The 112,498-nt window shown below is 62.3% G+C and carries 112 protein-coding genes (2 of these 112 running past the window's edge); 62 read left to right on the plus strand and 50 right to left on the minus strand.

Annotated elements, in window-relative coordinates; all coding sequences use genetic code 11:
- From B9A11_RS14685 to B9A11_RS14700, 4 genes are all read left to right on the plus strand, one after another.
- On the plus strand, positions 1-1,010 hold the 3' portion of the coding sequence (locus tag B9A11_RS14685; protein WP_058247306.1) for a calcium-binding protein. 43 nt of this gene lie to the left of the window's left edge; the window shows 1,010 of its 1,053 coding nt (coding positions 44-1,053); its start codon lies off the left edge, out of view; its stop codon occupies positions 1,008-1,010.
- Between the two features lie 148 nt (positions 1,011-1,158).
- Complete coding sequence (gene rpsO, locus B9A11_RS14690; protein WP_058247305.1) at positions 1,159-1,428, plus strand: 30S ribosomal protein S15; 270 nt, start codon at positions 1,159-1,161, stop codon at positions 1,426-1,428.
- Between the two features lie 257 nt (positions 1,429-1,685).
- A complete protein-coding gene (pnp, locus tag B9A11_RS14695; protein ID WP_058247304.1) occupies positions 1,686-3,827 on the plus strand; it encodes a polyribonucleotide nucleotidyltransferase in 2,142 nt (713 codons plus the stop codon).
- Positions 3,828-4,103: 276 nt separating this feature from the next.
- On the plus strand, positions 4,104-4,454 hold the full coding sequence (locus B9A11_RS14700) for a YigZ family protein (protein WP_058247840.1): 351 nt from the start codon (positions 4,104-4,106) through the stop codon (positions 4,452-4,454).
- Between the two features lie 240 nt (positions 4,455-4,694).
- Here the strand turns inward: B9A11_RS14700 and B9A11_RS14705 are convergent, their stop codons facing one another.
- Positions 4,695-5,381 (minus strand): response regulator transcription factor, encoded by a 687-nt coding sequence (locus B9A11_RS14705; protein ID WP_058247303.1) that lies wholly within the window; start codon positions 5,379-5,381, stop codon positions 4,695-4,697.
- A 145-nt stretch (positions 5,382-5,526) separates the two neighbouring features.
- Between B9A11_RS14705 and ribA the strand changes: the two genes are divergently transcribed.
- Genes ribA through B9A11_RS14720 form a run of 3 tightly spaced genes read left to right on the plus strand, consistent with a single transcriptional unit; the run spans position 5,527 to position 8,180 of the window.
- Positions 5,527-6,609: a GTP cyclohydrolase II gene (gene ribA, locus B9A11_RS14710; RefSeq protein WP_058247302.1), complete on the plus strand. Its 1,083-nt coding sequence runs from the start codon at positions 5,527-5,529 to the stop codon at positions 6,607-6,609.
- A gap of 60 nt (positions 6,610-6,669) precedes the next feature.
- Positions 6,670-7,671 carry an LLM class flavin-dependent oxidoreductase gene (locus B9A11_RS14715; RefSeq protein ID WP_058247301.1) on the plus strand — a complete coding sequence of 334 codons (1,002 nt, stop codon included), beginning with the start codon at positions 6,670-6,672 and terminating at the stop codon, positions 7,669-7,671.
- Positions 7,668-8,180: a L,D-transpeptidase family protein gene (locus B9A11_RS14720; RefSeq protein WP_058247300.1), complete on the plus strand. Its 513-nt coding sequence runs from the start codon at positions 7,668-7,670 to the stop codon at positions 8,178-8,180. Before B9A11_RS14715 ends, B9A11_RS14720 begins: the two co-directional genes overlap by 4 nt.
- Here the strand turns inward: B9A11_RS14720 and B9A11_RS14725 are convergent.
- Genes B9A11_RS14725 through B9A11_RS14735 form a run of 3 tightly spaced genes read right to left on the minus strand, consistent with a single transcriptional unit; the run spans position 8,171 to position 11,192 of the window.
- The gene (locus B9A11_RS14725; protein ID WP_058247299.1) at positions 8,171-8,812 is read right to left on the minus strand and encodes a GntR family transcriptional regulator; all 642 of its coding nucleotides are present in this window, start codon (positions 8,810-8,812) and stop codon (positions 8,171-8,173) included. The genes B9A11_RS14720 and B9A11_RS14725 overlap by 10 nt on opposite strands.
- On the minus strand, positions 8,809-9,969 hold the full coding sequence (argE, locus tag B9A11_RS14730) for an acetylornithine deacetylase (RefSeq protein WP_058247298.1): 1,161 nt from the start codon (positions 9,967-9,969) through the stop codon (positions 8,809-8,811). The genes B9A11_RS14725 and argE overlap by 4 nt, the downstream gene beginning before the upstream one ends.
- A 26-nt stretch (positions 9,970-9,995) precedes the next feature.
- Complete coding sequence (locus tag B9A11_RS14735; RefSeq protein ID WP_058247839.1) at positions 9,996-11,192, minus strand: M24 family metallopeptidase; 1,197 nt, start codon at positions 11,190-11,192, stop codon at positions 9,996-9,998.
- 429 nt (positions 11,193-11,621) lie between these two features.
- On the opposite strand from B9A11_RS14735, the gene B9A11_RS14740 reads away from it, so the two are divergent.
- The 7 genes from B9A11_RS14740 (at position 11,622) to B9A11_RS14770 (ending at position 19,892) form a co-directional block, all read left to right on the plus strand.
- On the plus strand, positions 11,622-12,725 hold the full coding sequence (locus B9A11_RS14740) for an ABC transporter ATP-binding protein (RefSeq protein ID WP_058247297.1): 1,104 nt from the start codon (positions 11,622-11,624) through the stop codon (positions 12,723-12,725).
- A 123-nt stretch (positions 12,726-12,848) separates the two neighbouring features.
- A complete protein-coding gene (locus B9A11_RS14745) occupies positions 12,849-13,970 on the plus strand; it encodes an extracellular solute-binding protein (RefSeq protein WP_058247296.1) in 1,122 nt (373 codons plus the stop codon).
- A gap of 98 nt (positions 13,971-14,068) precedes the next feature.
- Positions 14,069-14,359, plus strand: a complete 291-nt coding sequence (locus tag B9A11_RS14750; protein ID WP_058247295.1) for a DUF1330 domain-containing protein — start codon at positions 14,069-14,071, stop codon at positions 14,357-14,359.
- Positions 14,356-16,044, plus strand: a complete 1,689-nt coding sequence (locus B9A11_RS14755; protein ID WP_083499824.1) for an ABC transporter permease — start codon at positions 14,356-14,358, stop codon at positions 16,042-16,044. The genes B9A11_RS14750 and B9A11_RS14755 overlap by 4 nt, the downstream gene beginning before the upstream one ends.
- 5 nt (positions 16,045-16,049) lie before the next feature.
- Positions 16,050-17,231, plus strand: coding sequence for an ABC transporter permease (locus tag B9A11_RS14760; RefSeq protein ID WP_058247294.1), 1,182 nt, complete (start codon positions 16,050-16,052; stop codon positions 17,229-17,231).
- A gap of 128 nt (positions 17,232-17,359) precedes the next feature.
- Positions 17,360-18,592, plus strand: coding sequence for a PAS domain-containing protein (locus B9A11_RS14765; protein WP_058247293.1), 1,233 nt, complete (start codon positions 17,360-17,362; stop codon positions 18,590-18,592).
- Positions 18,593-18,644: 52 nt separating this feature from the next.
- Complete coding sequence (locus B9A11_RS14770; protein WP_058247292.1) at positions 18,645-19,892, plus strand: PAS domain-containing protein; 1,248 nt, start codon at positions 18,645-18,647, stop codon at positions 19,890-19,892.
- 39 nt (positions 19,893-19,931) lie between these two features.
- On the opposite strand, the gene B9A11_RS14775 is transcribed toward B9A11_RS14770, so the two are convergent.
- Complete coding sequence (locus B9A11_RS14775) at positions 19,932-20,804, minus strand: branched-chain amino acid aminotransferase (RefSeq protein ID WP_058247291.1); 873 nt, start codon at positions 20,802-20,804, stop codon at positions 19,932-19,934.
- Between the two features lie 156 nt (positions 20,805-20,960).
- On the opposite strand from B9A11_RS14775, the gene B9A11_RS14780 reads away from it, so the two are divergent.
- The 7 genes from B9A11_RS14780 (at position 20,961) to B9A11_RS14810 (ending at position 27,197) form a co-directional block, all read left to right on the plus strand.
- Entirely contained in the window at positions 20,961-21,464 is a 504-nt protein-coding gene (locus B9A11_RS14780; protein ID WP_058247290.1) for a MarR family winged helix-turn-helix transcriptional regulator, read from the plus strand.
- Positions 21,461-22,162, plus strand: coding sequence for a response regulator (locus B9A11_RS14785; protein WP_058247289.1), 702 nt, complete (start codon positions 21,461-21,463; stop codon positions 22,160-22,162). The genes B9A11_RS14780 and B9A11_RS14785 overlap by 4 nt, the downstream gene beginning before the upstream one ends.
- Before the next feature lie 69 nt (positions 22,163-22,231).
- Positions 22,232-23,155, plus strand: coding sequence for a histone deacetylase family protein (locus B9A11_RS14790; RefSeq protein ID WP_058247288.1), 924 nt, complete (start codon positions 22,232-22,234; stop codon positions 23,153-23,155).
- Positions 23,152-23,391, plus strand: a complete 240-nt coding sequence (locus B9A11_RS14795) for an exodeoxyribonuclease VII small subunit (protein WP_058247287.1) — start codon at positions 23,152-23,154, stop codon at positions 23,389-23,391. Before B9A11_RS14790 ends, B9A11_RS14795 begins: the two co-directional genes overlap by 4 nt.
- Positions 23,391-24,263, plus strand: a complete 873-nt coding sequence (locus B9A11_RS14800; RefSeq protein WP_058247286.1) for a polyprenyl synthetase family protein — start codon at positions 23,391-23,393, stop codon at positions 24,261-24,263. The genes B9A11_RS14795 and B9A11_RS14800 overlap by 1 nt, the downstream gene beginning before the upstream one ends.
- Before the next feature lie 42 nt (positions 24,264-24,305).
- Positions 24,306-26,231: a 1-deoxy-D-xylulose-5-phosphate synthase gene (gene dxs / locus B9A11_RS14805; protein WP_058247285.1), complete on the plus strand. Its 1,926-nt coding sequence runs from the start codon at positions 24,306-24,308 to the stop codon at positions 26,229-26,231.
- 45 nt (positions 26,232-26,276) lie between these two features.
- Positions 26,277-27,197 (plus strand): restriction endonuclease, encoded by a 921-nt coding sequence (locus tag B9A11_RS14810; RefSeq protein ID WP_058247284.1) that lies wholly within the window; start codon positions 26,277-26,279, stop codon positions 27,195-27,197.
- Positions 27,198-27,200: 3 nt separating this feature from the next.
- Here B9A11_RS14810 and B9A11_RS14815 read toward each other — a convergent pair whose 3' ends face one another.
- The gene (locus tag B9A11_RS14815) at positions 27,201-27,815 is read right to left on the minus strand and encodes an exopolysaccharide biosynthesis protein (protein ID WP_058247283.1); all 615 of its coding nucleotides are present in this window, start codon (positions 27,813-27,815) and stop codon (positions 27,201-27,203) included.
- A gap of 5 nt (positions 27,816-27,820) precedes the next feature.
- A complete protein-coding gene (locus B9A11_RS14820) occupies positions 27,821-28,678 on the minus strand; it encodes an SDR family oxidoreductase (RefSeq protein ID WP_058247282.1) in 858 nt (285 codons plus the stop codon).
- Between the two features lie 246 nt (positions 28,679-28,924).
- On the opposite strand from B9A11_RS14820, the gene B9A11_RS14825 reads away from it, so the two are divergent.
- Complete coding sequence (locus B9A11_RS14825) at positions 28,925-29,395, plus strand: lytic transglycosylase domain-containing protein (RefSeq protein WP_058247281.1); 471 nt, start codon at positions 28,925-28,927, stop codon at positions 29,393-29,395.
- On the opposite strand, the gene B9A11_RS14830 is transcribed toward B9A11_RS14825, so the two are convergent.
- Together B9A11_RS14830 and B9A11_RS14835 are read right to left on the minus strand one after the other, a co-directional pair.
- Positions 29,392-30,144 carry a class II aldolase and adducin N-terminal domain-containing protein gene (locus B9A11_RS14830; protein WP_058247280.1) on the minus strand — a complete coding sequence of 251 codons (753 nt, stop codon included), beginning with the start codon at positions 30,142-30,144 and terminating at the stop codon, positions 29,392-29,394. The genes B9A11_RS14825 and B9A11_RS14830 overlap by 4 nt on opposite strands.
- A gap of 48 nt (positions 30,145-30,192) precedes the next feature.
- Entirely contained in the window at positions 30,193-31,161 is a 969-nt protein-coding gene (locus tag B9A11_RS14835; RefSeq protein ID WP_058247279.1) for a DNA topoisomerase IB, read from the minus strand.
- A gap of 139 nt (positions 31,162-31,300) precedes the next feature.
- Here B9A11_RS14835 and B9A11_RS14840 point away from each other — a divergent pair, with 139 nt between their 5' ends.
- Together B9A11_RS14840 and B9A11_RS14845 are read left to right on the plus strand one after the other, a co-directional pair.
- Entirely contained in the window at positions 31,301-32,755 is a 1,455-nt protein-coding gene (locus B9A11_RS14840; protein WP_143595898.1) for an AMP nucleosidase, read from the plus strand.
- 131 nt (positions 32,756-32,886) lie between these two features.
- Positions 32,887-33,177: an HU family DNA-binding protein gene (locus tag B9A11_RS14845; protein ID WP_058247277.1), complete on the plus strand. Its 291-nt coding sequence runs from the start codon at positions 32,887-32,889 to the stop codon at positions 33,175-33,177.
- A gap of 111 nt (positions 33,178-33,288) precedes the next feature.
- Here B9A11_RS14845 and B9A11_RS14850 read toward each other — a convergent pair whose 3' ends face one another.
- Positions 33,289-33,975 carry a GNAT family N-acetyltransferase gene (locus B9A11_RS14850; protein WP_234988867.1) on the minus strand — a complete coding sequence of 229 codons (687 nt, stop codon included), beginning with the start codon at positions 33,973-33,975 and terminating at the stop codon, positions 33,289-33,291.
- Positions 33,976-33,990: 15 nt separating this feature from the next.
- Positions 33,991-35,379 (minus strand): aminotransferase family protein, encoded by a 1,389-nt coding sequence (locus B9A11_RS14855; protein WP_058247275.1) that lies wholly within the window; start codon positions 35,377-35,379, stop codon positions 33,991-33,993.
- 337 nt (positions 35,380-35,716) lie between these two features.
- On the opposite strand from B9A11_RS14855, the gene B9A11_RS14860 reads away from it, so the two are divergent.
- From B9A11_RS14860 to B9A11_RS14870, 3 genes are all read left to right on the plus strand, one after another.
- Positions 35,717-36,718 carry a taurine ABC transporter substrate-binding protein gene (locus tag B9A11_RS14860; RefSeq protein WP_058247274.1) on the plus strand — a complete coding sequence of 334 codons (1,002 nt, stop codon included), beginning with the start codon at positions 35,717-35,719 and terminating at the stop codon, positions 36,716-36,718.
- A gap of 123 nt (positions 36,719-36,841) precedes the next feature.
- On the plus strand, positions 36,842-37,645 hold the full coding sequence (locus tag B9A11_RS14865; protein WP_058247837.1) for an ATP-binding cassette domain-containing protein: 804 nt from the start codon (positions 36,842-36,844) through the stop codon (positions 37,643-37,645).
- 1 nt (position 37,646) lies between these two features.
- Complete coding sequence (locus B9A11_RS14870) at positions 37,647-38,912, plus strand: ABC transporter permease subunit (RefSeq protein WP_058247273.1); 1,266 nt, start codon at positions 37,647-37,649, stop codon at positions 38,910-38,912.
- 61 nt (positions 38,913-38,973) lie between these two features.
- Here the strand turns inward: B9A11_RS14870 and B9A11_RS14875 are convergent, their stop codons facing one another.
- Positions 38,974-39,885, minus strand: coding sequence for a zinc-ribbon domain-containing protein (locus tag B9A11_RS14875; protein ID WP_083499851.1), 912 nt, complete (start codon positions 39,883-39,885; stop codon positions 38,974-38,976).
- 158 nt (positions 39,886-40,043) lie between these two features.
- Between B9A11_RS14875 and B9A11_RS14880 the strand changes: the two genes are divergently transcribed.
- The 4 genes from B9A11_RS14880 to B9A11_RS14895 are packed head-to-tail and all read left to right on the plus strand — an operon-like array spanning position 40,044 to position 43,122.
- Positions 40,044-40,721: a cell division ATP-binding protein FtsE gene (locus tag B9A11_RS14880; protein WP_058247271.1), complete on the plus strand. Its 678-nt coding sequence runs from the start codon at positions 40,044-40,046 to the stop codon at positions 40,719-40,721.
- The gene (locus B9A11_RS14885; protein ID WP_058247270.1) at positions 40,718-41,623 is read left to right on the plus strand and encodes a cell division protein FtsX; all 906 of its coding nucleotides are present in this window, start codon (positions 40,718-40,720) and stop codon (positions 41,621-41,623) included. Before B9A11_RS14880 ends, B9A11_RS14885 begins: the two co-directional genes overlap by 4 nt.
- A 47-nt stretch (positions 41,624-41,670) precedes the next feature.
- Entirely contained in the window at positions 41,671-42,357 is a 687-nt protein-coding gene (locus B9A11_RS14890) for a lysophospholipid acyltransferase family protein (protein ID WP_058247836.1), read from the plus strand.
- Positions 42,358-42,417: 60 nt separating this feature from the next.
- Complete coding sequence (locus B9A11_RS14895; protein WP_058247269.1) at positions 42,418-43,122, plus strand: intradiol ring-cleavage dioxygenase; 705 nt, start codon at positions 42,418-42,420, stop codon at positions 43,120-43,122.
- Between the two features lie 66 nt (positions 43,123-43,188).
- Here B9A11_RS14895 and lpdA read toward each other — a convergent pair whose 3' ends face one another.
- The 12 genes from lpdA to mdh all read right to left on the minus strand — a co-directional run bounded on the left by lpdA (position 43,189) and on the right by mdh (position 56,287).
- Positions 43,189-44,583: a dihydrolipoyl dehydrogenase gene (gene lpdA / locus B9A11_RS14900; protein WP_058247268.1), complete on the minus strand. Its 1,395-nt coding sequence runs from the start codon at positions 44,581-44,583 to the stop codon at positions 43,189-43,191.
- A gap of 88 nt (positions 44,584-44,671) precedes the next feature.
- A complete protein-coding gene (locus tag B9A11_RS14905) occupies positions 44,672-45,061 on the minus strand; it encodes an MAPEG family protein (RefSeq protein WP_058247267.1) in 390 nt (129 codons plus the stop codon).
- Entirely contained in the window at positions 45,058-46,020 is a 963-nt protein-coding gene (locus B9A11_RS14910; protein ID WP_058247266.1) for a glycosyltransferase family 2 protein, read from the minus strand. The genes B9A11_RS14905 and B9A11_RS14910 overlap by 4 nt, the downstream gene beginning before the upstream one ends.
- Positions 46,017-46,514, minus strand: a complete 498-nt coding sequence (locus tag B9A11_RS14915; protein ID WP_143595894.1) for a hypothetical protein — start codon at positions 46,512-46,514, stop codon at positions 46,017-46,019. The genes B9A11_RS14910 and B9A11_RS14915 overlap by 4 nt, the downstream gene beginning before the upstream one ends.
- 83 nt (positions 46,515-46,597) lie before the next feature.
- The gene (gene odhB / locus B9A11_RS14920; protein WP_058247264.1) at positions 46,598-48,109 is read right to left on the minus strand and encodes a 2-oxoglutarate dehydrogenase complex dihydrolipoyllysine-residue succinyltransferase; all 1,512 of its coding nucleotides are present in this window, start codon (positions 48,107-48,109) and stop codon (positions 46,598-46,600) included.
- Between the two features lie 31 nt (positions 48,110-48,140).
- The gene (locus B9A11_RS14925; RefSeq protein WP_058247263.1) at positions 48,141-51,107 is read right to left on the minus strand and encodes a 2-oxoglutarate dehydrogenase E1 component; all 2,967 of its coding nucleotides are present in this window, start codon (positions 51,105-51,107) and stop codon (positions 48,141-48,143) included.
- A gap of 40 nt (positions 51,108-51,147) precedes the next feature.
- A complete protein-coding gene (locus B9A11_RS14930; protein WP_058247262.1) occupies positions 51,148-51,450 on the minus strand; it encodes a hypothetical protein in 303 nt (100 codons plus the stop codon).
- Positions 51,447-51,890 carry a hypothetical protein gene (locus B9A11_RS14935; protein ID WP_058247261.1) on the minus strand — a complete coding sequence of 148 codons (444 nt, stop codon included), beginning with the start codon at positions 51,888-51,890 and terminating at the stop codon, positions 51,447-51,449. The genes B9A11_RS14930 and B9A11_RS14935 overlap by 4 nt, the downstream gene beginning before the upstream one ends.
- Before the next feature lie 184 nt (positions 51,891-52,074).
- A complete protein-coding gene (sucD, locus tag B9A11_RS14945; RefSeq protein ID WP_058247259.1) occupies positions 52,075-52,962 on the minus strand; it encodes a succinate--CoA ligase subunit alpha in 888 nt (295 codons plus the stop codon).
- Between the two features lie 84 nt (positions 52,963-53,046).
- On the minus strand, positions 53,047-54,240 hold the full coding sequence (gene sucC / locus B9A11_RS14950) for an ADP-forming succinate--CoA ligase subunit beta (RefSeq protein WP_058247258.1): 1,194 nt from the start codon (positions 54,238-54,240) through the stop codon (positions 53,047-53,049).
- 206 nt (positions 54,241-54,446) lie between these two features.
- On the minus strand, positions 54,447-55,310 hold the full coding sequence (locus B9A11_RS14955; protein ID WP_058247257.1) for a putative nucleotide-diphospho-sugar transferase: 864 nt from the start codon (positions 55,308-55,310) through the stop codon (positions 54,447-54,449).
- A 14-nt stretch (positions 55,311-55,324) separates the two neighbouring features.
- Complete coding sequence (gene mdh / locus B9A11_RS14960) at positions 55,325-56,287, minus strand: malate dehydrogenase (protein ID WP_058247256.1); 963 nt, start codon at positions 56,285-56,287, stop codon at positions 55,325-55,327.
- A 160-nt stretch (positions 56,288-56,447) separates the two neighbouring features.
- Here mdh and B9A11_RS14965 point away from each other — a divergent pair, with 160 nt between their 5' ends.
- A complete protein-coding gene (locus B9A11_RS14965) occupies positions 56,448-57,203 on the plus strand; it encodes a sulfite exporter TauE/SafE family protein (protein ID WP_058247255.1) in 756 nt (251 codons plus the stop codon).
- Between the two features lie 61 nt (positions 57,204-57,264).
- On the opposite strand, the gene B9A11_RS14970 is transcribed toward B9A11_RS14965, so the two are convergent.
- Positions 57,265-57,585, minus strand: coding sequence for a hypothetical protein (locus B9A11_RS14970; RefSeq protein WP_234988868.1), 321 nt, complete (start codon positions 57,583-57,585; stop codon positions 57,265-57,267).
- A 307-nt stretch (positions 57,586-57,892) separates the two neighbouring features.
- Here B9A11_RS14970 and B9A11_RS14975 point away from each other — a divergent pair, with 307 nt between their 5' ends.
- From B9A11_RS14975 to B9A11_RS15030, 13 genes are all read left to right on the plus strand, one after another.
- On the plus strand, positions 57,893-58,741 hold the full coding sequence (locus tag B9A11_RS14975; RefSeq protein ID WP_058247254.1) for an HpcH/HpaI aldolase/citrate lyase family protein: 849 nt from the start codon (positions 57,893-57,895) through the stop codon (positions 58,739-58,741).
- A gap of 39 nt (positions 58,742-58,780) precedes the next feature.
- Entirely contained in the window at positions 58,781-59,326 is a 546-nt protein-coding gene (locus B9A11_RS14980; protein WP_058247253.1) for an NnrU family protein, read from the plus strand.
- A 4-nt stretch (positions 59,327-59,330) separates the two neighbouring features.
- On the plus strand, positions 59,331-59,534 hold the full coding sequence (locus B9A11_RS14985; RefSeq protein WP_058247252.1) for a DUF1737 domain-containing protein: 204 nt from the start codon (positions 59,331-59,333) through the stop codon (positions 59,532-59,534).
- Positions 59,534-60,565, plus strand: coding sequence for a MaoC family dehydratase (locus B9A11_RS14990; protein WP_058247251.1), 1,032 nt, complete (start codon positions 59,534-59,536; stop codon positions 60,563-60,565). Before B9A11_RS14985 ends, B9A11_RS14990 begins: the two co-directional genes overlap by 1 nt.
- Before the next feature lie 273 nt (positions 60,566-60,838).
- A complete protein-coding gene (sdhC, locus tag B9A11_RS14995) occupies positions 60,839-61,228 on the plus strand; it encodes a succinate dehydrogenase, cytochrome b556 subunit (protein ID WP_058247250.1) in 390 nt (129 codons plus the stop codon).
- A 12-nt stretch (positions 61,229-61,240) separates the two neighbouring features.
- Positions 61,241-61,612, plus strand: a complete 372-nt coding sequence (gene sdhD, locus B9A11_RS15000) for a succinate dehydrogenase, hydrophobic membrane anchor protein (protein ID WP_058247249.1) — start codon at positions 61,241-61,243, stop codon at positions 61,610-61,612.
- A 15-nt stretch (positions 61,613-61,627) separates the two neighbouring features.
- Positions 61,628-63,430, plus strand: a complete 1,803-nt coding sequence (sdhA, locus tag B9A11_RS15005; protein WP_058247248.1) for a succinate dehydrogenase flavoprotein subunit — start codon at positions 61,628-61,630, stop codon at positions 63,428-63,430.
- 11 nt (positions 63,431-63,441) lie between these two features.
- The gene (locus B9A11_RS15010) at positions 63,442-64,344 is read left to right on the plus strand and encodes an FkbM family methyltransferase (RefSeq protein ID WP_058247247.1); all 903 of its coding nucleotides are present in this window, start codon (positions 63,442-63,444) and stop codon (positions 64,342-64,344) included.
- A gap of 87 nt (positions 64,345-64,431) precedes the next feature.
- The gene (locus B9A11_RS15015; RefSeq protein ID WP_058247246.1) at positions 64,432-65,208 is read left to right on the plus strand and encodes a succinate dehydrogenase iron-sulfur subunit; all 777 of its coding nucleotides are present in this window, start codon (positions 64,432-64,434) and stop codon (positions 65,206-65,208) included.
- A 194-nt stretch (positions 65,209-65,402) separates the two neighbouring features.
- On the plus strand, positions 65,403-65,534 hold the full coding sequence (locus B9A11_RS22500; protein ID WP_268811259.1) for a hypothetical protein: 132 nt from the start codon (positions 65,403-65,405) through the stop codon (positions 65,532-65,534).
- Between the two features lie 106 nt (positions 65,535-65,640).
- Positions 65,641-65,835: a hypothetical protein gene (locus B9A11_RS15020; RefSeq protein ID WP_058247245.1), complete on the plus strand. Its 195-nt coding sequence runs from the start codon at positions 65,641-65,643 to the stop codon at positions 65,833-65,835.
- Positions 65,836-66,102: 267 nt separating this feature from the next.
- Positions 66,103-67,272: a type III PLP-dependent enzyme gene (locus B9A11_RS15025; protein WP_058247244.1), complete on the plus strand. Its 1,170-nt coding sequence runs from the start codon at positions 66,103-66,105 to the stop codon at positions 67,270-67,272.
- Between the two features lie 116 nt (positions 67,273-67,388).
- The gene (locus tag B9A11_RS15030; protein ID WP_058247243.1) at positions 67,389-68,231 is read left to right on the plus strand and encodes an urea carboxylase-associated family protein; all 843 of its coding nucleotides are present in this window, start codon (positions 67,389-67,391) and stop codon (positions 68,229-68,231) included.
- 36 nt (positions 68,232-68,267) lie between these two features.
- On the opposite strand, the gene deoD is transcribed toward B9A11_RS15030, so the two are convergent.
- From deoD to B9A11_RS15045, 3 genes are all read right to left on the minus strand, one after another.
- Positions 68,268-68,975 carry a purine-nucleoside phosphorylase gene (deoD, locus tag B9A11_RS15035; RefSeq protein ID WP_058247242.1) on the minus strand — a complete coding sequence of 236 codons (708 nt, stop codon included), beginning with the start codon at positions 68,973-68,975 and terminating at the stop codon, positions 68,268-68,270.
- Entirely contained in the window at positions 68,976-69,284 is a 309-nt protein-coding gene (locus tag B9A11_RS15040; protein WP_058247241.1) for an H-NS histone family protein, read from the minus strand. It lies immediately after the preceding gene.
- A gap of 231 nt (positions 69,285-69,515) precedes the next feature.
- Positions 69,516-71,480: a protein meaA gene (locus B9A11_RS15045; protein ID WP_058247834.1), complete on the minus strand. Its 1,965-nt coding sequence runs from the start codon at positions 71,478-71,480 to the stop codon at positions 69,516-69,518.
- Between the two features lie 214 nt (positions 71,481-71,694).
- Here B9A11_RS15045 and B9A11_RS15050 point away from each other — a divergent pair, with 214 nt between their 5' ends.
- The 5 genes from B9A11_RS15050 to B9A11_RS15075 all read left to right on the plus strand — a co-directional run bounded on the left by B9A11_RS15050 (position 71,695) and on the right by B9A11_RS15075 (position 77,957).
- Complete coding sequence (locus B9A11_RS15050) at positions 71,695-73,032, plus strand: 1-acyl-sn-glycerol-3-phosphate acyltransferase (protein ID WP_058247240.1); 1,338 nt, start codon at positions 71,695-71,697, stop codon at positions 73,030-73,032.
- Between the two features lie 174 nt (positions 73,033-73,206).
- Complete coding sequence (ccrA, locus tag B9A11_RS15055) at positions 73,207-74,493, plus strand: crotonyl-CoA carboxylase/reductase (RefSeq protein ID WP_058247239.1); 1,287 nt, start codon at positions 73,207-73,209, stop codon at positions 74,491-74,493.
- Positions 74,494-74,842: 349 nt separating this feature from the next.
- Positions 74,843-75,577, plus strand: a complete 735-nt coding sequence (locus B9A11_RS15065; protein ID WP_058247238.1) for a helix-turn-helix transcriptional regulator — start codon at positions 74,843-74,845, stop codon at positions 75,575-75,577.
- Positions 75,578-75,687: 110 nt separating this feature from the next.
- Positions 75,688-76,326 (plus strand): acyl-homoserine-lactone synthase, encoded by a 639-nt coding sequence (locus B9A11_RS15070; protein WP_058247237.1) that lies wholly within the window; start codon positions 75,688-75,690, stop codon positions 76,324-76,326.
- A 101-nt stretch (positions 76,327-76,427) separates the two neighbouring features.
- Entirely contained in the window at positions 76,428-77,957 is a 1,530-nt protein-coding gene (locus B9A11_RS15075; protein WP_058247236.1) for an ATP-dependent DNA helicase, read from the plus strand.
- Here B9A11_RS15075 and B9A11_RS15080 read toward each other — a convergent pair whose 3' ends face one another.
- Positions 77,958-78,971: an NADP-dependent oxidoreductase gene (locus B9A11_RS15080; RefSeq protein ID WP_058247235.1), complete on the minus strand. Its 1,014-nt coding sequence runs from the start codon at positions 78,969-78,971 to the stop codon at positions 77,958-77,960.
- Positions 78,972-79,067: 96 nt separating this feature from the next.
- Between B9A11_RS15080 and B9A11_RS15085 the strand changes: the two genes are divergently transcribed.
- Positions 79,068-80,696 (plus strand): long-chain-fatty-acid--CoA ligase, encoded by a 1,629-nt coding sequence (locus tag B9A11_RS15085; protein WP_058247234.1) that lies wholly within the window; start codon positions 79,068-79,070, stop codon positions 80,694-80,696.
- On the plus strand, positions 80,686-81,135 hold the full coding sequence (locus B9A11_RS15090; RefSeq protein WP_058247233.1) for a MaoC family dehydratase: 450 nt from the start codon (positions 80,686-80,688) through the stop codon (positions 81,133-81,135). The genes B9A11_RS15085 and B9A11_RS15090 overlap by 11 nt, the downstream gene beginning before the upstream one ends.
- Before the next feature lie 79 nt (positions 81,136-81,214).
- Here B9A11_RS15090 and rpe read toward each other — a convergent pair whose 3' ends face one another.
- The 7 genes from rpe to B9A11_RS15125 form a co-directional block, all read right to left on the minus strand.
- Complete coding sequence (gene rpe / locus B9A11_RS15095) at positions 81,215-81,892, minus strand: ribulose-phosphate 3-epimerase (protein ID WP_058247232.1); 678 nt, start codon at positions 81,890-81,892, stop codon at positions 81,215-81,217.
- Positions 81,893-81,916: 24 nt separating this feature from the next.
- Positions 81,917-82,849 (minus strand): 2-hydroxyacid dehydrogenase, encoded by a 933-nt coding sequence (locus B9A11_RS15100; protein ID WP_058247231.1) that lies wholly within the window; start codon positions 82,847-82,849, stop codon positions 81,917-81,919.
- Between the two features lie 17 nt (positions 82,850-82,866).
- Positions 82,867-84,006, minus strand: a complete 1,140-nt coding sequence (gene rodA, locus B9A11_RS15105) for a rod shape-determining protein RodA (RefSeq protein ID WP_058247230.1) — start codon at positions 84,004-84,006, stop codon at positions 82,867-82,869.
- Positions 84,003-85,946: a penicillin-binding protein 2 gene (mrdA, locus tag B9A11_RS15110; RefSeq protein ID WP_058247229.1), complete on the minus strand. Its 1,944-nt coding sequence runs from the start codon at positions 85,944-85,946 to the stop codon at positions 84,003-84,005. Before mrdA ends, rodA begins: the two co-directional genes overlap by 4 nt.
- Positions 85,943-86,482: a hypothetical protein gene (locus B9A11_RS15115; protein ID WP_058247228.1), complete on the minus strand. Its 540-nt coding sequence runs from the start codon at positions 86,480-86,482 to the stop codon at positions 85,943-85,945. Before B9A11_RS15115 ends, mrdA begins: the two co-directional genes overlap by 4 nt.
- On the minus strand, positions 86,475-87,380 hold the full coding sequence (gene mreC, locus B9A11_RS15120; protein ID WP_058247227.1) for a rod shape-determining protein MreC: 906 nt from the start codon (positions 87,378-87,380) through the stop codon (positions 86,475-86,477). Before mreC ends, B9A11_RS15115 begins: the two co-directional genes overlap by 8 nt.
- 101 nt (positions 87,381-87,481) lie before the next feature.
- Positions 87,482-88,528: a rod shape-determining protein gene (locus tag B9A11_RS15125; protein WP_058247226.1), complete on the minus strand. Its 1,047-nt coding sequence runs from the start codon at positions 88,526-88,528 to the stop codon at positions 87,482-87,484.
- A gap of 387 nt (positions 88,529-88,915) precedes the next feature.
- Here B9A11_RS15125 and B9A11_RS15130 point away from each other — a divergent pair, with 387 nt between their 5' ends.
- From B9A11_RS15130 to B9A11_RS15140, 3 genes are all read left to right on the plus strand, one after another.
- The gene (locus tag B9A11_RS15130; RefSeq protein ID WP_058247225.1) at positions 88,916-91,423 is read left to right on the plus strand and encodes a GcvT family protein; all 2,508 of its coding nucleotides are present in this window, start codon (positions 88,916-88,918) and stop codon (positions 91,421-91,423) included.
- A gap of 212 nt (positions 91,424-91,635) precedes the next feature.
- On the plus strand, positions 91,636-92,487 hold the full coding sequence (locus B9A11_RS15135; RefSeq protein WP_058247224.1) for a delta-class carbonic anhydrase: 852 nt from the start codon (positions 91,636-91,638) through the stop codon (positions 92,485-92,487).
- A 72-nt stretch (positions 92,488-92,559) separates the two neighbouring features.
- Positions 92,560-93,009 (plus strand): YtoQ family protein, encoded by a 450-nt coding sequence (locus B9A11_RS15140; RefSeq protein ID WP_058247223.1) that lies wholly within the window; start codon positions 92,560-92,562, stop codon positions 93,007-93,009.
- Between the two features lie 6 nt (positions 93,010-93,015).
- Here B9A11_RS15140 and B9A11_RS15145 read toward each other — a convergent pair whose 3' ends face one another.
- Together B9A11_RS15145 and B9A11_RS15150 are read right to left on the minus strand one after the other, a co-directional pair.
- Positions 93,016-94,491, minus strand: a complete 1,476-nt coding sequence (locus tag B9A11_RS15145; RefSeq protein WP_058247222.1) for an NfeD family protein — start codon at positions 94,489-94,491, stop codon at positions 93,016-93,018.
- 130 nt (positions 94,492-94,621) lie between these two features.
- Entirely contained in the window at positions 94,622-95,323 is a 702-nt protein-coding gene (locus B9A11_RS15150) for a glutathione S-transferase family protein (RefSeq protein ID WP_058247221.1), read from the minus strand.
- Positions 95,324-95,465: 142 nt separating this feature from the next.
- Here B9A11_RS15150 and mscL point away from each other — a divergent pair, with 142 nt between their 5' ends.
- Positions 95,466-95,888: a large conductance mechanosensitive channel protein MscL gene (mscL, locus tag B9A11_RS15155; RefSeq protein ID WP_058247220.1), complete on the plus strand. Its 423-nt coding sequence runs from the start codon at positions 95,466-95,468 to the stop codon at positions 95,886-95,888.
- Between the two features lie 119 nt (positions 95,889-96,007).
- Complete coding sequence (locus tag B9A11_RS15160; protein ID WP_058247833.1) at positions 96,008-96,895, plus strand: cation diffusion facilitator family transporter; 888 nt, start codon at positions 96,008-96,010, stop codon at positions 96,893-96,895.
- A 104-nt stretch (positions 96,896-96,999) separates the two neighbouring features.
- Here B9A11_RS15160 and ald read toward each other — a convergent pair whose 3' ends face one another.
- The gene (ald, locus tag B9A11_RS15165) at positions 97,000-98,112 is read right to left on the minus strand and encodes an alanine dehydrogenase (protein ID WP_058247219.1); all 1,113 of its coding nucleotides are present in this window, start codon (positions 98,110-98,112) and stop codon (positions 97,000-97,002) included.
- A gap of 140 nt (positions 98,113-98,252) precedes the next feature.
- On the opposite strand from ald, the gene B9A11_RS15170 reads away from it, so the two are divergent.
- The 3 genes from B9A11_RS15170 to B9A11_RS15180 all read left to right on the plus strand — a co-directional run bounded on the left by B9A11_RS15170 (position 98,253) and on the right by B9A11_RS15180 (position 101,419).
- Positions 98,253-98,711, plus strand: a complete 459-nt coding sequence (locus B9A11_RS15170; RefSeq protein WP_058247218.1) for an Lrp/AsnC family transcriptional regulator — start codon at positions 98,253-98,255, stop codon at positions 98,709-98,711.
- A 95-nt stretch (positions 98,712-98,806) separates the two neighbouring features.
- Positions 98,807-99,790, plus strand: coding sequence for a Hint domain-containing protein (locus B9A11_RS15175; RefSeq protein ID WP_058247217.1), 984 nt, complete (start codon positions 98,807-98,809; stop codon positions 99,788-99,790).
- Positions 99,791-99,835: 45 nt separating this feature from the next.
- Entirely contained in the window at positions 99,836-101,419 is a 1,584-nt protein-coding gene (locus B9A11_RS15180) for a GMC family oxidoreductase (protein WP_058247216.1), read from the plus strand.
- Between the two features lie 31 nt (positions 101,420-101,450).
- Here B9A11_RS15180 and ccoS read toward each other — a convergent pair whose 3' ends face one another.
- The 5 genes from ccoS to B9A11_RS15205 form a co-directional block, all read right to left on the minus strand.
- Positions 101,451-101,609 carry a cbb3-type cytochrome oxidase assembly protein CcoS gene (gene ccoS / locus B9A11_RS15185; protein ID WP_058247215.1) on the minus strand — a complete coding sequence of 53 codons (159 nt, stop codon included), beginning with the start codon at positions 101,607-101,609 and terminating at the stop codon, positions 101,451-101,453.
- 4 nt (positions 101,610-101,613) lie between these two features.
- The gene (locus B9A11_RS15190; RefSeq protein WP_058247214.1) at positions 101,614-103,800 is read right to left on the minus strand and encodes a heavy metal translocating P-type ATPase; all 2,187 of its coding nucleotides are present in this window, start codon (positions 103,798-103,800) and stop codon (positions 101,614-101,616) included.
- 1 nt (position 103,801) lies between these two features.
- Entirely contained in the window at positions 103,802-104,266 is a 465-nt protein-coding gene (locus B9A11_RS15195) for a FixH family protein (protein ID WP_058247213.1), read from the minus strand.
- Positions 104,266-105,711, minus strand: coding sequence for a cytochrome c oxidase accessory protein CcoG (gene ccoG / locus B9A11_RS15200; RefSeq protein ID WP_370736530.1), 1,446 nt, complete (start codon positions 105,709-105,711; stop codon positions 104,266-104,268). Before ccoG ends, B9A11_RS15195 begins: the two co-directional genes overlap by 1 nt.
- Positions 105,712-105,776: 65 nt before the next feature.
- The gene (locus tag B9A11_RS15205) at positions 105,777-106,652 is read right to left on the minus strand and encodes a LysR family transcriptional regulator (protein ID WP_058247211.1); all 876 of its coding nucleotides are present in this window, start codon (positions 106,650-106,652) and stop codon (positions 105,777-105,779) included.
- 95 nt (positions 106,653-106,747) lie between these two features.
- Between B9A11_RS15205 and B9A11_RS21440 the strand changes: the two genes are divergently transcribed.
- Positions 106,748-106,894, plus strand: coding sequence for a hypothetical protein (locus B9A11_RS21440; RefSeq protein ID WP_159452507.1), 147 nt, complete (start codon positions 106,748-106,750; stop codon positions 106,892-106,894).
- A 45-nt stretch (positions 106,895-106,939) separates the two neighbouring features.
- Here the strand turns inward: B9A11_RS21440 and B9A11_RS15210 are convergent, their stop codons facing one another.
- The 5 genes from B9A11_RS15210 to ccoN all read right to left on the minus strand — a co-directional run bounded on the left by B9A11_RS15210 (position 106,940) and on the right by ccoN (position 110,941).
- A complete protein-coding gene (locus tag B9A11_RS15210) occupies positions 106,940-107,164 on the minus strand; it encodes a hypothetical protein (RefSeq protein WP_058247210.1) in 225 nt (74 codons plus the stop codon).
- A 342-nt stretch (positions 107,165-107,506) separates the two neighbouring features.
- Positions 107,507-108,394 carry a cytochrome-c oxidase, cbb3-type subunit III gene (ccoP, locus tag B9A11_RS15215; protein ID WP_058247209.1) on the minus strand — a complete coding sequence of 296 codons (888 nt, stop codon included), beginning with the start codon at positions 108,392-108,394 and terminating at the stop codon, positions 107,507-107,509.
- Between the two features lie 12 nt (positions 108,395-108,406).
- Positions 108,407-108,574: a cbb3-type cytochrome c oxidase subunit 3 gene (locus tag B9A11_RS15220; protein WP_083499820.1), complete on the minus strand. Its 168-nt coding sequence runs from the start codon at positions 108,572-108,574 to the stop codon at positions 108,407-108,409.
- Between the two features lie 12 nt (positions 108,575-108,586).
- Positions 108,587-109,318, minus strand: a complete 732-nt coding sequence (ccoO, locus tag B9A11_RS15225; protein WP_058247208.1) for a cytochrome-c oxidase, cbb3-type subunit II — start codon at positions 109,316-109,318, stop codon at positions 108,587-108,589.
- A gap of 12 nt (positions 109,319-109,330) precedes the next feature.
- Positions 109,331-110,941, minus strand: coding sequence for a cytochrome-c oxidase, cbb3-type subunit I (gene ccoN / locus B9A11_RS15230; protein WP_058247207.1), 1,611 nt, complete (start codon positions 110,939-110,941; stop codon positions 109,331-109,333).
- Between the two features lie 192 nt (positions 110,942-111,133).
- Between ccoN and B9A11_RS15235 the strand changes: the two genes are divergently transcribed.
- Positions 111,134-111,973, plus strand: a complete 840-nt coding sequence (locus B9A11_RS15235; protein ID WP_058247206.1) for a universal stress protein — start codon at positions 111,134-111,136, stop codon at positions 111,971-111,973.
- Between the two features lie 87 nt (positions 111,974-112,060).
- On the opposite strand, the gene fnrL is transcribed toward B9A11_RS15235, so the two are convergent.
- Positions 112,061-112,498 carry the 3' portion of a transcriptional regulator FnrL gene (gene fnrL / locus B9A11_RS15240; RefSeq protein ID WP_058247205.1) on the minus strand. It continues 309 nt past the right edge of the window, so only the last 438 of its 747 coding nucleotides appear in the window; its start codon lies beyond the right edge, outside the window; its stop codon occupies positions 112,061-112,063.

Genomic DNA, 112,498 nt, shown 5'->3' on the forward strand with positions numbered 1-112,498 from the left:
CGGTTGCGATCGTCAGCACCTATTCGCCTGAGCTGGACGGGGATGCCGACGATCAGGCCGACACCCCCGAGGATGATCCCCAAGAGCTGGAGAGCGCCCCGACGGGGTCGTTGTTCGAGCAGATGGGCCTGATCAACATGCCCGTCGATGGCGCGGACGATGAGGTTTCCGAGGACATTCACCAACAGCCAGAGCCGGGCTCGATTGCCGTTGGCACGGATGAGGCCGACACCATGACCGGCACCGATGCCACCGACCTGATGGGCGGCATGGACGGTGATGATCTGCTGGACGGTGGTGCCGACACCGACGAGCTGCGCGGCGGCGACGGGGACGACACGCTGCTGGGCGGCGAGGGCGACGACAGCCTGCACGGCGAGGCCGAGGATGATGCCATGTATGGCGACGCTGGCGACGACACGCTGTTCGGCCACGAGGGCGAGGATTCGCTGTTCGGCGGCGACGGCGATGACGAATTGCAAGGCGGGTTGGATTCTGACGCCCTATATGGCGAAGGCGACGACGACGCGCTGCATGGCCGCGAAGGGGACGATACGCTGGACGGTGGTCTTGGGTATGACACGCTGTTCGGCGGCTGGGACAATGACCTGCTGAACGGTGTCGTGCGCGGCGCCGACGGCACCGACATTGACCAGATGGACTTTTTGAACGGTGGGGACGGTGACGACACCATCGGCACCGGCGCGGGCGACATCGTGTCCGGCGGGGCCGGGGCCGATGTTCTGGTGCTGGGCGATTGGATCGTGGATGAGGCCGCCGAGCTGGCCGATTTTGACAACGCCGAGGATCAGATCGTGATCGTCTATGACGACACCGACGGTGGCCCGGACCCAGAGCTTGAAATCCGCCCGATGGAGGGCGACCCAGAGCTGACCGAGATCCTCGTGGATGGCGTCGTGCTGACGGTCTTGCCGACCGAGGACGCCCCAACCATGGATCAAATCGTGCTGGTCGGCGAAAGCGCCGCGGGCGACATGGCCTTTGGCTAGCGGCGTTTACCACCGCGCGCCATTCCCCCTTTGCAAATTCCCCAGAATCGCGTAAGAGCGCGCATCCGCAATCGCGGATATCTCCACGGGCCTTGCTGGACGACATCCCGGCTTGTGCCATAACCCTTTGATCCGAAAGGAGACCCCGATGTCGATCACTGCTGAAGAAAAAGCACGCCTGATGAAAGAATTCGCCACCAAAGAAGGCGATACCGGTTCCCCCGAAGTGCAGGTCGCCATCCTGACCTCGCGCATTTCGACCCTGACCGAGCATTTCAAGACCCACAAGAAGGACAACCACTCGCGCCGTGGCCTTCTCAAGCTGGTCGCACAGCGTCGTAAGCTGCTGGACTACACCAAGGCAAAAGACGTGGCCCGCTACCAGGACCTCATCAAGCGCCTCGGCATCCGCCGCTAAGAGCGTTTTCCTCGACCGAGGGACAGGCGCCCGTCTGCATCACGCAGGCGGGCGTTTCCTTTTTGCCGCAGGCGACAAGCGTCGTTAACCCAATCGGTCCTTTCCAAAAGGCCCAAAAACCTGTATGGGCAGGCCACATCTGAGACGTGACGCCCGGACCCCGGCGCATGACATGATCGAGTAGGGGTCGGCGGCAATGGGGCCGCCATGCAATCGGAGGACCGGCAGGGGCCGGAGTGCCTCCAAGAGGATACATGATGTTCAAAGAAGTGAAGAAGAGCATGCAGTGGGGCGAAGAAACGCTCACACTGGAAACGGGCAAGGTTGCCCGTCAGGCCGACGGTACCGTGATCGCCACGCTGGGCGAAACGAGCGTGATGGCCAACGTCACCTTCGCCAAGACGCAGAAGGAAGGTCAGGATTTCTTTCCGCTGACCGTGCACTACCAAGAGAAATACTATGCCGCCGGTAAGGTTCCGGGTGGCTTCTTCAAGCGCGAGGCGCGTCCGACCGAAAAGGAAACGCTGACCGCGCGCCTGATCGACCGTCCGATCCGCCCGCTGTTTGTCCCCGGCTTCAAGAACGAAGTGCTGGTGATGTGTACTGTTCTGTCGCACGATCTGGTCAACGACCCCGACATCGTCGCGATGATCGCCGCGTCCGCCGCGCTGACCATTTCCGGCGCGCCCTTCCGTGGCCCGATCGCCGGTGCCCGCGTTGGTTTCGAGGACGGTGAATACGTCCTGAACCCGACCGTGGAAGACATGGACATGCTGCGCAACAACCCCGAGCAGCGCCTCGATCTGGTTGTGGCCGGCACCAAAGACGCCGTGATGATGGTCGAATCCGAAGCTTACGAGCTGACCGAAGACGAGATGCTGGGCGCGGTTCTGTTCGCGCATGAGCAGATCCAGCCGGTGATCGACCTGATCATCGATCTGGCCGAAGACGCCGCCAAAGAGCCGTTTGACTTCCAGGCACCGGATTACTCCGAGCTGTTCGAGGCGGTCAAAGCCGCTGGCGCTGACAAGATGAAGGCGGCCTACGCCATCACCGACAAGCAAGAGCGCGTCGCCGCTGTTGCCGCCGCCAAGGAAGACATCAAGGCCGCTCTGACCGAAGAGCAGCTGGACGATGCCAACCTCGGCTCCGCGCTGAAAAAGCTGGAATCGACGGTTCTGCGCTCTGACGTGGTCAAGAACAAGCGCCGCATCGATGGCCGCGCGCTGGACGAAGTGCGCCCGATCGTGTCGGAAACCGGCCTGCTGCCGCGCACCCACGGCTCTGCGCTGTTCACCCGCGGCGAAACGCAGGCGCTGGTCGTGTCCACCCTCGGCACCGGCGACGACGAGCAGTTCATCGACGCGCTGCACGGCAACTTCAAATCCAACTTCATGCTGCACTACAACTTCCCGCCCTATTCGGTCGGCGAAGTGGGCCGCGTGGGCTCCCCCGGTCGCCGCGAAATCGGTCACGGCAAGCTGGCATGGCGCGCGCTTCAGGCGGTTCTGCCTGCGGCAACGGATTTCCCCTACACCATCCGCATCGTGTCCGAGATCACCGAATCCAACGGCTCTTCGTCGATGGCCTCGGTCTGCGGCGGCTCGCTGTCGATGATGGACGCAGGTGTTCCGCTCAAGGCGCCGGTGGCCGGTGTGGCCATGGGTCTGGTGCTGGAAGATGACGGTGACTACGCGGTTCTGACCGACATCCTCGGCGACGAAGACCACCTCGGCGACATGGACTTTAAGGTTGCAGGCACCGAGAACGGCATCACCTCGCTTCAGATGGACATCAAGGTCGCAGGCATCACGCCCGAGATCATGAAAACCGCGCTGGCACAGGCCAAGGAAGGCCGCCTGCACATCCTGGGCGAGATGAACAAGGCTCTGTCTTCGGCAGGTGAGTTCAGCGTGCACGCGCCGCGCATTGAGACCATGCAGATCCCGACCGACAAGATCCGTGAAGTGATCGGCTCGGGCGGTAAGGTCATCCGCGAGATCGTGGAAACCTCGGGCGCCAAGGTCGACATCAACGACGACGGCATCATCAAGATCGCCTCGCCGGACGGTGAGTCCATCCAAAAGGCCTATGACATGATCCACTCGATCGTGGCAGAGCCGGAAGAGGGCCAGATCTACAAGGGTAAGGTCGTGAAGATCGTCGATTTCGGCGCCTTCGTGAACTTCTTTGGCAAGCGCGACGGTCTGGTGCACGTGTCCCAGATCGAAAACCGCCGCCTGAACCACCCGTCGGACGTGCTGAAAGAGGGCCAAGAGGTCTACGTCAAGCTGCTGGGCTTTGACGACCGCGGCAAGGTCCGTCTGGCCATGAAGATGGTTGACCAGGAAACCGGTCAGGAAGTCGAAAAAGAGAAGAAAGAAGAAACCGCCGAGTGATCGCGGCCTTCTTGAAGTGATGAAAAGGGCGTCTTTGCGGGCGCCCTTTTTGCATTTTGCCACTCGTTAAGGGTACGCAGCGTTTTTTGGGGAAATAAAGGGTTTCTTTACCCATTTAATAGACAGTTCAATGTGAGACTTAGCACGTAGAAGTTGCGATCCTTCGTCCACACTCACGGGATGCGTCGCAGGGCCTTGGCATTGGGATATGCCAAGGCCCAATCTTGGGGGCCGTTTCCTATTGCCTCGCTGGGGCGCGGCGATTACCCCGGCCTTATGCTTGTCTTGGAAAACATCATTTCTGATCGCGGGTCGCGCTATGCCGTGTCGGGCGGGCCATGTGCCAGTGCCGATGAGGCGGCGGCCTTCCTCAAGGAACTCAAACGCAAGAAGAAATTCGCCAAGGCGACGCATAACACCTGGGCCTGTCTGACCGATGAGGCGCCGCTCAAGAACGACGATGGCGAGAGCGGCGCGGGGATGGTGATCCTGCGGATGCTGGAGCGCGAAGGCGTGACCGGCGAGATCGTCGTGGTCACGCGCTGGTATGGCGGCAAGCATCTGGGCGGCGACCGGTTTCGCCACGTGCAGGACGCGGTGCGGATGTATCTGGACGCGCGAGCGTAGGCGCAGGGCAAAAAAAGACCGGGCACGAGGCCCGGCCACAGTCCAACAGGGAGGTGCATGTGATGACCCGCACATGCGACGGGAACTGTGTGTGTTTTCCCAAATCTAAAGGTGCTCGCGCAATGCGACTTTGATGTGAGTCAACCTAGGCGGCGAACGCTCTGGGTCAACGGGACCGCTGTACGGCGCTTGTTCTGCGAACATCGCCCCGCCCACCGTCCCGTTGTTGCAAGGGCCGCTTTAGGCCACCAGACGATAGCCCCCCGATTCGGTCACCAGCAGACGCGCGTTCGAGGGATCAGGCTCGATTTTCTGGCGCAGGCGATAGATGTGCGTTTCCAGCGTGTGCGTCGTGACCCCGGCGTTATAGCCCCAAACCTCGTGCAGCAGGGTGTCGCGGGGGACCACGCCTTCGGTCGCGCGGTAGAGGAATTTCAGGATGTTGGTTTCCTTCTCCGTCAGGCGAATCTTGCGCTCATCCTCGGTGATCAGCAGCTTCATCGACGGCTTGAAGGCGTAGGGGCCAACGGTGAACACCGCATCCTCGGACTGTTCGTGCTGGCGCAGCTGGGCGCGGATGCGGGCCAAAAGCACGGGAAACTTGAACGGTTTGGTTACGTAATCATTCGCGCCCGCGTCCAGCCCAAGGATCGTATCCGCGTCACTGTCATGCCCGGTCAGCATCAGGATCGGCGCTTTGACCCCTTGTTTGCGCATCAAACGGCACAGCTCGCGCCCATCGGTGTCGGGCAGGCCCACGTCAAGGATGATCAGATCGTAGTTCTGTTCCTTGGCGCGCGTCATGGCGGCCGCCCCGGTTTCGGCCTCGAAAACCTCAAAGTCTTCGGTCATCACCAGTTGCTCGGCCAGGGCTTCGCGCAGGTCGTCCTCGTCATCGACGAGCAGGATATTCTTGAGCTGGGGCATATCACGTTCTCCTGTGTTGCCTTTCCTGCCAGATGTGGACATTTTGCGCCTCCGGCAAGGAATGCTGCAAACGTTCACGCTCTCGTGTCCGAGGCGGGGAAATGTTACAGCAATTCCGCGAAATTGTAACCGAAAGGGGCGCGTCTTGGGCCTGAGAGCGGATCTGAACGAGACACTGGCGCGGGCGCGGGGCGACCTGCGGATGGGCGTGCCGGTGGTGCTGATGGGGCAGGCGGGGGCGGTGCTGGTGGCCAGCGCGGAAACCGTTGCGCCGGAGCGGATGGCGGCGATGGCGGTGCTGGGGCCGCTGGACCTGGCGCTGACCGGACGGCGGGCCGAGACGCTCAAGGCGGTGGCCTATGACACCGATGTGGCGCGGGTGATCGTCCCCGAGGGCGCGCCCTTGGCCTGGGTGCGGCAGTTGGCCGATCCGGCGGATGACATGGACTATCCCATGAAAGGCCCGCTTCAGACCCGGCGCGATGGCGATGCAGCGCTGCACCGACTGGCGCTGACCCTGTGCAAGGCCGCGCGCCTGTTGCCCGCCGCGCTTGTGGTGCCGGTGCCGTCGGATTTTGCCGCAAAACACGGGCTTGTACAGGTTCCGGCGGCCGAGGCAGCGCCCTTGATGCTGGTCCTGCCGCCCTTGGATCACGTGATTTCGGCCAAGGTGCCCTTGCGCGCCGCTGAAAACGCCCGCCTGCATATTTTCCGCCCCGAAGACGGCAGCGACGAGCATTACGCCATCGAAATCGGTCGCCCCGACCGCGAGGCGCCGGTCCTCGCGCGTCTGCACTCGGCCTGTTTCACCGGCGATCTTCTGGGCTCGCTGAAATGTGACTGTGGCCCGCAGCTGAACGCGGCGCTGGGGCAGATGGGGATCGAGGGCGCGGGGGTGCTGTTGTACCTCAACCAAGAGGGGCGCGGCATTGGTCTGGCGAATAAGATGCGCGCCTATGCCTTGCAAGATCAGGGCTTTGATACGGTCGAGGCGAACCACCGTCTGGGCTTTGAAGATGACGAGCGGGACTTTCGCCTTGGGGCGCAAATCCTTGAGGAAATGGGGTTTTCCGCTGTGCGGTTGATGACCAACAACCCCGCCAAGATCGCCATGATGGAACGTTGCGGCGTGCAAGTGGCCGAGCGGGTGCCGCTCAAGGTCGGTCTGTCCAAGCACAACGAACGCTACCTCGCGGTCAAGGCGGCCAAGTCCGGGCATCTGCTGTAGCGCCTTGGGTTGAAACCATAGCTTTTGCGCCCCATCCTTAGGCGCAAAGGAGTCGATCCCATGCACTATTCCCTGCTCGATCTTGCGCCCGTCCCCGAAGGGTCCGAGGCCGCCCAAGCGCTGCGCAACACCGGCGATCTGGCTGTCCACGCCGAGCGTTGGGGCTATCACCGCTACTGGCTGGCCGAGCATCACAACATGCCGGGCATCGCCTCTGCGGCGACGGCGGTGCTGATCGGCCATGTGGCGGGATTAACCAAGACGATGCGCGTCGGGGCAGGGGGCATCATGCTGCCGAACCATGCGCCGCTCGCCGTGGCCGAAGCCTTTGGCACCCTCGCGACGCTCTATCCGGGGCGCATCGACCTTGGCCTTGGGCGCGCGCCGGGGGGCGATCATGCGGTGATGCAGGCGCTGGGGGTGCACCACGCCCGAGCCGAGAATTTCCCTAATGAAGTCGCAGAGTTACGCGACATGTTCGGCCCGCTGAACCCGGATCGCGCGGTCAATGCCCATCCCGGCGCAGGCACCGAGGTGCCTTTGTGGGTGCTGGGCTCGTCTCTTTATGGGGCGCAGGTGGCGGCGGCCTTGGGGCTTCCCTACGCCTTTGCCTCGCACTTTGCCCCCGCCGCGCTCGAGCAGGCGTTCGAGGTCTATCGCCGCTACTTCCAGCCGTCGCAGACCTTGGCCCAGCCGCACGCCATGCTGGCCGTTAACCTCTTTGCCGCCGATACCGAGGCCGAGGCGCATCGCCTGCGCACCTCGATGCAGCAGTCGTTTTACCGCTTGCGCACCGGCACACCGGGCAAGCTGCCTGCGCCGGTGGATGACCTGTCCAGCGTCGTGCCCGCCGGGGCAATCCCCCAAGTCAACGAGGCGCTGCGGATCACCGCCGTTGGCACGCCCGCGCAGGTCCAGGACCAGCTGAGCGCCCTGATCGCGCAGCACCAGCCGCAAGAGGTCATCCTGACCGGGCATATCTATGACCACGCGGCGCGCCTGCGGTCCTTTGAGATCGGCGCCGAAGTGATGCAAGCCCTTACGCAGGCACAGGCCGCATGACCCCGCAAGACATGGTCCTGACGCCCATGGGGCTGCGCTTTGCCGGGCAGATTTGGCCTTGTACCATCGGCAAAGGCGGCATTCGGACGGACAAACGCGAGGGCGATGGCGCGACCCCGGTGGGCGTGCATCGCATTGTCGGGATGCTCTATCGGGCCGACCGGATCGCGCGCCCCAACGTTTGGGCGCGCCCCATTGGCCCGCGCGATCTGTGGTCCGATGCCTCTGGCGAGCCGGATTATAACCACCTCGTCCGCGCGCCCTATGCGCCTTCGCACGAGCGGCTGCGCAGGGCGGATCGCCTGTACGACTTGGTGCTGCTGACCGATTGGAACTGGCCCAATGCGCAGGCGGGGCGCGGCTCTGCCATCTTTCTTCACCGCTGGCGCAGACCGGGGTACCCGACCGAAGGCTGCGTGGCCTTTCGCCCCGATCACCTGCGCGCCATCGCTGCAAAGATCGCGCCGGGAACGCGGCTGATCGTCCCGAAAGGGCTGGCTCAGGCGTAAAGCCGGTTCATGCTCATGGAAATATGCGCGCGCCGGATGAGCGCCGCCGCCTGCGGATCATTGGCCGCCAGCGCGGTGCGTGTCTGGTGCAATTCATCAAGGAAAATCGCGCATTCGCTGGCCAGATCCATGCGCGGGATGCTTTGCAGCCAAATGCGCGCGGTGCGGAAATAGAGCCGCTCTGACGCCTCGCGCAGGGCCACATTCCCGGTCAGCGACAGCCCAAAGGCGTGGTAGTCCATGTTGAGCTGGGCGAACCCGCGCGGGGTCGGGGCTGCGGCCAGCGCGTCTGCGCGCTGGACAAAGTCCTCGAGCTGGGCGCGCGTTTCATCAGTGATCGGCGCGGGCGAGAGGACACCCGCCAAATGGGTCAGTTCCAATCGCAAGGCATAGACTTGGCGCAGTTCTTCCGCGTCCACATCCGTCACCAAGGTGCCGACGCCATGGCGCGATTCCACCAAGCCTTCGTCCTCGAGCCGCGCCAGCACCCGGCGCAGCGGCGTGCGCGAGGTGCCGAACTCGGCCGCCAAGGCCTCTTCGGACAATTTGGTGCCGGGGGGCGCATCGAGCAGGCAAATGCGTTCGCGCAGGGCGCTGTAAAGGCGGGTGAAACGGTCGGAGGCTTCGGTCATGCCGCCAGCGTTCGCCCAAGTCCGTGCAGCATGTCAAGGCAGGCTTTCAACTCGGATCGGGCGATGAACTCGTCGGGTTTATGCGCCTGCGCGATGGAGCCCGGCCCGCAGACCACCACGCTCATGCCCATCTGCTGGAACAGCCCCGCTTCGGTCCCAAAGGGCACCAATTCGCAGGCGTTCTGCCCGGTCAGGCGACGCACCAGATCGCGCGCCGCGTTATCCTCCATCGGGCTCAGGCCGACGACCTCGCCGATCACTTCGGTGGTGATCTCGGCACTGGGCGACACCGCGCGCATGGCGGGCAGCAACGTATCCTGAACATAGGCGTCCAGCGCGTCCTTGACGAAATGCGCGTCGTCCCAATGCACGGGCCGCATTTCCCAGTCGATCTCGGCCTTGCCGGGGATGACGTTATGGGCCACGCCGCCAGACAGGCGGCCAATGTTGACGGTGGTCCACGGCGGATCAAACCGCGAATTGGCCGGGGTGCGGGTTTTCAGCTGCTCGGCCAGCTCCAGCAGGCGGGCGGCGTAGCGCACGGCATAATTCACCGCGTTGACGCCCCGGTCGGGGGCAGAGCCGTGCCCTTCGAGCCCGGTGAACCGCGCGGTGTATTCGCAACAGCCCTTGTGGCCTTCGATGATGCGCATCTCGGTCGGCTCGCCGATGATCGCCATGGTGGGCGCGATGCCACGCTTTTGCAGTTCCGGCACCAGCGCGCGCGCGCCGAGGCAGCCGACCTCTTCGTCGTGGGTAAAGCACAGGTGCAGCGGGCGGCGCAGGGTGGCGTTGGCCCATTGCGGCACCATGGCGAGGCAGGCGGCGATGAACCCCTTCATGTCGCATGTGCCGCGCCCGAACAGCAGATCGTTGCCGGACCACATCTGAAACGGGTCCTGCGTCCAGTCTTGGTCAGCGGTGGGAACCACGTCGGAATGCCCCGACAGCACGATCCCGCCATCGCCAGAGGGGCCAAGCGTCGCCCACAGGTTGGCCTTGCGCCCGCTCCGGTCGTGATGCAGGTCCACCCGCGCGCCGAAACCTTCCAGCCAGTTGGCCATATAGGCCATCATATCAAGGTTGCTGTCCGCAGAAACGGTGGGAAAGGCGATCAGATCGCGCAGCAGGGTTTCGGTTTGCTTGAGCGTGGACATGGGCGGGCCTCCGGCGCGCGTAGCGGTCAGGGTTTGACGAACATCTGGCGCGGACGGTCGCACAGGCATTCCGCCGGGCCGTCTTCGGTGATGACGATGGATTCGGTGATTTCCATGCCCCAATCGGACATCCAAAGCCCCGGCATGAAGTGAAAGGTCATGCCCGGTTGTAGAACCGTCTGGTCCTCGGCGCGCAAAGACACGGTGCGCTCGCCCCAGTCGGGGGGGTAGCTCAGGCCGATGGGATAGCCGCAGCGCGCGCCGCGTTCGATCCCGGCGCGCTCCAGCGGCGCGGCCAGCGCGTTGGCAATGTCGCAGGCGCGGTTGCCGGCGCGGGCGGCCTCTAGCCCGGCTTCGAGACCTTCGACCAAGGCGGCCTCGGCGGCTTTGAAGATGTCCGGCGGCTCGCCCAGGAAGATCGTCCGGCACAAGGGCGCGTGGTAGCGGCGATAGCAGCCCGAGATTTCAAAGAACGTCGCCTCGCCCTTTTTAAAAGGGCGGCCATCCCACGTCAGGTGCGGCGCAGCGGCGTCAGACCCCGAAGGCAGCAGCGGCACGATGGCGGCATAGTCGCCCCAGTGGCCATCCGCCCCGGTGATCGCATCATGTTGAATTTGCGCGACAATATCGTTCTTGGCGACGCCCGGTTCCACGCGTTCCAGCAGCCCGTCGACGATCTTTTCCGAGATGCGGGCGGCGCGGCGCATAAAGGTCAGCTCTTCGGCGGATTTGATGCCGCGCTGCCAGTTCACCAAGGCCGTGGCGTCGATCAGCTGCGCCCCCGGCATGGCGGTTTGCAGCGCAAGGTAGGCCTTGGCCGAGAAGTAGTAGTTTTCCAGCTCGACGCCCAGACGGGGGCTTTCGAAACCCATGCCCTTCAGACGCAGCGCGAGGTCTTCCATCGGGTGCTTGTCGGGGTTCTGAACGTAGGTGTCCTCGTAGCCGACAACGCGGTCATCGCCCATCCAGACGGTGCGCAGCGCGCCGTTGGTGTCCTGATTGCGCCCCCACCACGCCGGGTCGCGGTCGTGGAACACCAAAACGCCCTGATGCACGTAAAACGACCAGCCGTCATAGCCCGTGAGCCACGCGATGTTCGACGGGTCAGTGACCAAGAGCACTTCGATTCCCTTGGCGTCCATCGCGGCGCGAGTCAGCCTCAGGCGGCGGTCATATTCGCCTTCGGTAAAGGGGATATCCTTGTCGAAACGGTGCTGGCGCATCGCGGTCTCCATCGTCTGTGATGCCTTCAGCTAAGCAGTTGTGCACAACTTTGACTGTCCGAAAGCGACATCTGCTTGTCACATAAGGACAATAGGTTTCGATTTTGGGCGTTTGCTCAAATGCTGTGCACAAATTGGCCTGCGACTCGGGTCTGATCGCCTTTTCGGTGTGTTTGGGCCGGTTTTGCGCCCCTAAGGGTGGGGTATCTGGTTACTTTTTACGCAGAGGGTGAAAGGAAAATGTCCTGAATCCGTTGCGATTTTGTCGGTTTTCGACCGCGAAGCGCCGGTTTTTCTGAGCGCCCCGCCTGTATTGCGCGAATTCCACCGCGAATCTTGGCGAAACAGTTGCATCCCGTTCTGTGAGCCGCTTTAGTTTGGCCAACGACAGCGGGCACCACCCGCGAGACATAAAACAGGGAGCCGACTTTGGCCGAGACATCCTCCGGTGACGCGTTCGTCGCCTTTGAGCGCGTGCAAAAGAGCTATGACGGTGAAAATCTCGTCGTCAAGGATCTGAACCTGACCATGCCGAAAGGCGAATTCCTGACCATGTTGGGGCCGTCGGGGTCGGGCAAAACGACCTGTCTGATGATGCTGGCGGGCTTTGAGACCGCGACCCACGGCGAGATCAAGATCGACGGTGTGTCGATCAACAACATCCCGCCGCACAAGCGCGGCATCGGCATGGTGTTCCAGAACTACGCCCTGTTCCCGCATATGACCATCGCCGAGAACCTCGCCTTTCCGCTCGAAGTGCGCAAGATGGGCAAGTCTGACCGCGAAGCCAAGGTCAAGCGTGCGCTGGAGATGGTGGAAATGGGCGCCTTTGGTGGCCGCCGTCCGGCGCAGCTGTCCGGTGGTCAGCAGCAGCGTGTGGCACTGGCGCGCGCGCTGGTGTTTGAACCCGAGCTGGTCCTGATGGACGAACCGCTGGGCGCGCTGGACAAGCAACTGCGCGAAAAGATGCAGTTCGAGATCACCCACTTGGCGCACCAGCTGGGCATCACCACGGTCTATGTGACCCACGACCAGACCGAAGCGCTGACCATGTCCGACCGCGTGGCGGTGTTCGACGATGGCCGCATCCAGCAGCTTGATCCGCCTGACGTCCTGTACGAAGAGCCCAAGAACTCTTTCGTGGCGCAGTTCATCGGCGAGAACAACACGCTCGAAGGTGTGCTGACCGAGATCCGCGGCGATACTTGCGTGGTCAAGCTGGACGATGGCCAGATGATCGACGCCGTGCCGATCAACGTCAGCAAGGTTGGCGAAAAGACCCGCGTGTCGATCCGCCCCGAGCGCGTCGAGTTCAACAAGGACCGGATGTCCGAGGGCGCCCATACGCTCAAGGCCGAGGTGCTGGAGTTCATCTACATGGGTGACATCTTCCGCACGCGTCTGCGTGTGGCCGGCAACGACGATTTCGTCATCAAGACCCGTAACGCGCCCGATCAGGTTCGCCTGACCCCCGGCAGCCAGATCGAGATCGGTTGGCTTCCGCAGGATTGCCGCGCGCTGGATGCGGTGTAAGATGATCTAAGAATGTCTTCTTCGCCCCCTGCGCAGCGGCGGGGCGGGGGACGCATTAAGGGGTCGGCGTCAGCCCGGACCACGGCCCTCTCCACTCAAACGGGTAACCTTAGGGAGTATAGTATGAAACTCACCAAGACTCTTCTGGCGACCACCGCCCTGACCGTTGCTGCGGCAGGCGCGCACGCCGAGAGCCATGGCAACATGGCCAACGACATGACGCTGGTGTCCTGGGGTGGCGCTTATCAGGCGTCGCAGGACAACGCCTACGTCAAGCCCTACGTCGAAATGCACCCGGACGTGTCCGTGTCCTGGGACGAATCCTCCAACGAGGCCGTGGCCAAGCTGCGCGCCATGAACGAGGCGGGCAACATCACCTGGGATCTGGTTGACGTCGTGGCATCCGACGCCATCCGCCTGTGCGACGAAGGCCTCGCGCTGGAAATCGACCCCGAAGAAGACCTCGCCGCAGCCCCCGATGGCACCTCGGCAGAGGATGACTTTGGCGACCTGCTGGTCTCTGACTGCTTCATCCCGCAGATCGTGTACTCGACCACCTTTGGCTACCGCACTGACATGGTCCCGGAAGGCGTCGACGCCCCGTCCGAGATCTGCTCTGTCTTTGACCTGGAAACCTATCCGGGCAAGCGCGCGCTGGAAAAGCGTCCGATCAACAACATGGAGTGGGCTCTGCTCTGTGACGGCGTTGCCAAGGAAGACGTCTACGACGTTCTGGAAACCGAAGAAGGTCAGGACCGCGCTCTGGCCAAGCTCGACACCATCAAGGACGACGTGATCTGGTGGTCCGCGGGCGCCGACACGCCGCAGCTGCTGGCCGATGGCGAAATCTTCATGGGCTCGACCTACAACGGTCGTCTGTTCTCGGTCATCGAAGAGCAGGGTCAGCCGGTTGGCATGATGTGGGACGCGCAGGTGTTCGACCTTGACGGTTGGATCATCCCGGCGGGTCTGGACGATGCTGCTCTGGCACGTGTCAAGGACTTCGTGAAGTACGCGACCGACACCCAGCGTCTGGCAGACCAGGCCAAGTTCATCTCGTACGGTCCGGCGCGCCTGTCCTCGGCTCCGCTGGTCGGCCAGCATGCATCGCTGGGCATCGACATGGCGCCGCACATGCCGACCGATCCGGCAAACGCCAAGAACACCTTCCTGTACAACTACGAGTTCTGGGCTGACTATCGCGACGACATCGACGCGAAGTTCCAGGCGTGGCTGGCTAAGTAATCTGAGCGGGCGGGCCTGATGGGCTCGCCCCTTACACAAAAGGCGTCTGGCGGCCGGCATCTGCTGCGGCCAGACGCCCCTGCGATGGGGAACGCGCGATGGCCAAGGGCTATATCATCGGACACATCACCGTCACGGACCCGGACGCCTACCAAGAGTACATTGACCGCGACACGCCGATCCTTTTGGGGCTTGGGGGCAAGTTCATTGTGCGCGGCGGGCCATCCGAAACCGTCGAAGGCGAGACCTTGGAACGGCATGTGGTCATCGAATTTCCCAGCTATGAGGCGGCCCTCGCGGCCTATCACGATCCAGACTATCAAGAAGTGGCCGAGATCCGCCGCCGCACGGCGCAAAGCGTGATCTTGGTTGTCGAGGGGACAGAATGAGCGAAGCGACCAACGATCCCGCGCAGACGGGCGGCCCGACGCCCGAGACCGCGCTGGCGGCTGCCGACCAGAAAGGGCCGATGCTGGCCGCGGATGGCACGCCTTTGAAGAAAAGCCTGGCACGGGCGCTGCGGCGGCAAAAGCTGCGGGCCTTGATGCTGATTGCACCGTTGCTGTTGTTCGTTCTGGTGACGTTCATTGCACCGATCGTCGACATGCTGTTCCGCTCTGTCGAGAACCAGATCGTGTCCGACACCCTGCCGCGCACCGTTGTGGCGCTGGAGGACTGGGATGCCGACACCGGCGAGCTGCCGGGCGACGCGGTGTTCCAGGCCGCTTACGAAGACATCTTTTACGCCGCCGAGCGCAAGCTGCACACCCGCCTTGGCACCCGCCTGAACTATGAGATGACCGGCGTGTCCTCGCTGTTCCGCAAGTCGGGCCGGGGTCTGGACGACATCGGCGAGGTCTATCAGGACCAGTTCAAGGACGTGGACCGCGCCTGGGACAAGGCACCGCTCTGGGCCGAGATGATGGGCTCTGACGCGTGGCACGCGCAGGCCGAGGCGTGGACCAAGGGCGAGCCGCTGCCCGAGTTCGAGCTGCGCGCCGGCATCGCCGACGTTCTGCCGCGCACCGCTGCGGCCTATGCCGCATTCGCTGAATTCCAACGCGTCGAAGAGGAAAAGAGCCTTCTGAAGGAAGAACCTTGGACGCTTGTGCACACCGCGCTGTACCAAGACCTCGCCGCAGGGGACGTGTCGGGCTACACCGGCCCGCACGCCGCTGAACTGGCAGAGCTGGACGCGCTTGTGGCCAGCCCGGACTTTGAGACGGTGGATATCCGCGCCGCCTTCGAGGACATCGACGAGGACTGGATGGACCCCGAGGTCTGGACCACCATCAAGATGTATTCGCCGAACTACACCTCGGGCTACTTCCTGAACGCGGTCGACATGCAAAAGACCCCCGAGGGCGCAGAGTTCCGCGACGAGGATGAGCGCATCTACGGTCTGCTGTTCAAGCGCACCATCTTTATGAGCCTCGTGATCACCTTTAGCTGCATCATGCTGGCCTATCCGGTGGCGTACCTGCTGGCCAACCTGTCCGCGCGCAGCGCCAACATGCTGATGATCCTCGTGCTTTTGCCCTTCTGGACCTCTCTTTTGGTGCGGACCTCGGCGTGGAAAGTCATGCTGCAACAGCAAGGTGTGATCAACGACGTGCTGGTCTGGCTGGGACTGGTGGGCGATGCGGATCGTCTGGTGATGATCAACAACCAGTTCGGTACCATCGTGGCGATGACGCACATCCTGCTGCCGTTCATGATCCTGCCGATGTATTCGGTCATGGCGACGATCCCGCCGTCCTATACCCGCGCCGCCAAGAGCCTTGGGGCGACCAACTGGACAGCCTTCTGGCGGGTGTATTTCCCGCAGAGCATTCCGGGCATCGGGGCGGGTTCGATCCTCGTGTATATCCTGTCGATCGGCTACTACATCACGCCGGAAATCGTCGGCGGCACCACCGGGACGTTCATTTCCAACCGGATCGCCTATCACATCTCGTCCTCGCTCAACTGGGGTCTTGCGGCCGCACTGGGGACCATTCTGCTGGCAGTCGTGCTGCTGCTCTACTGGGCCTATGACCGCATCGTGGGCATCGACAACGTGAAGCTGGGGTAAGGGACATGGCTGTTCTGACTGAAACCAAGAAAATGCCCATGGGCTTTACCACCGCGACCGTGGGGGCCTTTGGGGCGCTGGCCGGGGTCTTTGTGGGGGCGGCCAATGGCTCGACCCTGCTGGGGATCGTGGCGGGGTTCGTGGTGCTGGCGGCGCTGGCCGCTGCGGGCCTGACCCTTGGGCGCGAAAAAGAAAAAGCCTTTCGCTGGGGTGTTCTGGCGCTGATGGCGATTGCCGGTTTCGCGCTGGGGGCGCTGCCCGGTCTGGTGATCGGTGCGCTGTTCGGCTGGTTCTTTGGCTGGCTGGTCTACTGGGTGGGCTTTCGCCGCTATCGCGTGCCGCTTGCGCCCTATCTGACCGCGAACCAGGTGCTGTGGCACTACACTTTCCGGGTGATCTGCGGGGCGATCTTTGTCTTTCTGATCACGCCGATCCTTGTGGTCATGCCGCTGAGCTTTAACGCCGAGGACTTCTTTACCTTTACGCCGGAAATGCTGCGCTTTGATCCTGCGGGCTATAGCCTCAAGCATTACCGCGACTTCCTGACCAACTCGGAATGGACCAACGCGGTGTGGAACTCTGTGACGATTGCGCCGGTGGCGACGTTCATTTCGGTGTCTCTGGGCACGCTGGCCGCCATTGGCCTGTCCCAAAGCCACGTGCCGGGCAAGCGCGCGATCATGGCGATCCTGATCTCTCCGATGATCGTGCCGCTGATCATTTCCGCGACGGGCATGTACTTCTTCTACTCCAAGATCGGCATCGTCGGCACCTACTGGGGTGTTGTTCTGGCGCACGCGGTGCTGGGTATTCCCTTCGTGATCATCACCGTGACCGCGACTCTGGTGGGCTTTGATCGCTCGCTGACGCGGGCGGCGGCGAACATGGGCGCGGACCCGATCACCACCTTCTTTCGGGTGCAGATGCCGCTGATCCTGCCGGGGGTGATTTCGGGCGGTCTGTTCGCCTTTATCACCTCGTTCGACGAAGTGGTCGTGGTGATCTTTGTCGGCTCTGCCGAGCTGCAAACCCTGCCGTGGCAGATGTTTACCGGCCTGCGTGAGCAGATCAGCCCGACCATTCTGGCGGCGGCTACGATCCTTGTGGGGATTTCCATCGCGCTGCTGGCCACGGTCGAGTTGCTGCGGCGCCGGTCCGAGCGTCTGCGCGGCATGAGCCCCAGCTGACGCACGGCGAATTCGCCCAATCTTAACAAGAAAATGAGGCCGCGGGTGAAAATCACCGGCGGCCTTAATGGTTTGATGGGGATTCTTGGAGATGATCGCGGACAAGCGCTTAGTTTCAGGAGTCGTCGATGACCGACCAAAGAATGTCCGCAGAGCTGTCCAGCTCTGAAGTCTTGTTTCAGCTTCACGAGTTGTTTTTCTCGCGTACCGATGAACACGGCGTGATCCAGGCCGGCAACTCGGTGTTTCAGCGTGTCGCAGGGTTCGAGTGGGGGGATCTGCGCGGCGCGCCGCACAAGATCGTCCGGCACCCGGACATGCCAAAGGGGCTGTTTGAAATCCTGTGGTATCGTTTGAAAAACGGCCGCCCTACAGGCGCTTATGTCAAGAACAAGCGCAAATGCGGCAGGTTCTACTGGGTCTTTGCCTTGGTCGCGCCCTGTGAGGGCGGGTATATTTCCACCCGGATCAAGCCAACCTCCAAGCTGTTCCATGAGGTCGAAGAATTCTACGAGAAGCTGCTCAAGCGCGAAGCCGAGGGGCTGAACCCGGTCGACAGCGCCGAGGCGATCCGCGAATTTGCCCGCAGCAAGGGGTATCCCAACTACGAGGCGTTTCAGGCCTTTGCCATCGCCGAAGAGTTTGAATCGCGCCAGCGCCAGCTTGGTCGCCCGATTGATCAGGTCCAGCGCCGTTTCGTTGATATGTCCCGCGCGATTTCGCAGGTGCAGGTCGAAACCGCCGAGATGACCGAAGCCTTTGACGCCATCCGAACCGTGCCCATGAACATGCGCATCATTGCCTCGCGGTTGGAAAACGCCGGCGGTCCGATCAGCGCGATTTCGGTGAACTACAGCCAGATGCTCGAAGAAATGTCGACATGGGTGAACACCTTTGTTGATGGCGAAGACTGCGTTTTTGCCCGCATTCGCGATGCGATCCTGCGCGGCCAATTCCTCAGTTTTGCCACCGGCGTGGAGGGTGAGATGATCGAAGCCTTTTCCGCAGAGGACGGCGATGGTGCCGACGGTATTGATGCTCAGGCCGAAATCGCGGGGCTGAAAAAACACCGTATGCAGTTCCGTGATGACATGGTGTCTTCGCTGGCGGATGTCGAACTTGAAGCGAAACGGTTTGCGCGATCCGTTCTGGACATGAAACGCTATGTGACCGGCCTAAGCTCGACTCGCATGATGTGTAAGATCGAAAGCGCGTCCTTGTCGGATTCCGGCACCGCTTTGGCGGGTATCGTCGAACAGCTTGATGCGTGCCAGAACGAAATCGAAAAGCGCCTCGCCAAGGTGGTCGAGCTGAACTCGGTTGTGCAGGGCAACACGTCGATGCTGCGGTCTCTAATGTAAACCCGATGAAGCGCTTAACCAAAGACAACCATACAGAGTTCGAGGTCATCGCATGAGTGATCTAAGCCCGACGTTTCACGCTGGCAGCAGTATGTCCGGCACCGAGGCATTGTTCCAACTGCCCGAGATGTTCTATTCGCGCACGGATGAAAGAGGCGTCATCAAGGCGGGCAACATGGTGTTCCGCCGGGTCGCAGGGTACGACTGGCCCGACCTTTTGGGTGCGCCGCACAAGATCATTCGCCACCCCGATACGCCCAAGGCCGTGTTCCATCTGCTATGGGAAAACATCAAGGCGGGCCGGGCCACAGGGGCCTATGTCAAGAACCAGCGCAAGGGCGGCCGCGCCTATTGGGTGTTCGCCTTGGTCGCCCCGGTCGATGGCGGGTATGTCTCGACACGGATCAAACCAAGCTCCAAACTTTTTGGTGAAATCGAAGAGCTTTACGCCGACATTCTCGCGCGCGAAAAATCCGAAGGACTGACCTCCGAACAAAGCGCCGAGGCGCTCACCCGCGCGGTTCAGGCCATGGGCTACGCGAACTACGATAGTTTTCAGTCGCACGCGTTGGCGTCGGAATTCGAGGCCCGCGCACGGCAATTGGGTCGCCCAATCGGACAATTGCAGCGCCGCTTTATGGATATGTCCAAGGCGATCACGCAGGTCGAATCGGAAACCACTGAATTGACCGAGGCGATCAAATCCATTCGCACCGTCCCCATGAACATGCGCATCATCGCCTCGCGGTTGGAAAACGCAGGTGGCCCGATCAGCGCGATTTCCGTCAACTACAGCCAGATGCTCGAAGAGATGTCGACATGGGTCACCACATTCGTCGATGGCGACGCCTGCGTTTTCGCGCGCATCCGCGATTCTATCTTGCGCGGCCAGTTCCTGAGCTTTGCGAGCGGGTTGGAAACTGAGATGACCGAACATTTCCGCGCCACGGACCAGGAATACCCAAGCAACGTCATACCCGAGGATGAGATCGCGCAACTTTCGGCCCTGCAACAGGAATTCAGCGAGGCCATGACGGCGGTGTTGCAGAAAGTCGAGACGGAGGCCAAGCGTTTCGCCCGATCGGTCTTGGATATGAAACGCTATGTGACGGGCCTAAGCTCGACCCGCATGATGTGCAAAATCGAAAGCGCGGCCCTGTCTAACAGCGGCACCGCCTTGGCTGGCATCGTGGACCAGCTGGATGAATGTCAGGAAGAAATCGAGCAGCGTCTCGCCAAACTGGTCGAGCTGAACTCTGTTGTTCAAGGCAACACGTCGATGTTGCGCACCTTGGTGTAAGAGAGTGGCGGCAGGATCAACGCCTGCCGCCGTCACTGTTTACGCGCGCACCAGCGCCTCGTAGCTTTCCGCGATGTCGCGGGTCAGGGCGCCAACCTCGAAGGTGTAGTCGCCGATCTGGCCAACCGGGGTCACTTCGGCGGCGGTGCCGGTCAACCAGCATTGCTCAAAGCTCTCAAGCTCCTCGGGCATGATGTGACGTTCGTTCACGGTGATGCCCTTTTCCTTGAGCATCTTGATCACCGTCTGACGGGTCAAACCGTTGAGGAAGCAATCGGGCTTGGGCGTGTGGACTTCGCCATCCTTGACGAAGAAGATGTTCGCGCCGGTCGCTTCGGCCACATAGCCGCGATAGTCCATGAACAGCGCGTCGGAACAGCCCTTGGCCTCGGCGGCGTGCTTGGAGGTGGTGCAGATCATGTAAAGACCGGCAGCCTTGGCGTGCACCGGGATCGTCTCGGGCGAGGGGCGCTTCCACTTGGAGATATCCAGCTTGGCGCCTTTGAATTTCGCGTCGCCGTAGTAGTTGCCCCAAGACCAAGCCGCGATGGCCAGACGGACGGGGTTGCGCGCCGACGCGACCCCCATGTCCGGGCCCGCACCGCGCCAGGCCACCGCGCGCACATAGGCGTCGGTCAGGCCGTTGGCTTCCAGAACCGCCTTTTTGGCCGCCTCGATTTCATCAACGGTGTAGGGGATCTGGAAATCCAGTTCGCCGGCGGAAAAATGCAGCCGCTCGGAGTGCTCGCGCGACAGGAAAATCTTGCCGTTGTAGGCGCGCTCGCCCTCGAAAACAGAGCTGGCATAATGCAGGCCATGCGTCAGCACATGGACCTTTGCCTCGCGCCATTCCACCATCTGACCGTCCAACCATATCTTGCCGTCGCGGTCGTCATATGCTCCTTCAGCCATCGCAGCTCTCCTAGGTGTTTTGCGAATATTGCGCAAATCAGGTCCGCACCGGACATATAATTGCGTCAAATCTGGGATTCGCTACCATTCCCTGCTTGGAATGTCAACAAGACTGACGTAAACTGACTGAAAACAGGTTAAGGGGCGCAGACGAAGATGGCCGAGGGACCAAACGCACAGGGCGAAACGCTGCTCTATCTGACGGATGAACAGCTGCGTCAGGGCATCGAGGCGATGTTTTTCGCCTATCGCGGCTTTACCGCCGATCCCGATCGTATCCTTGCGGGCCTCAGTTACGGGCGCGCGCATCACCGCGCCTTGCACTTTATCAATGGCGCGCCGGGGACCACCGTTAACAATTTGCTCAACATCCTGGGTGTTACAAAACAATCGCTGAACCGTGTGTTGCGCACCTTGATTGAGGATGGTCTTGTCGAAAGCCGAGTGGGGCGAAATGACAAGCGGGAGAGGCATTTGTACCTGACCGACGAAGGCGCAGCGCTAGAGCGTGACCTGTCCGACGCGCAGCGCGCGCGGATGCGCGCGGCCTATCGGCAGGCCGGCCCCGAGGCGGTTTCAGGCTTTCGCAAGGTGCTTGAAGCGATGATGGACCCAGACATGTTAACCAGTTATCAAAGGCTCAGGGAGGGCCGCGGATGAGCGACAGCGATGCGCATCTTTTGATCGTCGACGACGATGAGCGGATACGTGGGCTGTTGCAAAAGTTCCTGATCCGCAACGGTTTTCTGGTGACGGCGGCGCGCGATGCGGCCCATGCACGGCGGCTGCTGTCGGGGCTCGATTTCGACATGATCGTGCTGGACGTGATGATGCCCGGCGAGGATGGCATCAGCCTGACCCAAGGCATTCGCGCCACCAGTGCCACGCCAATCCTGCTGTTGACTGCGCGGTCCGAGACCGAGGATCGCATTAAGGGGCTTGAGGCGGGGGCCGACGATTACCTTGCCAAACCCTTTGAACCCAAAGAGCTTTTGCTGCGGATCAACGCCATTCTGCGGCGGATGCCCGAGGTCAAGCCAGAGGCCACCGCGCCAAAGCTGCTGACCCTCGGCGACATCCGCTACGACATCGAACGCGGCGAGATGTGGCAGGGCGAAGACCTTGTCCGGCTGACCGCCACCGAAAGCCAGCTGATGCGCATTTTCTCGGCCCGTCCGGGCGAAGCGCTGAGCCGCGCCAACCTCGTCGAGGAGCTGGGCCGCGACAAGGGGCAGGCGCAGGAGCGCGCCGTCGACGTTCAGATCACCCGGTTGCGGCGCAAGCTGGAAGCGGACCCGAAACAGCCGCGCTACCTGCAAACGGTGCGCGGCGCGGGGTATATGCTGGCCCCGGATTGAGCCTTGTTGCCCCCCTTGTTGATCCGCCGTATTCCTGTTTTTCTGGCGTAGAAAACAGGGAGGGGCGACATGGCCACTGCATTGATAACTCACGCGGATTGTCTGGAACATGTGACGCCCGATGGCCACCCCGAACGGGTCGCGCGGCTGGAACATGTCTGGCACGCTTTGGCCGATCTGGACCTCGTGCGGGAAAGCGCCCCCGAGGCGGACGACGCCGCGCTACTGCGCTGCCACCCGCAGGCCTACATCGACCGGATCGCGGCGGCGGAACCGGCGGAGGGGATTCACCAGCTTGACGAAGATACGTGGATGTCGCCCGGGTCCATGCGGGCGGCGCGGCGTGGGGTCGGCGGGGCTTTGCGCGCGGTGGATATGGTCTTGGGCGGCGAGGTGCAGAACGCCTTTTGCGCGACGCGCCCCCCGGGGCATCATGCGGAAACCCAGACGCCCATGGGCTTTTGCCTGTTCGGCACAGCGGCCCTCGCGGCGAAATATGCGCTGGATGTCAAAGGGTTGTCCCGCGTCGCGGTGGTGGATTTCGACGTGCACCACGGCAACGGCACCCAGGATCTGCTGTGGGACGAGCCGCGCACGCTGTTCATCGGTTCGCACCAGATGCCGCTCTGGCCCGGTACCGGCACGGCGGATGAGCGCGGCGCCCATGACAACATCCAGAACATCCCGCTCGACCCCGGCAGCACCGGCACCGAGATGCGCGCCGCGTGGGAGCCTGCCATCGCGCGCTTGGCCGCGTTCAACCCCGAGCTGCTGATCATCTCGGCGGGGTTCGACGCCCACAAGGACGACCCCTTGGCGCAGCTCGACTGGGAAACAGAGGACTTCGCCTGGATCACCCGCGCGCTGTGCGACATGGCGGCTAAGGTCTGCGGCGGACGTGTGGTCTCGACTTTGGAAGGCGGGTATGATCTTTCGGCGCTCAGCGCTGCGGCGCGCGTGCACGTACAGGAATTGATGGGGGCAGCCCGATGAGCGACGATATCAACGAGATGAGCTTTGAACAGGCCATGGCCGAGCTGGAACGCGTGGTGGGCCAGCTGGAACGCGGCGACGTGGCCTTGGAAGAATCGATCACGCTCTATGATCGCGGTGCGAAACTGCGCGCCCGTTGCGAGACCAAGCTGAAAGAGGCCGAAGAAAAGGTCGCCGCGATCACGCTGGACGGCGGCGGCACTCCGGTCGGGACGAAGCCGGTCGAGGGGCTCTGATGCAGTTCCAGACGGGGCTTGCGGCGGCGGCGGACGCGGTCGAGAGCCATTTCGGATCGGTTTTGGCGGGCTATGACGCTTTGCCAGTGGTGGATGCCATGCGCTATGCGGCCTCGGGCGGCAAGCGTCTGCGCGCTTATCTGGTGATGGAAACCGCGCGGCTGCATGACGTGCCCGCCAGCAGCGCGATCTGGCCTGCCACCGCGATCGAGGCGATCCACGCCTATTCGCTGGTCCATGACGATCTGCCCTGCATGGACGACGACGACGTGCGGCGCGGTCTGCCCACCGTGCACCGCAAGTGGGACGAGGCGACCGCCGTGCTGGCGGGGGATGCCCTGCAAACCTTGGGGTTTGAGCTGGTCTCGCGCCCCGAGTGCCACCCCGACGCGGTGGTGCGCGCCGATCTGACGCTGAGCCTTGCGCGCGCTGCCGGGGCAGGGGGCATGGTGCTGGGGCAGGCCTTGGATATGGCCGCCGAGCAGGCCGATACGCCCCTGACCTTGGACGAGATCACAAGGCTGCAAGCTGGCAAGACCGGCGCGCTGATCGCTTGGTCCGCCGAGGCGGGGGCGCGTCTGGCGCAGGCGGACATCACGCCGTTCACCACCTACGCGCAGGCCATCGGCCTCGCCTTTCAGATCGCCGATGACATTTTGGACGTCGAGGGCGACGCCGAAACCGTGGGCAAGGCGGTGGGCAAGGACGCAGGCCGCGGCAAGGCGACCTTTGTCAGCCTTCTGGGGCTGGACGGGGCAAAAAGCCGCGCATCGGACCTTGTGACACAGGCCTGCGACGCCCTATCTGACTATGGAAGTCGGGCCGAGAGCTTGCGAGACGCGGCGCGCTTCGTTATCTCGCGTCGGAATTAACGCGAACCTGCGCAGCGCGCGCCGAACCAGACCGGAGGACCCATGTCCGACAGGCCCCAAACGCCGCTTCTTGACCGGGTGTCAATTCCCGCCGATCTCAAGCAGTTTTCCGATGCCGAGCTGATCCGGCTGGCCCACGAAGTGCGCGAGGAGACGGTCTCGGCGGTGTCCGAAACCGGCGGGCACTTGGGCGCAGGCCTTGGTGTGGTCGAGCTGACCGTGGCGTTGCACGCGGTGTTCGACACGCCGCGCGACAAGATTATCTGGGACGTCTCGCACCAGTGTTATCCGCACAAGATCCTGACCGGTCGGCGCGACCGGATGCGGACTTTGCGCCAAAAGGACGGCCTCAGCGGATTCACCAAACGCTCTGAATCGCCTTACGATCCCTTTGGCGCGGCGCATTCCAGCACCTCGATAAGCGCGGCGCTTGGCTTTGCCGTGGCGCGCGATCTGGGTGGGAACTGCGACACCGGCCATGGTGACGCGATTGCGGTGATCGGTGATGGGGCTATGAGCGCGGGCATGGCCTTTGAGGCGATGAACAACGCGGGCCATCTGGGCAAGCGCATGATCGTCATCCTCAACGACAACGAGATGAGCATCGCGCCCCCCACCGGCGCGTTTTCGTCCTACCTCAGCCGGCTCTACGCCGAAGCGCCCTTCCAGGATTTCAAGGCCGCCGCCAAGGGCGCGGTCAGCATGTTGCCCGAACCTTTCCGCGAAGGGGCCAAGCGCGCCAAGGAAATGCTCAAGGGCATGACGGTCGGCGGCACTCTGTTCGAAGAGCTGGGCTTTAGCTATCTTGGCCCCATCGACGGGCACGACCTGAACCAGTTGCTGCCGGTGCTGCGCACGGTGCGCCAGCGCGCGACGGGGCCGATCCTGCTGCACGTGCTGACCAAAAAGGGCAAAGGCTACGCCCACGCCGAGCACGCCGCCGACAAGGGCCACGCGCGGGCCAAGTTCGACGTCATCACCGGCAAGCAGAAAAAGGCGCCGTCCAACGCGCCCAGCTACACCAAGGTCTTCGCCGAGGCGCTGCTGCAAGAGGCCGCCGAGGATTCGCAAATTTGCGCGGTGACGGCGGCGATGCCGGATGGCACTGGGCTGGACCTGTTCGCCGAGCGCTACCCCAGCCGTTGCTTTGACGTTGGCATTGCCGAACAGCACGGCGTGACCTTTTGCGCAGGGCTTGCGGCGGGGGGGCTGAAACCCTTCTGCGCGATGTATTCGACCTTCCTCCAGCGTGGGTACGATCAGGTGGTGCATGACGTGGCGATCCAGCGCCTGCCGGTGCGTTTCGCCATCGACCGCGCCGGGCTTGTGGGGGCCGATGGGGCCACGCACGCCGGGTCGTTCGACGTGGCATATCTGGCGAACTTGCCGGGGATGGTGGTCATGGCCGCCGCCGATGAGGCAGAGCTGAAACACATGGTGGCCACCGCTGCGGCGCATGACGAGGGGCCGATTGCCTTCCGTTATCCGCGCGGCGAAGGCGAGGGCGTCGAGATGCCCGCACGCGGCGAGGTGTTGGAAATCGGCAAGGGCCGGATGATCCGCGAAGGGTCGCGCGTGGCGATCCTGTCGTTTGGCACCCGCCTTGGCGAAGTCCTGAAAGCCTGCGAAGCCCTTGAAGCGCGGGGGATTACCCCCACCGTGGCGGACGCGCGCTTTGCCAAGCCGCTGGACCGCGAGCTGATCCTGAGCCTTGCGCGCGAGCACGAGAGTCTCATCACCATCGAAGAGGGCGCCGTGGGCGGTTTCGGCAGCCACGTGGCGCAGCTGCTGTCCGACGAAGGCGTCTTTGACAACGGTTTGCGGTTCCGGTCGATGGTGCTGCCGGACGTGTTCATCGACCAGGCCTCGCCCCGCGACATGTACGACACGGCGGCGATGAATGCCGAGCATATCGAGGCTAAGGTCTTGAATGTGCTGGGGGTCGAGGTGCTGGACAAGCGCGCCTGAGCATGGTCGTCTGATCGCAACCTTGTGGTGTGATTGGATGACGTGATGCCCGTGCCTGACTACCAAACCCTGATGCGCCCCGTGTTGCAGGCCTTTGCCGACGGGGCGCTGAATGTGGGGCAGACCCTGCCGGGCTTGCAGGCGCAGTTCGGGATTAGCGACGAAGAAGCGCAGGAGTTGATGCCGAACGGGAGGAAAACATTTCTGGCCGATCGTGCGCATTGGGCGCGGACCTATCTGTCCAAGGCGGGCTGCCTGACCTCGCCTAAGCGCAATGTGCATGAGATCACCAGCTTTGGCCGGGAACTTTTGCAGCGCCATCCAGACCGGATCGACAACGCGGTTCTCGCCCAAGTTGCAGACTTCAAAGACTGGAAAGACGCATCGGCTCAGACGCCAGAGCCAAAGGCACCCGCTGTATCCACTCCCGAAACGTCAGAACAGACACCGGAAGACGCAATCGCTTCGCTGCACAAGCAAATCTCGGACGTGTTGGCGCAAGACTTGCTGGAGATGGTGCTGACCGTCACGCCCGCCCGTTTCGAAAAGCTCATCGTCGATCTGCTGATCGCCATGGGCTATGGCGGCGGTGATCCGGCCATGGGGCAGAGCATCGGGAAATCCGGCGATGGCGGCATCGACGGGGTCATCAACGAAGACGCTTTGGGCCTTGATGCGGTCTATATCCAAGCCAAACGTTATGCCTTGGACAACAAGGTGGGGCGGCCTGCCTTGCAGGCGTTCGTTGGGTCTTTGACCGGCGAGGGGGCGTCCAAGGGCGTGTTCGTGACGACTTCGGATTTCTCCAAAGAAGCCCACGCCTATGTGGACCGCATCCAGCAGCGGATTGTTCTGATCAACGGCGACCGTCTGGCGCGGCTGATGATCCAGCACGAGGTCGGTGTGCGGGCGCGCAAGGTCTATACGATCCGCTCCGTTGATGAAGATTACTTTGGTGATTTCTAAGGCTTAGACGATCCCGGTCGCCACGGCGAGCACCGCCAGATACAGCAGCGCGCCCTGGACGTAGCCCCAGAGCAGGTATGCGCCGTCGCGGGTCATCACGCCGAACATCACCATCGCCACGGCCCCCGCGCTGAACGAGGTAAAGAACGGCACCAGTTCAAGGATCGGCCAGCCGATCACCGTCAGCAGCACAAACAGATAGGCCAGCGGGCGGGTGGGCCGCGCGGTCAGAAAGCACAGCCTGTCCTTGGAGTACCGATCCATCCACGCGGCGGGTTTGCCCAGCCAGTTCAAGGCTTTGGTCATGCGTTTGGCACTGACCGAACGGCGCGTCAGCCAGCCCGGAAGCCACAGATGTTTGCGGCCCAGCACAGCTTGCAGCGCGCACAGAAAGATCAGGCAAGCCCCCAGCGTCGGCGTGCCGGGGATGCCAGACAGCGGCGAGACCAGCAGCACCGCCGGGATCAGGATCACCGCCGGAAAGGACTGCGTGCCCACGCGGTCCAGCGCCTCGTGGACGTAGACGCGGGCGTCATCGGCCTGCGGGCGCAGCGCCTCGATCAGATCGCGCAAACTGCCGGGGCCGTCGTCCTGGCCGATTTGCTGGCCACACGCCATGTTGGTTAATCCTGCTCTTCGCGCAGCAGCGCCAAAAGGCCCACGCGGTAGTCGGGATACAGCAGCTCGACCCCCAGCTCTTCGCGCAGGCGGCGGTTCGAGACACGCTTGTTTTCCGCGTAAAAGCTGCGGGCCATGGGGGTGAACTCGGCCTTGTCATAGGGGATCGCGGGCGGCACCGGCTTGCCCAGCAGCTCGGCGGCATAGGCGATCACGTCCTGTGGCGGGGCGGGATCGTCGTCGCAGGTGTTGTAGATCGCGCCGGGCTGGGGCGCCTTGATCGAGGCGTGCAGCGTCTGCGCGATGTCCTCGACGTGGATGCGGCTAAAAACCTGATCTTCCTTGATGATCCGCCGGGCGGTGCCGGCGCGCACCTTGGCAAAGGGGCCACGGCCCGGCCCGTAGATGCCCGCAAGGCGAAAGATATGCAGGGGAAGGTCCGGGATGGCCTGCCACTCGGCCTCGGCGCGGGCGCGGGTCTGGCCACGCTTGGTGGTCGGGGCGAGGGGCGTGTCTTCGTCGATCCAGTCGCCGCCGTAGTCGCCATAGACCCCGGTTGTGGACAGGTAGCCGACCCATTCAAGCCGTGAGGCGTTGTCGGTCAGCGCCTTCTTGGCGATGGAGAGCGAGGGGTCGCTGCCGTCCTTGGGGCCCGCCGAGACGAGGATATGGGTCGCTTTGGCGATGGCCTCGGCGAGGTCCTCGGGCGTCCAGAGGACGGGCGTCACGCCTGTCTCGCGCAAGGCGTCCATGTTGCTTGGATCACGCGTCGTGCCCATGACCGTCCAGCCGAGGGGGAGAAGGCGGCGGGTGAGCGCTTGGGCCGAGTAGCCGTGGCCGAGGCAGAGGAGCGTCTGTGTCATAGGGCATAGGTGGCTGCGCGCGGGGGAAAAGGCAAGAGGGATGAAGGTGGGGGGATGCCCTTTGGTTGGAGGGGGCGCTGCCCCCCGCCCTGCGGGCTCCCCCCGGGATACTTTTAAAGAGAAGAAGGGCTGGGCGGTGGTTTGCCTAAAGGGTGTGGTTTGCGCGGGGTTTCGCCGGGGGTTTTCGGCGGGAATGGCTTGGGGATTTAGGGATGGTTAAATGGGGCGGTCTTTGGAGAGAGTCGCATGATTGGCCGTCGGTTTTTGATCTTGTCCGGTTTGAGTTTGGTGGCCTGCGGGCCTTTGGTCGAGGCGGAGCGTGTGGCGGTGGTGGAGGAGCCGCCTCTGTATCCGAACGAGACGCCGGAGTTGCGGGCGTTGATCAACCAATGGGCGGATCATTACGAGCTGCCGCGTCATCTGGTGCATCGTCTGGCCATTCGGGAGAGCACGCACCGGCCCTGGGCGCGCAATGGGCCGTATTGGGGGTTGTTCCAGATCCTGCCGGCGACGGCGCGGAGCATGGGCTTTCGTGGGCCGAACGAGGATCTGCTGAAGCCCGAGGTGAACCTTGAATTCGCGCTTAGGTACCTCAAGGGCGCGTATATCGTGGCGGATGGCGACGAGGATGCCGCCATCATGTGGTACGCAAAAGGCTATTATTACGAAGCAAAGCGGCTTGGCCTGCTGGTAGAGACTGGGCTGCGCCCCGGCTAGGTCGCGTAGTTCGAGCCTTCTTCGTCGAGGATCGCCTTGAGTTCGGCGAGGTGGCGGATGTCTTGTTCGGGGTAGTCCTCGATTTCCTGCGCGGTCTTCTCGGCCACATCATCGGGCAGGATCGCCAGCTCTCGGCCGGTTTGCAGCGCCATGATATAGGTCTGCGCTGCGCGTTCAAAATAGAACAGCCGGTTGAAGGTTTCGGCCACCGTCGCGCCGATGATCATCACGCCGTGGTTGCCCATGATCAGGGTTTTGACTTTGGGGTCGGACAGCAGCTGGGCGCAGCGGGCGCCTTCTTCTTCGAAGGCCAGACCGCCGTAGTTGTCGTCGATCGCGATACGGTTGTAGAAGGTCGCGGCGTTCTGATCGATCGGCGGCAAGCGCTTGTCCTTGAGGCTGGCGAGCACGGTGGCGTAGGGTGAATGCACGTGCATGGCGCAGCGCGCGTGCGGGCACAGGCGGTGCAGTCCGCCGTGCAGGCCCCAGGCCGTCGGGTCGGGTGCGCCGGGTTTGTTCAGCGTCTCGGGGTCGTTGGCATCGACGATGATCAGGTCAGATGCCTTGATCCGGGCAAAGTGCATCTGGTTGGGATTCATCAGGAATTTCGTGCCGTCGTCGTTGATCGACAGGCTAAAGTGGTTGGCCACCGCTTCGTGCATATTCAGCCGGACGGTCCAGCGAAAGGCGGCGGCCAGATCGACGCGCTCTTGCCAGTGGTCGATATTGGCGATGTTGTGTGCGGTCATTTTGGCCTCCTGTTGATGGGGCCATTGGGCGGCGCTGGGCCGGTGTTGTCAATCCGATAGCAGGTGCAGCAGGCGGGCTTCGGTCTGGCGCAGGCCATGGACGGTGGGCGCCTTGGACAGATCGCGCGGGGTCTCGCACAGGTTAATGACGCTTGGGTGGATATAGCTTTTGCGGGCAATCGCCGGGGTGTTGTGCAGGCGCGCGGCGGCGGCATCGGCCATGGCTTTGATCGTAGGCTTGGGTTCCAGGGCGACCTGCAAGGCGGCGGCGCTGCCGTTCCACGTGCGAAAGGTCTTGGCGGTCAGGTCGGGCTGACCGGTGATCTCGGCGAGGGCGGCGTTGACTTGCCCGGCGCTGATGCCGTGCGGGGTGCCGCCATCGTCGAGCCAAGTCACCAACTGCGGGCCTGCCAGATCGCCGAGACGGGTCAGCGTGCGATTGAGGGTCTGATCCCGCAGGGTCTTGCGCACCGTTTTGCCGCCTTTGCCCTGATACCGCAGGGTTAGGCGATCATCGTCCAAGGCAAGGTGTCGCCGCCGCAGGGTCGTCGCGCCAAAAGTCTGGTTCTCGCGGGCGTAGCCGGTGCTTCCGACGCGCAGGCTGGCGCGGTCCAGCAGGGCAAGAATGGCGGCGAGGGCGAAATCGCGGTCCCCGGCGGTGCCTTCGCGCAGCGTTTGGCGGATGCGGCGGCGCAGGGCGGGAAGCGCCTCGCCAAAGGCCCGCAGGTGGTCGAACTTTTGCGCGTTGCGCCATGCGCGCCAATCCGGGTGATAGCGGTACTGCTTGCGCCCGCGCGCATCGCGCCCCGTGGCCTGAAGATGGCCGTTGTCCGCGGGGCAAATCCACACATCCTGATAGGCGGGTGGGACGGCCAAAGCCTTGATCCGGCTGCGTTCTTGCGGATCGTCAATGCGGGTGCCGTCCGGGGCCAGATAGCTAAAGCCGCGCCCGCGCCTCTGGCGGGTGATGCCGGGGCGGTCGTCTGGGAAATAGATCAGGTCGGGCGGTTTGAGCATACCGGGGCAACTCGAAAAGCGCCCGCGAGGTTCCCGGTGTTTGAACCTGTCTTGAACCTGCTGGGGCAAACTGTCACGCTGCCGGGTAAGAACAACGAAAGGAACCAACGTGCAGGATCAGGCCGGACAATTGGAAATCATGTCGCCGCGGGTGCCCGCATCCGAACTGTTCGACGACCCCAAGGCGGCGGTGGACCGCCTGTGCGCGCTCTATGATGCGGCCGCCGAATTTTTGCGCGATCACTTCCTTGACTCGATGTCCAAGGGGCATCCGGGGGTGCGCTACCGGGCCTACTACCCAGAGGTGCGCCTGACCACGACCAGCTTTGCCAAGGTCGACAGCCGTCTGAGCTTTGGCCATGTGACCGCGCCGGGCACCTATGCGACGACGGTGACGCGGCCGGGGATGTTCCGCAATTATCTGGAGCAGCAGATCGGGCTTTTGCTGGAAAATCATGGGGTTAAGTTGCAGATCGGCCTGTCGGACACGCCCATGCCTGTGCATTTCGCCGTGGCGAATTACCCGACCGTGACAGTCCCCCAAGAGGGGGCGAGCGCCTTTGTCCTGCGCGACGTCTTTGACGTGCCGGACTTGGACACGACCAACGACGACATCGTCAACGGTGTGGCCGCGCCCGGACCCTTGGGCGAGGCACCGCTGGCCCCCTTTACCGCGCAGCGGGTGGATTACTCGCTGGCGCGGCTGGCGCATTACACCGCCACCGATCCCCAGCATTTCCAGAACCATGTGCTGTTCACCAACTACCAGTTCTACGTCTCGGAGTTCGAGGCCTACGCCCGCGCGCAGCTGGCGGACCCGGACAGCGGCTACACCAGCTTTGTGTCCACCGGAAACGTCGAGATCACCTCGGCAGAGGAGCCGCTCGCGCATCCCGAGCGTATGCCGCAAATGCCGACCTATCACCTCAAGCGCAAGAACGGCGGGGGGATCACGCTGGTCAACATCGGGGTGGGGCCGTCGAACGCCAAGACCGCCACGGACCATATCGCGGTGCTGCGGCCTCATGCTTGGCTGATGGTGGGGCACTGCGCGGGGCTGCGCAATTCGCAGAGCCTTGGGGATTTTGTGCTCGCTCACGCGTATCTGCGAGAGGACAAGGTGCTGGACGACGATCTGCCGGTCTGGGTGCCGATCCCGGCGCTGGCGGAAATCCAGATCGCGCTGGAAAACGCCGTGGCGCAAGAAACCCAGCTGGAAGGCTATGATCTGAAACGCGTTATGCGGACCGGCACCGTGGCCAGCGTCGACAACCGCAACTGGGAGCTGCGCGAGCAGACCGGGCCGGTGCAGCGCTTGTCTCAGAGCCGGGCGATTGCCCTGGATATGGAAAGCGCCACCATCGCGGCGAACGGGTTTCGCTTTCGCGTGCCCTATGGGACACTGCTATGCGTCAGCGACAAACCTCTGCATGGCGAGCTGAAATTGCCGGGAATGGCGTCGGATTTCTATAAAACGCAGGTGGCGCGTCACCTGATGATCGGGATTCGCGCGATGGAACAACTTAGAGGGATGCCGCTAGAGCGTATCCACAGTCGGAAATTGCGCAGCTTCGAGGAAACCGCGTTTCTCTGACGTAGGGGCACCTGCTACATTATGCCTATAACTAAGGGGTTTTTGACCGCGAATTATTGTGTTTCCCGTCTACATACTGTTTTATCCGCGCTCAGGGGCCCAAGTGAGTGGGCAGTGAAGGAGACCATGAAATGGCGACGAAACCCATGACGAAGACTCAGCTGGTCGCAGCACTGGCCGAGAAAATGGAAGCAGACAAGAAGACCGCCGGTGCGGCTCTGGATTCGCTTGTTGAAATCATCACCTCGGAAGTGTCCGCAGGCGGTGCCGTGACCCTGCCGGGCGTGGGCAAGATCTATTGCCGCGAGCGTCCCGAGCGTATGGTCCGCAACCCCGCAACGGGCGACCAGTTCAAGAAAGAAGCCGACAAGCAGGTCAAGATGACCATTGCCAAGGCTCTGAAGGACAGCGTCAACGCGTAAGTCCTGAATGGATTTAGTGGGAAGGGTCGCCTTGGGCGGCCCTTTTTGCTTTTGCGGGGGCGGTAGACGGCGCTGTTCACCTGCGGTGAAGGCGCCCCGCCCACCGTCCCGCTAGCCGCAGTCCTGCAGGCGTTTGATTTGCTGGCCTTTGTCGTCGAAGTTTTCGGGCGAGAGCCAAGCGGCGTAGCGCGGGCGGATGTCTTGCCAGTCGCCGTCGGTCATGGCGAACCACGCGGTATCGCGCGAGCGGCCCTTGTAGACGGTTGCGTTGCGGAACACGCCCTCAGGGGCGAAGCCAAAGCGCTGGGCGGCGGCGCGCGAGGGGGCGTTCAGCGCATCGCATTTCCATTCGAAACGCCGGTAGCCGAGATCGTCAAGGCATTGAGACAACAGCAGGAAAATCGCTTCGGTCGCGGTGGGGGTGCGTTGCAGGCGCGGCGCGAAATGGATGTAGCCCACCTCGACGCTGCCGACGCCGGGGTCGATGCGCAGCAAGGACAGGAACCCGCTGATGACGCCCGCGCGGTCGGTGACCGTGTAGAACATCGGATCGGCAGAGCCCTGCGCCATACGGCAGAACGCCGTCGCATCGGCGAGCGAGATCCAGGGCGCGTCGGGCAGGTAGGTCCAGCCCTTGCCGCTGGTATCCTCGGCGAAGGCATCGAGCAGCCCTTGGGCATCGCTTTCGCGGGTCGGGGTCAGCGTCGCCCAGTGGCCCGCAAGTGGGATATGCGCGGGGCGAGGTCGGGGCAAAGCGCAAGTGACGGGCAACCCGATGGGCTGCCCGTGTTCGTTCATCCGGGACGTCATGTGTTAGCCAAAAACCTTGGTCAGAGCGCTGTCCGTGGCGGCGATGATCTGGTCGATGTCGTCCTTTGTGGCGATCAGCGCCGGGCTGTAGCACAACGTATTGTTGTATCCGGGCACCGAGCGGTTGGTCGCGCCGATGATGACGCCCTGTGCCATGCAGTCACCGACAACGGCCTGCACCTTGGCTTCGGGCGCGGGTTCGCGGGTGTCGCGGTCGGCAACCAGCTCGGCCCCGAGGAACAGCCCCTTGCCGCGCACATTGCCGATGACGCGATGCTTGTCCGCCAGCTCAAGCAGGCAACCCATCATGTAGTCGCCCATTTCCACGGTGTTCTCGAGCAGGTTTTCCTCTTCGATGATGGCGAGGTTCTCAATCGCCGCGGCGGGGCCAGCGGTGCAGCCGCCAAAGGTGGAAATGTCACGGAAGTAGTTCAGCGGGTCCGAGGCGTCGTCCTTGAACAGGTCGAACACGCGCTCGGACGTCACGCAGCAGGCAATCGCCGCATAGCCAGAGGCCACGCCCTTGGCCATGGTCACGAAATCCGGTTCGATCCCGTAGTGCTGATAGCCGAACCACGTGCCGGTGCGCCCGACGCCGCAGACGACTTCGTCGATGTGCAGAAGGATGTCGTACTTGCGGCAGATGTCCTGAACCTTTTGCCAGTAGCCCTCGGGCGGGGTGATGACGCCGCCGCCAGCGGTCACGGGTTCAAGGCAGATCGCGCCGATGGTATCCGGCCCTTCGGCGAGGATCACCTGTTCGATCTGGTCCGCCGCCCATTCGCCGTAGCCTTCGGTCGGGGCGCCCTGATCGGCGGCGCGGTATTCCAGGCAGTGGGGCACGCGCACAAAGCCCGGCGTGAACGGGCCATACTGCGCGCCGCGCTCGTCCTGCCCCCCGGCGGACAGGCAGGCGATGGTGGTGCCGTGATAGTCGCGGTCGCGGAAGAGGATCTTGTTCTTCTTGCCGCCATAGCGCTTGTGCGCGATCTGGCGCACCATCTTAAAGGCTTTCTCGTTCGCCTCGGAGCCAGAGTTGCAATAGTAAACGCGGGTCAGGCCGGGCATCTTGGCGATCAGCTGCTCGGCGAACAGCGCCCCGGGGACCGAGCCCGCAGCGCCCGCGAAATAGTTCATCCGCAGCAGCTGGTCATAGACCGCCTTGGCGATGCGCTCGCGGCCGTAACCGACGTTCACCGTCCAGACGCCGCCCGACACCGCGTCGAGATGCTCTTTGCCCGCTTGGTTCCAGACCCGCATCCCTTTGCCTTCGACAATGATGTTGGGGTCTTTTGATTCGAACTGTTTGTGCTGCACGAGATGGTGCCAGACGTGGGCCTTGTCGGCGTCGACCACGTGGCTGAGATCGTTTTGAGAATAGGTGCCGTCCATGGTGCGCTCCTTGGAATTCGGGGGAGGAATGTTCCGCACATGAGCCACAAAAAGCAGCAACGGATAGGGCCAGATTAACTATCGATGTAAGTCCAATTTGATGGTGGTCAGGTATTTGCGCTCTGACGTTTCTGGATAATGTGTTTAAAAACAATGGATTGTCGGGTTTATTGAGGCGCTCTTCGACGCGCCGTCTTTAACAAGACGGGCTGCGTTTTGTGAAAAATCGTTGATCCATTGCCTATTTTCCGGTCGGATCATGCTCAGAGCGCCCGAGACGAGGCGTCAATCCAAGCCGTCGGTCTTTGCGGTTGGCGGAAACAGGGGAGTAAGAGTTATGAACATCAAGGCAAGCCTGATGGGCGCAGCAGCGCTGGCAATGACGGCCGGTTTGGCGGCGGCAGAAAGCCACGGCGGCGCGATCACCGTGGGCTATTTCCTCGAATGGCCGATGCCGTTCGAATACGCCAAGGCCGAAGGCATGTACGACGAGGCGCTGGGCATGACGGTCAACTGGGTCAGCTTTGACACCGGCACGGCGATGTCTGCGGCCATGGCCTCTGGCGATGTGCAGCTGAGCGTCAGCCAAGGGGTGCCGCCGTTCGTCGTTGCGACCTCGGCGGGGCAGGATTTGCAGATCCTCGACGTGGCGGTCAGCTATTCGGACAACGATAACTGCGTGGTGAAAGAAGACCTTGAAATCGACAAGGACTCGGCTGGCGAACTGGCGGGTAAAAAGGTCGCCGTGCCGCTGGGGACCGCCGCGCACTATGGTTTCCTCAAGCAGATGAGCCACTTTGGCGTGGATATTTCCGGCATGGAGATCGTCGATATGGCCCCGCCCGATGGCGCGGCGGCGCTGGCCCAAGGGTCGGTGGACATGGCCTGCGGCTGGGGCGGCTCGCTGCGCCGGATGAAAGAGCATGGCAACGTGCTGCTGACCGGGGCAGAGAAAGAAGAGCTGGGCATTCTGGTGTTCGACGTAACGTCCGGGCCCTCGGCTTGGGTCGCGGTAAACTCTGATATTGTTGCGAAATTCCTGAAGGTGACGGCAGATGCCAACGCCATGTGGGCGGATGAGGCGAACCAGGCCAAGATGCTGCCGGTGATCGCCAAGGACGCGGGCATGGATCCTGACGCGACGGCTGCCACCCTTGCGACCTTTGTCTTTCCGACGGTAGAAGACCAGCTGTCGGCCAAATGGCTGGGCGGCGGCGCGCAAGAGTTCATGAAGGGCGTGGCAGATGTGTTTGTCGAAGCCGGGTCGATCGACGCCGCGCTGGACAGCTACGCCGAGAACGTGAACACCGGCCCGCTGGCCGCCGCAAACGGCATGTGATCGGTTTGGTCCGGGGCGATACAGTGCGTCCCGGACCGACCAAAAATCTTGCAAGATTTTTGCAAATCTTTTCTGCAAAAGATTTGTGCGTCCGGCCAAACCCGGAAGAAAGACCTCATCGACATGCGTGGATTGACCATCGAAAACCTGTCCATGCGCTTTGACCTGCCCGATGGCGGCTCTGTTCAGGCGCTCAAGGACGTGTCTCTCACCCTGCAACAGGGCGAATTGCTTAGCGTTCTTGGTCCCTCGGGCTGCGGCAAGACCACCTTGCTGAACATCGTCGCGGGGTTCTTGGCGCCGACCGAAGGCCAGATCGTGCTGAACGGTCATCCCGTCACCGGCCCCGACGCCGAGCGGGGCATGGTGTTCCAGCAAGGGGCGCTGTTCGAATGGATGGACGTGCGGTCCAACGTCAGTTTCGGCCCGCGCATGGCCGGCAAAAAAGAGGCCGAGTGGGCGCAGACCGTCGATCATTTGCTCGACGTCGTTGGCCTGCGCGATTTCAAGGAAAAAGCGGTTTACGAGCTGTCCGGCGGGATGCAGCAGCGCGTGGCCTTGGCCCGCTGTCTGGCCAATGATCCGGACGTGATCTTGATGGATGAACCCTTGGGCGCGCTGGACGCCTTGACCCGTGAAAAGATGCAAAGCCTCGTGCTGAAGCTGTGGAAAGAGACCGGCAAAACGATCATCCTGATCACCCATTCTGTCGAAGAGGCGTTGCTACTGGGCGAGCGATTGCTGGTCATGGCACCGCGTCCGGGCCGCATCCACACCGAATACCGATTGCCCTTTGCCGATCTGGGCGTTGGCCAAGACCTGCGCGAGGTCAAGAAACACCTCGATTTTGCTTCCAAACGCGAAGAGATCCTGTCGATGATCTGGGACATGGAAGAGGAAATCATGGGCCGGACGGAGGAGGCCTGAGATGATCGTTTTTGCCATCTATGCCCTTATTTTCATTACCTCTTTCGTGGTGGTCAAAACTCTCGCCCGCAAGGCCATGACCGATTACACTGCTCTCAAGACCGTGACCTTCGGCGACGAAAGCGCAGTGCGGCCCAACCGCATCGCCTCTGTCATTTCGGTCCTGACGATCTTTTTGCTTTGGGGGGCGTTTACGGGATCTAAACTGGTGCCCTCCATGCTGCACGCGCCGGGGCCGTTCATGGGGGACGCTAGTTTTAACTACACCGCCGAGGCGGAGGGCGTGGCGCCGGACGACGCCACCGTCACCGTGCGCGTGTTCGAGGTGGGCACCGATGTGCAGCCCCCAGAGATCGCGCCGGGAAGCGGCTGGGCCAAGAATGACGTGGATACCGTGGGCGCGTGGCGCTCGGGGTTGATCCGTGTGGACAAGAACGACGAATACGGGCGCGACGTGGGCCACACGGTCACCGCCGTCAACGGCCAGCCCATCGCGCCCGGCGGCGAGGTCATGACCGAATTTGGCCGGGTGGGGATGTCGCCCAAGGGGACGCTGAACTTTGAGCCCGCCAAAGGCTGGCAGATGGAGCCGATCTGGCTGCCCCCACCCGAAGCGGTGGTCGCCCGTCTGGTCGAGATCGCAAACGAAGGCTACCGCGACAGCACCCTGTGGGAGCATCTCGGCTGGTCATTGTTCCGCGTGATCGTAGGCTTCTTTTTCGGCGCTTTGGTGGGCATCCCGCTGGGCTACGCCATGGGGCTAAGTGATTGGTTTCGCGGCTGGTTTGACCCGATCGTAGAGTTCATGCGCCCAGTGCCGCCGCTGGCCCTGATCCCGCTGGTGATCATCTGGGCGGGCATTGGCGAGCTGGGCAAGATCATCCTGCTCTTCCTCGCGGCGCTTTGGATCATGGCCATTGCGGCGCGCGCCGGGGTGTCCGGTGTCGCAATTTCTAAGGTCCACGCGGCCTACAGCCTTGGCGCGTCCAAGTGGCAAATCATGCGCCACGTCATCGTGCCCAACTCGCTGCCCGAGATTTTCACCGGCGCGCGGGTGGCCATGGGGGTCTGCTGGGGCACGGTGGTGGCCGCCGAACTGGTCGCCGCCGAAAAGGGCGCAGGCATGATGATCATGGTCGCCTCCAAGTTTCAGCTGACCGACATCGTCATCATGGGGATCATCCTGATCGGCCTGATCGGCTTTGGCATCGACATCCTGATGCGCCTTGCGGAAAAGGCACTGGTGCCGTGGAAGGGGCGCATCTAAGCATTGGTAGGCACGAAAAAAGGGCGGGAACCCCCGCCCTTCGTCTTTCTAAATCAACGATTTAGCTATCGCTCGCCGCTTCGGAACTCATGGAGTCGAGCGATCTGAGCAGCTCGGTCACTTGACCATCCAGCCAGAACCGCCCTTCGTTCACCTGAGCCACATAGCCATCCAGAACCGGGCCAAGCTGCGGCACCATCTGCGTCAGTTGCGGCGCATAGGCGTAGACGGCAATCGCCGCTGCCGCGAGCAGAACCACCAAGAAAAACCCCTGACGAAAGCCGCTGCGCTGCGCGGCTGCGGTGTCCTCTGGGTAGGCATCTTTGTCGTCTTGGGTGTGTGGATCGCTTTCGGCGCGAAGGGTCTGGTTGATCTCGTCGACGTTGGGCAACAGGTCACGGCGCGACCCCGCAGCGGCAGCCGCCGCGGCCGTTTCGGCCACATGGCGCGCCTGTTCGTCGTCCTCGTCCTCCTCGGGGGGCGCGACGATCGGGGCAGGGCGCGGCGTGGCGCGACGGGTGGTTTCAGAGGCCGGATCTTCGCCGCGCAGACGCGCCATCCGCTCGCGCGACTCGCGGGCACGGCGGGCGTGCTCATCCTCGTCCGGCTCTTCCAGGCCCAAGTCCGGCTGGCTTTCCAACGCCTCGGCCTGACGGCGCTTGATTTCCAGATCGCGCTCTTCGGCGAACAGCGCGGCCATCTCCGGGTCGATCTGACGGCGCGGCGGATCAAGCGGCGGCGCAGGCGGCACGACCTCTGGATCCGGCTCGGGGCCGTCTTCTTCATCCTCGGGTTGCCAGCTTTGGTCCGGGACCGGCAGGTTCAGCTCTTCGGCAAGATCGGGGTCGTCGTCGGGGTGGCGCTGGAACCACGTATGCCCGCAGTTCGAACATTGCACGTCGCGACCGCCCTCGGGCACCACCTCGACGGGCACCTCGTATTGTGCGCCGCAGTTCGGGCATATCAGCCGCATCTTGCTCACGTTGTGCTCCTTGCCTTCCCCAATGGCTTGTTTCGACTGTAAGCTGCACGAAACACGGCGGAAAGTCCAATTCTTAACCGCGTGCGACATTGCAAGAAACGTCCCGGTCGGGCAAAACGGTGACAGTTTTACAAACGGGCGGGTGCGGCGTGATCGAGCTGGAAAATGTGGCCTATTCCTATGGCAGCGACGCGCTGTTGACGGATATGTCGCTGCAATTGGCGCCCGGGGCGTTCCATTTCCTGACCGGCCCTTCGGGCGCGGGCAAGACGACGTTCCTAAAGCTGTGCTATGGTGCCCTGCGTCCGACCGAAGGCCGCATTCGCCTGTTCGACCAAGACTTGGCGCAGATGGGGCGCGATGACGTGGCCTTTGCCCGGCGGCGGATCGGCGTTGTTCACCAAGATTGCCAGTTTCTGGACCATCTGCCGCTGGCCGAGAACATCGCTTTGCCGCTGACGGTGTCCGGGCAGGCGAGCCCGGAACAGGTGGACAACCTCAATGAACTGATGAGCTGGGTGGGCCTGACCGACAAATACGACGCGCTGCCGCCGGAGCTGTCAGGCGGGGAACGGCAGCGGGCGGCGCTTGCGCGCGCCTTGATCCTGTCGCCGGACGTGATTTTGGCCGATGAGCCCACCGGCAACGTCGATTGGGAGATGTCCCAGCGGTTGCTGCGCCTCTTGGTCGAGCTGAACAAGATGGGCAAGACGGTGATGATCGCGACCCATGATCTGATGCTGATCCGCGCGGCCAAGTCGTTGGTTTCCGCGCGTAATCTGCGGATCGCCAACCGCACCTTGCAGGCGGCGGGGGTCGACCTGTGAGGGCGCTGCTGGATAAGCTGCGCGGGCTCACCAGCCCCGACAGCGGCGCCGACCGCGTCGTCCCGCCCACCGGGTTCACCGCGCGGCTGACGGTCTTTACCTCGGCGGCGATGGCGTTCTTGACGATCTTTGCGCTGGCCTTGTCGCTGGCCTCGGGGCGGCTTGCGACCTCTTGGGGGGACGAGCTGGCGCGCGAGAGCACGATCCGCATTTCCGCCCCCGCTGGGCAGATGGCGGCGCAGACCGCTGCTGCTTTGCGTGTCTTGGAACAGACGCCCGGCGTCGCCTCGGCCCGCGCGCTGACCCCCGAGGAACAACAAGCCCTGCTGGAGCCGTGGTTCGGCCCCGACCTGCCGGTGCAGACCCTGCCGATCCCGCAGCTGATCTCTGTGATCGAGAGCGACGAGGGCTACGATTCCGAAGGTCTGCGCCTGCGTCTGTCCGCCGAAGTTCCCGGCGCGGTGCTGGACGAACACACCCGTTGGCGGCGGCCCTTGATGGTCGCGGCGGGGCGGCTGCGCTTGCTGGGCTGGGTGTCGATCCTGCTGATTGGCGCGGCGACGGGCGCGATGGTCACGCTGGCCGCGAATTCTGCGCTGGCCGCCAACCGCCAAGTCATCACGGTGCTGCGTTTGGTCGGCGCCACAGACGGTTACATCGCCGGGGCCTTTGTGCGCCGGTTCACTCTGCGCACGCTGCTGGGCGCGGGCGTCGGCACGCTGGTTGGCCTGCTCGCCGTGCTGCTGATGCCCGGTGACAGCGGGGCAGGCGGTTTCCTGACGGGGCTGCGATTCGAGGGCTGGCACTGGCTGTTGCCCTTGCTGGTGCCGCCGCTCGCCGCCGTGGTCGCCTATCTCGCAACGCAAATGGCTGCGCGCCGGGTTCTGGGAGGACTCGCTTGATACAATACATTCGTTCGCTGATCTTCGTGGTGCAAAACGCGCTGGCGATGCTGGTGCTTGGCATCGTGTTTCTGCCCTGGGCGCTGGTCTCGCCCAAGGGGGCGCGCCTCGCCTGTCGCAGTTTCACGCTTTGGGTGCGCTGGACGGCCTCTTGGATGGTCGGCCTGAAAACCGAAGTGCGTGGCCCGATCCCCACCGGCGAAGTGCTGATCGCGGCCAAGCACCAGTCTTTCCTCGACATTTTGATGATCTTTTCCGAGGTGCCCGCCGCCAAGTTCATCATGAAGCGCGAGTTGCTGTTCACCCCGATCATTGGCCTCTACGCATACCGTATCGGCTGCGTCCCGGTGCATCGCGGCAAGCGCGGGCAGGCGATTACCAAGATGCTGGCGGACGTAGAAAAGGGCCGCGCCGAACCCGGCCAGCTGGTGATCTACCCCCAAGGCACCCGTGTCGCCCCCGGCGTGGTCAAACCGTATAAGGTCGGCGCGGCGCTGCTGTACGAACAGGCGGGGCAGCCTTGCGTACCCGCCGCCACCAACTGCGGGCTGTTCTGGCCGCGCACGGGCATTCTGCGCAAGCCGGGTCTGGCGGTGGTCGAGTTCCTGCCGGAAATCGCACCGGGGCTGGGGCGTGAGCCGTTCATGCGCCGTCTGGAAACAGAGGTCGAAGCGGCCTCTGACGCGCTGATGGCCGAGGCTGGGTTTACCCCCGAGGTGCTTACGAAATCGTGAAGGCGGAAAACGCGGGTTCGTGCGTTCAACCTAGGAAACGCACGAACAAAAGGCCTGATCATGTCTGCAATACCGTACCTTAATCGTCGCTCGCTTTTGGCGGGGCTGGCGGCATCCCCCATCGCGCTGACCGGGATTGGCGCTTTTCCCAGCGCTGCGCGGGCCCAAGCCCAGGGCGCTGGCCTGATCTCTCCGAACGTGTGCCTCGTGACCCCGGCGATGACCGAGGGGCCGTATTACTTTGACCCCGATCTGGTGCGCGCCGATGTGACCGAGGACCGCGAGGGGATGCCCCTGCGCCTGCAAATCCAAGTCGTGAGCGCTGATTGCGTCGCTATCCCGAACGCCCGCGTGGATATCTGGCATTGCGACGCGCGGGGCATCTACTCGGGCTATCGCAACCGCGGCACGGGCAATGACGCCCGCGGCGAGACGTTCCTGCGCGGCACCCAGATGACCAATGCCAACGGCACCACGACCTTTCAGACAATCTATCCCGGCTGGTATCCGGGGCGCACGACGCACATCCACTACAAGGTGTTTCTGGACCAGCGCACCGTGCTGACCAGCCAGCTGTTCTTTCCCGATACCGTGTCCGAGGCGCTGTTCGACAGCACCGCGCCTTACAACGAACGCGCCGGGCAGCGCGATACGATGAACTCCAGCGATGGCATTTTGCGCCGGGCGGGCGATGGCGCCTACGCGGCGGTCCAGCAATACCCCGAGTATTACGACGCCGCTCTTGTGGTGGGCATTAACGCTTAAAAACGTGAAAAAAGGGCGCGAGGGGGGAACCTCGCGCCCTTTGTTTATCTCAAGGTTTCCAGAGGCTTACGCGTGGATCGCCCCGTCGCCACAGGCCAGCGCTGCCTCCCGCACAGCCTCGGAGAAGGTCGGGTGCGCGTGGCAGGTCAGCGCGATGTCCTCGGCAGAGGCACCAAATTCCATGCCGACGCAGATCTCGTGGATCAGGTCGCCCGCCGCCGGGCCGATGATGTGGCAGCCGAGGATGCGGTCAGTTTCCTTGTCCACCAGCAGTTTGACAAAGCCGTCGCCCGCGAACACAGCCTTGGCGCGGCCATTGCCCATGAACGAGAACTTGCCGACCTTATAGGCAACACCGGCCTCCTTGAGCTGGTCCTCGGTCTTGCCCACAGTCGCCACCTCGGGGTGGGTGTAGATCACGCCGGGGATCACGTCGTAGTTCACGTGACCATGCTTGCCCGCGATGACCTCGGCGGCGGCCATGCCTTCATCCTCGGCCTTGTGCGCCAGCATCGGGCCTTCGATCGCGTCGCCAATGGCGTAGATGCCCGGCACGTTGGTCTTCCAGTGGTCGTCGGTCTTGATCTGACCGCGCGGGGTCATCTCGACACCAAGCGCTTCAAGGCCGAGACCATCCACAAACGGACGGCGACCGGTGGCGCAGAGCACCACATCGGCGTCGGTGGTATGCTCGGAGTCGTCCTTGCGCAGCTTGTAGGTGACGGTGGCCTTGCCGCCCTTGGTTTCGACCTTTTGCACCGCCGCGCCCATGGTGAACTTGAGCCCCTGCTTGGTCAGCAGCTTTTGGAAGGCGCGCTGCACCTCGGAGTCCATCCCCGGCGTGATCGCGTCGAGGAATTCGATCACCTCGACCTCGGCGCCGAGACGCGCATAGACCGAGCCCATTTCCAGACCGATGACGCCCGCGCCGATCACCACCAGCTTTTTCGGCACCTTCGGCAGCTCGAGCGCGCCGGTCGAGGTCACGACGATTTTCTCGTCGACGGTCACATCGGCACCCGGAACCGGCGCAGGCTCGGACCCGGACGCGATGATGATGTTCTTGGCCTCATAGACCTCGTCGCCGACCTTGACCTTGCCCGCCTCGGGGATAGAGGCCCAGCCCTTGATCCAGTCTACCTTGTTCTTTTTGAACAGAAATTCGATGCCCTTGGTGTTCTGGCCAATGACGTCGTCCTTATAGGCCAGCATCTGCTTGAAATCGACCGACGGCGCTTTGCCCTTGAGGCCCATCTTGGCAAAGTTGTGCTCTGCCTCGTGCAGCTGGTGCGACGCGTGCAGCAGCGCCTTGGACGGGATGCAGCCCACGTTCAGGCAGGTGCCGCCCAGCGTTTCGCGCCCTTCGACGCAAGCGGTTTTCAGGCCCAGCTGCGCGCAGCGAATAGCCGAGACGTAGCCGCCGGGGCCAGCGCCGATCACGATGACGTCGTATTGTGCCATGTCGTTTTCCTTTTGTTTGCAAAGAACGGCGCGTGCCGTCCCTTTGGAATGAGGGGCCCCACGCGGGGGCCTGGGTTTGAGGGTCGATCTAGAGCAAAGCCTTGATCAGCATAAAGACGGTGGCCAAAAGGCCGATAAACCAGATGAGCGAGCGCCACGGCGTCCAGCCCCAGACATAGGCGGGCACGTACAGGACGCGGGCGAGCAGATAGGTCATGGCGGCCAACGCGGTGGTTTCGGACGCCTTGTCGGCATAGGTCAGCACGGTGGCGGCGATGCCAAACAGGATCAGCCCTTCGAAGTGGTTGGCCATAGTGCGTTGCAGCCGCCCGGCCTTGCCGGTCAATTCGCGCGGGGTGTCGCGCGGCGAGGCTGCGTATTTGCGGCCGACCTGCATTTGCGCGGTGATGGAATAGGCCACGAAGATGCAGACTTGCAGCAGGGCAGACAGGGTGAGGGCGGTCAATTCGGGTGTCATGCGGTGGCCTTTCCTCGGGTCCATGCGGCGCGGTTTTCAGGCGTTAGAACCTGCGCGCGGCGGGTGATGAACCAGTTGTGGCAGGCTTGCTCGGCAGATGCCACCGCCGGATCGGCGCGCCATGCGGCAATCTGCGCCTCAACCTGCGGCAGATGCGCCAACATCGAGCTTTCTTCGGCGTCGTTGCGGTTTGCCTGCGCGTGCCAGCCGCTGCCAAGGTGGTATTTCGCGCTGGCCTTGCCCTGGCCGTCGCCGCGGTCGTTCTTCATCAGGAACAGGTCCTGCGATTTCACCGCGTAGTGAAACAGGAACGCCGAGGTCACGTCACAGGCCTTGCCCAGGGGACGAAAACGCGCGGATTTCTCCTGATAGAGCGTCCCGTTGCGCAATTTTTTTCCGTCCGGCGAGCGCACCTGCGGATCATCCACCAACGGCTCCAGCGGGTTGTGATCGGTGGCCTTGGCAAAGCTGGCGACCCGGAACAGGCATTTGAACTTGGTAACCCCCGGTTCAAGGCCCAAGGCGGCGCGGGTATTGCGGGCAAGGACCAGATCGCCGGGCGTCCAGTCGGTGACGCCGCTGTCGCCCAAGGCGAGCCACGGGATCGGCACCACGTCGGCGTCCTGCGTGCGCTCCAGCAGGTCAGACAGGGTGCCGTCCGGCAGATGCAGGAATTCGTCGCTGTCGATGTGCAGGACGTGGGTGATTTCGCTTTCACGGCAAAGCGTTAGAACATGGTCCATCCCGGCGTCTTGCGGCGATGCGCCGTCCGGCACGTCTTGGCGGATGTGGGTCACGACGCCCATATCGGCCAAAGCATCCAGCAACATGTCAGACCCATCGGTGCAATCGTTCGTCACCACGACAATGCGGTCGAACCCAAGCGCGCTGTGAAAGGCCAGCCATTCGAGCAGGAAAATCCCTTCGTTGCGCATACAAGAGGCGAGGGCGATCGTCATTGTGCCGCCTCGAACCGTGCCATGAGGCTTGAAAGCCGCGCCAAGTCTGCGGGCGCAAGCGTGGTCTGGCCCGAGTGATCCGTCAACTCGCGCAACATGCGCCATTCCTGAGTGGATGTCACATGGCCGCGTTTCAGCACTTTGGCCGCCAGCTTGGGCAAGAGCCCGGTTTCCTCAAGGAAATCAAAGCCGGTCTCGGCCCGGAAATGCGTCAGGAAGGCGTCGATGTCAGACCCGCCGCCGTGCATCTCATCCGCCGTCACCGAATACCACATGCGCAGATCGCGCAGCAGGTAGTCACCGGCGGAGACGCTGGGGTTTTGGTCAAACATGTCGAGAAAACTCTGCCCCGGCTCGACGATCTGGTTCAGGTCGGGATCGGTGCCATGGGCGGCGCGATAGGCCTGAATGACCCAGTCGCGGTAGACATCAACGCCAGAGGCCAGACGCGCGATTTCGAGGCGCATATCGGATGTGGTTCTGCGCTGTGCCATGACGTGTCGCGTATCTAGAGCGTTCGGGCGGGGGGGGGGGGCGCCGCCCCAGACGAGGGACGGCGCAAAAGGTTAGCCTCGGATTACAGGTCCATCAGCAGGCGGCGCGGATCTTCGAGCGCTTCCTTGACGCGCACGAGGAAGGTCACGGCGCCTTTGCCGTCGACGATGCGGTGATCGTAGGACAGGGCGAGGTACATCATCGGGCGGATCTTGATCTCGCCGTTGATGACCATCGGACGGTCCTGGATCTTGTGCATGCCGAGGATGCCGGACTGCGGGGGGTTCAGGATCGGCGAGGACATCAGCGAGCCATACACACCACCGTTGGAGATGGTGAAGGTGCCGCCCTGCATTTCCGCCATGGACAGCTTGCCGTCGCGGGCGCGCTTGCCCTTTTCGGCGATCGCCTTTTCGATCTCGGCAAAGGACATCTGGTCGGCGTCACGGATGACCGGAACCACCAGACCCTGCGGGGTGCCCGCAGCGATGCCCATGTGGACAAAGTTCTTGTAGACGATGTCGGTGCCGTCGATCTCGGCGTTGACTTCGGGCACTTCTTTCAGGGCGTGGCAGCACGCCTTGGTGAAGAAGGACATAAAGCCCAGACGCACGCCGTGCTTTTTCTCAAAGAGGTCTTTGTACTCTTTGCGCAGGGCCATGCACTCGGTCATGTCCACCTCGTTGTAGGTGGTCAGGATCGCGGCGGTGTTCTGCGCGTCCTTGAGACGGCGGGCGATGGTCTGGCGCAGACGGGTCATCTTGACCCGCTCTTCGCGCGAGGCGTCGTCAGCGGACACCGGCGCGCGCGGGGCAGCCGCGGCCGCAGCAGGCGCGGGCGCGGATTTCGCAGCGGCCACGGCGGCGGCAACGTCGGCCTTGGTGGCGCGGCCATCCTTGCCGGTGCCGGTCACGGCATCACGGGAGATACCCGCTTCGGCCATGGCTTTCTCGGCGGCGGGGCCGTCCTTGATGTCCTTGCCAGCGCCGCCGTTCCCTGCGGGGGGCGTGCTGTACTGGGTGTCCGCCGGAGCCGCCGCAGGCGCGTCGCCCGAGGACATGACCGCCAGCTTGCCGCCGGCTTCGACTGTGCTGCCTTCGGCGGCGATGATCTCGGTCAGGGTGCCGGAAGCGGGCGCGGGAACCTCGACGGAAACCTTGTCGGTTTCCAGCTCGCAGAGCATCTCGTCCTGCTGGACGCTGTCGCCGACCTTCTTGAACCACGTGGACACGGTTGCTTCGGACACGGACTCGCCCAGCGTCGGGACCATCACGTCAACCGATTCCGATGCGCCGCCGGACGCCTTGGGCGCCTCGGCTGCGGCTTCCTTGGCCTTGGGCGCGGTGTCGCTGCCCGCGTCGCCTTCGGAGATGTTGGCCAGCAGGGCGTCGACGCCCACGGTGTCCCCTTCGTTGGCGACGATGTCGGACAGGGTGCCAGCCACGGGCGAGGGCACCTCGACGGTGACCTTGTCGGTTTCCAGCTCGCAGAGCATTTCGTCCACGGCAACGGTGTCGCCGGGCTTTTTGAACCATGTTGCCACGGTTGCCTCGGTCACGGATTCGCCCAGGGTGGGGACGCGTACTTCGGTCATTTTCATCAATCCTTTTTAGATACCCTAGGGGTTATTCGATGGTCAGCGCTTCGTCGACGAGCGCCGCTTGCTGTGCTTTGTGAGCGGAGGCCAGGCCCGTTGCGGGCGAGGCGGATGTGGCGCGACCAACGTAACGCGGGCGCGGGTGCTTGGCGTCGATGCGGCCCAGAACCCATTCGATGTTGGGCTCGATAAAGTGCCACGCGCCCTGGTTCTTGGGCTCTTCCTGACACCAGATCATCTCTGCGCCTTTAAAGCGTTCCAGTTCCTTCACGAGGCTCAGCGCCGGGAAGGGGTAGAACTGTTCCACACGCAGCAGGTAGACGTCGTCGATGCCGCGGGCGTCCCGCTCTTCGAGAAGGTCGTAGTACACCTTGCCCGAGCACATGACCACGCGCTTGATCTGATCGTCGGCCTTCAGCTGGGTGTCGGAATGACCCTTTTCGGCGTCGTCCCACAACACGCGGTGGAAGCTGGACCCTTCGACGAAATCCTCGACATCCGAAATGCACAGCTTGTGACGCAGCAGCGACTTCGGCGTCATAAGCATCAGCGGCTTGCGGTAGCTGCGGTGCAGCTGGCGGCGCAGGATGTGGAAGTAGTTCGCCGGGGTCGAGCAGTTCGCCACGATCCAGTTGTCCTGACCACACAGCTGCAAGAACCGCTCCAGACGCGCCGAGGAGTGTTCCGGCCCTTGGCCTTCAAAGCCGTGCGGCATCAGGCAGACGAGGCCGGACATACGCAACCACTTGGATTCGCCCGAGGAAATGAACTGGTCGAACATGATCTGCGCGCCGTTGGCAAAGTCGCCGAACTGCGCTTCCCACAGGGTCAGGGCGTTGGGTTCGGCGAGGCTGTAGCCGTATTCAAAGCCCAGAACCGCGTATTCGGACAGCGCCGAGTCGATCACTTCGTAGCGGGCCTGACCTTCGCGGATGTTGTTCAGCGGGTAGTACCGCTCTTCGGTGTTCTGGTCGATGAACGCCGAGTGACGCTGGCTGAACGTGCCACGGGTGCTGTCCTGACCGGCCAGACGGATCGGGTAGCCTTCGAGTTGCAGCGAGCCAAAGGCCAGCGCCTCGGCGGTCGCCCAGTCATAGCCCTTGCCGGTTTCGAACATCTTGGCGCGGGCGTCCACAAGGCGGCCCACCGTTTTGTGCAGCGGGAAGCCGTCGGGGATGCGGGTCAGCGCGCCGCCCACCTCTTTCAAGGTCGCCTCGGCGATGGCGGTCTTGCCACGCTGGTACTTGCCCTGCTTTTGCTTATCCAGGTGCGACCAACGCCCGTCCAGCCAGTCAGCCTTGTTTGGCTTGTAGGTCTTGCCGGCCTCGAACTCTTCGTTCAGGTGGGCCTGGAAAGCGGCCTTCATATCCTCGATTTCGCCCTCGGGGATCAGACCGTCCTTGACCAGACGCTCGGTGTACAGGGTCAGCGTGGTCTTTTGCTTCTTGATCTTGTTGTACATCACCGGGTTGGTGAACATGGGCTCGTCGCCCTCGTTGTGACCAAAGCGGCGGTAGCAGAACATGTCGATCACGACGTCCTTGCCGAACTTCTGGCGGAACTCGGTCGCGACCTTGGCGGCGTGCACCACTGCCTCGGGGTCATCGCCGTTCACGTGGAAGATCGGCGCCTCGACCACCAGCGCGTTGTCGGTGGGGTAGGGGGACGAGCGCGAGAAGTGCGGCGCGGTGGTGAAACCGATCTGGTTGTTCACCACGATGTGCATGGTGCCGCCGGTGCGGTGACCGCGCAGACCGGACAGCGCAAAGCATTCGGCCACAACGCCCTGACCGGCAAAGGCGGCGTCGCCGTGCAGCAGGATCGGCATGACCTGCGTGCGGGTCGCGTCGTTCATCTGGTCCTGCTTGGCGCGGACCTTGCCCAGCACAACCGGGTTCACCGCCTCAAGGTGCGAGGGGTTCGCGGTCAGCGACAGGTGCACCGGGTGGCCGTCGAATTCACGGTCAGAGGACGCGCCGAGGTGATATTTAACGTCGCCGGAGCCGTCCACATCCTCGGGCTTGAACGAGCCGCCCTGGAATTCGTTGAAGATCGCCTTGTAGGGCTTGTTCATCACGTTCGCCAGAACGCTAAGACGGCCACGGTGCGGCATCCCGATGACGATTTCCTTGACCCCAAGGTTGCCGCCGCGCTTGATGATCTGCTCCATCGCGGGGATCAGGCTTTCGCCGCCGTCCAGACCAAAGCGTTTGGTGCCCATGTACTTGACGTGCAGGAACTTTTCAAAGCCCTCGGCCTCGACCATCTTGTTCAGAATGGCGCGGCGCCCTTCGCGGGTGAACTTGACCTCTTTGCCGTAGCCCTCGATGCGCTCCTTGAGCCAAGCGGATTGCTCGGGGTCGGAAATGTGCATGTATTGCAGGGCAAAGGTGCCGCAATAGGTGCGCTTGATGATCGAGAGGATCTCGCGCAGCGTGGCGATCTGAAGGCCCAACACGTTGTCGATAAAGATCGGGCGATCCATGTCGGCTTCGGTAAAGCCGTAGGATTTCGGGTCCAGCTCGGGGTGGTTCGAGGTGTCGCGCAGACCCAGCGGATCGAGATCAGCGGCAAGGTGGCCACGAATACGGTAGGCGCGGATGATCATCAGCGCGCGGATCGAATCCAGCACGGCGCGTTGGATCGCGTCGTCCGACACCTTGACGCCAGCCGCCTCGGCCTTTTCCTTGATCTTCTTGCCCGCGCCCTTGGCTTCGGCGGGGACCATCGGCATGGGCCACTCGCCGGTCAGCGCGCCGGTCAGGTCATCATTGGGGGCAGGCGGCCAGTCGGTGCGCGCCCAGGACGGGCCGTCGGCCTCTTTCTTGACGTCCATGTCGTCGTCGCCCAGCTGGGCAAAGAATTCCTGCCACGCCGCGTCAACCGCGTTGGGGTCGGCCGCATAGCGCGCGTACATCTGTTCGAGGTACTCAGCATTGTGCCCCTGCATAAAGCTGGAAGCATGGAAGAGGTCGTTGGGGCTTTGGTCGTTCATATGTTTAACCTCGGGATTGAGGGGCGTCGTTAAATCGGGTTCAGGGCAGGCAGGGCTGGTCGCCGTACTCTGGCGAGGAACAGGTTATGTCGGCGTAAAGACTGGCGTCTGGCGTGGCATAGGTTGTGACATGGGGGCGCATATCCCATTGTCCAGCCTGTTCCTCGCGCACGATGGCCATGGCGCGGTCCGGATCGGCCAGTGCCTCGGCAGAGCGGTGGTCGGGAATGCGGAACCATTGCCCGCCGATTTCGGCCAGCGTCATCTGGTTGCGCCGCTCGCTACAGCCACCAAGGGCAGTCAGGCACAGGGCAAGGCAGGTCAGACGGGCAAAACGGGTCATACGGGCACCTTTACTGGAACAAAAACGGGGGCAAACAGGTGGGCCGATGCGTCGCCCGCGCAGGATTGCACCCGCGCCATGGCGTTCCGCGCCCAAGCCTCGGCCCCGTCAGAGGCGCTGAGGTCGTCGCGAAAACGCGTCTCCTCGGTGATCATGCGCTGCATATAGGCGGTTTCATGCGACCCGGCGGCGCGCAGACGGGCCACACGCAGGCTCATGCGCTCGGACAGGTCGGCGAAATGCGCCACCTCGGCGCGCGAGACCGCACCATTGGCCGCTTGCAGGCGCGGCAGCAGGTCGGCCAGCACAAGGGCCGTCGCGGCGCAGCGCACCTCGGCCATGACCAGCGGGTCGTCATTTTCCGGGTAAAACGCCCAGAGCAGCAGCAGCCCGCAGGCCACGAGGATCAACAAAACCGAAGGTTGGCGCAGCGCACTCATGCCAGCCCCCCTTTGGCGCGGTGATCATGGCTGACGAAGGCGGACCCCTTCGGCAGGCAAAATCCCGCGAATGTCACAGGTACAAAAGAGCAGGCGGCCAGCACAAAGCCAGCCGCCATGCGCCGCATGGCGCGGTGCGCGAAGATGCCTTCGCACAGCCACGGGATATGCGGCGCTTTTGCCATTAGCCCAGCTCGATCGCTTTCATGACGGCCTCGCCCAGGGTGGCGGGGCTGTCTGCGACGACGATACCGGCGGACTTCATCGCTTCGATCTTGTCCTCGGCACCGCCCCTGCCACCGGCGACGATGGCGCCCGCGTGACCCATGCGGCGGCCCGGAGGCGCCGTGCGGCCAGCGATGAAACCAGCGGTCGGCTTCCAGCGGCCTTTTTTCTTCTGCTCCTTGAGGAACTCTGCCGCTTCTTCTTCGGCCGAGCCACCGATCTCACCGATCATGATGATCGAGGTGGTTTCCGGATCGTCGAGGAACATGTCCAGCACGTCGATGTGCTCGGTGCCCTTGATGGGGTCGCCGCCGATGCCCACGGCCGAGGACTGGCCCAGACCCATGTCGGTGGTCTGCTTGACCGCCTCGTAGGTCAGGGTGCCGGAGCGCGAGACCACGCCGCACGAACCGCGCTTGTGGATGTGGCCGGGCATGATGCCGATCTTGCAGGCGTCCGGCGTGATGACACCGGGGCAGTTCGGGCCGATCAGGCGCGATTTGCTGTCCACCAGCGCGCGCTTGACGCGCATCATGTCGAGCACCGGGATGCCCTCGGTGATGCAGACGATCAGCTCCATCTCGGCGTCGATGGCTTCCATGATCGAGTCCGCAGCGAAGGGCGGCGGAACGTAGATCACGGTGGCGTTGGCTTCGGTCACGTGCTTGGCCTCGTGGACCGAGTTGAAGACCGGCAGGTCGAGGTGCGTGGTGCCGCCTTTGCCGGGCGTCACGCCGCCAACCATCTTGGTGCCGTAGGCGATGGCCTGTTCAGAGTGGAAGGTGCCCTGCGAGCCGGTCAGGCCCTGACAGATCACTTTGGTGTTTTCGTCGATGAGGACGGCCATGTGGCGTTCTCCTGTCTGTGCGGATCATCCGCGTAAATCTTTGAAGTCGAACGTTTGCCGGGGCGCAGCGCCCCGGAAAGACGCTTAGCCCTTGACCGCTTTCACGATCTTTTCGGCACCGTCGGACAGGTTGTCCGCCGCGATGACGTTCAGGCCAGAGTTCGCGATGATCTCTTTGCCCTGCTCGACGTTCGTGCCTTCGAGACGGACAACCAGCGGAACCTGCAGGCCGACTTCTTTAACCGCGGCGATCACGCCCTCGGCGATGACGTCGCAGCGCATGATGCCGCCGAAGATGTTCACCAGAATGCCTTTGACGTTGGGGTCAGAGGTGATGATCTTGAACGCCTCGGTGACCTTTTCCTTGGTCGCGCCGCCGCCCACGTCGAGGAAGTTGGCAGGCTCTGCGCCGTACAGCTTGATGATGTCCATGGTCGCCATGGCCAGACCCGCGCCGTTCACCATGCAGCCGATCTCACCGTCGAGCGCGATGTAGTTCAGGTCGTACTTGGAGGCCTGAAGTTCCTTGGCGTCTTCTTCGGTCTCGTCGCGCAGTTCGGCGACGTCGGGCTGGCGGTAGATCGCGTTGCCGTCAAAGCCCAGCTTGGCGTCGAGCACTTTCAGCTCGTTGCCCGGCATGACGATCAGCGGGTTGATCTCCAGCATCTCCATGTCTTTTTCCATGAAGGCCTTGTAGAGGATGCCCATCAGCTTGACGCACTGCTTGACGGCTGCGCCCTCAAGACCCAGCGAAAATGCGATGCGGCGGCCGTGGAACGGCTGGTAGCCGGTGGCCGGATCGACGGAGAAGGACAGGATTTTCTCAGGGGTGGACGCGGCCACCTCTTCGATGTCCATGCCGCCCTCGGTCGAGCAGACAAAGGACACGCGGGAGGTCTGGCGATCCACGAGCAGGGCGAGGTACAGCTCGCGCTCGATGTCCGAACCGTCTTCGATGTAGATGCGGTTGACCTGCTTGCCTGCCGGGCCGGTCTGGTGCGTGACCAGGGTCTTGCCGAGCATCTTCTTGGCTTCTTCGGCGGCCTCTTCGACCGACTTGGCCAGACGCACGCCGCCCTTTTCACCGGCTTCCGCTTCCTTGAAGGAGCCCTTGCCGCGACCACCTGCGTGGATCTGCGCCTTGACCACCCAAAGCGGGCCGTCAAGCTCGCCAGCGGCGGTTTTGGCATCCTCGGCGCGCAGGACTGCGCGACCGTCCGACACCGGCGCCCCGTAGGAACGCAAAAGTGCCTTGGCCTGATATTCGTGGATATTCATGGGTCGTAAACCCCCGTTTTGCTGCGGTTTGCATAGGGTTTACGCCTGTATGGGCGTCGCTGAAAAATACTTTCTTGCCGCATATAGGAAAAATGCGCGCTTTTTCGACATTTGTGATCACACGTTTGCAAGGTGTGATCACAAGCTGTCGGAGCGTTAGCGCCAAAGGCCGGGGGCGGGTGAATCGGCCACCCCGTAAAGCGGCTTTACCAAGCGCCGATCAGCTTTCGCGTCGTTTCGATCAACCGGGCCTTGCGGCCTCTGGGGCTGTTCTTGCGGGTGTATTTGAATTGCGTGGGTTCGCGCTCGGGTTCCGGTTCGCCGCGCACGCGCAGCAAGGTGGTGTCCTGCTCCAGCAATTCGGTCAGGCGCGCGGCCACGTCCGGGGCAAGGATCGACTTGTAGTCGAACGGCGCGGTCGGGTCGGCGCTGTGGTGGGGCATCCGGTGCAGACGGGTCAGGTGCAGCAGCCGCGGGGCGGTCATCTGTTGACCAGAGCTGCGAATCCATTCGGTGTGCATCAAATTGTAGTCGGTGGGCAGAATCCCAAGCCGATAGTTGCCACGATACAGCAGCTCGCGCAGCAAAGGCTGATCCCATTTGAAGTTCGACTGACGAAGCTTGGCGTGCCAGTCGATCATCAACCGGCGGGTCTTGCGGCTTTTGCGCAGGCCCAGAACACCACCGTTCACCTCGGGAAAGCTGTTCGGCGGGCCGGACGGCCCCAGCACAAGACCCGAGCGCGACAGCCGATATTGTTCGTGGGCGGCGACGATGTCGTGGCGGCGGATCAGGTCAAATACGTCCGTCAGCGGCGCAACCACGATGGTGTCGCAATCAAGGTAAAGGGTGTTCTGAAACCGAGAGCGACGGAGCGCTTCCATCTTCGGGCGATGATCGACTTCGCGCAGGCGGACCACGCGGTCAAACACCGGATCATCAACGGGGCGATCGGTAAAAAGATCAATCTGCACATCGCCCATGACGCTGCGTAGGGTCCGGGCGGAACGACGGGCCAGATCGATATACGTCTGGCCCGTTGCTGCAAAGACGAAGCCGTCTTTGGTCATGCGAAAAGCGCGGCTTAGGCGAGCGAGCCGTCGATGCCTTTGCAAGCTTCGACCAGACCCTGAACCGCCTTGACCGAGGTGTCGAACATTTCTTGCTCTTCCTTGTTGAGCTTGATGTTGACGATACGCTCGATGCCGCCCGCGCCGATCACGGTCGGAACGCCAACGTACATGTCGCTGACGCCCAGATCGCCGTCACAGTAGGCGGCGCAGGGCAGGACGCGCTTTTGGTCCTTGAGGTAGGCTTCGGCCATTTCGATCGCCGAGGTCGCCGGAGCGTAGAACGCCGAGCCGGTTTTCAGCAGGCCAACGATCTCGGCGCCGCCGTCACGGGTGCGCTGAACGATCGCGTCCATCTTGTCCTGCGTGGTCCAGCCCATCTCGATCAGGTCGGGCAGCGGGACGCCGGCGACGGTCGAGTAACGGACGGAGGGCACCATGGTGTCGCCGTGGCCACCCAGAACGAACGCGGTCACGTCCTTCATGGAGACGTTGAACTCTTCGGCCAGGAAGTGGCGGAAGCGGGCCGAATCAAGCACGCCAGCCATGCCGCAGACCTTGTGCGCGGGCAGGCCAGAGAATTTCTGCAGCGCCCAGACCATCGCGTCGAGCGGGTTGGTGATGCAGATCACAAAGGCGTCCGGCGCGTTGTCGCGGATGCCTTCACCGACGGCTTTCATCACCTTCAGGTTGATGCCCAGCAGGTCGTCGCGGGACATGCCCGGCTTGCGCGGAACGCCCGCGGTCACGATGCAGACGTCTGCGCCAGCGATGTCGGCGTAGTCCTGCGTGCCTTTGAGCTTGGCGTCAAAGCCTTCGCTCGGGCCGGATTCGGCGATGTCGAGCGCCTTGCCCTCGGGCGTACCCTCGGAGATGTCGAACAGGACGACGTCGCCCAGTTCTTTCATTGCTGCAAGGTGGGCGAGCGTGCCGCCAATCTGTCCCGCGCCGATCAGGGCGATCTTGGGTCTGGCCATGGATGTGTTCTCCAGTCCTTCGTGAATTTGGTCGTTTGGCTACGCCTAAACGTCGCATTGCGCAAGTGTGCTGCGACGCGGCGGGACCCGTTGTTAGGGCTATCGCTTTATCTTTCAGCAGGATAAAGGCAAGGTTAAGCGCAGCTTTGAGGAGAGCAAGGTGGAGCTTTTTACCCTAAGTGTCTTTGCATTCACCATTCCGGCGGTGATTTTCGCTGGAATTTCCAAGGGTGGCTTCGGCTCTGGGGTGGCGTTTGCAAGCTCTTCGATTCTCGCGCTGGCGCTCGATCCGGGAGTCGCCTTGGGGTTGATGCTGCCGCTTTTGATGCTGATCGACGTGGCCAGTTTGCCGGCCTATTGGCGCAAATGGGACTGGGGCGCGGCCAAGGTGCTGATGATCGGGGCGATTCCCGGCACGCTGATCGGGGCGCTGTTCTACGCCTGGGCCAACGCGGACATGATTCGCTTTTTGATCGGGGTGGTCGCGGTCGCCTTTGTGCTGTGGCAGGGGGCCGTGACCAAAGGCCTGATCCGCCTCGGCACGCAGAAATTCGGCCAAAAGACCGGGCTGGTGTCGGGCGTTGTGCTGGGGTTCACCAGTTTTGTCAGCCATGCGGGCGGACCGGCAGCGGCGATTTTCCTGCTGGGGCAGGGGCTGCAAAAGACCACCTATCAGGCGACGACCGTTCTGGTGTTCTGGGCGGTGAATTTCTTTAAATCGGGCTTTTACGCCAGCATGGGCATCTTCACCAAGGACACCCTGCTGATGGATCTCGCCCTGGCGCCCTTTGCGGTGCTGGGCACCTACATCGGCATCAAGGCCCATCATTATATGTCGGAAAAGCTATTCTTTGCGGTGACTTACGTGGCGCTTGGCCTGACGGGGCTGCGCCTGATCTGGGTCGCCGTCACCTAACGGCACATCTGGGGGAGCCGACCCGGCGCGCAATCGCCAAGCGGAACCTCCCCCTCATAGCTCACGCATCGTCCCCCTTGGGCGGCAGCGCTTCGGCAAGTTCTTCAAAGGCTTGGCCAGACGCCACAAGGCAGGTCATGCCGTTCGCGGTGGTCACGGTGATCGTCCAGGATCCACCTTCGACGTTGGCATAAACTTCCATCACGGCGTTGTTCGACCCAAGGCCCATGCTCTGGCGGGTTTCACCATATTTGGCGGCCAGACGGTCCACGACCTGATCGCGCGGCGCACAATGTTGCAGGCCCTGCGCCTCGACATAGGTGGCGGCGCCCAGCAGGAGACCGGCGGACAGCAGGCCCAGTTTCATCATTTTCTCAGTCATCTCTTTACCTTTCGGCTTGACCCGGATGCGCATTATCGGCGGCACTCCGTGATCCATTGGGTCCCCTCGTTCCCGGGACGCTGGCCCTGACCAAACCCGCCCCAGCCGCTTTTCGGCCTGCTCTCACCATCCGCCCCAACCGCCTTAAATGAGGTTAACGCGGCGCGCGGTGCTTCGAATGCAATCTATTCTGAGGGCATTTGCGCCCAAATATCGGGCTTTTTCTGCGATGCGGCGTATTCACCCTTGAAATATCCTGCCCAAACTGCGCACAAACGCGCAACATTATTACCTGACGGAGATTCTCATGGACATGGCATCGCGCCCCTACCGCTCGGTTCTCTATATTCCCGGCTCCAAGGACCGCGCCTTGGAAAAGGCCCGCACCCTGCCGATCGACGCGATCATCTTTGATCTCGAAGACGCGGTCGCCCCGGCGGAAAAGGTCGGTGCGCGCGCCACGCTCAAGACCGCGTTGGAAACCAGCTACGGCAACCGCACCCGCATCGTGCGCATCAACGGGCTGGACACCGAGTGGGGCGAGGACGACGCCAAGGCTGCCGCCGACATGGACTGCGACGCGGTGCTGCTGCCCAAGGTGGAATCGACCGAGCAGCTCGACCGTCTCGCCGCGCTGGTGGACAAGCCGCTCTGGGCGATGATGGAGACCCCCAAGGGGATGCTCGCCGCCGCCGAGATCGCGGCGCACCCCAAGCTGGCCGGGATGGTCATGGGGACGAACGACCTTGCCAAGGAACTCAACAGCCGTTTCCGCGCCGACCGTCTGCCGATGATGCCGGGGATTGGCCTGTGCCTGCTGGCCGCCAAGGCGCATGACGTGGTGATCGTCGATGGCGTGTTCAACGCCTTCAAGGACGAAGAAGGCCTCAAGTTCGAATGCGACCAAGGCCGCGACATGGGCATGGACGGCAAGACGCTGATCCACCCGGCGCAGGTCGACGTGGCGAACGCAGCCTTCGCGCCGTCCGAGGCGGAAATTGACCTCGCCAAGCGCCAGATCGCGGCCTTCGAGGAAACCGTCGCTCAGGGCGGCGGCGTGGCGGTCGTGGACGGCAAGATCGTCGAGAACCTGCACGTGGACACCGCCCGCAAGACCCTTGCCAAGGCGGATGCCATTGCGGCGCTGGCCGAATAAGACCACGTTGCGCCGGGACTGACATAAGGGAACACCATTATGACCATTCTGATTCTCGGCGTTGCGCTCTGGTGGGCGGCGCATCTGTTCAAACGGCTCGCGCCCAGTGCGCGGGCGGGGCTGGGCGCCAAGGGCAAGGGCATCGTCGCCATCGTGCTGGCGGTGTCCGTCGTCTTGATGATCGTCGGCTATCGCGGGGCGGAGGGCGCGTTCTTCTGGGGGCGTCACCCGGCGACCGTGGGGATCAACAACCTGATCATGATTTTCGCGCTCTATCTGACTTCGCCCGGCCCGTCCAAGGGCGCGCTGCTCTACAAGATGCGCCACCCGATGCTGATCGGCTTTTTGCTGTGGACGGTTGCGCACCTGTTGGTGAACGGCGATGTGCCGTCCTTTGTGCTGTTCGGCGGGCTTGGCCTGTGGGCGATTGTCGAAATCCTTGTCATCAACCGTGCCGAACCCGATTGGACCCCGCCCGCCAAAGGCCCGATCAAGAAAGACATCATCTTTATGGTGGCAAGCCTTGTGCTGCTGGCGGTGATCGGCGGCATCCACACCTGGCTTGGCTACCCAACTTTCGGATAACACCATGAAACTCTATCGCTTTTTGTCTGCCGACGACACGTCGGACTTTTGCCACAAGGTGACCGACGCGCTCAACAAAGGCTGGGAGCTGCACGGCGGCCCCACCTATGCCTTCGACGCGGCCAACGGCGTGATGCGCTGCGGCCAGGCGGTCATCAAGGACGCCGAGGGAACCTACACCCCCGACACCAAACTGGGAGAACACTGATGGCTGCCAAGACCAACGCGGGCCGTTTTTTCGAAGATTACGCCATCGGCCAAGTGCTGGAGCACGCGGTGCCGCGCACCGTTTCGGGCGGTGAGCGCGCGCTGTACCACGCGCTTTATCCGGCGCGTCACGCGCTGTATTCCTCGGACCAGTTCGCGCAAGATTGCGGGCTCAGCGCCTCTCCGATCGACGATCTGGCGGCCTTTCACGTTGTGTTCGGCAAGACCGTGCCGGATGTGTCGCTGAACGCGGTGGCGAACCTTGGCTACGCCGAAGGCCGCTGGCTGCTGCCGGTCTACCCCGGCGATACGCTGCGCTCGACCTCCGAAGTCATTGGCCTGAAACAGAACTCCAACGGCAAGACCGGCGTGGTCTATGTCCGCACCCGCGGTCTGAACCAGCGTGACGAAGTGGTCATGGAGTACTGCCGATGGGTGATGGTGCGTAAGAAAAACCTCGACGCGCCTGCGCCGGAAACCGTGCTGCCCGACCTGAAAAAGGTCCTGTCTGTCGAAGATCTGGTGATCCCCGAGGGGCTGGATTTCACGGGTTACGATTTCACGCTGGCCGGAGAGCCGCACCGCTGGGGCGACTACGAGATCGGCGAGACTATCGACCACGTGGACGGTGTCACCATCGAAGAGGCCGAGCACATGCTGGCCACCCGCCTGTGGCAGAACACGGCCAAGGTGCACTTTGACCTGACCTTCCGCCCCGATGGCCGCCTGATCTATGGCGGGCACGTGATATCCATGGCGCGGGCGCTGTCCTTTAACGGCTTGGCCAACGCGCAGATGATCGTCGGCCTGAACGGCGGCGCACACGCCAACCCGTGCTTTGCGGGCGACACGGTCAAGGCCTGGACCGAGGTTCTGGACAAGGCGGAAACCAGCGCGCCGGGCGTTGGCGCGATCCGCCTGCGTCTGGTGGCGACCAAGGGCGGTGCGCCGTTTGTGCTCAAGGGAGAAGACGGCCGCTACGACAAGAACGTGCTGCTGGATCTGGATTACTGGGCGCTGATGCCGATGTAATCCGGCCCACCGGAAACCATGAACGCCGTCCGTCAGATCGCTGCCGGGCGGCGTTTTTGTACGGGGCAGGGGGCATTCCCGACAGAATCCGTCATAAACACGACGTAAACCTGTTAGCGCATAAAATGTGATCACGCCGCGCGCCGGTGTGATCACAAAGCAAAAGATTTCGATCAATTGCGCCAAAAAACCGCGCCTTTGCAGCTGCGGCATAGGTGACAGGGGCGAAAAAAACGATAGAACACTCGGCAAAGGTACCCGAAAGGACATCCCATGCCAGACGTGAACCGCGGCAACCGCCCGCTTTCTCCCTTCATGATCGGGCCGTACTATCGCCCGCAGCTGACTTCGATGACTTCGATCATCACGCGCATCACAGGCAACGCCTTGTTGGTCGGCGCGCTGATGATCGTGTGGTGGTTCCTCGCCGCCGCAACGTCCGAGGAATACTTTGCCATCGCCAACGGGTTTGTGACCTCTTGGTTCGGCGATCTGGTGATGTTCGGCTCTGTCTGGGCGCTGTGGTATCACACGCTGGCGGGCATCCGTCACCTGATCTGGGACAACGCCATGATGCTGGAAATCGACAAGGCCGAGGCGCTTGGCTGGCTCGTCATCATTGGCTCGGTCCTGCTGACCGCCTTTACCGTCATCGTTGTCTAAGGAGCGCGCACCATGGCTTTTCTGACTGACCGCAAACGCGCTGTGGGCCTTGGGTCCGCGAAATCCGGCGTTGAACATTTCTGGGCGATGAAGAAATCGTCGATCGCTCTGCTGATCCTCGTGCCGTTCTTTGTCTTTACCTTTGGCGGCGCGCTGGGGGGCACCTACGAAGAGGTGCTGGCCTATTACAGCCGCCCCTTCCCGGCGATCATCGCCGCGCTGACCATCATTGTCGGCTTTCACCACTTCAACATGGGTGTGCAGGTCCTGATCGAGGACTACGTTCACGGTCTGGCTGAAAAAGTCGCGATCCTGCTGATGACCTGCCTCTCCTACGGTGCCGCAGCGGTTGGCGTGTTCGCCATCGCCAAGCTGGCCCTTTAAGAACGGAATAGACTTATGGCTGCATACGAATACGAGACGCATGATTATGACGTCGTGGTCGTCGGTGCCGGTGGCGCCGGTCTGCGCGCCACGCTGGGCATGGCGGAACAGGGTCTGCGCACCGCTTGCGTGACCAAGGTGTTCCCGACCCGCTCGCACACCGTCGCCGCGCAGGGTGGCATTGCCGCGTCGCTGTCCAACATGGGCCCCGACAACTGGCAGTGGCACATGTACGACACGGTCAAGGGCTCTGACTGGCTGGGTGACACCGACGCGATGGAATACCTCGCGCGCGAAGCCCCGAAGGCGGTTTACGAGCTGGAACACTACGGCGTGCCGTTCTCGCGCACCGAAGAGGGCAAGATCTACCAGCGTCCCTTCGGCGGTCACACCACCGAATTCGGCGAAGGCCCCCCCGTGCAGCGCACCTGTGCCGCCGCCGACCGCACCGGTCACGCGATTCTGCACACGCTCTATGGCCAGTCGCTCAAGAACAACGCCGAGTTCTACATCGAATACTTCGCCATCGACCTGCTGATGGAAGACGGCGTCTGCAAGGGCGTTCTGTGCTGGAAGCTGGACGACGGCACCATGCACGTCTTCAACGCCAAGACCGTGGTTCTTGCGACCGGCGGTTATGGCCGTGCGTATTTCTCGGCGACCTCGGCCCACACCTGCACCGGCGACGGTGGCGGCATGGTGGCGCGCGCAGGCCTGCCGCTGCAAGACATGGAGTTCGTCCAGTTCCACCCCACCGGCATCTACGGCTCGGGCTGCCTGATCACCGAAGGCGCACGCGGCGAGGGGGGGTACCTGACCAACTCCGAAGGCGAGCGTTTCATGGAACGCTACGCGCCGACCTACAAGGATCTCGCGCCGCGTGACTATGTCTCGCGCTCGATGACCATGGAAATCCGCGAAGGCCGCGGCGTCGGCAAGGAAGGGGATCACATCCACCTGAACCTGTCGCACCTGCCCGCCGAAGCGCTGGCCGAACGTCTGCCGGGCATCTCGGAATCGGCGAAAATCTTTGCCGGTGTCGACGTGACCAAAGAGCCGATCCCGGTTCTGCCCACCGTGCACTACAACATGGGCGGCATTCCCACCAACTACTGGGGTGAAGTGCTCAACCCCACCGCCGACGACCCGAACGCCGTTGTGCCGGGCCTGATGGCTGTGGGGGAAGCGGGCTGTGCCTCTGTTCACGGTGCGAACCGTCTGGGCTCGAACTCGCTGATCGACCTCGTGGTCTTTGGCCGCGCCGCCGCGATCCGCGCCGGCAAGGTTGTCGACCGTGACGGCGCTGTCCCGACCGCGCCCAAGGCCGAGATCGACAAGGCCTTTGACCGCTTCGACGGCCTGCGCCACGCCAAGGGCAACATCGCCACCGCCGAACTGCGTCTGGAAATGCAAAAGACCATGCAGCGCGACGCTGCGGTCTTCCGCACCGCCAAGACCATGGCCGAGGGTGTCGAAGCGATGACCGCCATCGCGGGCAAGATGGACGACCTCAAGGTCACCGACCGCTCGCTGGTGTGGAACTCGGACCTGATGGAAACGCTGGAACTGACCAACCTGATGCCCAACGCCCTGGCGACCATCGTCGGCGCAGAGGCGCGCAAGGAATCCCGCGGCGCCCACGCGCACGAGGATTACACCGACCGCGACGACGAGAACTGGCGTGTCCACACGATCAGCCGCGTCGAAGGCAACTCGGTTGATCTGACCTACCGTCCCGTCGTCGTCGACCCGCTGTCGACCGAGGCCGAAGGCGGCATCAGCCTGGCGAAAATCGCGCCCAAGGCACGGACGTTCTAAGGGTTGGCGCGATGACCATGCAAACTGGCCCCTTGGTGCCCGCATCGACCCCTTTCGGTCGATGCAAAAGCTCGCTGGCTTTTCGGCTGCGTAGCCATCCGCTGTATCGCGGGTACCGCACCAAGCTGCGCCGGCAGTCGCAGTCGTCATTCCTGTGGCGTCTGCGGGCGTGGTTGGTCCGGCATCCAATGGTCATCGACAAATCTTGGAACGGCCTTTACCTGCGTCTTTATCCCGGTGAAAACACCTGTGATTTCATGATCACCATGGATGCGCCGCACGACGCCCCCGACCAGATCGGCCTGGCGGCTGAAAGTCTGGCAACGGGCGGGGCCTATGTGGATATCGGCGCAAATGTTGGCCTTTTCGTGCTGCTGGCCCGCCAAGAGATGCCTTCTGGTGCGCCGATCATCGCGATCGAACCGCACCCGCGCACGCTGGAAAAGCTACGCTGCAATCTCGCGTTCAACGAGGCCAACGACGTGCAGGTGGTCGCAGCAGCCGTCGGCGATACCGAGGGTACGGCCAAACTGTGGTCCGTGGCCGAGGAAAACGCAGGTCAGAATTCGATCCTGCGCGAGCTGGCCGATGATGACGCCGCAGCCGTCGAAGTGCCGCTGCGCCCTCTGACCGCGATCTTGGCTGAGGCGGGGGTGACCCGTATCGCGGCCCTGAAGATCGATGTCGAAGGCTTTGAATGCGCGGCCCTGCTGCCTTTCTTTGAGCAAGCCGACAGAACGCTTTATCCGCGTTACGTCATGATTGAGATCGCCCATGCCCACCTTTGGCCCCAAGACCTGATCGGATATCTGCAGGGTTTGGGGTACGCGGTGGCCATGCGCAACGAAACGGATGTCCACCTCATGCTTGATGCCGCGAGGGCCCCCGAGACACGCACCGGTGCGGTCGCATGAGCGCGCCTGTTCCACATTTGACCACGGCTCTTCGGACCGACACGCGCCGCCACCCCGGCTGTGGCAAGCCCCTTCAAGGAGATTGAAATGGTACAATTCACTCTGCCCAAGAACTCGAAAATCCGCACGGGCAAAACCTGGCCCAAGCCGTCGGGTGGCAACGTGCGCAAGTTCCAGATCTACCGCTGGAACCCCGATGACGGCGAAAACCCGCGGGTCGATACCTATTTCATCGACATGGATGACTGCGGTCCCATGGTTCTGGACGCGCTGATCAAGATCAAGAACGAGATCGACCCGACGCTGACCTTCCGCCGGTCCTGCCGCGAGGGCATCTGTGGCTCTTGCGCCATGAACATCGACGGGATCAACACGCTGGCCTGTATCTACGGTCTGGATGAGATCGACGGCGACGTCAAAATCTACCCGCTGCCGCACATGCCGGTGGTCAAGGACCTGATCCCCGACCTGACGCATTTCTACGCGCAGCACGCCTCGATCATGCCGTGGCTGGAAACCAAGACCAACCGCCCCGCGAAAGAGTGGAAGCAGTCCATCGAGGACCGCAAAAAGCTGGATGGCCTGTATGAATGCGTGATGTGCGCGTCCTGCTCGACGTCCTGCCCGTCCTACTGGTGGAATGGCGATCGCTACCTTGGACCGGCCGCGCTGCTGCACGCCTACCGCTGGATCATCGACAGCCGCGACGAGGCCACCGGCGAGCGTCTGGACGAGCTGAACGACCCGTTCAAGCTGTACCGCTGCCACACGATCATGAACTGCGCCAAGACCTGCCCCAAGGGTCTGAACCCGGCCAAGGCCATCGCAGAGATCAAGAAACTGATGGTCGAACGCGCCGTCTGATATGCGCGTTTCATTTTGACGGAACGGGCCCCTGCGGGGGCCCATTTTTGTTTGCCATGACGTTGGTTTGCCGACTGACGCAAGGGAATTTTGCGCCTGACGCATGGCAAGTTTGCCCTTTTGTCAGATGCTTTTCCCGGCCAGAGGCGTATGTAAAGCCGCAGGGAGGGACGCCAACAAAGGAATGGCAACCCATGAACGAACAGCAGAAAACCCCCGCAGAACAAGCGCTTGAAGTTTTGGAACAGGCTTGGGCCTATTTCACCGCCGAGCCGATCAAAGCCTCTGACGCGCCCGTCTACGAAGACCTGCCCCTGGCCGCCTGATCCCAGTCGACCCTTAGCGTTTTACGCTTTCCCGCCGCGGTGGCCTTTGGCCTGTCCGCGGCGTTTGTGTGTTGTTTGCCGCCCGCGTGGCGCGTAGGGCAGGGGCATGATCTATCTGCTTGGCCTGCTGCTCGCCTTTGTGCTGGTGGCGATCTATTCCAACCCTGCAACCCGCGCCTGTCGCTGGCGCGAGTACCGGCAAGAGGACGGCGCGCGCTGGGTTTGCGTGCACTGCGGGGCCGAAACCTTAGGCGAGGCGGGACAAAAGCCCAAGACCTGCCTGCGCGACCCGCGCCCCTGAGTCATTTCTGCCGCAGTTTTGCCGTGAAACCCGCCTGCGCCGGAAATTTTCAATGCGACGAAATTTTCCCTTGATCGACTCAATGGTCTGCCCCATATGCGCGTTTAGATAGACGCCAACGCACGCGCCTCTGGCGAGGTGGGCGAGTTTCGGGACCACGGTCCCGGAGGCACCCACGCGGTTACGTAGCGACGGTAACGTCTCTGTTTGGAACTGAGCGGTCTGCGCCGGGAAACCGGAATGGCCGGGTCTAATTGGAGATGACCCATGAATGCTTACGTAACCGGGTTTGCAGCCCGCGAAGAACTGACTCTGTCGCGCGCCGAAGCTTACATACACCAGCATCGTTTTGAGCGTCCGACGCTCGTGATCGACACGCAGGCCGTGGCGCGTCAGTATTCCGCTCTGGCCCAGGGGCTGGGCCGTGCGCACATCCACTTTGCGGTCAAAGCCAACCCGGCGCCGGGAATCCTGTCCACGCTGGCGGCCCTTGGGTCGAACTTCGACGCCGCCTCGCGCGCCGAGATCCAGATGTGCCTCGACGCGGGTGCAACCGCCGACCGTATCAGCTTTGGCAACACGATCAAGCGCGTGTCCGACATCGCATGGGCGCACGCGCAGGGCATCGACCTGTTCGCCGCCGACGCCGAAGAAGAGCTGCACAAGATCGCAGCGCACGCCCCCGGCGCCCGCGTATACATCCGCATCATCGTCGACGCCTGCGAAGCCGACTGGCCGCTGTCGCGCAAGTTCGGCTGCGCCCGCGACAAGGCGCTGGAGCTGATCGCGCTGGCCAAAACGCTGGATCTGCGTCCGGTTGGTCTGTCCTTCCACGTGGGCAGCCAGACCCGCCGCGCCTCGATGTGGGCGCCGGTGCTGGATCAAGTCGCTGCCGTTTGGCACGCCGCGCAGGCCGAAGGCCACGAGTTCGAGCTGCTGAACATCGGCGGCGGCTTCCCGGCCTTCTACGGTCAGGAAATCGACGCGCCCATGAACTACGCCGCCGAAGTCATGGCGCAGGTGACCGAACGCTTTGGTGACGTGCCGCACATCATGGCAGAGCCGGGGCGTGGTCTGGTGGCCGAAGCGGGCGCGATTGCTGCCGAGGTGCTGCTGGTGTCGAAAAAGACCGACAGCGATCTGCATCGCTGGGTGTACCTCGACATTGGCAAGTTCTCGGGTCTGGCCGAAACCATGGACGAGGCGATCCGCTATCAGTTCATGACCTCGCGCGACCACGAGCCGACGGGCCCCTGTGTGCTGGCCGGTCCGTCCTGCGACAGCGCCGACGTGCTGTACGAGAAGCAGCCCGTGCAGCTGCCGCTTGGGCTTCAGTCCGGCGACCGGATCGTGATCCGTTGCTGCGGGGCGTATACGTCGACCTACGCGTCGGTGGGCTTTAACGGCTTCCCGCCGCTGGATGTGGTCGCGATCTGATCCGGGCTAAAAGACGTTAAAAAGGGCGCGTTCGCGAAAGCGGCGCGCCTTTTGCGTTTCCGGTCTGGACATCGCCGCGGGGGCGTTTGCAAATGGCCCGAAAAAGGAGGCGCCCCATGTCCGAACCCGCCGATGCTGCCGACCGCCGCGCCATTCCGCCGGTGATCTGCTATCCAAACGAAACCCTGCCCAAGGTGCCAATGGATCTGTATGCGCAGGCGCTTGGGGGCGCTGTCATCACCGATACGGTGATTGCGGACCCGCGAGAGGCGTGCAGCTTTCATGTGCCTGCCGGCCATTTCTTTCGCATTGTCAGCGTGGACGGCCCGCAGGTGGGGGACTTGAACCTGTGGAATGCCAATGACCTGTCCGAGAGGTTTTATTCCGGTAAAACCCGCGCCTTGCACGGAACGCATGTAACCACCGGGGACCGGCTTTGGTCGTGTTTCCCGCATTTGCGACCCATGGCGACCGTGGTGCACGACAGCTTGAATTGGTACGGCATCGACGCATTTGGCGGCTCGGTCCATGATGTGATCGGCACGCGCTGCGATCCCTATACCGGGCATTTGCTGCAAGGGGGCCATTACCACCACTGCTGTCATTCGAATTTGACCCGCGCATTGGCGGATGCGCGCGGGTTGTCTTTGCACGAGGCAGAGCCGCATATCCACGATGTGCTGAACGTCTTTATGTGCACTGGGTTTACGCGCGACACCGGGCAGTACTTTATGAAGGCCAGCCCCGTTCGCCCCGGCGATGCCATCACGTTCTTTGCCGAGATTGATGTGCTGGGGGCGCTTAGCGCCTGTCCGGGCGGGGATTGTTCGTCAGAGCATAGCTCGGACACGGCGGCGTGTTATCCGCTGATGGTCGAGGTTTTGAAACCGGCCGAAGGCGCATTAGGCGATTGGCAATCGCCGACGCCCAATGGCTATGACCGCACGCACGGGCGGTAAAAAGGCAGGGCGGCGCGTGAAACGCCGCCCGCTGATTTATTGCGGAAAGGCCGCGTGCAGCGCGATTTCCACCATCTCGCCAAAGGACTTTTCCCGATCTTCCGAGGGCAAGGCCTCTTCTCGCAAAAGGTGATCGGATACAGTCATCACACCCAAGGCGCGGACCCCATGGCGCGCCGCCAGAATGTAAAGCTCGGCCGCTTCCATTTCGACGCCAAGAATGCCGTGCCGCACCATTTGCTCATTCAGATCAGGGCGTTCGTCGTAGAACACGTCTGACGAGTATATCCCGCCCACATGGTGCGTGATGCCCTTGGCCTTGGCCGCAGAAACCGCTGCCTCCAACAGCCCGTAATCGGCGCAGGGCGCGAAATTCAATTCGCGGAAAATGCCAGAAGAGGGTGTGGAGAGCGTGGTTGATGTCATTGCAATAATAACATCTCTTAATTGAATGCGCTCTTGCATTGCCCCGCATGATCCAATTCGGATCAGGGTTTTGGCACCAAAATCGCGGATCAATTCATTGGCGTAGATCGACAGGCTTGGCATCCCCATACCAGAGCCATGGATCGTCACGCGATTGCCGCGCCATGTGCCGGTATAGCCCAGCATTCCGCGAACCCGATTGACGCAGATCGCGTCCTCTAAAAAGGTCTCTGCCGCCCATTGCGCCCGCAAGGGGTCGCCCGGCATAAGGACCGTCTCGGCGATATCGCCGGGTGCAGCACCGATGTGGATCGACATTTACAGCGCCATATCGTCCAGGGATTTGCCCGCTTCGAGCGCTTCGATCAGCCAGTTGGGTTTGCGGCCACGGCCTGTCCAGGTTTGGGTTGCGTCGTCCGGGTTGGCGTATTTCGGCGCGCCTTTGCTGCCTTTGACACCGGCGTCCAAAACTTCGTCCAGCGAAAAGCCAAACTCTTTGGCGGCTTTTTCTGCGGCACGCTTGGCTTCGGCTTTGCGGCGGGCATCCACGGTTTTCAGCGCCTTTTGAGCGTCCGAAATCAGTTGGACCAGTTCATCATGTGAGAGGGTTTCTAGGTTGATATCCATTGGTCTCGCTCCTGTTTTTCGATTCAATTCCCCGAATTTTGAATGGAAGCAAGATATTTATTGTGACATAGCGATTTTGCGCGCAAAAGTAGACGGCTCTAAAATTCGCTCTCGTGAAACAGTTAATATATCGTTAACCATTTGCCGCCAATCAGCGTCTTTCGCGCGATTTGTGTGGAAAAAGCGCCGATGACCCGCACCGGCGCTTTGGAAATCTTAATAGGTGAATGTTTACTCTGCGGCAACCGATTTTGGGTCCGCAAGGCTCACGATGTCTTTCATGATCGTGTTCAATTCGAAATCCTTGGGCGTATAAACGCGCGCAACGCCCATCGCCAGCAGACGCTCTGCGTCATCGTCGGGAATGATCCCGCCAACGGTGACCGGCACGTGGGACAGGCCCGCTTCGCGCATCCGCTGCATGGTTTCCTCGACCAGCGGGATGTGCGAGCCGGACAGGATCGACAGGCCCACCACATGGGCGCCGTTCTTGGCCGCTTCGACGATCTGCTCGGGCGTCAGACGGATGCCTTCGTAGTCGATGTCCATGCCGCAATCGCGCGCGCGGAAGGCGATCTGCTCTGCCCCGTTCGAGTGCCCGTCAAGGCCGGGCTTGCCCACGAGGAAGCGCAGGCGCTGGCCCAGACGGTCGCTGACCGCGTTGACCGCGTCGCGGATGTCGTCCAGCCCTTCGGTCTTGTTCGACACGGATTTCGACACGCCGGTGGGGCCGCGATATTCGCCGTGGACGTTGCGCATCTGCGCTGCCCATTCGCCGGTGGTGACCCCGGCCTTGGCGCAGGCGATAGAAGCGGGCATGACGTTTTCGCCCTTGGCCGCCGCTTCGCGTAGCGCACCCAAGGCGGCCTCGACCGCTGCATTGTCGCGATTGGCGCGCCAAGCATTTAGACGCGCGATCTGGTCCTGCTCGACCGACGGGTCAACGACCATGATGCCACCGTCCTCGCCCATCAGCGGGGAAGGCTCGGTCTCGGTCCACTTGTTCACGCCGACAACGATGGTCTCGCCGCGCTCGACGCGGTTGACGCGCTCGGCGTTCGAATCCACCAGACGGCCCTTCATATAGTCGATGGCCCCGATGGCGCCGCCCATGCTTTCGATGTTGGCCAGTTCGGCGCGCGCGCCCTCTTTCAACGCGGCGACCTTGCGATCCACGGCGGGGTTGCCGTCGAACAGATCGTCGTATTCCAGCAGGTCGGTTTCATAGGCAAGGATCTGCTGCATCCGCATGGACCACTGCTGGTCCCACGGGCGCGGCAGGCCAAGCGCTTCGTTCCACGCGGGCAGCTGCACGGCGCGGGCGCGGGCGTTTTTCGACAGCGTGACGGCCAGTGCTTCGATCAGAATGCGGTAGACGTTGTTTTCCGGCTGCTGCTCGGTCAGGCCGAGGCTGTTCACCTGCACGCCATAGCGGAAACGGCGGTATTTGGGGTTCTCGACGCCATAGCGCTCTTGCAGGATCTCGTCCCACAGATCGACAAAGGCGCGCATCTTGCACATCTCGGTCACAAAGCGGATCCCGGCGTTCACAAAGAACGAGATCCGCCCGCAGAGCGCCGGGAAGTCCTCATCCGCGACGCGCGGGCGCAGCTCATCCAGGACAGCAATCGCGGTGGCCAGCGCAAAGGCCAGTTCCTGCTCGGGCGTCGCGCCGGCCTCTTGCAGGTGGTAGGAACACACGTTCATCGGGTTCCATTTCGGCACGTTGGTATAGCAATACTCGGCCACGTCCCCGATCATCTTGAGCGAGGGTTTCGGCGGGCAGATATAGGTGCCGCGCGACAGGTATTCCTTGATCAGATCGTTCTGCACGGTGCCTTGCAACTTGGTCACATCGGCGCCTTGCTCTTCGGCGACGGCGATATAAAGCGACAGCAGCCAAGGCGCGGTGGCGTTGATCGTCATCGAGGTGTTCATCTGCTCCAGCGGGATATCCTGAAACAGGCTGCGCATGTCGCCAAGGTGGCAAACCGGCACGCCGACCTTGCCCACTTCGCCCTTGGATAGCACGTGGTCGCTGTCATAGCCGGTCTGGGTCGGCAGGTCGAAGGCCACGGACAGGCCCGTCTGCCCCTTGGCCAGGTTCGAGCGATACAGAGCGTTGGATTTCTCGGCGGTGGAGTGACCCGCGTAGGTGCGGATCAGCCAAGGGCGGTCACGTGTGGTCTCGGTCATTTGGGCCTCCGTCAGGCGAAACACTGGATCGCAATCTTGTTGCGTTGATGTCGGTGTATGCGAAAGATTATGTCTCTGTCAATTCGCTGCATCGCGGCACAGGCGCGGTCTGACGTCACGCTAGTGCCTTCGCCGCGTTTCGCAAAGGCTGTTTGCGCTGCGGTGCAGAATGTCGCGGCCTTGCCGCTGACACCGTGGGCGCTAGGGTCGGGCCATGAATACGCCTGTGACCCTGCCTTTGTGGCTTTTTGCGCTGATCCTTGGTTTTGCCGGGGCGGCCTTTGCGACGAATTTCCTGTTCCCTTCGGTGCGCTGGTTCTTTCGCCGCCGGATGGAACGGGCTGTCGCGCGGCTGAACAAACGCCTCGCACGGCCCATCGAGCCGTTCAAGCTGCTGCGGCGCTACGATCTGATCCAGCGGCTGGTGTATCACCCCGAGGTCACGCAAGCGGCGGTGGATTATGCCCGCGCGCATGATCTGCGCGAAGATGTCGCCGTTGAACGCGCGCGCGATTATGCGCGCGAGATCGTGCCGTCCTTTTCCGCGCTGGCCTATTTCGGCTGGGGGGTGCGGCTGGCGCGCTGGCTGTCCAACGCTTTGTACCGTGTGCGCTTGCAGCACCACGATCCGGCTGAACTGACGGGCATCCACCCCGAGGCGACAGTGGTGTTTGTGATGAATCACCGGTCCAACATGGATTACGTCTTGGTCACGCATCTGGCCGCCAGCCGGTCGGCTTTGTCCTATGCGGTGGGCGAATGGGCGCGCGTCTGGCCGCTGAGCGTGTTGATTCGCTCCATGGGGGCGTATTTCATTCGGCGCAAATCGCGTGACGATCTCTATCGCAAGGTGCTGCGCCGCTATGTGCAGATGGCGACCATTGGCGGCAGCACGCAGGCGATCTTTCCCGAAGGCGGGCTGTCCCTGACCGGCGCGCCGCAGCCGCCCAAGGTGGGACTACTGACCTATATGTGCGAGGCGGCGCGGGACTCTGGCAGGGACATCGTCTTTGTGCCCGTGGGTCTGAACTATGACCGCGTGCTCGAAGACCGCGTGTTGGTCGCCGCCGATCAGGCGGGGACGCGGCGGTTTGATACCTCGGTCCTGCATGTGTTCCGCGCCGTGCTCAAGCAACTATGGTTAAGGCTGACCGGCCGCTATCATCGGTTTGGCTATGCGGCGGTCAGCTTTGGCGTGCCGGTGTCGCTGTCGGCGCAGCCGGACTTGGCCAGCGATCCGCAGGCGCTGGCGGACGCGCTGATGGACCGGATCGCGCGTATTATTCCCGTGCTGCCCGTGCCCTTGGTCGCGCAGCTTTTGATCGAAGGTCCAAAGACTCGCGCCGAGCTGGACCAGGCCGCCGCCGAGCGGATCAAAACCCTGTCCGACTGCCACGTCCATCTGCCCCGCGATGATGTCGCCTATGCGGTCGAGGTCGGCCTGCGCGCGCTGACCGAACGGGGCATCGCCACCGCAGAGCCGCACCAAATCACGCCAGACGGGCAGGGGCTGGCAGAATTCTACGCCGCCTCGATCCGCCATCTTTGTTAAGGATTTGCTGCGCTTGCAAAGGAAATGCTGCGTCCGCTGGGTTATAAAATTACAAAATACGTCACGTTGATGTTGCAATGTTGCGCGCCCCCGCGTATCTCAGTGCCAATGCAGCACGATTCTGCAGCGCAGTAAGTGCGAAATATTAACGAACGGACCAGATAGGAGGCCGACATGGCTCTGGACACTGAGACGGGCATCGCCCAGTACGACGCGCCGGAAAAAGACCTCTATGAGATCGGCGAAATGCCCCCCTTGGGTTATGTCCCCAAGAAAATGTATGCGTGGAACATCCGCCGCGAACGCCACGGCGAGCCGGATCAGTCGTTTAAACAGGAAGTCGTCGACACCTGGGAAATCGACAGCCACGAAGTGCTGGTCCTCGTGATGGCCGCGGGCGTGAACTACAACGGCGTCTGGGCCGGTCTGGGCAAGCCGATTTCGCCGTTCGACGTGCACAAGCAAGACTACCACATCGCCGGGTCCGACGCCTCTGGCATCGTCTGGAAAGTGGGCGACAAGGTTAAGAACTGGAAAGTCGGCGACGAGGTGGTCATCCACTGTAACCAGGACGATGGCGACGACGAAGAGTGCAACGGCGGCGATCCGATGTTCTCTCCGACGCAGCGGATCTGGGGCTACGAGACCGGCGACGGTTCGTTCGCACAGTTCACCCGCGTGCAGGCGCAGCAGCTGATGCCGCGCCCCAAGCACCTGACCTGGGAAGAATCGGCCTGCTATACGCTGACGCTGGCGACCGCCTACCGGATGCTGTTCGGCCACCACCCGCACGAGCTCAAGCCCGGCCAGAACGTTCTGGTCTGGGGCGCGTCGGGCGGTCTGGGCTCTTACGCGATCCAGCTTGCGAACACCGCCGGTGCCAACGCGATCGGTGTGATTTCCGACGAATCCAAGCGTGACTTCGTCATGGCGCAGGGGGCCAAGGGCGTCATCAACCGCAAGGACTTCAAGTGCTGGGGCCAGCTGCCCACGGTCAACACGCCGGAATACAACGAGTGGCTCAAAGAAGCGCGCAAGTTCGGCAAGGCGATCTGGGACATCACCGGCAAAGGTGTGAACGTCGACATGGTGTTCGAACACCCCGGCGAGGCGACCTTCCCGGTGTCGACCCTGATCGTGAAAAAGGGCGGTATCGTGGTGATTTGCGCGGGCACCTCGGGCTTTAACTGCACCTTCGATGTGCGCTACATGTGGATGCACCAAAAGCGTCTTCAGGGCTCGCACTTTGCGAACCTCAAGCAGGCTGCCTCGGCCAACCGCCTGATGTGCGAGCGCCGTCTGGACCCCTGCATGTCTGAGGTCTTCCCCTGGGCGGAAATCCCGGATGCCCACATGAAGATGCTGCGCAACGAACACAAGCCGGGCAACATGTCCGTGCTGGTTCAGGCCCCGACCACCGGCCTGCGCACTTTTGAGGATGCTCTGGCCGCGCGCGGCTAAGCCTTTCGTCTAAAATCTCTGAAACGCCCGCGAATCGCCAAAATGGTTCGCGGGCGTTCTCTTTTTGTTCATACTCTTCGTGTATTCAATTCCTTAACGGTGCGCCCCCTCGCAGTTTCTGGGGAGGAGGATTCCGTGAATTTCGCGATGAATGGCTGAGTGGTAGTCTTACGTTAATCACTCGTTAACTACCTATGAAAGAGGTTCAATATGGGACATGACTGGATTTTGGACGTACTGACCGACCTGAAGACGTTCGCACGGGCCAACGGTATGCCGTCTCTGGCCTCTCAACTGGACGACACTGCTTTTGTAGCGCAGGCCGAGATTGCGTCCCTTGCCGAAGGAAATGGCATTGGGCTTCTTGGGAAACGCTCCGCGACTGGACACGCTGATCGAACGGTTGGAGTCCGCTAAGGGCTTAGACGATCTTCAAATCGTAATCGAAGAGCTGCGCGATCAATATGGTGTGGACCACATGGTCTATCACTGGGTCAACAGCAACGGCGAGCAATACGGTTGCGGCACCTATGACCTGGAATGGGTGAACCGCTACGTGGAAAGAGGGTATCTAAGGATCGATCCAGTGATCCAAGGATGCTTTCAGCGCTTTCATCCCGTCAATTGGAAGCGTTTGGACTGGTCCTCCAAATCCGCGCGTGCCTTGCTCAAAGATGCCATTGAACATGGGATAGGCAACCAAGGGTTTTCCATCCCGATCCGCGGTCCGAATGGCCAATTTGCCCTGTTTTCGCTGACGCATAACTGCTCAGACGCCGAATGGGAGGAGTTTACAGAAAGCAATCGCCGGGATCTGATCCTTGTGGCGCATTACTTCAACCAAAAGGCTCTGGAATTCGAACCGGGCCGCACACCCGAGCCCGCCCAGCAATTGTCCCCCCGGGAACTGGAGGCGATGACGCTCTTGGCGATTGGTTATTCCAGGGCCCAAGCAGCGGACACGCTATCGATTTCCGAACACACCTTGCGGGTCTACGTGGAAAGCGCGCGGTTCAAACTCGGAGCGATGAATACCACCCACGCGGTGGCACGCGCCCTTAGCCGAGGGTTGATCGTGGTCTAGGGACCGCTTTGGTAAAGCGGGCCTTGGGGCTGCGTACGGTGCTGCTGAAACCCGTTAACCACTGCCGGACAAATCTTTCCTCAGCAAAACACACGCAGAGGAATAAACACATGATCCGCTACATTTACGGTGAAGACCTTCACAAGTTCCCCAAGCTGGCCCGCTCCATGTTTCTGGATCGCGCCGATCAGTTCAAAACCCGCTTGGGTTGGGCCGTAAACGTCGACGATCGCGGCTTTGAGCGCGACGAATACGACGACGAAAACCCGCTGTATGTGATCTGGGAAAACGCCGATGGCACCCATGGCGGCTCTATGCGCTTGCTGCCGACAATCGGTAAAACAATGGTGAATGACCATTTCATTCACCTCACGGATGGCGTGCGCATCCAGTCGCCGTTGATCTGGGAATGCACCCGTTTCTGCCTGTCCCGCACCGCCACCCCCGGCGTCGCGGCGGCCTTGATGTTGGCGGGCGGCGAGGTCATGCAGGAATTTGGCGTCGAACACTACGTCGGTGTCTTTGACGCACGCATGGTGCGCATTTACCGCCGTATCGGCTCTTCGCCCGAGGTGCTTGGCAGCGAAGGCGAAGGTCGCGAAAAGATCAGCGTCGGCCTGTGGGAATTCACCTCCGAAGCGCAGGCCTCGGTGTCTAAAAGCGCGGGCATCACGCCCGAAATGTCCAAGCGCTGGTTCGAACTGTCCTTTGGCACCGTCGTCGATCTCGAAGGTCAGATCGCAGCCTAATCTCAGGCCCACTGCAAAAAAGCGCGTGTCGGTTCCCGCCGGCGCGCGCTTTTGCGTTTGTGTCTCTGGCGCACGCCTGCCACCGGATATAGGGTGCGCGCATGACTGTTCCCGCGCTCCAACTCTCCGAAGATCAGGCCGTTGCCTATGACCGTGTCGCCGAGATGCTGCGCGGCGCGGGCGTTGACATCGTGCAGGGAACAACAGAGCCGCCAATCGAAGGCCGAGCCCGCGTCATGGCCCTGATGGGCAAGGCGGGCAGCGGTAAAACGCTCTTATTGTCAGAGCTTTACAAGGCGCTTCAGGCGACCGGTGTCGATATCGTTTCGGGCGATTACGAAGGTAAACGGTCCAAGGACACCCGCACTCTGGCCATTCTCGCGCCGACGAACAAAGCCGCCAGCGTCTTGCGGATGCGCGGCGTGCCTGCGACGACGATCCACCGTATCCTCTACACGCCTGTCTACGACCCGGAATACGAAAAGATTGCCGAATGGTTGATGGGCAACGAGGAAGCCCCAGAAATCGAAGACTTGCCCCCCGAGGCGCTCGCCCGCGCGCAGGCCAGTTATGAATTGCACAAGTCCATTCCGGCCGCTTTGGCTGCGGCGGGGTTGCGCGGCAGCGATTTTATCACCGGGTGGAAACGCCGCGAAGAGCCGCTCGACATTGGCTTTGTCGACGAATCCTCGATGCTTGACGATCGTCAGTTCGAAGACCTCCAAGAGATTTTTCCCAACCTGCTGATTTTTGGCGATCCGGCGCAGCTTGCCCCGGTGAACCAATCGGGGAAAATGGTGTTCGACACGCTGCCCGACACGCTGAAAATGGAGCTCAGCCGCATCCACCGGCAAGAGGCCGACAATCCGATCCTCGATCTCGCGCATGCTCTGGCTGATCCGCAGCTGGGCTTCGAAGACTTTGAGCGCATGATCGAAGACGCCGCCCGCCGCGATGACCGTGTCGTCTGGGGGCAGCGGGTCGAAGTGGATCTGATGGCGCGCTCGCCGGTCTTGGTCTGGCGCAACGCGACGCGAATCCGCCTGATTAACGCCTTTCGCGCGGTGCATGGCGCGCCCGAAACCGAGCTGTTGGCGGGCGAGCCGCTGATCTGCGACGGCATCGAACTGCCCTTGAAACACCGCAAGAAGCGCCTCGACCTCGAAGCGCGCGGTCTGATCAAGGGCGCGCAGGTCATCTACCTTGGGCCGGGGCGCAAGCCGGGGTTTTCTAAACTTCACGTGGTCGGCGCGGTGGAACCGCAGGTGTCCGCAGCCTCTATCGTGAAAATCGAAAAACCCGAGGAAGAAGAACCGTTTATCCCCTTTGCGGCGCGTATGGGGGCGACCTTTTTGCACGGTGCTGCGGTGACAATTCACAAGGCGCAGGGCAGCCAATGGGACGAGGTTCAGGTTTTCGCCCCCGATCTATACGCCGCCGCGCGCATGGGCCGGACCGAGGCCGGACAGCCCTTGTGGAAGCGGCTGGCCTATGTCGCGATCACCCGTGCGCAATCCCGCCTGCATTGGGTGGTGCGTAATCGGCTGTCACGTCCCAATGGCCCGCTGCGGATTGACGATCTGGGTGGGGCGCCCGCGCCGCTAGAGCTTGCGGTGCAAGAGCCAGAGTGATCACAGCTTAACGATTTGTTTGCCTGTGTTACCGCCTGTCAGCATCGAGATGAAGGTCTGAGGCATGTCGTCCAGCCCGTGGGCGATGTCTTCGAGGTAGGCGATGTCGCCGGCGGCAACCTTGGGCGCCACATCGCTCAGGAAATCGGGGAAATCGTCCCAGTGATCAAAGATGATCAACCCGTTCACCGACAGGCGTTTCGTCAGTACCGACCGCCAGATCAACGGCAATTTGTCCCCAGCTTCGGCCCCATTGTACCACGCGATCATCCCGCAGACCGGGATGCGCCCGCCGACATTCATCAGCGGCATGACCGCTTCTAGAACTTTGCCGCCGACATTTTCCCAATAGATATCAACGCCATCCGGGGTCGCCGCTGCGATAGCGGCGCGCAGAGACGCGGCATCGTCATGTGCCTTGTGGTCGATCGCAGCGTCAAACCCAAAGGTCTCGACAGCCAGCGCGCATTTCTCGGGCCCGCCCGCGATGGCGATGGTCCGCAGGCCCGCAGCCTTGGCCAATTGGCCAACCATGGACCCCACCGGGCCGGTCGCGGAGGCCACGACCAAGGTCTCTCCCGCTTTGGGCAACCCATATTTCCGCAAGCCCGTCCAAGCGGTAAACCCAGGCATCCCGAGCACCCCTAGGGCCGTGCTTTCGGGTATATCTTCTGGCAGTTTGCGCAATTCTGCGGCGGGTAGTACGGCGTGGTCAGCCCAGCCGGTCATACCTGTTACCAAATCCCCAACAGCGAAGCCGTCCGCCTTGGACGCAACCACGCGGCCCACGCCCTGGCCGGTCATCGTTGCGCCCAAATCGACCGACGGCGCATAGCTCGGGGCGTCGCTCATCCGCCCGCGCATATACGGATCCAGCGACAAACAGCTGACTCTAACCAACACTTCACCTGCCTTAATGGCCGGTATGTCCATGGTTTCTATGGAAAAATCCTGCGGAGCCGGAACGCCTTCGGGGCGGCGGGCCAGCGCAATGCGTTTCATTTGGTCGGTCATTCGCGTCCTCACGTCATTTTGCAGATTTGCGGTTGCCACAGCGCCGCTAGACTGTTCACTCTAGCGGGACATAGGCAGACGGCAAGGGAGGGCCCGATGCAAGGCACAATGATGCACGTACCGCTCAGGATCATCGAGATTCTGCGCTACGCCGCCAAAGCGCACCCCGGCGCAGAGGTGGTTTCGGTTCGCACCGAAGGCGATATTCACCGCGAAACCTACACGCAAGCCTACGCCCGCGCCGGGCAGTTGGCGCATGGGTTGGCGTCCATCGGCGTGCAGCCGGGCGACCGGGTCGCGACGCTGGCGTGGAACGGCTATCGCCACTTTGAGTTGTATTACGCTATCTCGGGGATGGGTGCCGTCTGTCACACGATCAACCCCCGCCTGTCCGCCGAACAGATGCTCTACATCATCGAACACGCGCAGGACAAGGTGCTCTGCCTGGACCTGACCTTTGTGCCACTGATCGAGGCGTTGGCCGATCATCTGCCCCAGGACTTGCAGCTGGTCCTGATGACCGACCGGGCGCATATGCCTGAAAGTGCAGTGAAATTCCTGTGCTACGAAGAGTTGCTGAACGGGCGGCCCGAGCATTTCGACTGGCCCGAAATGGCCGAAGATACCGCTGCGGGGCTGTGTTACACCTCTGGCACCACTGGCCATCCCAAAGGCGCGCTGTATAGCCACCGCTCGACCGTACTGCACGCGATGACCTTGGCGATCACCATTCCGCGCTCTTTGCACGAATGGGCGCGTATCCTTCCGGTTGTGCCGATGTTCCACGTCAATTCGTGGGGGCTGCCCTATGCTGCGCCGATGGTTGGCGCGTCCTTGATTATGCCCGGGCCGCAACTGGACGGGGAATCTCTGTACAATTTGATCGAAGAAGAAGCCGTCACCGCCTCGTGGGGCGTGCCGACGGTCTGGCTTGGCCTTCGCACAGAGATGGAGGCACGCGGCGGGGCGCCGTCGACGCTGGATCAACTGGTGATTGGGGGCTCTGCGGTTCCGCGTGCGATGATCGAAGCCTTCGAAATGATGGGGGTCGACATTTGTCACGCGTGGGGGATGACCGAAATGAGCCCCGTCGGCACCCATGGGCAGCTGTCTGCCTCTATGAAGGACTTGAATTTCAAAGAGAAAATCGACCTCAAAGTCAAACAGGGGCGGCGGATATTTGGCGTCGACCTCAAGCTGGTGAATGAAAACGGCCAGCGGCAGCCGCATGATGGTAAGGCCGTGGGCGAGCTTTTCGTGCGGGGCAATGCGGTCGTTTCGGGCTATTTCAACAACCCAGAGGCGTCGCAGGCCGCCATGGATTCCGAAGGCTGGTTTGGCACTGGCGACGTGGCCAGCATCGACCCCGACGGGTTCTTGTATATTCAGGACCGCGCCAAGGATTTGATTAAATCCGGCGGCGAGTGGATCAGTTCGATCGACCTTGAAAACGTGGCCATGGCGCATCCCAAGGTGGCCAATTGCGCGGTGATTGCCCTGCCGCACCCCAAGTGGGATGAGCGCCCTTTGTTGGTCTGTGTGGCCAACGGCGACCGCCCGAGCCTAGAGGAAATCCACGAGATGATGATAGAGCATTTCGCCAAGTGGCAGTTGCCGGATGATATTGTTTTCGTTGATGAATTGCCGCTGACCGCGACGGGGAAAATCTCCAAGCTGACGCTGCGCGAGCAGTTCAAAGATCACGTGTTGCCCGATGCTGGCTGATGACCTGCGCGCGCTTGCGCCGCAAACAACCCGTTGGTTTGAAATGGACGCCGCAAGGGTCAAGGCGTTTGCCGATGCGACCGAGGATTGGCAGTTCATTCACCTTGATGAAGATCGGGCAAAGGCGGAAACGCCCTTTGGCGGCTGCGTCACCCATGGTTTTCTGACGCTGTCGATGCTCTCGGCCATGTCTTACCAAGTGGTTGAAGGGATCGAAGGGTTTGCCTCGTCCATTAACTACGGTTTCGACCGGATTCGCTTTGTCTCGCCGGTGCGGGTGGGCAGCAGCATCCGCGGCGAATTCACCGTGGCCTCGGTAGATGAGGGCGACGGTTTCCTTGATGTGCATTGGGATGTGCTGGTCGAAGTGAAAGGTCAAGACCGCCCGGCCTTGGCTGCCAATTGGATCACGCGGGTCTATCTGGCAGAGGGGCAGTAACGCTTTTTTAAATTGTCAGACATTTAAAACCCCGCCGAGGATGGGCCTTGGCGGGGTGTCTTTTACAATCTGAGGTAGATTAGCTGATCGACGCGCGGATCGCCCGCATGTTCTCGCCGTAGGGTGCGGGGTTGCTGACCGAGCCGCCCTTGAACACGGCAGAGCCGGCCACCAGAACGTCGGCGCCAGCCTCCACCACGAGGGGCGCAGTCTCGGGCGTGACGCCCCCGTCGATCTGGATATGGATCGGGCGGTCGCCAATCCACTCACGAATTGTGCGGACTTTGGCGGTCATGTCGATGAATTTTTGCCCGCCAAAACCTGGGTTTACGGTCATCACCAGCACCATGTCCGCCAGCGGCAACAGCTCGCGCACGGCCTCTGCCGGGGTGCCGGGGTTCAGCGCGATACCGGCCTGCATCCCGGCGACTTTGATCGCCTGAAGCGTGCGGTGCGGGTGCGGACCTGCCTCGACGTGGGCGGTCAACATGTCGGCGCCAGCGTCCGCATACGCATCGATATAGCTGTCCACCGGCGCAATCATAAGGTGAACGTCCATAAAGGTCTTTACATGCGGGCGAAAGGCTTTGACCGCCGGAGGGCCAAAGGTGAGGTTCGGCACAAAGTGCCCATCCATTACGTCCACATGGATCCAGTCGGCGCCTTCGGCCTCGACGGCCTGAATCTCACGCCCGAAATCGGCGAAGTCGGCGGACAGGATGGACGGGGCGATTTTCACGCTGCGATCAAAAGTCATGGGCGGTCTCCTTTAAGGTCTCGCTTAATAACCGGCGTCGCGATCCACAAGATGCAACATCGGCGCACCGGCTTCGGAGCGGGCGATATTATCGGCGATGGCATGCGCGGCGGTGTCCGGGCGCGTGCAAGACGCGATATGCGGGGTCACGGTCACGCGCGGATGCGTCCAAAACGCATGATCTTGGGGCAGCGGCTCTACGCGAAAGACATCGAGAGTCGCATGGCCGATCTGCCCGCTGTCCAAAGCGGCCAGCAGGGCGTCGTCATCAATTAACGGCCCTCTTCCCGGATTAACCAAGAAGGCGCCGGGCGCGAGCAGGGCAAGGCGTTCGGCATTCATGATGTTGGTCGTGGCCGAGGTGTTGGGGAGCAGCAGGACAAGGATCTGCGCATCGCGCAGCGCTTGGGTCAGACCATCATCGCCGTGCAGGGCGCGAATGCCGAGGATGTCTTTTGCCGAACGGCTCCATCCCGTGACGGGAAAGCCTAGATTTGTGAGGGCCTTGGCGCAGGCTTGCCCCAGCACCCCAAGCCCGAGGATCGTGACGGGACGGTCCTTGGACAAGGGCGGGGGGGTGTCATCCCAGATCCGGTCTGGATTGTTGATATGCGCGTCCATTCCCAGATGGTGCCGCATCACATGTCCCGTCACCCATTCGACCATGCCTTGGGTCAGTCCATGTTCATCGACCATTCGCGCCAGCGGCACGGTTAACGTCGGGTTGTTCACAACGGCTTCGACCCCGGCCCAGAGGTTCAGAACCGCCTTCAGGTTAGGAAAGATGGAAAAATCCTGAACGGTCGAGTTGGGCGCGTAAATGATATAATCCACCTCCTCAGCCGGCAGGTCCGTGCCAAGGCAATAGGCCAGTCCGGTGGCTTCCAACGCCGCGCGCAGAGGCGTTTCATATTGTTCCCAACGCTCGGTCAGCGCCGCAAAGAGGATGTTAATCATCGTTAAGTCCTACGTGGTTAACGGGGCCTGTGCACATGCGCGCTTTGGACTAAGCCAAAGGCCAGCATCAACACCAGCATCGCAGAGCCGCCATAAGACACAAGAGGCAAGGGTACGCCCACGACCGGCGCCAGCCCCATCACCATCGACATGTTCACTGCAAAGAACAAAAAGAATGTCAGCGCAATGCCAAGGATCAACAGTGAAGAAAACCGATCCTTGTTCTGTAGCGCCGCGACGACGCAAAAGAACAGGATCAACACGTAAAGCGACAGTAGGGAAAAGCCTCCGACAAAGCCGAACTCTTCGGCCAAGGTATTGAAAATAAAGTCAGTATGCTTTTCAGGCAGGAAGTTTAGGCGGCTTTGAGTGCCTTGCATGAAACCGCGCCCCGTCCAGCCGCCAGAGCCCATGGCAATCTTGGCTTGGGTGATGTGATAGCCCGCGCCCAACGGGTCAGAGGACGGGTCCAGAAAGGTGTCGATGCGTCGAAACTGATAGTCCTTGAGCAGCTGCCAATCGGTGCCGCGCGACTGAAACACCGCCCAGATGGTGCCCACCCCGGCGCTGATCACCGTCGCGAAATACAGCCAATGCACCCCGGCCAGGAACATCATCAGCCCGCCGCCAATCATTAACAAAAGCGCCGTCCCGAGGTCCGGTTGCGCAAGGGTTAACGCGGTGGGCAAAAGGATAAAGACCACCGGGATCGCCACCCACAAGGGCCGCGACACGCGGTTGTTCGGCAGCCAATCGTAATAGGCGGCGAGGAACATAACGAGGGTGATCTTCATCACTTCCGAAGGTTGCAGGCGCATGAACCCAAGGTCGATCCAACGCTGCGCCCCCATGCCCACGGTGCCGAAAAGTTCCACCATCAACAACAGGCCCAGACCAATGCCATAGGCCACCAAAGACACGTTTCGCCAGAACCAGATGGGCACCATCGCCACGATAAACATCACTGTTAAACCAAGGACATAGCGCTTGATCTGCGGCTCGGCCCAAGGCGTCCACGACCCGCCCGCAACAGAGTAGAGCATCAGGAACCCGATGCTGGCCACGGCGCTGAGCAGCACCACCAGAGGCCAGTTGAGGTGCAGGATCTTGCGCCAACCGGTGGGGGCGGATTTGATGGAATACTCAAGATAGGTCATGCGCGGCTGGCCAGTTCGGCTTCGCGGGCTTTACGTTCCTTAGCAAAACGTTCCTGCTGTGCGGCGATGCGGCGGCGGTCCTTGGTCGGGTAAGCTTCGAGCGGGGGATCGCCGTTGTAAAGCGCCTGCAAGGTCACGTCACGCGCGATGGGCGCCGCTGCGGTCGAACCGCCGCCGCCGTGTTCCACCACGACCGACACCGCGATACGCGGATTGTCCCACGGTGCAAAGTCAACGAACAGCGCGTGGTCGCGCCGCTCCCACGGCAGATCGGCGTTCGAGGTCACGCCGCGCGCCCGTTCGGCGGCGGTGATGTTGCGCACCTGAGAGGTGCCTGTCTTGCCGGCCATGCGCATCTCATCGGCGATGATCCGGCTGCCGTAGGCCGTGCCGCGCCGATTGTTCGATACCGCGAACATGGCGCGTTTGAGTTGCAGCAAGTGGTTGGGATTAAGGCCTAAATCCACCCCGCCTTGGGATGGCGTCTCGATCCCGTCGATGCGTTTGATCAGGCGAGGCGTCACCGACCGTCCGGTCGCCAGACGCGCGGTCATCACCGCCAGCTGCATGGGCGAGGCCAGCACAAAGCCCTGACCGATCGAGGCGTTCACGCTGTCACCGATCACCCAATCGGCGCCGCGTTCGCGCAGCTTCCACGCTTTGTCTGGCACCAGCCCAGAGGTCACGGCCGACATGGGCACGTCATGGGATTCGCCAAGACCAAGCCGCCGCGCCATCTGGGCGATCCGTTCGATCCCGACTTTAAGCGCAAGTTCATAATAGTAAACGTCGCAGCTTTCGCGGAGCGATTGTTCGAGGTTCACGTGACCGTGCCCGGCGCGTTTCCAACAGTGGAACTTGCGCCCACCCACGTCCAGATGGCCGGGGCACCAGACGGTTTCATCGGGGGCAACCAGACCGGCGTCCATCGCCGCCAAGGCCGTCACCATCTTGAAGGTCGAGCCGGGCGGGTAGGCATCCTGCACGGTTTTCGACGCTAGGGGGCGGTGGTTGTTGTCGCGCAAGAGGCTGTAATCGGCCACGGAAATGCCGCGCACGAACTTGTTCGGATCGTAAGACGGCGCCGAGGCGATGGCCAAAAGGTCACCCTTTTCCACGTCCATCACCACGACCGACGCGCTTTCCTCGCCCAGCCGCGCCTTGACGTATTCCTGCAAATCCGCGTCCAGCGTCAGTTGCACATCGGCCCCGGCCTCGCCTTCGCGGCGGCCAAGTTCGCGCATCACGCGCCCGACGGCGTTCACCTCGACCTGCTTGGTCCCGGCAGTGCCGCGCAGCGTCTCTTCGAGTTTCGCTTCGACGCCGACCTTGCCGATCTGAAAGCGCGGAATGCGCAGGATCGGCGGCGGGTCTTCGTAGCGTTTGAGATCGCGGTCGGACACCGGCCCCACATAGCCCGCCACATGCGCAAACAGGTCGCGGCGCGGGTAAAAACGCGACAAGCCGACCTCGGTGGTGATGCCGGGCAGGGCAGGGGCGTTGACCGCAACGCGGCTGATGTCCTTCCAGCTGACACGGTCGGCGATGGTCACGGGAAAGAAGGGCGGCGTGCGCTCCATCTCTGCCAAGGCGCGGTTCAGATCGTCCTCGTCCAGCTCTACCAACTGGCCAAGCCGCGCGATGACGTCGGCCACGTTCCCGGCATCTTCGCGTTTGATTGTAATACGATAGGTCGGCTCGTTCTCGGCGACGACCTTGCCGTTGCGGTCAAAGATCCGCCCGCGGGCCGGGGGCAAAAGATCGAATTTGACGCGGTTTTCTTCGGCCAGCAGGCGGAATTCATCGGCCTGATCCACCTGCACATAGCGCATCCGCAGCGCCAGCAGCGTGGCAAAAGCCAGCTGTCCACCACCAAGGATCAGCCCGCGGCGGCTGATCGTGCGGGCGCTGTCCTGGGTCTCGCGCGGTGTGCGTCTCATAGCGTGCGTCCCGTGTGATCATATTCCCCCGGCGTGCTGCGGCGCACGCCAAAGACCAAATAGCTGATGCCGGCGACCAGCGGGTAGGCCAGCACCGACAATCCGTATTGCATGACGCTTAGGAAAAACGTTCCGGGCGACACGATCAAGAGCGACAAGATCACACGATAGAGAGCAGTGATCGCCAAAAGCGTTGCGGCAAAGGTAAGCCATTCGGCTGCAAAGGTATTTTCCCGCAGGTGGCGGCCTTTGCCCTTGAGCCATTCGGCGCCCATCAGGACCAGCACAGCCCAAAGGCCCGGCGGGCGTTGCAGCAGCAGATCGGCCAGCAGCAGCATCAGCGCGATCAGCATGGCAGGCACGTAATCAGGGCGGCGCAGCGCCCAGGCAAAGGTAAAGGTCACCAGCAGGTCCGGCCCGGCAAAGCCGCGCGGCGCGATGTGCAGCGGCATGAGGTGCGCGAACATGATCGCCAGCATCAGCCCGCAATAGGCCAACCGCATGGCCCAGAGCCGTCCGGGGCTGTTCTCAGCCATCGGTCGGGGGCTCCTGCGCAGGGCCGGCGTCGGGCAGCTCTTCGGGCAGGATCAACTCGGACGGATTTTCCACCCGGCGCGCGCCGTGATCGCGCAAAACCCGCAGGAATTCGAGCCGCTCATAGTCGGCGGCAAGGCGCACACGCAGGCGGCCGCCGGGGTCTTCGGCGACTTGGCCGATCAGCAAACCGGGGGGGAAGACTTCGCCGTCGCCGGTGGTCACGATGCGGTCGCCGGGGCGCACAAGGTCCGGGTTTTCAAGGAAATCCACCAGAGGGGCCGAGGTGTTGTCACCGGTGACCAGCGCGCGCTGCCCCGAGGGCTGGATTTCAGCGGGGATGCGGCTGGTGGCGTCGGTCAGCAGGATCACGCGGGAGGTGTTGCGCCCGACGCCGGACACGCGGCCCACAAGGCCGATCCCATCCATGGTCGCCCAGCCATCAACGATCCCATCGCGCGAGCCGACGTTGATCAGGGCGGACTGGCGAAAGGGGCTGCCGCTGTCGGCCAGCACCACGGCGGTGATATAGGTCAGGCGCGGGTCGAGGCGCACGTTGTTCAGGTCGCGCAGGCGGGCGTTTTCCTGTTCCAGTTGCAGCGCCGCTTCTTTCCAAGCGGTCATCTGGCGCAGCTCGCGGCGCAGCTCGTCGTTTTGCTCGGAAAGCTGCTGGTAGCTTTGGAAATCGCGCAGCAGGCGGACGGTGCCGGTGACGGGCGCCATGGCCCAATCCATGCGGGGCACCACGCGGTCGACCACCTGCGCGCGAAAGCGTTCAACGCGGGGGGAATCGATCCGCCACAGCAGGAAAATCCCCAGCAGGCACAGCACCAGAACCGCCAAAAGCAGACGCTTGAGCGGCGTGGTGAAATCATCGCTGTTGGTGCGATCGCTGGCCAATCGGTCCTCTTGAGCAGATGAGACGGCGGCAGTTTAAGCCAGGTTTGGCAATGTGCCAAACGGGCCGTGGCAGCGGCCCGTCCTGATGCGTTTTCAGCGGTTTAGCTGTCGTAGTCGATGGCGTGGCGCAGTTGCTTTTCGTACTCCAGCGCCTTGCCGGTACCCAGCGCCACGCAGTTGAGCGACTCGTCCGCGATGGACACGGCAAGGCCGGTCTGTTCGCGCAAAGCCAGATCGAGATCGCCCAGCAGCGCGCCACCGCCGGTCAGCATCACGCCGCGGTCGACGATGTCGGCGGCCAGATCGGGCGGGGTCGCTTCGAGCGCGGTCATCACCGCTTCGCAGATCGCCTGAACGGGTTCGGAGAGCGCCTCGGCCACCTGGGCCTGGCTGATCTCTGTTTCCTTGGGCACGCCGTTCAGCAGGTCGCGACCACGGATCTGCATCGAGGAACCGCGCCCGTCGTCGGGCATCCGCGCGGTGCCGATCGAGGTCTTGATCCGCTCGGCGGTGGCTTCGCCCACCAGCAGGTTTTGCTGACGGCGCAGGTAGTTGATGATCGCCTCGTCCATGCGGTCACCGCCGACGCGCACCGAGCGCGCATAGACGATGTCCCCCAGCGAGAGGACCGCGACCTCGGTGGTACCGCCGCCGATGTCCACGACCATGTTCCCGGTGGGGTCGGTGATGGGCATGCCTGCGCCGATGGCCGCCGCGATGGGTTCGGCGATCAGGCCCGCCTTGCGCGCACCGGCGGACAGAACCGACTGACGGATCGCACGTTTTTCCACCGGGGTCGCGCCGTGGGGCACGCAGACGATGATCTTGGGCTTGGAGAAGGTCGAGCGGCGGTGCACCTTGCGGATGAATTCCTTGATCATCGCTTCGGCGGTGTCAAAGTCGGCGATCACCCCTTCGCGCATGGGGCGGATGGCCTCGATGCTGCCGGGGGTGCGGCCCAGCATCAGCTTGGCGTCTTCGCCCACGGCGAGCACTTTTTTCTGCCCGTCCTTGATGTGGTAGGCGACCACAGAAGGTTCGGAGAGGACAACGCCTTTGCCCTTCACGTAGACCAGCGTGTTCGCGGTCCCAAGGTCGATGGCCATGTCCGATGAGAACATGCCCATGAGTCCGTCCAATCCTAACATTCGTCCTGCCCCATTGCCGTAAAGGCCCGCGACTCTGACAGCCCGGACCGACGCCCTTATAGGAGTGCGCAGCGCCGACGAAAAGGCCTGAGGCTGTATGGATCAGCGTGAATTCGCCGGATTCGTTCCCCGTGGTTAGCGCTTTGCTGTGGTTTTGCAGGGGAAAGGCGACAGAGCGCGGCACAACGTCCTAGCGGTGCGGCGGCTTTTCACGCGCCCCGACTGCCCGTTCCGGGCAGCGGCCCGCCCTCCAAGCCACGCCGCGAAAGCGATTTGTTTCGCTCGTAACTGTTTGTGGTCGTTTTTCTTGCATGACAGGTCGGGCGGGGGCGGCGCAGATTCGCCCCGCACGTTAAGCGTGAAGCACTACGTTCGGGAGAGTCGTTCATGAAGACCCATGTCAAAGCCCTAGTCGTCGGCGGTGGTGCCGTCGGGACATCTATCGCGTACCACCTCGCCAAAGCGGGCTGGGACGATGTCATGTTGCTGGAACGCGACGAGTTGACCTCTGGGTCGACTTGGCACGCGGCGGGCCTGCTGCCCTATTTCAACATGTCCTATGCGACCACGCATATTCACGACTATTCGATCAAGTTCTACAAGACGCTCGAAGAAGAGACCGGTCTTGATGCGGGCTTTTTCGTGGTCGGCAACCTGCGCATGGCGCAGACCGATGAGCGCATGGACGAGTATCGCGTCTACGCCACCACCGCCGAAACCTGCGGTGTCCCCTATGAGTGGATGACCCCGGAGCAGATCAAGGAGCGGTGGCCGCTGATCAACGTCGAGGGTCTGAAGGGGGCGATCTATCACCCGACCGACGGCTATATCAACCCGGCCGACGTGACCATGGCGATGGCCAAGGGCGCCCGTCAGCGCGGCGTCGTGATCGAACGCAAGTGGCAGGTCGACGGCTACGAATGGAGCGGCACCGAGTGGAAGGTCACCATCACCAAGATGGTCGAGAAGGGCGGCAACCTTGTTCCCTCTGACGAACAGCAGGTGATCACCGCCGAGCACGTCGTGACCGCGACGGGCAACCACGCGCAGCGCACCGCCAAGCTGCTGGGGATCAAGATCCCGGCGATCCCGGTGGAGCACCAGTTCATCGTCACCGAGCCCGACCCCGAGCTGGTGAAATACCGCGAGGCCGGCAACGAACAGCACCCGGTGATCCGCGACGCCGACGCCAAGTGGTACGTGCGCGAAGAGCGCGGCGGCTGGATCCTTGGCCCGTATGAGCGTAACGCCCCGGCGCGCTTCCAGTATGGGGTGCCGGATTCGTTCCGCGCCGACCTCTTTCCGCTGGATCTGGAGCGCATCGAAGAAGAATACATGTCGATGATCCACCGTCTGCCGTCCTCCGAGACGGTCGGTCTCAAGGACGACTTCAACGGCCCGATCTGCTACACGCCGGACGGCAACCCGCTGATCGGCCCGGCGCCGGGTCTGCGCAACATGTGGCTGGCCGAGGGCTTCTCCTTCGGGATCACCGCTGCCGGTGGCGCGGGTTATTACCTGGCGCAGATGATGGTCGACGGTGAAGCCGAGATCGACATGGCGTCGCTCGACCCCAAGCGCTACGGCGATTGGCAGACCGTCGAGTGGGCCGTCGAAAAGAACGAAGAGGCCTACGAGCACGTCTACATCCTGCACCACCCTGATGAGGAACGCCCGGCGGCCCGCCCGCTGCGCACCTCGCCCGCCTATGACCGTCAGGCCAAGCTGGGCGCGCAGTTCGGCTGGGCTGGTGGCTGGGAACGCCCCAACTACTACGGCCCGCTTGATGCGCCGGAGAACTTTGACCACGACGCGCGGTCCTTCCGCCGCGGTGGCTGGTGGCAGTATGCCGTGGACGAGGCCAAGGCGATCCGCGAGGGCGTGGGCCTGATCGACGCGACGGCCTTTGCCAAGCACACGGTCAAAGGGCCGGGCGCGACCGAGTTCCTCGACCAGTTCACCTGCAACAAGCTGCCGAAAGTGGGTCGCATCAACCTGACCTATGCGCTGACCTCCAAGGGGACGACCCGCACGGAATACACCATCGTCCGCAACGGCGAGAACAACTACTATCTGGTGTCGGCGGGCGCATGGGCGGCCTATGACAGCGACTTCCTGCAAAAGGCAGCCGAGGACTTTATGGAAGCGACCGGCAAGCTGGTGATTGTGCAGGATGTGACCACGCAGTGGGGCGTCTTTGCCATCGCAGGCCCGAAATCGCGCGACGTGCTGAAAAAGCTGATCCGCGACGCCGAGCCGGAAACCGCGCTGACCAACAAGCGCTTTCCGTGGCTGTCGGCCAAGCAGATCGAGCTGGGCATGGTGCCGGTCAACGCGATCCGCGTGGCCTACACCGGCGAGCTGGGTTGGGAATTGCACCACCCGATCGAGATGCAGAACCACCTGTGGGATCAGCTGATGGCTGCGGGCGAAGAGTTCGGCATCAAGCCGGTGGGCGCGCGCGCGCAGAACTGGCTGCGTCAGGAAAAATCCTACCGCGCCTTTGGCAACGAGCTGGGCCGCGACGCGACCCCGGCCGAGGCGGACCTGCCGCGCTTTATCGACCTGTCCAAGGACTTCGCGGGCAAAGAGGCGATGGAAGCCACCGGCATCCGCTCCAAGTGCTGCACTCTGCTGATCGACGGCCCGGCTGACGCCGATCCGTGGGGCCGCGAGGCGCTCTACACCCCCGAGGGTGAGCGCGTTGGCCGCCTGACCTCCGGCGGGTACTCGGTCGCCTTCGAAAAGTCGATCGGCATGGGCTACGTCAAGCCCGAGCTGGCCGTCGAAGGCACCAAGCTGAAGGTCAAGATCCTGGACGAGCTGTGGGATGCGGTTGTGACCTGCGATTCGCCCTACGATCCCAAGAACGAGACCATCCGTAAGGATGGGTGAGACGCCTTTCCGGTTGGCGTTAACAGTGAAAAGCGAAAAGGCGGCCCTTGGGTCGCCTTTCTCCGTTCCCGACTATTTTTATCCGGTTTGGCGTTAACAAAAAGCTAAACCAGTTGATCACTCGGGCGCGCTGTCTCACCATGCTCCCATGGGTTGTGCGCGCCGGAGAGGGGTAAGCGCAATCCAGGTCATTTTGGATAAGGAGACACGCAATGACTTTTCTTCGCCACGCGGCTGTTGCGACCGCGCTGACGACTTTTGGCACGGTGACGTTTGCTGCAGACGACCAGACCGTCGCGGATGACTACATCGCGGCCCAACGCGCGGCGCTTGCCGAAAAAGCTGCGGGGGCAGGCTTTGGTCCGCAAGCGCCGCGCGACATCTCGTTGATCATGGGCGAAAACCCGGTGCAGTTTCAGCCCGCGCCGGCCTACACCCAGATGAACCTGTGCAACATCCATTTCCACGAAAGCGCCGAACATCGCGGCGGCGAGTTCACGACCTATCGGGGCAATGGCGACGGCAAGGGCTATGGCACGGGCTACGTCTACGACGGCACCCTGACCGAGGCAGAGCTGGCCGCCTATGACGGCCCGGTGGGCTCGGGCGAGCACGGCACGCTAGAGCCGGGCGACACCATCGAGGTGCACTACGTCCACTCCACCGCGCGGGTCGAACCCGGCCCGACGCTGGGCGCGTGCCTGTCCGACGACCTGATGAACCCGCAATTCCGCGTTGAAACGCAGGTTATGGTGCTGGTGAACGACCCCGAGGCGGCGGACTTCACAGAGCTGGCCGCGCTGGACGTGGTGGACGGCTACCATCAGGCGCCGAACATCCCCACCGACACCGGCGCGCCGGTGCAATACCTCGGCTCGACCACCGGCCCCAGCTACAATGAGACCGGCTCGCCGTTCCAGGTCAGCTGGTCGGTGCGCCCGCAGGTGACAAAGGTCAACATTGCCACGCTGGCCACTTGGCTCGACGACAACCCGTTTGACGAAGACCACGCCCACGGTGTGCGCAACCTCGTGACCAACCCGGATTTGCTGTCGGCGAAATAACCGGCCCTTCATGGGTTGAACCGAAGACGGGGCAGGCTAAGGTCTGCCCCGACCTATTTTCGGAGACCCAGAATGCCGCTTAACGTTTACCTTTCAGGCGAAATCCACACCGATTGGCGCGAGCAGATCATCGACGGCGCGCAGGGCTTGGACATCACGTTTCACGGGCCGGTGACCGATCACGCGGCCAGCGACGACTGCGGCGTCGAGATCTTGGGCGCAGAGCCGAACAAGTATTGGCATGACCACAAGGGGGCGATGGTAAACGCCATTCGCACGCGCAAGGGGATTGCGGACGCCGATGTGGTCGTCGTGCGCTTTGGCGAAAAGTACAAACAGTGGAATGCCGCCTTTGATGCGGGATACGCGGCGGCGCTGGGCAAGTCCTTGATTATCCTGCAACAACCCGAGCACGATCACGCGCTGAAAGAGGTGGACGCCGCGGCGCTGGCGATGACTCGCACGCCCCAAGAGGTGGTCCAGATCCTGCGCTACGTGCTGACGGGCAGCCTGCCCGGATAAGGACGGTTAACGCAGGTAAAACGCACTGGCCCAGCCGATTTGCCCATCCGGCAGCGTGACGGACCACCGCAGCAGGTTGTCCTTGAAACAGGCGTCGAGCGTCGCTTTGACCTGCTCGGCGCCGTCGCTTTGCAAGGAGGGGTCAGCGCGTTCGGCCTGACAGGCGTTCAGACAGGCTGTGCGCTGTTCATCCGAGCCGATGACGCGCCCGGCGCTGTCCCCACGGGGCAGGCGCGTGAAAGGCAGCGCATAGGCAATCACATCGCTGTCGGAATGTTCCGTTTGCCGAATTGGCAGCGCTTCGCCCCTGGTGACCACCGAGACAAAGCTGCCGTCGTCTTTGGAGCATTTGTAGGTCGCCGCCGGCATCAGCGCCCGTTCGATTTCAGCGGCATTTGTTTCGATTTGGCGGGAAACGGCCTCTAGCTCGCTCAGCTTGGTGTCCGAAGGGTAAATCGACAGCTGCGAGATTATCGTCATGGCATCAGAGGGTTCGTCTAGATGGCAAAACTCACCAAAGGATTGCCCCAGCACCCCGTCGCCGCCACAGGCGCTCACTGATAGCGAATTTCCGTATTGCGACGAGATCGTCGGACGAAAAGCAACTTGGCACACACGCTCGCCGCCTCCACCTCCGGCGCGATGGTGAAAAATATCGCGCCCGCGTACGTAGTAAACCGGATGAAGTTCAGTGCGGGGGCCAGCCACGGTCCACATTTCGCTTTGGCGAAAGGTTAATTGCGCTAGGGTGTCGGGTGCGGCGTCCACGACCGGGAATTGCGCAAGACCCGCTACCCAGTTCGAGGCATTGTCGCACACGTTCATCGCTTGCACAGCGCTGAGCCGGGAAGGCGGGGAATAGCCAAAGACTTCAATGTCATAGCGGCCCGCTTTGTCCACCGTATCGATGTAAAAGAAGTCTTCGCTTCCCTCGTGTTGCAGGAGGTTTTCGATGAGATCGGGCTTCATCGCAGAGGCGCCTTCGGAGGCTTTCCAGCGATTGGCGATGCGCATGAATTCCAACGCGGAATCGATGGCGATGCGAAAGGCCGATTCCATTTCGGCAGCGGAATAGCTGCGGGTTGTGTTGAGTGTCGCGGCGGGCCGGTGAAACCCGAGCGTCGCGTTGATGTGCATCTTGCGATTGAACTCTAGAAGGACGCGGTTGTCGCCGATGTCGCTGGTCAGACGCGCGCCGGATTGATCGGCCGCGCCGAGCATAAAGATCAAAGAGCAGGCAGAGCGGCATTGATCGCCGTCGTCGATCACCGTGCCGATGCGGTTGTCTTCGATGAAGGCGGCGATGCGGCTTCCCTCTAGGAAAGAGCCGCCGGGGCTGTCGAGGCAGACGCTGAGATGGCCTTGGTTGGCGGCTTGGGCGTCGCGCAATCCGTCCACCAGGCGTGGTAGGTCACCGTTCTCGATCAGACCTTCGAGGCGGGCTTGGCAGTGGGGGTTGCCGGTTTCCGGCGTCAATGTCATGGCCTGCGCACACAAAGGCGCGACGGCAAGAAGGAGCAATAGGATAAGGCGCATGGTCCCGCGTGTTATTGGCACGGGCGACCATCGCCCGTGTGACAAGGTTAACGCGCCGGATCAGAATGGCACAACCTCAGCCCTCGCGCGGCGGGGTATTTAGCCCCGTCTGCACTGCAGGCCGCTCTAGGAAGCGTGCAAGATAGGCATTGGTGCGCGGGAACTGATCCCAGCCCACGATGTCCTGTGCACCATAGAATTCCAAGGCGTTGAGCCACGGCGCAATCGCGATATCGGCGATGGAATACGTCCCGGCGATCCAGTCGCGCCCCTCCAAAGCGCCTTCGATCACGCCCAGTAGACGCTTGGCTTCGTTGATATATCGTTCACGGGGCAGGGGGTCTTGGACTTTGCTTCCCGCGAATTTGTAGAAAAACCCAAGTTGTCCGAACATGGGCCCGATCCCACCCATCTGGAACATCAGCCACTGCGTGATCTGGTGGCGGTCTCTGGCGGTCTCGCCAAGGAGTTTCCCAGATTTTTCAGCAAGGTACAGCAGGATCGCCCCGCTTTCGAGCAGGGTGATCGGCTTGCCATCGGGGCCGTCCGGATCATAGATCGCGGGGATCTTGTTGTTGGGGTTCAAGGCCAGAAACTCGGGCGATTTGACGTCTGAATCGGACAGAGTGACGCGGTGCGCCTCGAACGGCAGGCCCGCCTCAAGCAACATGATCGAAGCCTTAACGCCGTTGGGCGTCGGAAAGGAATAGAGCTGAATGCGGTCCGGATGCTGCGCGGGCCAGCGGCGGGAAATCGGGTGATCGGCAAGAGACGTCATCAAGCGGCCTTTCTAAAAGGGTTCTGGGGAAATCTAATGACGCATTCCCGGTTTTACAGTCCAGAAGTTGTGCGATGACGCAAGTGTTGTGTTAACTAAAACAGGATCCGGGTGGGATCTGATAGACTTAAGGGCGTGGGACATGCTTCAGGAATTCAAAGACTTCATTGCCAAGGGCAATGTGATGGACATGGCGGTGGGTATCATCGTCGGTGCCGCATTTACCGCGATTGTACAGTCGCTGGTCAAGGACATCATCAACCCGATTATCGGTCTGATCACCGGCGGGATCGACTTTAGCGGCTGGTTCTATGCGCTGGATGGCGGCGAATATGCCTCTCTGGCGGCGGCAACCGAAGCAGGGGCGTCGGTCTTTGCCGTGGGCAGTTTCATGATGGCTGTTATCAACTTCTTCATTATTGCTTTCGTCGTCTTTATGCTGGTCAAGACCGTTAACCGGGTCAAAGCCTCCGCCGAAAAGCCCGATGAGGTCGCCCCAGAGGTGCCGACCGGGCCGTCCGAGCTGGATGTCTTGCTGGAAATCCGCGACTCGCTGCGCAAGTAACAGCCGAACAATCCAAAACGCGCGGCTCGCCTGATCGGCGGGCCGTTTGCATTTGTGACACAGGCTTGCGTTATATGTCCGGGGTTGGCAAAGACGCGGGCTCTGACTCGGGGACCATGATGACCAAGACTGTGAAACTCGCATGGGGCAGCGTGGCTGTCGGGCTAATTGTGTTGGCCATCAAGACCTTGGCCTGGTCCATGACCGGGTCTGTCGCGCTGTTGTCGGATGCGTTGGAAAGCATCGTGAACGTGGCGACGGCGGTGGCGGCGCTGCTGGCGGTGCGCTGGGCGGCACGGCCGGCGGACGACGATCACCCCTTTGGTCACCATAAGGCGGAATATTTTAGCGCTGTCCTCGAAGGCGTGCTGATCGTGATCGCCGCGATCTTGATCCTGCGCGAAGCATACGCGGGCTTTTTGGACCCGCAGCCCTTGGGGCAGGTCTGGTCAGGCCTTGGCGTAAACCTTAGCGCAAGTGTTCTGAACGGCGTCTGGTGCTGGGTGCTGCTGCGGCAGGGGCGGGCGCTGCGCTCTCCGGCTTTGGTGGCCGACGGGCACCACCTGCTGTCTGACGTGATCTCTTCGGTCGGGGTGACGTTGGGCGTGGTCGCGGCGATCCTGACAGGCTGGTTCTGGCTGGACCCGGCCCTGGCGGCGATTGTCGCGGTCAATATCCTGTGGTCCGGGTGGAAGGTCATCCGGTCTTCGGTCGGCGGGCTGATGGACGAAAGCGTGCCTGAAAGTGACCTTGCGGTGATGCGCGAGCTGATCTCGGCCAACGCCGACGGCGCGGTCGAAGCGCATGACTTGCGGGCGCGGCACGCGGGCAGCGCGACTTTCGTCGAGTTCCATCTGGTGGTCCCCGGTGAGATGACCGTGGACGAAGCGCACGGCATTTGCGACCGGCTGGAACTGGCGCTGCAAGAGGAAATCCACGGCGCAACCGTGACCATCCACGTGGAGCCGGATCACAAGGCCAAGCACACGGGGATCGTGGTTTTGTAAGGGTTTAACGCGCGGCGCATTGCCAAGACCGGGGGGATGCGCCCGTTTGCACAAAAGGGATGCGCCGCGCGAAAGACAGCCCCGCGAAAGGGCCGCCTTGGACCTTAGGCCGCCAGCTGCGGCGGGGTAAATTCGAGGTTCAGAGCCTTGGAAACAGCCTCGTAGGTGATCTGCCCGGCGTGGACGTTCAGCCCGTTCATCAGGTGCGGATCGTCGGCGCAGGCCTGCTTCCAACCCTTGTCTGCGAGCGCCAGCATAAACGGCATCGTCGCGTTGCCCAAAGCCAGCGTCGAGGTGCGCGCCACGGCCCCCGGCATGTTCGCCACGCAGTAGTGCACGATGCCGTCGACCTCGTAAATCGGGTCTTGGTGCGTGGTGGCGCGCGACGTCTCGAAACAGCCGCCCTGGTCGATGGCGACGTCGACGATCACCGCGCCGGGCTTCATGGTGGACAGTTGCGCACGGCTGACCAGCTTGGGCGCGGCGGCGCCCGGGATCAGCACCGCGCCGATCACCATATCGGCCTCGGCGACCGCTTCGGCGGTGTTGCCACCACTGGCGTAGCGTGTCTTGAACAGCCCGCCAAAGGTGTCGTCGAGATAGCGCATCCGCGGCAAAGATCGGTCGAGCACGGTCACATCCGCGCCCATCCCGGCGGCCACACGCGCCGCATGGGTGCCGACCACGCCGCCCCCGATCACGGCGATTTTCGCGGGCGAAACCCCCGGCACACCGCCCAGTAGTACGCCGCGCCCGCCGTTGGCCTTTTGCAGCGACCAAGCGCCCATCTGTGGCGCAAGACGGCCCGCGACCTCTGACATGGGTGCCAGCAACGGCAGGCCGCCACGCTCGTCGGTCACGGTCTCATAGGCGATGCAGGTCGCGCCCGAGGCCATCAGATCGCGGGTCTGCTCGGGGTCAGGGGCGAGGTGCAGATAGGTGAACAACAGCTGATCTTCGCGCAGCATTTTGCGTTCAATTGCCTGCGGTTCCTTAACCTTGACCACCATGTCCGCTTCGGCAAAGAGCTGCTCGGCGCTGTCCACCAGACGCGCACCGGCGGCGGCGTAATCGGTGTCGGCAAAGCCCGCGCCGACCCCTGCGCCCGACTGGATCAAGACCTCATGCCCATGGGCGACAGCCTCGGCGGCGGCAATCGGGGTCATCCCGACGCGGAATTCCTGCGGTTTGATTTCGGTGGGGCACCCGATTTTCATGGCGTTTCCTCCTCATGGCGTTCATGTGCGACATTCTGGCATGGGGCGCTTGCAAAAGGTTCCGAGAGTGGGGCATTGTCGCCCCACCTTGCGCAAGATCCTTCGACCGATAAGCGCTTTGACCGGAGAATTCTTCGCATATGGCCTTGGACGAGACAGATAAACGTATCCTACGGGTGATTCAGCGCAGAGGCCGCATTTCCAACGCCGAGCTGTCCGAAGAGGTGAACCTGTCGCCGTCGGCCTGCCACCGGCGGGTGCAGCGGCTGGAAACCGACGGCTATGTGCGCGATTACGTGGCGCTGCTGAACGCGCGCAAGCTGGGGCTGCCGACGACGGTTTTCGTGGAAATCACCCTGAACGCGCAGGCCGACGAGGTGCTCGAAGCCTTCGAGACCGCCGTGGCCCGTGTGCCTGCCGTGCTGGAATGCCACCTGATGGCCGGAACGGCGGACTATATCCTTAAGGTCATCGCCGAAGATACCGAAGATTTCGCCCGCATTCACCGCCAATATCTGACTCGCCTGCCGGGAGTTGCGCAGATGCAGTCGTCTTTTGCGCTCCGCACAGTGTTTAAAACCACCGCCTTGCCGGTTTGACTAAAACCTTTTTGATTTTGCGTGGTTAAGAGGGGGCAAGGTTAACCTCTGCTTCGCTGATTTCTGAGACAACCAAACCACCTAGGAGGTCGGTCTTGGTTTTTTCGATCTATGCCGCAGACAATGAATTCGCGACATCGACCGGCGCCAACGTTGAAGTTGAGCCGGGCAAGTCGGCGTTCGACGATCCGCCCAACGCGGTGACCGGCCTTGTGATCACCACGCAGGCCGGGGACGCAGACCCGCGCCTGTTCGAGATCGGCGATACCTATGATCTGGTCTGGGACCAAGGCTCGATCACCAACGCCGCCGTGGTCCGGTCGGATGCGGCGGGGCCGGACGGCATCATCGTGTTTCGCGGCACCAACGGGCTGGGCCAAAACGCCGAGGTGATCTGGACGCCGGGGTTCGATCTGGACAACTGGTATTTTTCGAACTTTGTTGACGGCCAGCCGCCGCAGTTTTTCAACACCGACCAAGACCCGGCATACACCCATGAATACATCTGTTTTGAACGGTCCACCCGCATTCATACGCCGCAAGGGTTGATCCCGGCGGGGCGGCTGCAAACTGGCGATTGGGTGTGCACGTGGTCCGGGCGCAAGCAGCAGATCAAGTGGATCGGCAGCAAGACCGTCGAAGGGGCGGGGGCCGCCGCGCCCATCCGCTTTGACGTTGATACCATTGGGAATTTTCGCCCGGTGAAGCTCTCGCCCCAGCACCGCGTGCTGATCTCCAGCCCACAGGCGGAACTGATGTTTGGGGCTCGGGATGTGCTGGTCCCCGCCATTGCGCTGCTGGATGGCAATCGCATTCGCCAAGTGGCGCGACGGCAGGTAAGCTATGTGCATATCCTGTTGGACCGGCACGATATTCTGATCGCCGAAGGGGCGCCGTGCGAGAGCCTTCTGCCCGGTTGGCGCACCCGCGATATCCTGACCGCGCAGGACCGCGAGGAAATCCGCGTTGCGCTGAATGACGAAAGCCGCGAGCCCTGTCGCCTGATCCTCAAACGCCAAGAGGCGGTGGCGATCGCCGCCAGCCGTTTTACGCCCTACCGGGAAGCTGCCTTGATCTAGCAGGGCGGGCGCGGCACTGTGTCCCCGGAGTTGAGGGGAAAGCAAATGTCCGAGTGGGATCATATCGTTATCGGTGCGGGCAGCGCCGGCTGTGTCATGGCCAAACGTCTGGCCGAAGGGGGGCGCAAGGTCTTGTTGCTCGAGGCAGGCGGGCGCGACAATTACCATTGGGTGCATATCCCGATGGGGTATCTGTACTGCATCAACAACCCGCGCACCGATTGGTGTTTCAAGACAGAGGCCGATCCGGGCCTGAACGGGCGGTCGCTGCTGTATCCGCGCGGCAAGGTGCTGGGCGGCTGTTCGTCGATCAACGGGATGCTCTACCTGCGCGGGCAGGCGGCGGATTACGACGGCTGGCGGCAGATGGGCCTGACGGGCTGGGGCTGGGACGACGTGCTGCCCTATTTCAAAAAGTCCGAAGATTACTCCGAAGGCGGCTCTGACCTGCATGGCACGGGTGGCGAATGGCGGGTGGAACAACAGCGCCTGCGCTGGGATGTGCTGGACGATTGGCGCGATGCCGCCGCGGCCGCTGGCTTGCCCAAGACCGAGGATTTCAACACCGGCGACAACGAAGGCGTGGGGTATTTCCGAGTGAACCAGCGCGCGGGCTGGCGCATGAACACCGCCAAAGCCTTCCTGCGCACCGCGCCTGCGGACAAGATCCGGGTGGAGACGAACGCCCATGTCAAACGCCTCCTGATCGAGAACGGCACCTGCGTGGGTGTTGTCTATGACCAGGGCGGCACCGAGCATACGGCCCGCTGCGGGGGCGACGTGGTCTTGTCCGCAGGCGCGATCGGCTCACCGCAGATTCTGAAGCTGTCCGGGATCGGGCCGGGGGCCGAGCTGGCCGAACACGGGATCGAGGTGGCGCAAGATGTCCCTGAGGTTGGCGCGAACCTGCAAGACCATCTTCAACTGCGCTGTTCGTGGCGGCTGACCGGGGCCAAGACGCTGAATACGATGGCAAATTCCTTGATTGGCAAAGCGATGATTGGCGCGGATTACGTCTTTCGTCGGCGCGGGCCGATGTCTATGGCCCCCTCGCAGCTGGGAGCGTTTGCCAAGTCGCGCGACAGCGTTGCGACTGCGGATCTGGAATACCACGTCCAGCCCCTGTCGCTGGAGGCCTTCGGTCAGCCGCTGCATAATTATCCGGCGATGACCGCTTCGGTTTGCAATCTGCGGCCCGAAAGCCGGGGGACGGTGACGTTGCGCTCGGGCGATTATCGCGATGCGCCCAAGATCGCGCCGAACTATCTGTCGACCGAGGGCGACCGCCAGGTGGCTGCCGATGCGATCAAGCTGACCCGGCGGATCATGGCGCAGGCGCCCATGGCGAAATATGCGCCCGAGGAAATCAAGCCCGGCCCGAGTTTCGAAAGCGACGCCGAGCTGGCGCAAGCGGCGGGCGATATCGGCACGACGATCTTTCACCCGGTTGCCACGGTGCGGATGGGGGCCGACGACGCCGCGCCTCTGGACGCGCACCTGCGGTTCAAAACGGTGGGCGGGCTGCGCGTTGTAGACGCGAGCGTCATGCCACGCATCACCTCTGGGAACACCAATTCGCCCACGATCATGATCGCTGAAAAGGCGGCGGATATGATTCTGAACGCTTGAGCGGTGAGGGGGTTAATCCCCCTGAGACGCGTTAAGGTTTGGGGTGATCGTCATACTCGCCCGAAAGGATGCGCTGGGCATCGCCTTCGGGGTCGTCATATTGGTTCGTCTTGATCGTAAAGATAAAGAACAACAGGCCCACGCCGCCCAGAACCAGCGAAATCGGGATCAGATAGGTCAGGATATTCATAGGGTTACCTCAGGCGTAGCGCGTTGAGCGACACGGTAATCGAACTGGACGACATCGCCAATGCGGCAATCAGGGGCGAGCATAGACCAGCCACCGCCAGCGGCACGGCGATGATGTTGTACCACGTCGCGATGGTAAAGTTTTCCTTGATGCGTTTGGTGGCTTTTCGGGCGGTCTGCACGGCATCGGGGATCGGCGCAAGGCTGCTGCCCAACAACACGATGTCAGAGGCAACCCGCGCCGCATCCAAGGCAGAGGCGGGCGAGATCGAGGCATGGGCCGCCGTCAAAGCCGCCGTATCATTAAGCCCATCCCCAACCATCAAGACCTTGGCCCCTTGGTCGGTAAGGGATTGAATCCGCGCTGCTTTGTCTTGGGGTAGGGCTTCGGCCATCCATTGGGTGATGTTCAGGCGCTGCGCCAAGGATTCGACGGCGGCGGGCGTGTCCCCGGACAAAAGGATCACCTTGGTACCATTGCTCTGCAGCTCTGCAACGGCCTCTTCAGCGCCGTCGCGCAGCCGGTCGGTAAAGGTAAACGCTTGCGCCGGACCTTCACCAATACGCAACCAAGCTGACGTCATGTCCGACAGGCCGCCGCCAACCCAAGAGGCGCGTCCAAGACGCACGGTTTGCCCGCGCCAGACGCCTTGCGTGCCGTGACCCGGGACTTCGCGCAGGTCGGTCACCTTGGCGGGTTGAAGGCCGGCCTCTTGCGCTGCGGATGTCAGGGATTGCGAAAGCGGATGGGCCGAACCAATGGCCAGCGCCAGTGCAATTTCCAGATCGCAGCGGGTGAAATCGCCAAGGTTGGTCAGCTCTGGCGTGCCTGCGGTCAGCGTGCCAGTCTTGTCGAACACCACGGTGTCGATTTGCGACAACCGCTCCAAGGCTGTGGAATCCTTGATCAAAAGCCCGCGCTTGAACAGCCGCCCCGAGGCTGCCGTCGTCACGGCAGGCACCGCAAGCCCCAGCGCACAGGGACATGTGATGATCAGGACCGCAGCGGCGATATTCAACGCCACGCGCAGATCACCCGAGTAGAGGTACCATCCGACGAAGGCCAAGGCCGACAGGATGTGAACCCCCGGCGCATAGAGTTTTGCGGCGCGATCGGCCATGGATGTATAGCGCGAGCGACCAGATTCCGCGATGGCCACGAGGTCGGCCATGCGGTGCAAGGACGTGTCCCGTCCCACAGCCGTCGCACGGATGACCAGCGGCCCGGTAAGGTTTACTTCACCTGCACTAACATCACGCCCCGGCTCGGCGTAAACCGGCAAGGTCTCGCCGGTCAAAAGTGACCGATCCAGCTCTGACGTGCCTTCGGCGATGACGCCATCAACCGGCATCCGGCCACCGGGGCGCACGCGGATCATGTCCCCCACGGACAAATCCGCGACGGATACCTGCTCTTCGCCGTCCGCTGTCAGGCGCCACGCGCGCGGGACCTCTAGCGCGGCCAGTTCCTCGGCCGCGGACCGCGCCACAGAGCGGGTGCGGTGATCAAGGTAACGCCCTGTCAACAAAAAGAAAGTCAGCGCGATGGCAGCGTCAAAATAGGCGTGCTCGCCGGACAATGACGTCTCCCACAGGGAGGTGACGAGCGCCAGCAGGATCGCCAGCGTAATCGGCACATCCATGTTAAGCGCGCCCGCTTTCAGCGCCATCCACGCGTTGCGAAAGAACGGCTGCGCAGAAAAAGCGACAGCGGGCAGCACGATGATCGCGGACACCCAGTGGAACAAATCGCGCGTCTCGCCAGCGGCCCCTGACCACACCGCGATCGACAGCAGCATGACGTTCATCGCGGCAAAACCTGCAACCGCAAGGCGCATCAACAGGTCGCGGCCCGCCCGATCAGTCTGCGTCGCAGAGATCGCGGTGGTGTCCAGCTCGTGCGCCTCGTAGCCAGCGCCGACGACCACTGGAATCACGTCCTGAGCGGTCAATTCTGGGTCGGCTTCGATGCTCACGCGCTTCATCGTCAGATTGACCCGCGCAGAACGCACCCCCGGCATTTTGCCCAGGGCGCGCTCGACCGTCGCCATGCAGGCCGCGCAGTGAATTGTCGGCAAAGACAAGACGATATGCGCCTCTGTCGGCTCTTGCATTTCGGCCAGACGCTCGGCGGCAGGGGCCGCGGAACAGGCGGGGCAGGCCGAAACCTGCGGGCGCATGGTGGCGGTCATCTTAGCCTCCGATGGTCATTTCCAGACGTTGCTCGAACAACGAGCCGTCAAGCGCGGTCGCCGTCAGCCAGACATCCCAATTGCCAGGATTCAGCGTCTCATAGGCGACGTATTCACGCCCGTTAAAGGCGAACTCGGGCGTCCGGTCCTCGGAGACGTTGGTCGGGCGGCCAACCACGGCAGAGAGGGTCCCGGCCTGCACCGGGCGACCCTCGTTGTCGGTGATCGACAAGATCAACTTGTCCGCTTCCAGCCGCGCCTCGACGGTCCAGCCAAGGGCTTCTTGTTCGGCGCGGCGTCGGTCAAAGGTCTGGCTCGCCACGTAGGAATTCTTGACCTCCAGCCCCGGAAAGGTTGCCACTGCATTAACCGCCAAGGCGATGTTCACCGTGATGATCACGCCGAAGGCCCCGCCAAAGATCGCCAGCACATGCCAGCCGGTGAGTTTACGCTCTTTCTTTGCCATCAGTTTGCCCGTCCGTTAAAGATGGTGTCCTTGTGCGCGCGTTCGCCGTTGGTCAGGTCTTCGACCCAGAAACGGAACTCGGTGCGTTCCGCTTCGGCCGGGCCCGATCCGCGCGGTGCAATGACATAGACCTTTTGAATCAAGGTTTCATTAGCAGGCACGGTGACCGTCTCGTAAGGCGTACCTTCCAGCTGCACGCGCAGGAATTCGTCGCCATTCAGGGTTACACGGAACGGGCGGTCGTCACCATGTTTGTTCAGCAAGCGCACGTCATAAGTGTTGCGAATCGAGCCATCGGACAGCGTCACAAAGGTCGGATTGCGCACCGGCGCCACGGTTATTTCAATGTCGGGGCGGATGAACAGCGCAAACACCAGACCAATGCCGACCAAGGACCACAGGGCCGTGTACATCATTGTTCGCACGCGGAAAATATGCTGCCAGACCGGGCGAGGTGCGTTGCCTTCGCGTTCGCGCGGCTCGTCCGAAAGGGCGAGGTAGTCGATCAGGCCGCGCGGCTTGCCGATCTTTTCCATCATATCGTCGCAAGCATCAATGCACAGCGCGCAGGTGATGCACTCCAGCTGCTGGCCGTCGCGAATGTCGATCCCCACGGGGCAAACGTTAACGCACGCGTTGCAGTCGATACAATCGCCCAGACCTTCGCGCGATTTGCCTTTGCCGCGCGGCTCGCCCCGCCACTCGCGGTAACCGACTGTTAAGGTGTCTTCGTCCATCATGGCGGCCTGAATGCGCGGCCACGGGCAGGCATAGATGCAGATCTGTTCACGCGCGAACCCACCAAAGAAGAAGGTCGTCAACGTCAGGATCAACATCGTCGTATAGGCCACCGGGTGCGCGTTCAGGGTGACCAGATCGCGCAACAACGTTGGTGCGTCGGAGAAATAGAACACCCAAGCGCCGCCGGTCGCCAGACCGATCAGGAACCAGGCCACCCACTTGGTTGCACGCAGGCGCGCCTTGCGAAAATCCATCTTTTTCTGGCGATGCAGGCGCAGACGGGCGTTGCGGTCGCCTTCGATCCAGCGTTCCACCAGAATGAACAGGTCGGTCCAGACGGTTTGCGGGCAGGCATACCCGCACCACACACGGCCCAACGCCGAGGTGAACAGGAACAGGCCGAGGCCCGCCATGATCAAAAGGCCCGCGACAAAGTAGAATTCGTGCGGCCAAATCTCGATCCAGAAAAAGAAGAAGCGACGCCCGGTCAGGTCGATCAGCACCGCCTGATCCGGCAGTTGCGGGCCGCGGTCCCAACGAATCCAAGGGGTTATATAGTAAATCCCAAGCGTGATGATCATGATGATCCACTTGAGATTACGGAACTTACCGCTCACGCGCCGGGGGAAAATGGGCTCGCGGGCGGCGTATAAACTGGGGGCAGGATTGTCGGACACGGGGAATCGCTCCGTTAATGGCTTCATTGCCGCCCTTGTCCCAATTCGGCGGGGGCGAAGCCTTGACCTGTATCAATTTCTGAATGTGGGATTCAGCTTTTCGCAGCTTCTCGCCGGAGCCAGGCCAAAAACGCCTTGAGCGGCGGGCGCGGTACGCCGGGGCGCGTGACGATATGATAGCCATTCTTACGGTCATCTTCGAACAAAACACGCAAGCGGCCCGCCTGAATATCCGGTTCGGCAAAGAGGCGGGCGACAATCGCGACGCCCTGACCTTGGCGCGCCGCTTCGATCATCAGGTTGCCCGGCATGGCCGAGGTGCCGCGCGTGGCGGCGCGTTCAATGCCGTGCAGAGTGAACCATTCGGTGGCCTCGTTGGTGCCCAGTTCCTGCATCCAATGATAGTCGAGCAACTGGCTGGGAGAGGTGATTTCAGCAGTTCCGACCAGCGACGGCGCAGCGACCACAGCCACCGGTGAGGCAAGGAAAAACTCCGAAGTGAGCCCCGGCCAATCGCCCGAGCCATAGCGAATCGAGACGTCGATGCCGCCGGGTTCCAGCGGCTGAACCTTGGCGCTTGGGTCAATCATCAGACTGATATCCGGATGTTTTTCCCGGAACCGGGCAAGGCGGGGCATCAGCCAAGCGGCGGCCAGGGTCGGCGTGGTCGAAACCTGCAAAGGCCGTGTGGCATCCGCGCCGGTCAGCGCTTCGGCCACTTGGATCATGGTGCCGAACCCCTCGAGCAGGGCGCGCGCCAACGTTTCGCCTTCGGGCGTTAAAGTGGCCTGCCGTTTGCTGCGGTCCAAGAGCGCGTGGCCGAGGTGGCTTTCGAGCGCGCGGATCTGCTGGCTGATCGCGGCATGGCTTACATTCAGCGCATCCCCGGCCTGTGTGACGGACCGGGTTTGCGCATAGGCCGCAAAGGCTCGCAGCGCAGACAGCGGGGGAAGGGCGGACCAGTTCATATGTAATCCAGGCTTACACGGCGCATTTCTTCCTGAGTGGCATGGGCCGCGCCAATCCGTCAAGGATCAGGCATGGACCACGAAAGGAGACGACCATGTTCGGCATTTACGCCCATAGCTTTTTGACCGCCACGCGCAGCGATGCCGTGCGTGATCCCCGCGAGATGCGGCCCGGACCGTGCCCCGGCACAGACGCGGCTTTGCGCCGGATCGAGGCCAAGACCGAGGTACGCGATGATTGATCCGATTGTGCTGTGCCGTCACGCGCTGCCGCCCGCCGGGCTGCCTCAGATCAAGCGCAGCGTGAAGGCCGCCCAAGACGTCAGATGAACGGCCGTCATCACAACGGCGACCCAGAAAGAGACCAAACCCAAGGGCGTCGCGAGTGTGCGGCGCCCGATGTCGTCCAGGCTGATCCCGCGCGCGGCCAGTCGGCGGCGACAGTACAGATGCACCGCCAAAGCGCCGAAAAGAACAAGACCGCTGAGAACAAGCCAAGTGAGCGAGGACATGATCCTCTTCCGTGCTGCGACACGTCTTTGAAACATAAATCGGCGGAAAAGAAAATGCGTCGGTGCCCTAGGAAACGCGCGAACAGGACAGGGCACCGACGCAATACGCCCCGGCCCGAAGGCGAGGGGTATGTGGACCGGGGGGAGGGCCCCGGCTTATGTCCCTGACTATGCCTGCACCTTGGTGATGCTGCTTTGACATGGGTCAAGTTTTTTGGCGTAATTCATTGTTTGCAAAGATTATTTTCCGTGCATCTTTTCGGGCGTAGACCCCGTCTGCGCATAGAAAAACGGGCCGAAGCAATGCCTCGGCCCGTCGTTTTTCGTCAGTCCCGCAAAGGGTTACTCGGTGGCTTCGCCGCCGCCCAGACCGTGGACATAGGTTGCCACGGCGCGAATCTCGGCCTCGGAGAGGCGCTCGTTCCAGTTGGGCATCACGCCGTAGCGTGCATTCCAGACTGTCTCGTGGATGTCCTCGTAGGACCCGCCGTACAGCCAGATCTGGTCCGCCAGGTTTGGCGCACCCTGAAAGCGGTCGCCGGTGCCGTCTTCGGCGTGGCAGGCGGCGCAGTTGTCTTCAAAGACAACCTGACCGGCCTCGACCAGAGAGGCATCCTGCGGCGCGGCGCCCGAGAGGGTCATCACGTAATTCACGACCTGATCCACCTCTTCAGAGGCCAGCAGCTCGTCGCGCCCGAATGCAGGCATCTCAGAGTAGCGGGCTTCGTCGTCGGTTTCGTTCCGGATGCCGTGGGCGATCGTGTACTGAATGTCCTCGATCGTACCGCCCCAGAGCCAGTCGTCGTCGAGCAGGGCAGGGTAGCCCTTGGCACCGGCGCCGTTGGTCTGGTGACACTGAATACACCACGTGTTGAACACGGCCTTACCGGCGTTCTGCGCGTAGCGGTTCAGGTCGGTGCCCGTCGCGGACGCCAGCTGCACCATGTCGGCGTCAACCAGTTCCTGGTTGATCCCGGCGTTGGCTTCGGTGACGCGGGCGATATCCTCGGCCACCTCACCGCGGGTCGAAAAGCCCAGCAGCCCCGGCGTTGCGGCCTTGATGCCCGGCCATGCGGGGTAGGCGATGGTGTAGCCAATTCCCCAGATGATGCAGGCATAGAAGGTGTACAACCACCAACGCGGCATCGGCTTGTCATACTCGCGAATACCGTCCCACTCGTGGCCGGTCGTCGGGTAGTCGTGCTCGTCGTGCTTTTTGTTGTCGCTCATATCCCGACCTCCTTATTCGGCGGGTTTGTCATCGTGACGGAACGGGATGTTGGCCACATCTTCGTGGAGGCTGCGCGATCCGGGCCGAAAGGCCCAGAACACGATCCCCATGAAGAAGGCGAACATCGCCAGAAGCGCCCAGCTGTCTGCAAGTTGCCGAAGGAACGAATAGGTTTCCATGCGTCCTCTCCTTTAGCGGCTTGCGTCAGGCGTGAAGGTCGAGAAATCGACCAGCGTGCCCAGCATTTGCAGGTAAGCGATCAGCGCGTCAGCCTCGGAGATCCCCGGCTGGCCGTCAAAGTTACGCACGTTCACGCTTTCTTCGCCGTAGCGTTCCAGCAGACCGTCATAGTCGGCATCCGGGTCACCCTGCGCGAGGAAGTCGGCCTGACCGTTCTCGATCATCTCGTCGGTGTAAGGCACGCCGACCAGGCGGTGCGTCTTCATCAGGTCAGAGATGTACTCGCCTTCGATCAGCTTGGCTTCGAGAAAGCCGTACTTGGGCATGACCGATTCCGGCACAACCGACTGCGGGTCGCGCAGGTGATCGATGTGCCATTCGTCCGAGTAGCGGCCGCCCACACGGGCGAGATCCGGGCCAGTGCGCTTGGAGCCCCACTGGAACGGGTGGTCGTACTGCGATTCCGCTGCAAGGCTGTAGTGGCCGTAGCGTTCGACTTCGTCACGCATCGGGCGGATCATCTGCGAGTGGCAGACATAGCAGCCCTCGCGGATGTAGACGTCCCGGCCCGCCAGTTCCAGCGGGGTGTAGGGGCGCATACCTTCCACGTCCTCGATGGTGTTTTCGAGGTAAAAGAGCGGCACGATCTGCACCAGACCCCCGATCGTCACCACCAGGAAGGCAAAGATTGCCAGCAGCGAGACGTTCCGTTCGAGGATCGCGTGTTTGTTGAGAATACCCATTATACCAGCTCCTTATTCTGCCGGCGTGGCATGGGCCGCAGCGGCGGAGGCTTCGACAGCCGGAGCGCGCTTAACGGTCATCCACAGGTTGTAGCACATGATCACGCCACCTGCGACGTACAGCACACCGCCCAGAGCACGCACAACGTACATCGGGAATTTGGCGGCCACGGTGTCGGCAAAGGTGTTCACGAGGAAGCCGTTGGCATCCACTTCGCGCCACATCAGGCCTTCCATGATGCCGGTCACCCACATGGAGGCGGCGTAGAAGACGATGCCGATGGTCGCCAGCCAGAAGTGCCAGGACACCATGGACAGGCTATACAGACGCTCGCGGTTCCACAGTTTCGGCACCAGGTAGTACAACGCACCAAAGGTGATCATGCCGTTCCAACCCAGCGCACCAGAGTGCACGTGACCAATGGTCCAGTCGGTGTAGTGGCTCAGCGAGTTCACAGCGCGGATGGACATCATCGGGCCTTCGAAGGTCGACATGCCGTAGAAGCCAACCGAGATCACCATCATACGGATGACGGGGTCGGTGCGCAGCTTGTCCCATGCGCCGGACAGGGTCATCAGGCCGTTGATCATGCCACCCCAGGACGGCATCCACAGCACGATCGAGAACACCATGCCAAGGGTCGAGGCCCAGTCAGGCAGCGCGGTGTAGTGCAGGTGGTGGGGGCCCGCCCAGATATAGATGAAGATCAGCGCCCAGAAGTGGATGATCGACAGCTTGTACGAGAACACCGGACGTTCGGCCTGCTTGGGGATGAAGTAGTACATCATCCCGAGGAAGCCCGCGGTCAGGAAGAAGCCCACAGCATTGTGGCCGTACCACCACTGGGTCATTGCGTCTTGCACGCCGCTGAACACCTGCACCGACTTGGAGCCAAAGATCGACACCGGGATGGACAGGTTGTTGAACACGTGCAGCATGGCCACGGTGATGATGAACGACAGGTAGAACCAGTTCGCCACGTAGATGTGCGGCTCTTTGCGCTTGACCAGCGTGCCGACGAAGACCGCCAGATAGACCAGCCAAACGATGGTCAGCCACAGGTCAACGTACCACTCGGGCTCTGCGTATTCCTTGGACTGGGTGCCGCCCAACAGGTAGCCCGTCGCGGCCAGCACGATGAACAGGTTGTAGCCCCAGAACACGAACCACGCCATGTTGCCGCCCCAAAGGCGCGCAGCAGAGGTCCGCTGTACAACGTAAAAAGACGTTGCGATCAGCGCGTTACCACCAAATGCAAAAATCACCGCACTGGTGTGCAGCGGGCGCAGGCGGCCAAAGTTCGCGTAACCTTCGGCCCACTCAAAGTTGAGCACCGGAAAGGCCAGCTGGGTGGCGATGAACGTCCCGGCGATAAAACCGATCACGCCCCAAAAGGCGGTGGCAATCACGCCGGCGCGTACCACGCCATCCATATATTCGTTTTGCGGAGCCGGCGTGACCGGCTCATCGGTGCGGCGCAAGACCCACAAGAACATCCCCGCCGATACCAGCAGGATGATGATCATATGGACCATGTAAGCCACATCACGTGCGTAATTGGCTGCGATCATTGCGAAAATCGCGATCACGCCAAGCACGATGAGCTTGAGATAGTTCAACATGTTTCGTCCCTTCGTCTGACGCGCACGATTCGTCCCGCCGTGCGCGCGGTTTGACTAGGACGTATTTGCGCGTTCAAGCTTAAGGCGACATTGATCTGCATCAATGGATGCGGCTCTCGTTATTGACCCGCGTCAAAGTGCGCCGCTTTTTCATCCGCTAGCGTGAGGGGGATAGCGGTTCAGGAGGATAGGATGGCCTTCAATACAATACTTACGGTGTGCACGGATGCGGATTTGCTGAACGTCACGCTGGATCACGCAGCCGAGCTGGCGACGGCCCAGGATGCGCATTTGGACGTGATGTGCCTTGGCGTGGATCGCACGCAGACCGGGTACTATTACGCCGGGGCCAATGCGATGGTCCTGCAAGAGGCCTTGACCCGCGCGCAGGCCGAAGCCGAAGAGCTGGAAAAGCTGGCGCGCGCGCGTTTGAACAATGTCGAATGCCGCTGGGGCTTGGAAAGCGGTGTGGCGCAACTGGCCGACATTGGCCGCCACGTTGCGGCGCGGGCGCGGTTCACCGATCTGGTGGTCTTGCCCAAACCTTATGGCGATGACCACGGGATCGAGCTGGAACCGGTGCTCGAAGGGGCGCTGTTCCAAGGCCAAGTGCCCGTTCTGGTGGTGCCAGATGATGTGACGCCCCCGGCCAACCCCAAGCGGATCGTGATTGGCTGGAATGAAAGCTCCGAGGCGCTGCGCGCTGTGCGTGCGGCCCTGCCGGCGTTGCAGCAGGCGGACGCGGTGCATGTGGTGGTGATCGACCCGCCGAAACATGGCCCGAACCGCTCGGATCCGGGCGGCGCGCTGTCGCAGTTCCTCGCCCGTCATGGTGTCAAAGCCGAGATCGACGTGCTGTCGAAAACCATGCCGCGCGTGTCCGACGTGATGCAGCGCCATGTGGCGGATGTGGACGCCGACATGATCGTGATGGGCGCTTATGGGCACTCGCGCTTCCGCGAAGCGATCCTTGGCGGGGCCACCCGCAACATGCTGGAGCACGCCAAGGTCGCTGTGTTTATGGCGCACTGAAGCCTGCTGCGCCGAGTGGTGAAAGGTGGCGAAAACGAAGAGGGCGGCCCGTTTGGACCGCCCTTTTTCACGCGTTCTGCGCGTGGATCAAACCAGCATCCCGCCGTCGGAATCGTCCCCGGCCTCTTCCATCAGGCGGTCCATGTCAGGGACCGTCACGTGGCGCTTACCTTCGAGGTGAATCACCCCGTCTTTCTTCAGGGCCGACATCTGTCGGCTGACGGTTTCCAGCGTCAGGCCAAGGTAATCGGCCATCGCTTCGCGCGTCAGCGGCAAGTCAAAAGTCCGAGGCCCATCAGCACCTTGCATGTTCAGCGTCGCATCCCGGCGCGCGATGATCGACAGCAGAGAGGCAATCTTTTCCCGCGCGGTTTTGCGCCCCAGAACCAGCATCCACTCGCGCGCGGCGTCCAGCTCATCCAAGGTCATTTCCAAGAGCCGCTGGGCAATGTGCGGCGTGTGCGCAATCATCTCTTCAAAGGGGTTGCGGCGGAAACAGCACATCACCAGATCGGTCGTGGCCAC

Source organism: Tropicibacter naphthalenivorans (genome assembly GCF_900176475.1).
Lineage (GTDB): Bacteria > Pseudomonadota > Alphaproteobacteria > Rhodobacterales > Rhodobacteraceae > Tropicibacter > Tropicibacter naphthalenivorans.

Bases quoted from the DNA above. Each gene is read 5' to 3' on its own strand.
- B9A11_RS14980 (WP_058247253.1), top strand. From the start codon at position 58,781: ATGACCATTCTGATTCTCGGCGTTGCGCTCTGGTGGGCGGCGCATCTG.
- B9A11_RS14830 (WP_058247280.1), bottom strand. From the start codon at position 30,144: ATGACCGCACACAACATCGCCAATATCGACCACTGGCAAGAGCGCGTC.
- B9A11_RS21440 (WP_159452507.1), top strand. From the start codon at position 106,748: ATGTTCGGCATTTACGCCCATAGCTTTTTGACCGCCACGCGCAGCGAT.
- B9A11_RS15065 (WP_058247238.1), top strand. From the start codon at position 74,843: ATGGCATTGGGCTTCTTGGGAAACGCTCCGCGACTGGACACGCTGATC.
- deoD (WP_058247242.1), bottom strand. From the start codon at position 68,975: ATGTCGATCCACATCGGTGCTGCACCCGGCGATATCGCCGAGACGGTC.
- B9A11_RS14815 (WP_058247283.1), bottom strand. From the start codon at position 27,815: ATGGCGTGTGGCCAGCAAATCGGCCAGGACGACGGCCCCGGCAGTTTG.
- B9A11_RS15080 (WP_058247235.1), bottom strand. From the start codon at position 78,971: ATGACCGACCAAATGAAACGCATTGCGCTGGCCCGCCGCCCCGAAGGC.
- B9A11_RS15205 (WP_058247211.1), bottom strand. From the start codon at position 106,652: ATGAACTGGTCCGCCCTTCCCCCGCTGTCTGCGCTGCGAGCCTTTGCG.
- B9A11_RS14750 (WP_058247295.1), top strand. From the start codon at position 14,069: ATGGCCAAGGGCTATATCATCGGACACATCACCGTCACGGACCCGGAC.
- sucC (WP_058247258.1), bottom strand. From the start codon at position 54,240: ATGAATATCCACGAATATCAGGCCAAGGCACTTTTGCGTTCCTACGGG.
- B9A11_RS15050 (WP_058247240.1), top strand. From the start codon at position 71,695: ATGAATACGCCTGTGACCCTGCCTTTGTGGCTTTTTGCGCTGATCCTT.
- B9A11_RS15115 (WP_058247228.1), bottom strand. From the start codon at position 86,482: ATGGCTGAGAACAGCCCCGGACGGCTCTGGGCCATGCGGTTGGCCTAT.
- B9A11_RS14865 (WP_058247837.1), top strand. From the start codon at position 36,842: ATGCGTGGATTGACCATCGAAAACCTGTCCATGCGCTTTGACCTGCCC.
- sdhC (WP_058247250.1), top strand. From the start codon at position 60,839: ATGCCAGACGTGAACCGCGGCAACCGCCCGCTTTCTCCCTTCATGATC.
- pnp (WP_058247304.1), top strand. From the start codon at position 1,686: ATGTTCAAAGAAGTGAAGAAGAGCATGCAGTGGGGCGAAGAAACGCTC.
- B9A11_RS14975 (WP_058247254.1), top strand. From the start codon at position 57,893: ATGGACATGGCATCGCGCCCCTACCGCTCGGTTCTCTATATTCCCGGC.
- B9A11_RS14770 (WP_058247292.1), top strand. From the start codon at position 18,645: ATGAGTGATCTAAGCCCGACGTTTCACGCTGGCAGCAGTATGTCCGGC.
- B9A11_RS14735 (WP_058247839.1), bottom strand. From the start codon at position 11,192: ATGCGCCAGCACCGTTTCGACAAGGATATCCCCTTTACCGAAGGCGAA.
- B9A11_RS15170 (WP_058247218.1), top strand. From the start codon at position 98,253: ATGGCCTTGGACGAGACAGATAAACGTATCCTACGGGTGATTCAGCGC.
- sucD (WP_058247259.1), bottom strand. From the start codon at position 52,962: ATGGCCGTCCTCATCGACGAAAACACCAAAGTGATCTGTCAGGGCCTG.
- B9A11_RS14835 (WP_058247279.1), bottom strand. From the start codon at position 31,161: ATGCTCAAACCGCCCGACCTGATCTATTTCCCAGACGACCGCCCCGGC.
- B9A11_RS14760 (WP_058247294.1), top strand. From the start codon at position 16,050: ATGGCTGTTCTGACTGAAACCAAGAAAATGCCCATGGGCTTTACCACC.
- B9A11_RS14755 (WP_083499824.1), top strand. From the start codon at position 14,356: ATGAGCGAAGCGACCAACGATCCCGCGCAGACGGGCGGCCCGACGCCC.
- B9A11_RS14895 (WP_058247269.1), top strand. From the start codon at position 42,418: ATGTCTGCAATACCGTACCTTAATCGTCGCTCGCTTTTGGCGGGGCTG.
- B9A11_RS14825 (WP_058247281.1), top strand. From the start codon at position 28,925: ATGATTGGCCGTCGGTTTTTGATCTTGTCCGGTTTGAGTTTGGTGGCC.
- B9A11_RS14930 (WP_058247262.1), bottom strand. From the start codon at position 51,450: ATGACCCGTTTTGCCCGTCTGACCTGCCTTGCCCTGTGCCTGACTGCC.
- B9A11_RS15025 (WP_058247244.1), top strand. From the start codon at position 66,103: ATGAATGCTTACGTAACCGGGTTTGCAGCCCGCGAAGAACTGACTCTG.
- ccoG (WP_370736530.1), bottom strand. From the start codon at position 105,711: ATGAAGCCATTAACGGAGCGATTCCCCGTGTCCGACAATCCTGCCCCC.
- B9A11_RS15015 (WP_058247246.1), top strand. From the start codon at position 64,432: ATGGTACAATTCACTCTGCCCAAGAACTCGAAAATCCGCACGGGCAAA.
- B9A11_RS15030 (WP_058247243.1), top strand. From the start codon at position 67,389: ATGTCCGAACCCGCCGATGCTGCCGACCGCCGCGCCATTCCGCCGGTG.
- B9A11_RS15190 (WP_058247214.1), bottom strand. From the start codon at position 103,800: ATGACCGCCACCATGCGCCCGCAGGTTTCGGCCTGCCCCGCCTGTTCC.
- mscL (WP_058247220.1), top strand. From the start codon at position 95,466: ATGCTTCAGGAATTCAAAGACTTCATTGCCAAGGGCAATGTGATGGAC.
- B9A11_RS14890 (WP_058247836.1), top strand. From the start codon at position 41,671: ATGCTGGTGCTTGGCATCGTGTTTCTGCCCTGGGCGCTGGTCTCGCCC.
- B9A11_RS15020 (WP_058247245.1), top strand. From the start codon at position 65,641: ATGATCTATCTGCTTGGCCTGCTGCTCGCCTTTGTGCTGGTGGCGATC.
- B9A11_RS14955 (WP_058247257.1), bottom strand. From the start codon at position 55,310: ATGACCAAAGACGGCTTCGTCTTTGCAGCAACGGGCCAGACGTATATC.
- ccrA (WP_058247239.1), top strand. From the start codon at position 73,207: ATGGCTCTGGACACTGAGACGGGCATCGCCCAGTACGACGCGCCGGAA.
- B9A11_RS15140 (WP_058247223.1), top strand. From the start codon at position 92,560: ATGCCGCTTAACGTTTACCTTTCAGGCGAAATCCACACCGATTGGCGC.
- B9A11_RS15160 (WP_058247833.1), top strand. From the start codon at position 96,008: ATGACCAAGACTGTGAAACTCGCATGGGGCAGCGTGGCTGTCGGGCTA.
- B9A11_RS14765 (WP_058247293.1), top strand. From the start codon at position 17,360: ATGACCGACCAAAGAATGTCCGCAGAGCTGTCCAGCTCTGAAGTCTTG.
- B9A11_RS14715 (WP_058247301.1), top strand. From the start codon at position 6,670: ATGCACTATTCCCTGCTCGATCTTGCGCCCGTCCCCGAAGGGTCCGAG.
- ccoN (WP_058247207.1), bottom strand. From the start codon at position 110,941: ATGTTGAACTATCTCAAGCTCATCGTGCTTGGCGTGATCGCGATTTTC.
- B9A11_RS15085 (WP_058247234.1), top strand. From the start codon at position 79,068: ATGCAAGGCACAATGATGCACGTACCGCTCAGGATCATCGAGATTCTG.
- B9A11_RS15100 (WP_058247231.1), bottom strand. From the start codon at position 82,849: ATGATTAACATCCTCTTTGCGGCGCTGACCGAGCGTTGGGAACAATAT.
- B9A11_RS15135 (WP_058247224.1), top strand. From the start codon at position 91,636: ATGACTTTTCTTCGCCACGCGGCTGTTGCGACCGCGCTGACGACTTTT.
- B9A11_RS15125 (WP_058247226.1), bottom strand. From the start codon at position 88,528: ATGTTAGGATTGGACGGACTCATGGGCATGTTCTCATCGGACATGGCC.
- odhB (WP_058247264.1), bottom strand. From the start codon at position 48,109: ATGACCGAAGTACGCGTCCCCACCCTGGGCGAATCCGTGACCGAGGCA.
- B9A11_RS14745 (WP_058247296.1), top strand. From the start codon at position 12,849: ATGAAACTCACCAAGACTCTTCTGGCGACCACCGCCCTGACCGTTGCT.
- B9A11_RS14790 (WP_058247288.1), top strand. From the start codon at position 22,232: ATGGCCACTGCATTGATAACTCACGCGGATTGTCTGGAACATGTGACG.
- argE (WP_058247298.1), bottom strand. From the start codon at position 9,969: ATGTCCACGCTCAAGCAAACCGAAACCCTGCTGCGCGATCTGATCGCC.
- rpsO (WP_058247305.1), top strand. From the start codon at position 1,159: ATGTCGATCACTGCTGAAGAAAAAGCACGCCTGATGAAAGAATTCGCC.
- B9A11_RS14910 (WP_058247266.1), bottom strand. From the start codon at position 46,020: ATGACGATCGCCCTCGCCTCTTGTATGCGCAACGAAGGGATTTTCCTG.
- B9A11_RS14905 (WP_058247267.1), bottom strand. From the start codon at position 45,061: ATGACACCCGAATTGACCGCCCTCACCCTGTCTGCCCTGCTGCAAGTC.
- B9A11_RS14845 (WP_058247277.1), top strand. From the start codon at position 32,887: ATGGCGACGAAACCCATGACGAAGACTCAGCTGGTCGCAGCACTGGCC.
- rpe (WP_058247232.1), bottom strand. From the start codon at position 81,892: ATGACTTTTGATCGCAGCGTGAAAATCGCCCCGTCCATCCTGTCCGCC.
- B9A11_RS15210 (WP_058247210.1), bottom strand. From the start codon at position 107,164: ATGTCCTCGCTCACTTGGCTTGTTCTCAGCGGTCTTGTTCTTTTCGGC.
- B9A11_RS15010 (WP_058247247.1), top strand. From the start codon at position 63,442: ATGACCATGCAAACTGGCCCCTTGGTGCCCGCATCGACCCCTTTCGGT.
- B9A11_RS15235 (WP_058247206.1), top strand. From the start codon at position 111,134: ATGGCCTTCAATACAATACTTACGGTGTGCACGGATGCGGATTTGCTG.
- B9A11_RS14840 (WP_143595898.1), top strand. From the start codon at position 31,301: ATGTCGCCGCGGGTGCCCGCATCCGAACTGTTCGACGACCCCAAGGCG.
- B9A11_RS14810 (WP_058247284.1), top strand. From the start codon at position 26,277: ATGCCCGTGCCTGACTACCAAACCCTGATGCGCCCCGTGTTGCAGGCC.
- B9A11_RS14935 (WP_058247261.1), bottom strand. From the start codon at position 51,890: ATGAGTGCGCTGCGCCAACCTTCGGTTTTGTTGATCCTCGTGGCCTGC.
- lpdA (WP_058247268.1), bottom strand. From the start codon at position 44,583: ATGGCACAATACGACGTCATCGTGATCGGCGCTGGCCCCGGCGGCTAC.
- mrdA (WP_058247229.1), bottom strand. From the start codon at position 85,946: ATGAGACGCACACCGCGCGAGACCCAGGACAGCGCCCGCACGATCAGC.
- B9A11_RS14850 (WP_234988867.1), bottom strand. From the start codon at position 33,975: ATGAACGAACACGGGCAGCCCATCGGGTTGCCCGTCACTTGCGCTTTG.
- ccoO (WP_058247208.1), bottom strand. From the start codon at position 109,318: ATGGGTATTCTCAACAAACACGCGATCCTCGAACGGAACGTCTCGCTG.
- dxs (WP_058247285.1), top strand. From the start codon at position 24,306: ATGTCCGACAGGCCCCAAACGCCGCTTCTTGACCGGGTGTCAATTCCC.
- sdhA (WP_058247248.1), top strand. From the start codon at position 61,628: ATGGCTGCATACGAATACGAGACGCATGATTATGACGTCGTGGTCGTC.
- B9A11_RS15180 (WP_058247216.1), top strand. From the start codon at position 99,836: ATGTCCGAGTGGGATCATATCGTTATCGGTGCGGGCAGCGCCGGCTGT.
- B9A11_RS15150 (WP_058247221.1), bottom strand. From the start codon at position 95,323: ATGACGTCTCTTGCCGATCACCCGATTTCCCGCCGCTGGCCCGCGCAG.
- B9A11_RS14985 (WP_058247252.1), top strand. From the start codon at position 59,331: ATGAAACTCTATCGCTTTTTGTCTGCCGACGACACGTCGGACTTTTGC.
- B9A11_RS15220 (WP_083499820.1), bottom strand. From the start codon at position 108,574: ATGGAAACCTATTCGTTCCTTCGGCAACTTGCAGACAGCTGGGCGCTT.
- B9A11_RS15045 (WP_058247834.1), bottom strand. From the start codon at position 71,480: ATGACCGAGACCACACGTGACCGCCCTTGGCTGATCCGCACCTACGCG.
- B9A11_RS15070 (WP_058247237.1), top strand. From the start codon at position 75,688: ATGATCCGCTACATTTACGGTGAAGACCTTCACAAGTTCCCCAAGCTG.
- B9A11_RS14700 (WP_058247840.1), top strand. From the start codon at position 4,104: ATGCTTGTCTTGGAAAACATCATTTCTGATCGCGGGTCGCGCTATGCC.
- ccoS (WP_058247215.1), bottom strand. From the start codon at position 101,609: ATGAATATCCTGACCTATCTGATCCCGATTTCGCTGGTTCTGGGCGGC.
- B9A11_RS14785 (WP_058247289.1), top strand. From the start codon at position 21,461: ATGAGCGACAGCGATGCGCATCTTTTGATCGTCGACGACGATGAGCGG.
- ccoP (WP_058247209.1), bottom strand. From the start codon at position 108,394: ATGAGCGACAACAAAAAGCACGACGAGCACGACTACCCGACGACCGGC.
- mdh (WP_058247256.1), bottom strand. From the start codon at position 56,287: ATGGCCAGACCCAAGATCGCCCTGATCGGCGCGGGACAGATTGGCGGC.
- B9A11_RS15130 (WP_058247225.1), top strand. From the start codon at position 88,916: ATGAAGACCCATGTCAAAGCCCTAGTCGTCGGCGGTGGTGCCGTCGGG.
- B9A11_RS14970 (WP_234988868.1), bottom strand. From the start codon at position 57,585: ATGACTGAGAAAATGATGAAACTGGGCCTGCTGTCCGCCGGTCTCCTG.
- B9A11_RS15145 (WP_058247222.1), bottom strand. From the start codon at position 94,491: ATGACATTGACGCCGGAAACCGGCAACCCCCACTGCCAAGCCCGCCTC.
- rodA (WP_058247230.1), bottom strand. From the start codon at position 84,006: ATGACCTATCTTGAGTATTCCATCAAATCCGCCCCCACCGGTTGGCGC.
- B9A11_RS14775 (WP_058247291.1), bottom strand. From the start codon at position 20,804: ATGGCTGAAGGAGCATATGACGACCGCGACGGCAAGATATGGTTGGAC.
- B9A11_RS14875 (WP_083499851.1), bottom strand. From the start codon at position 39,885: ATGCGGCTGATATGCCCGAACTGCGGCGCACAATACGAGGTGCCCGTC.
- B9A11_RS14795 (WP_058247287.1), top strand. From the start codon at position 23,152: ATGAGCGACGATATCAACGAGATGAGCTTTGAACAGGCCATGGCCGAG.
- B9A11_RS14990 (WP_058247251.1), top strand. From the start codon at position 59,534: ATGGCTGCCAAGACCAACGCGGGCCGTTTTTTCGAAGATTACGCCATC.
- sdhD (WP_058247249.1), top strand. From the start codon at position 61,241: ATGGCTTTTCTGACTGACCGCAAACGCGCTGTGGGCCTTGGGTCCGCG.
- B9A11_RS15075 (WP_058247236.1), top strand. From the start codon at position 76,428: ATGACTGTTCCCGCGCTCCAACTCTCCGAAGATCAGGCCGTTGCCTAT.
- B9A11_RS14800 (WP_058247286.1), top strand. From the start codon at position 23,391: ATGCAGTTCCAGACGGGGCTTGCGGCGGCGGCGGACGCGGTCGAGAGC.
- B9A11_RS22500 (WP_268811259.1), top strand. From the start codon at position 65,403: ATGAACGAACAGCAGAAAACCCCCGCAGAACAAGCGCTTGAAGTTTTG.
- B9A11_RS14925 (WP_058247263.1), bottom strand. From the start codon at position 51,107: ATGAACGACCAAAGCCCCAACGACCTCTTCCATGCTTCCAGCTTTATG.
- B9A11_RS14855 (WP_058247275.1), bottom strand. From the start codon at position 35,379: ATGGACGGCACCTATTCTCAAAACGATCTCAGCCACGTGGTCGACGCC.
- B9A11_RS14720 (WP_058247300.1), top strand. From the start codon at position 7,668: ATGACCCCGCAAGACATGGTCCTGACGCCCATGGGGCTGCGCTTTGCC.
- B9A11_RS14870 (WP_058247273.1), top strand. From the start codon at position 37,647: ATGATCGTTTTTGCCATCTATGCCCTTATTTTCATTACCTCTTTCGTG.
- B9A11_RS15040 (WP_058247241.1), bottom strand. From the start codon at position 69,284: ATGGATATCAACCTAGAAACCCTCTCACATGATGAACTGGTCCAACTG.
- B9A11_RS14725 (WP_058247299.1), bottom strand. From the start codon at position 8,812: ATGACCGAAGCCTCCGACCGTTTCACCCGCCTTTACAGCGCCCTGCGC.
- B9A11_RS14915 (WP_143595894.1), bottom strand. From the start codon at position 46,514: ATGGCACAGCGCAGAACCACATCCGATATGCGCCTCGAAATCGCGCGT.
- B9A11_RS15090 (WP_058247233.1), top strand. From the start codon at position 80,686: ATGCTGGCTGATGACCTGCGCGCGCTTGCGCCGCAAACAACCCGTTGG.
- B9A11_RS14820 (WP_058247282.1), bottom strand. From the start codon at position 28,678: ATGACACAGACGCTCCTCTGCCTCGGCCACGGCTACTCGGCCCAAGCG.
- B9A11_RS14705 (WP_058247303.1), bottom strand. From the start codon at position 5,381: ATGCCCCAGCTCAAGAATATCCTGCTCGTCGATGACGAGGACGACCTG.
- ald (WP_058247219.1), bottom strand. From the start codon at position 98,112: ATGAAAATCGGGTGCCCCACCGAAATCAAACCGCAGGAATTCCGCGTC.
- B9A11_RS14860 (WP_058247274.1), top strand. From the start codon at position 35,717: ATGAACATCAAGGCAAGCCTGATGGGCGCAGCAGCGCTGGCAATGACG.
- B9A11_RS14780 (WP_058247290.1), top strand. From the start codon at position 20,961: ATGGCCGAGGGACCAAACGCACAGGGCGAAACGCTGCTCTATCTGACG.
- B9A11_RS15195 (WP_058247213.1), bottom strand. From the start codon at position 104,266: ATGGCAAAGAAAGAGCGTAAACTCACCGGCTGGCATGTGCTGGCGATC.